The organism is Butyrivibrio hungatei, assembly GCF_900101605.1.
Classification (GTDB): Bacteria; Bacillota; Clostridia; order Lachnospirales; family Lachnospiraceae; genus Butyrivibrio; species Butyrivibrio hungatei_B.
On record NZ_FMUR01000003.1, the window covers coordinates 1 to 115343 of the forward strand.

107 protein-coding genes (1 of these 107 running past the window's edge) are annotated in these 115343 nt (G+C 40.7%); 12 read left to right on the plus strand and 95 right to left on the minus strand.

Annotation, left to right across the window (positions count from 1 at the left end; genetic code table 11):
* Positions 1–335 precede the first annotated feature (335 nt).
* The 11 genes from BLP87_RS00015 to BLP87_RS00065 all read right to left on the minus strand — a co-directional run bounded on the left by BLP87_RS00015 (position 336) and on the right by BLP87_RS00065 (position 9800).
* The gene (locus BLP87_RS00015) at positions 336–923 is read right to left on the minus strand and encodes an ion transporter (protein ID WP_242871784.1); all 588 of its coding nucleotides are present in this window, start codon (positions 921–923) and stop codon (positions 336–338) included.
* 32 nt (positions 924–955) lie between these two features.
* On the minus strand, positions 956–2818 hold the full coding sequence (locus BLP87_RS00020; protein ID WP_083334334.1) for a DEAD/DEAH box helicase: 1863 nt from the start codon (positions 2816–2818) through the stop codon (positions 956–958).
* Positions 2805–3347 carry a CDP-diacylglycerol--glycerol-3-phosphate 3-phosphatidyltransferase gene (gene pgsA, locus BLP87_RS00025; RefSeq protein WP_074460891.1) on the minus strand — a complete coding sequence of 181 codons (543 nt, stop codon included), beginning with the start codon at positions 3345–3347 and terminating at the stop codon, positions 2805–2807. The genes BLP87_RS00020 and pgsA overlap by 14 nt, the downstream gene beginning before the upstream one ends.
* Positions 3344–4699: a 30S ribosomal protein S12 methylthiotransferase RimO gene (gene rimO, locus BLP87_RS00030; RefSeq protein ID WP_074460892.1), complete on the minus strand. Its 1356-nt coding sequence runs from the start codon at positions 4697–4699 to the stop codon at positions 3344–3346. Before rimO ends, pgsA begins: the two co-directional genes overlap by 4 nt.
* Before the next feature lies 1 nt (position 4700).
* Positions 4701–4967 carry a DNA-directed RNA polymerase subunit omega gene (gene rpoZ, locus BLP87_RS00035; protein WP_330389914.1) on the minus strand — a complete coding sequence of 89 codons (267 nt, stop codon included), beginning with the start codon at positions 4965–4967 and terminating at the stop codon, positions 4701–4703.
* 104 nt (positions 4968–5071) lie between these two features.
* Positions 5072–5692 (minus strand): guanylate kinase, encoded by a 621-nt coding sequence (gene gmk / locus BLP87_RS00040; protein ID WP_074460894.1) that lies wholly within the window; start codon positions 5690–5692, stop codon positions 5072–5074.
* Positions 5682–5945 (minus strand): DUF370 domain-containing protein, encoded by a 264-nt coding sequence (locus BLP87_RS00045; protein WP_074460895.1) that lies wholly within the window; start codon positions 5943–5945, stop codon positions 5682–5684. Before BLP87_RS00045 ends, gmk begins: the two co-directional genes overlap by 11 nt.
* On the minus strand, positions 5938–6825 hold the full coding sequence (locus BLP87_RS00050) for a YicC/YloC family endoribonuclease (protein WP_074460896.1): 888 nt from the start codon (positions 6823–6825) through the stop codon (positions 5938–5940). The genes BLP87_RS00045 and BLP87_RS00050 overlap by 8 nt, the downstream gene beginning before the upstream one ends.
* A 222-nt stretch (positions 6826–7047) precedes the next feature.
* Entirely contained in the window at positions 7048–8547 is a 1500-nt protein-coding gene (locus BLP87_RS00055; protein WP_074460897.1) for a tagaturonate reductase, read from the minus strand.
* A 207-nt stretch (positions 8548–8754) separates the two neighbouring features.
* A complete protein-coding gene (locus tag BLP87_RS00060; protein ID WP_074460899.1) occupies positions 8755–8955 on the minus strand; it encodes a PspC domain-containing protein in 201 nt (66 codons plus the stop codon).
* A 20-nt stretch (positions 8956–8975) separates the two neighbouring features.
* Positions 8976–9800 (minus strand): CPBP family intramembrane glutamic endopeptidase, encoded by an 825-nt coding sequence (locus tag BLP87_RS00065; RefSeq protein ID WP_074460900.1) that lies wholly within the window; start codon positions 9798–9800, stop codon positions 8976–8978.
* Positions 9801–10003: 203 nt separating this feature from the next.
* Between BLP87_RS00065 and BLP87_RS00070 the strand changes: the two genes are divergently transcribed.
* A complete protein-coding gene (locus BLP87_RS00070) occupies positions 10004–11779 on the plus strand; it encodes an Rqc2 family fibronectin-binding protein (RefSeq protein ID WP_074460902.1) in 1776 nt (591 codons plus the stop codon).
* A gap of 89 nt (positions 11780–11868) precedes the next feature.
* Here BLP87_RS00070 and BLP87_RS00075 read toward each other — a convergent pair whose 3' ends face one another.
* The 14 genes from BLP87_RS00075 to BLP87_RS00140 all read right to left on the minus strand — a co-directional run bounded on the left by BLP87_RS00075 (position 11869) and on the right by BLP87_RS00140 (position 25730).
* Positions 11869–12960 (minus strand): radical SAM/SPASM domain-containing protein, encoded by a 1092-nt coding sequence (locus BLP87_RS00075; RefSeq protein WP_074460903.1) that lies wholly within the window; start codon positions 12958–12960, stop codon positions 11869–11871.
* Positions 12961–13206: 246 nt separating this feature from the next.
* Entirely contained in the window at positions 13207–13698 is a 492-nt protein-coding gene (gene msrA, locus BLP87_RS00080; protein WP_242871785.1) for a peptide-methionine (S)-S-oxide reductase MsrA, read from the minus strand.
* A 33-nt stretch (positions 13699–13731) separates the two neighbouring features.
* Positions 13732–14682, minus strand: a complete 951-nt coding sequence (locus tag BLP87_RS00085; protein WP_074460907.1) for an SGNH/GDSL hydrolase family protein — start codon at positions 14680–14682, stop codon at positions 13732–13734.
* Positions 14683–14723: 41 nt separating this feature from the next.
* Positions 14724–15446 carry an NUDIX hydrolase gene (locus BLP87_RS00090; RefSeq protein WP_074460908.1) on the minus strand — a complete coding sequence of 241 codons (723 nt, stop codon included), beginning with the start codon at positions 15444–15446 and terminating at the stop codon, positions 14724–14726.
* A gap of 93 nt (positions 15447–15539) precedes the next feature.
* Positions 15540–16088, minus strand: a complete 549-nt coding sequence (locus BLP87_RS00095; RefSeq protein ID WP_074460910.1) for a 3'-5' exonuclease family protein — start codon at positions 16086–16088, stop codon at positions 15540–15542.
* A 276-nt stretch (positions 16089–16364) separates the two neighbouring features.
* Positions 16365–16658: a type II toxin-antitoxin system YafQ family toxin gene (locus tag BLP87_RS00100; protein ID WP_074460911.1), complete on the minus strand. Its 294-nt coding sequence runs from the start codon at positions 16656–16658 to the stop codon at positions 16365–16367.
* Positions 16655–16948, minus strand: a complete 294-nt coding sequence (locus BLP87_RS00105; RefSeq protein WP_176756574.1) for a type II toxin-antitoxin system RelB/DinJ family antitoxin — start codon at positions 16946–16948, stop codon at positions 16655–16657. Before BLP87_RS00105 ends, BLP87_RS00100 begins: the two co-directional genes overlap by 4 nt.
* 119 nt (positions 16949–17067) lie before the next feature.
* Positions 17068–18732, minus strand: coding sequence for a putative polysaccharide biosynthesis protein (locus BLP87_RS00110; RefSeq protein WP_074460913.1), 1665 nt, complete (start codon positions 18730–18732; stop codon positions 17068–17070).
* A 9-nt stretch (positions 18733–18741) separates the two neighbouring features.
* Positions 18742–20187, minus strand: a complete 1446-nt coding sequence (gene glgA / locus BLP87_RS00115) for a glycogen synthase GlgA (RefSeq protein ID WP_074460914.1) — start codon at positions 20185–20187, stop codon at positions 18742–18744.
* Positions 20187–21281: a tryptophan--tRNA ligase gene (gene trpS, locus BLP87_RS00120; RefSeq protein ID WP_074460915.1), complete on the minus strand. Its 1095-nt coding sequence runs from the start codon at positions 21279–21281 to the stop codon at positions 20187–20189. The genes glgA and trpS overlap by 1 nt, the downstream gene beginning before the upstream one ends.
* Before the next feature lie 52 nt (positions 21282–21333).
* Positions 21334–22536 carry a cobalt-precorrin-5B (C(1))-methyltransferase gene (locus tag BLP87_RS00125; protein WP_074460916.1) on the minus strand — a complete coding sequence of 401 codons (1203 nt, stop codon included), beginning with the start codon at positions 22534–22536 and terminating at the stop codon, positions 21334–21336.
* A 317-nt stretch (positions 22537–22853) separates the two neighbouring features.
* Positions 22854–23138: a hypothetical protein gene (locus tag BLP87_RS00130; RefSeq protein ID WP_074460917.1), complete on the minus strand. Its 285-nt coding sequence runs from the start codon at positions 23136–23138 to the stop codon at positions 22854–22856.
* 87 nt (positions 23139–23225) lie between these two features.
* Positions 23226–25064: a C1 family peptidase gene (locus tag BLP87_RS00135; RefSeq protein WP_074460918.1), complete on the minus strand. Its 1839-nt coding sequence runs from the start codon at positions 25062–25064 to the stop codon at positions 23226–23228.
* 33 nt (positions 25065–25097) lie between these two features.
* Entirely contained in the window at positions 25098–25730 is a 633-nt protein-coding gene (locus tag BLP87_RS00140) for a C39 family peptidase (protein ID WP_074460919.1), read from the minus strand.
* A gap of 344 nt (positions 25731–26074) precedes the next feature.
* On the opposite strand from BLP87_RS00140, the gene BLP87_RS00145 reads away from it, so the two are divergent.
* A complete protein-coding gene (locus tag BLP87_RS00145) occupies positions 26075–27418 on the plus strand; it encodes a putative bifunctional diguanylate cyclase/phosphodiesterase (protein WP_074460920.1) in 1344 nt (447 codons plus the stop codon).
* 75 nt (positions 27419–27493) lie between these two features.
* Here BLP87_RS00145 and BLP87_RS00150 read toward each other — a convergent pair whose 3' ends face one another.
* The 9 genes from BLP87_RS00150 to BLP87_RS00190 form a co-directional block, all read right to left on the minus strand.
* Positions 27494–28492 (minus strand): DUF4003 family protein, encoded by a 999-nt coding sequence (locus tag BLP87_RS00150; RefSeq protein ID WP_074460921.1) that lies wholly within the window; start codon positions 28490–28492, stop codon positions 27494–27496.
* A gap of 155 nt (positions 28493–28647) precedes the next feature.
* Complete coding sequence (locus BLP87_RS00155) at positions 28648–29544, minus strand: DUF4097 family beta strand repeat-containing protein (protein WP_074460922.1); 897 nt, start codon at positions 29542–29544, stop codon at positions 28648–28650.
* 98 nt (positions 29545–29642) lie between these two features.
* Positions 29643–30194: a DUF1700 domain-containing protein gene (locus BLP87_RS00160; RefSeq protein WP_074460924.1), complete on the minus strand. Its 552-nt coding sequence runs from the start codon at positions 30192–30194 to the stop codon at positions 29643–29645.
* Entirely contained in the window at positions 30194–30541 is a 348-nt protein-coding gene (locus BLP87_RS00165; protein WP_074460925.1) for a PadR family transcriptional regulator, read from the minus strand. Before BLP87_RS00165 ends, BLP87_RS00160 begins: the two co-directional genes overlap by 1 nt.
* Positions 30542–30665: 124 nt before the next feature.
* Positions 30666–31424: an SDR family NAD(P)-dependent oxidoreductase gene (locus BLP87_RS00170; RefSeq protein ID WP_074460926.1), complete on the minus strand. Its 759-nt coding sequence runs from the start codon at positions 31422–31424 to the stop codon at positions 30666–30668.
* Positions 31425–31485: 61 nt separating this feature from the next.
* On the minus strand, positions 31486–32631 hold the full coding sequence (locus BLP87_RS00175; RefSeq protein ID WP_074461154.1) for a PP-loop family protein: 1146 nt from the start codon (positions 32629–32631) through the stop codon (positions 31486–31488).
* Positions 32632–32720: 89 nt separating this feature from the next.
* Positions 32721–33008, minus strand: a complete 288-nt coding sequence (locus BLP87_RS00180; protein ID WP_026655094.1) for a hypothetical protein — start codon at positions 33006–33008, stop codon at positions 32721–32723.
* An 87-nt stretch (positions 33009–33095) separates the two neighbouring features.
* The gene (locus tag BLP87_RS00185) at positions 33096–34598 is read right to left on the minus strand and encodes a hypothetical protein (RefSeq protein ID WP_143002051.1); all 1503 of its coding nucleotides are present in this window, start codon (positions 34596–34598) and stop codon (positions 33096–33098) included.
* Positions 34599–34684: 86 nt separating this feature from the next.
* Positions 34685–35680 carry an alpha/beta hydrolase gene (locus BLP87_RS00190; RefSeq protein ID WP_074461155.1) on the minus strand — a complete coding sequence of 332 codons (996 nt, stop codon included), beginning with the start codon at positions 35678–35680 and terminating at the stop codon, positions 34685–34687.
* Between the two features lie 301 nt (positions 35681–35981).
* On the opposite strand from BLP87_RS00190, the gene BLP87_RS00195 reads away from it, so the two are divergent.
* On the plus strand, positions 35982–36854 hold the full coding sequence (locus BLP87_RS00195) for a LysR family transcriptional regulator (protein ID WP_026666656.1): 873 nt from the start codon (positions 35982–35984) through the stop codon (positions 36852–36854).
* 75 nt (positions 36855–36929) lie between these two features.
* Here the strand turns inward: BLP87_RS00195 and BLP87_RS00200 are convergent, their stop codons facing one another.
* The 5 genes from BLP87_RS00200 to BLP87_RS00220 form a co-directional block, all read right to left on the minus strand.
* Entirely contained in the window at positions 36930–37253 is a 324-nt protein-coding gene (locus tag BLP87_RS00200; protein ID WP_330389916.1) for a peptide deformylase, read from the minus strand.
* Complete coding sequence (locus BLP87_RS00205; RefSeq protein ID WP_026655098.1) at positions 37228–37833, minus strand: L-2-amino-thiazoline-4-carboxylic acid hydrolase; 606 nt, start codon at positions 37831–37833, stop codon at positions 37228–37230. Before BLP87_RS00205 ends, BLP87_RS00200 begins: the two co-directional genes overlap by 26 nt.
* A 462-nt stretch (positions 37834–38295) precedes the next feature.
* Positions 38296–38475 (minus strand): hypothetical protein, encoded by a 180-nt coding sequence (locus BLP87_RS00210; RefSeq protein WP_074460928.1) that lies wholly within the window; start codon positions 38473–38475, stop codon positions 38296–38298.
* Positions 38468–39499 carry a hypothetical protein gene (locus BLP87_RS00215; RefSeq protein ID WP_074460929.1) on the minus strand — a complete coding sequence of 344 codons (1032 nt, stop codon included), beginning with the start codon at positions 39497–39499 and terminating at the stop codon, positions 38468–38470. Before BLP87_RS00215 ends, BLP87_RS00210 begins: the two co-directional genes overlap by 8 nt.
* Before the next feature lie 21 nt (positions 39500–39520).
* Positions 39521–39949, minus strand: coding sequence for a hypothetical protein (locus BLP87_RS00220; protein WP_074460930.1), 429 nt, complete (start codon positions 39947–39949; stop codon positions 39521–39523).
* 88 nt (positions 39950–40037) lie between these two features.
* Here BLP87_RS00220 and BLP87_RS00225 point away from each other — a divergent pair, with 88 nt between their 5' ends.
* Complete coding sequence (locus tag BLP87_RS00225; protein ID WP_074460931.1) at positions 40038–40913, plus strand: YitT family protein; 876 nt, start codon at positions 40038–40040, stop codon at positions 40911–40913.
* A 78-nt stretch (positions 40914–40991) separates the two neighbouring features.
* Here BLP87_RS00225 and BLP87_RS16445 read toward each other — a convergent pair whose 3' ends face one another.
* The 7 genes from BLP87_RS16445 to BLP87_RS00270 all read right to left on the minus strand — a co-directional run bounded on the left by BLP87_RS16445 (position 40992) and on the right by BLP87_RS00270 (position 50951).
* Positions 40992–43040, minus strand: a complete 2049-nt coding sequence (locus BLP87_RS16445) for a glycoside hydrolase family 11 protein (protein WP_143002052.1) — start codon at positions 43038–43040, stop codon at positions 40992–40994.
* A 180-nt stretch (positions 43041–43220) separates the two neighbouring features.
* On the minus strand, positions 43221–43961 hold the full coding sequence (locus BLP87_RS00245) for an LppM family (lipo)protein (protein WP_176756575.1): 741 nt from the start codon (positions 43959–43961) through the stop codon (positions 43221–43223).
* Positions 43962–44117: 156 nt separating this feature from the next.
* Entirely contained in the window at positions 44118–46163 is a 2046-nt protein-coding gene (locus BLP87_RS00250; protein WP_026655103.1) for an ABC transporter substrate-binding protein, read from the minus strand.
* Positions 46164–46201: 38 nt separating this feature from the next.
* Complete coding sequence (locus BLP87_RS00255; protein WP_074460933.1) at positions 46202–48277, minus strand: methyl-accepting chemotaxis protein; 2076 nt, start codon at positions 48275–48277, stop codon at positions 46202–46204.
* A gap of 50 nt (positions 48278–48327) precedes the next feature.
* On the minus strand, positions 48328–50115 hold the full coding sequence (locus BLP87_RS00260) for a methyl-accepting chemotaxis protein (protein WP_074460934.1): 1788 nt from the start codon (positions 50113–50115) through the stop codon (positions 48328–48330).
* A 119-nt stretch (positions 50116–50234) separates the two neighbouring features.
* The gene (locus BLP87_RS00265) at positions 50235–50504 is read right to left on the minus strand and encodes a hypothetical protein (protein WP_074460935.1); all 270 of its coding nucleotides are present in this window, start codon (positions 50502–50504) and stop codon (positions 50235–50237) included.
* A gap of 192 nt (positions 50505–50696) precedes the next feature.
* A complete protein-coding gene (locus tag BLP87_RS00270) occupies positions 50697–50951 on the minus strand; it encodes a hypothetical protein (protein ID WP_074460936.1) in 255 nt (84 codons plus the stop codon).
* A gap of 178 nt (positions 50952–51129) precedes the next feature.
* On the opposite strand from BLP87_RS00270, the gene BLP87_RS00275 reads away from it, so the two are divergent.
* Complete coding sequence (locus BLP87_RS00275) at positions 51130–52908, plus strand: hypothetical protein (RefSeq protein ID WP_074460937.1); 1779 nt, start codon at positions 51130–51132, stop codon at positions 52906–52908.
* Positions 52909–52992: 84 nt separating this feature from the next.
* Here BLP87_RS00275 and BLP87_RS15805 read toward each other — a convergent pair whose 3' ends face one another.
* Both BLP87_RS15805 and BLP87_RS00280 read right to left on the minus strand, forming a co-directional pair.
* Positions 52993–53130, minus strand: a complete 138-nt coding sequence (locus BLP87_RS15805; RefSeq protein WP_143002054.1) for an AgrD family cyclic lactone autoinducer peptide — start codon at positions 53128–53130, stop codon at positions 52993–52995.
* A gap of 108 nt (positions 53131–53238) precedes the next feature.
* On the minus strand, positions 53239–54549 hold the full coding sequence (locus BLP87_RS00280; protein ID WP_074460938.1) for a sensor histidine kinase: 1311 nt from the start codon (positions 54547–54549) through the stop codon (positions 53239–53241).
* 227 nt (positions 54550–54776) lie between these two features.
* Between BLP87_RS00280 and BLP87_RS00285 the strand changes: the two genes are divergently transcribed.
* Positions 54777–55517: a LytR/AlgR family response regulator transcription factor gene (locus tag BLP87_RS00285; protein ID WP_074460939.1), complete on the plus strand. Its 741-nt coding sequence runs from the start codon at positions 54777–54779 to the stop codon at positions 55515–55517.
* Between the two features lie 26 nt (positions 55518–55543).
* A complete protein-coding gene (locus tag BLP87_RS00290; RefSeq protein WP_074460940.1) occupies positions 55544–56107 on the plus strand; it encodes an accessory gene regulator ArgB-like protein in 564 nt (187 codons plus the stop codon).
* Between the two features lie 10 nt (positions 56108–56117).
* Here the strand turns inward: BLP87_RS00290 and BLP87_RS00295 are convergent, their stop codons facing one another.
* The 13 genes from BLP87_RS00295 to BLP87_RS00355 form a co-directional block, all read right to left on the minus strand.
* A complete protein-coding gene (locus BLP87_RS00295) occupies positions 56118–57128 on the minus strand; it encodes a TRAP transporter substrate-binding protein (protein ID WP_074460941.1) in 1011 nt (336 codons plus the stop codon).
* Entirely contained in the window at positions 57128–57913 is a 786-nt protein-coding gene (locus tag BLP87_RS00300) for a response regulator transcription factor (protein ID WP_074460942.1), read from the minus strand. The genes BLP87_RS00295 and BLP87_RS00300 overlap by 1 nt, the downstream gene beginning before the upstream one ends.
* A 3-nt stretch (positions 57914–57916) precedes the next feature.
* Positions 57917–59347 (minus strand): sensor histidine kinase, encoded by a 1431-nt coding sequence (locus tag BLP87_RS00305; RefSeq protein ID WP_176756576.1) that lies wholly within the window; start codon positions 59345–59347, stop codon positions 57917–57919.
* A gap of 150 nt (positions 59348–59497) precedes the next feature.
* Positions 59498–59968: a YcxB family protein gene (locus BLP87_RS00310; RefSeq protein WP_074460943.1), complete on the minus strand. Its 471-nt coding sequence runs from the start codon at positions 59966–59968 to the stop codon at positions 59498–59500.
* A gap of 11 nt (positions 59969–59979) precedes the next feature.
* Positions 59980–61278, minus strand: a complete 1299-nt coding sequence (locus tag BLP87_RS00315; RefSeq protein ID WP_074460944.1) for a TRAP transporter large permease — start codon at positions 61276–61278, stop codon at positions 59980–59982.
* Positions 61278–61802, minus strand: a complete 525-nt coding sequence (locus tag BLP87_RS00320; protein WP_074460945.1) for a TRAP transporter small permease — start codon at positions 61800–61802, stop codon at positions 61278–61280. The genes BLP87_RS00315 and BLP87_RS00320 overlap by 1 nt, the downstream gene beginning before the upstream one ends.
* A gap of 97 nt (positions 61803–61899) precedes the next feature.
* Positions 61900–62976 (minus strand): TRAP transporter substrate-binding protein, encoded by a 1077-nt coding sequence (locus BLP87_RS00325; protein ID WP_074460946.1) that lies wholly within the window; start codon positions 62974–62976, stop codon positions 61900–61902.
* A 128-nt stretch (positions 62977–63104) separates the two neighbouring features.
* Entirely contained in the window at positions 63105–64199 is a 1095-nt protein-coding gene (locus tag BLP87_RS00330; RefSeq protein ID WP_074460947.1) for a PrsW family intramembrane metalloprotease, read from the minus strand.
* A 238-nt stretch (positions 64200–64437) separates the two neighbouring features.
* A complete protein-coding gene (locus BLP87_RS00335) occupies positions 64438–66366 on the minus strand; it encodes an EAL domain-containing protein (protein WP_074460948.1) in 1929 nt (642 codons plus the stop codon).
* Positions 66367–66370: 4 nt separating this feature from the next.
* A complete protein-coding gene (locus BLP87_RS00340; RefSeq protein WP_074460949.1) occupies positions 66371–67129 on the minus strand; it encodes a response regulator in 759 nt (252 codons plus the stop codon).
* Between the two features lie 14 nt (positions 67130–67143).
* Positions 67144–70923 (minus strand): EAL domain-containing protein, encoded by a 3780-nt coding sequence (locus tag BLP87_RS00345; RefSeq protein WP_074460950.1) that lies wholly within the window; start codon positions 70921–70923, stop codon positions 67144–67146.
* Positions 70924–70948: 25 nt separating this feature from the next.
* Positions 70949–72184: an EAL and HDOD domain-containing protein gene (locus BLP87_RS00350; RefSeq protein ID WP_074460951.1), complete on the minus strand. Its 1236-nt coding sequence runs from the start codon at positions 72182–72184 to the stop codon at positions 70949–70951.
* Between the two features lie 95 nt (positions 72185–72279).
* A complete protein-coding gene (locus BLP87_RS00355; RefSeq protein WP_074460952.1) occupies positions 72280–73200 on the minus strand; it encodes a glycosyltransferase family 2 protein in 921 nt (306 codons plus the stop codon).
* A 172-nt stretch (positions 73201–73372) separates the two neighbouring features.
* Between BLP87_RS00355 and BLP87_RS00360 the strand changes: the two genes are divergently transcribed.
* Together BLP87_RS00360 and BLP87_RS15930 are read left to right on the plus strand one after the other, a co-directional pair.
* Entirely contained in the window at positions 73373–74839 is a 1467-nt protein-coding gene (locus tag BLP87_RS00360; RefSeq protein WP_074460953.1) for a methyl-accepting chemotaxis protein, read from the plus strand.
* A 681-nt stretch (positions 74840–75520) separates the two neighbouring features.
* On the plus strand, positions 75521–75694 hold the full coding sequence (locus BLP87_RS15930) for a hypothetical protein (RefSeq protein WP_176756577.1): 174 nt from the start codon (positions 75521–75523) through the stop codon (positions 75692–75694).
* A gap of 101 nt (positions 75695–75795) precedes the next feature.
* On the opposite strand, the gene BLP87_RS00365 is transcribed toward BLP87_RS15930, so the two are convergent.
* Positions 75796–76647, minus strand: coding sequence for a hypothetical protein (locus BLP87_RS00365; protein WP_074460954.1), 852 nt, complete (start codon positions 76645–76647; stop codon positions 75796–75798).
* Between the two features lie 160 nt (positions 76648–76807).
* Here BLP87_RS00365 and BLP87_RS00370 point away from each other — a divergent pair, with 160 nt between their 5' ends.
* Entirely contained in the window at positions 76808–77059 is a 252-nt protein-coding gene (locus BLP87_RS00370; RefSeq protein ID WP_074460955.1) for a hypothetical protein, read from the plus strand.
* Positions 77060–77223: 164 nt separating this feature from the next.
* Here BLP87_RS00370 and BLP87_RS00375 read toward each other — a convergent pair whose 3' ends face one another.
* From BLP87_RS00375 to BLP87_RS00470, 20 genes are all read right to left on the minus strand, one after another.
* Complete coding sequence (locus BLP87_RS00375; protein ID WP_074460956.1) at positions 77224–78183, minus strand: D-2-hydroxyacid dehydrogenase; 960 nt, start codon at positions 78181–78183, stop codon at positions 77224–77226.
* Between the two features lie 31 nt (positions 78184–78214).
* Positions 78215–79648, minus strand: a complete 1434-nt coding sequence (locus tag BLP87_RS00380; RefSeq protein ID WP_074460957.1) for a GGDEF domain-containing protein — start codon at positions 79646–79648, stop codon at positions 78215–78217.
* 84 nt (positions 79649–79732) lie between these two features.
* On the minus strand, positions 79733–81427 hold the full coding sequence (locus tag BLP87_RS00385) for a phospho-sugar mutase (protein WP_074460958.1): 1695 nt from the start codon (positions 81425–81427) through the stop codon (positions 79733–79735).
* Positions 81428–81451: 24 nt separating this feature from the next.
* Complete coding sequence (locus BLP87_RS00390; protein ID WP_074460959.1) at positions 81452–82276, minus strand: TrmH family RNA methyltransferase; 825 nt, start codon at positions 82274–82276, stop codon at positions 81452–81454.
* Positions 82269–82841: a GNAT family N-acetyltransferase gene (locus tag BLP87_RS00395; protein WP_074460960.1), complete on the minus strand. Its 573-nt coding sequence runs from the start codon at positions 82839–82841 to the stop codon at positions 82269–82271. The genes BLP87_RS00390 and BLP87_RS00395 overlap by 8 nt, the downstream gene beginning before the upstream one ends.
* Positions 82841–84517 carry a M3 family oligoendopeptidase gene (locus BLP87_RS00400; RefSeq protein ID WP_074460961.1) on the minus strand — a complete coding sequence of 559 codons (1677 nt, stop codon included), beginning with the start codon at positions 84515–84517 and terminating at the stop codon, positions 82841–82843. Before BLP87_RS00400 ends, BLP87_RS00395 begins: the two co-directional genes overlap by 1 nt.
* Before the next feature lie 110 nt (positions 84518–84627).
* Positions 84628–85251, minus strand: coding sequence for a hypothetical protein (locus tag BLP87_RS00405; RefSeq protein ID WP_074460962.1), 624 nt, complete (start codon positions 85249–85251; stop codon positions 84628–84630).
* A gap of 124 nt (positions 85252–85375) precedes the next feature.
* Positions 85376–86938, minus strand: coding sequence for a CapA family protein (locus BLP87_RS00410; RefSeq protein WP_074460963.1), 1563 nt, complete (start codon positions 86936–86938; stop codon positions 85376–85378).
* The gene (locus BLP87_RS00415) at positions 86932–89172 is read right to left on the minus strand and encodes a DUF3160 domain-containing protein (protein ID WP_074460964.1); all 2241 of its coding nucleotides are present in this window, start codon (positions 89170–89172) and stop codon (positions 86932–86934) included. Before BLP87_RS00415 ends, BLP87_RS00410 begins: the two co-directional genes overlap by 7 nt.
* Before the next feature lie 169 nt (positions 89173–89341).
* The gene (gene mmsB / locus BLP87_RS00420) at positions 89342–90532 is read right to left on the minus strand and encodes a multiple monosaccharide ABC transporter permease (RefSeq protein ID WP_074460965.1); all 1191 of its coding nucleotides are present in this window, start codon (positions 90530–90532) and stop codon (positions 89342–89344) included.
* Positions 90532–92079: a multiple monosaccharide ABC transporter ATP-binding protein gene (gene mmsA / locus BLP87_RS00425; RefSeq protein WP_074461158.1), complete on the minus strand. Its 1548-nt coding sequence runs from the start codon at positions 92077–92079 to the stop codon at positions 90532–90534. The genes mmsB and mmsA overlap by 1 nt, the downstream gene beginning before the upstream one ends.
* A 103-nt stretch (positions 92080–92182) precedes the next feature.
* Complete coding sequence (chvE, locus tag BLP87_RS00430; protein WP_074460966.1) at positions 92183–93343, minus strand: multiple monosaccharide ABC transporter substrate-binding protein; 1161 nt, start codon at positions 93341–93343, stop codon at positions 92183–92185.
* A gap of 215 nt (positions 93344–93558) precedes the next feature.
* Positions 93559–94614 carry a sugar ABC transporter substrate-binding protein gene (locus tag BLP87_RS00435; RefSeq protein WP_083334345.1) on the minus strand — a complete coding sequence of 352 codons (1056 nt, stop codon included), beginning with the start codon at positions 94612–94614 and terminating at the stop codon, positions 93559–93561.
* A gap of 17 nt (positions 94615–94631) precedes the next feature.
* Positions 94632–96227 (minus strand): helix-turn-helix domain-containing protein, encoded by a 1596-nt coding sequence (locus tag BLP87_RS00440; protein ID WP_074460968.1) that lies wholly within the window; start codon positions 96225–96227, stop codon positions 94632–94634.
* 21 nt (positions 96228–96248) lie between these two features.
* Positions 96249–97730: a sensor histidine kinase gene (locus BLP87_RS00445; protein WP_074460969.1), complete on the minus strand. Its 1482-nt coding sequence runs from the start codon at positions 97728–97730 to the stop codon at positions 96249–96251.
* Positions 97723–98766: a substrate-binding domain-containing protein gene (locus BLP87_RS00450; RefSeq protein WP_074460970.1), complete on the minus strand. Its 1044-nt coding sequence runs from the start codon at positions 98764–98766 to the stop codon at positions 97723–97725. Before BLP87_RS00450 ends, BLP87_RS00445 begins: the two co-directional genes overlap by 8 nt.
* 123 nt (positions 98767–98889) lie before the next feature.
* Entirely contained in the window at positions 98890–100185 is a 1296-nt protein-coding gene (locus tag BLP87_RS00455; protein WP_074460971.1) for a hypothetical protein, read from the minus strand.
* Between the two features lie 213 nt (positions 100186–100398).
* Positions 100399–100548: a FeoB-associated Cys-rich membrane protein gene (locus BLP87_RS16510; protein ID WP_074460972.1), complete on the minus strand. Its 150-nt coding sequence runs from the start codon at positions 100546–100548 to the stop codon at positions 100399–100401.
* Positions 100549–100575: 27 nt separating this feature from the next.
* Positions 100576–102567 (minus strand): ferrous iron transport protein B, encoded by a 1992-nt coding sequence (feoB, locus tag BLP87_RS00465; RefSeq protein ID WP_074460973.1) that lies wholly within the window; start codon positions 102565–102567, stop codon positions 100576–100578.
* Positions 102568–102654: 87 nt separating this feature from the next.
* On the minus strand, positions 102655–102867 hold the full coding sequence (locus BLP87_RS00470) for a FeoA family protein (RefSeq protein WP_074460974.1): 213 nt from the start codon (positions 102865–102867) through the stop codon (positions 102655–102657).
* 378 nt (positions 102868–103245) lie between these two features.
* Here BLP87_RS00470 and BLP87_RS00475 point away from each other — a divergent pair, with 378 nt between their 5' ends.
* Entirely contained in the window at positions 103246–103623 is a 378-nt protein-coding gene (locus tag BLP87_RS00475; protein ID WP_074460975.1) for a metal-dependent transcriptional regulator, read from the plus strand.
* Here BLP87_RS00475 and BLP87_RS00480 read toward each other — a convergent pair.
* The 5 genes from BLP87_RS00480 to BLP87_RS00500 all read right to left on the minus strand — a co-directional run bounded on the left by BLP87_RS00480 (position 103616) and on the right by BLP87_RS00500 (position 106788).
* Positions 103616–104968 carry an MATE family efflux transporter gene (locus BLP87_RS00480; protein WP_074460976.1) on the minus strand — a complete coding sequence of 451 codons (1353 nt, stop codon included), beginning with the start codon at positions 104966–104968 and terminating at the stop codon, positions 103616–103618. The two genes, BLP87_RS00475 and BLP87_RS00480, sit on opposite strands and share 8 nt — an antisense overlap.
* Positions 104969–105103: 135 nt before the next feature.
* Positions 105104–105625: a metallophosphoesterase gene (locus BLP87_RS00485; protein ID WP_074460977.1), complete on the minus strand. Its 522-nt coding sequence runs from the start codon at positions 105623–105625 to the stop codon at positions 105104–105106.
* A 10-nt stretch (positions 105626–105635) separates the two neighbouring features.
* A complete protein-coding gene (locus BLP87_RS00490) occupies positions 105636–105848 on the minus strand; it encodes a hypothetical protein (protein ID WP_074460978.1) in 213 nt (70 codons plus the stop codon).
* On the minus strand, positions 105832–106371 hold the full coding sequence (locus BLP87_RS00495; protein ID WP_027208260.1) for a type III toxin-antitoxin system ToxN/AbiQ family toxin: 540 nt from the start codon (positions 106369–106371) through the stop codon (positions 105832–105834). The genes BLP87_RS00490 and BLP87_RS00495 overlap by 17 nt, the downstream gene beginning before the upstream one ends.
* A gap of 225 nt (positions 106372–106596) precedes the next feature.
* Positions 106597–106788 (minus strand): hypothetical protein, encoded by a 192-nt coding sequence (locus BLP87_RS00500; RefSeq protein WP_026655152.1) that lies wholly within the window; start codon positions 106786–106788, stop codon positions 106597–106599.
* A gap of 124 nt (positions 106789–106912) precedes the next feature.
* Here BLP87_RS00500 and BLP87_RS00505 point away from each other — a divergent pair, with 124 nt between their 5' ends.
* Entirely contained in the window at positions 106913–107266 is a 354-nt protein-coding gene (locus BLP87_RS00505; protein ID WP_027208258.1) for a helix-turn-helix domain-containing protein, read from the plus strand.
* A gap of 85 nt (positions 107267–107351) precedes the next feature.
* Here BLP87_RS00505 and rlmD read toward each other — a convergent pair whose 3' ends face one another.
* The 8 genes from rlmD to BLP87_RS00545 all read right to left on the minus strand — a co-directional run.
* Complete coding sequence (rlmD, locus tag BLP87_RS00510) at positions 107352–108749, minus strand: 23S rRNA (uracil(1939)-C(5))-methyltransferase RlmD (RefSeq protein ID WP_074460979.1); 1398 nt, start codon at positions 108747–108749, stop codon at positions 107352–107354.
* Between the two features lie 9 nt (positions 108750–108758).
* Positions 108759–109025: a hypothetical protein gene (locus BLP87_RS00515; protein WP_051625188.1), complete on the minus strand. Its 267-nt coding sequence runs from the start codon at positions 109023–109025 to the stop codon at positions 108759–108761.
* A gap of 126 nt (positions 109026–109151) precedes the next feature.
* Entirely contained in the window at positions 109152–111587 is a 2436-nt protein-coding gene (locus BLP87_RS00520; protein ID WP_074460980.1) for an ATP-dependent helicase, read from the minus strand.
* A gap of 14 nt (positions 111588–111601) precedes the next feature.
* Complete coding sequence (locus BLP87_RS00525; protein WP_074460981.1) at positions 111602–112246, minus strand: DUF1836 domain-containing protein; 645 nt, start codon at positions 112244–112246, stop codon at positions 111602–111604.
* Positions 112246–113958 (minus strand): DNA repair protein RecN, encoded by a 1713-nt coding sequence (recN, locus tag BLP87_RS00530; RefSeq protein WP_074460982.1) that lies wholly within the window; start codon positions 113956–113958, stop codon positions 112246–112248. The genes BLP87_RS00525 and recN overlap by 1 nt, the downstream gene beginning before the upstream one ends.
* Before the next feature lie 16 nt (positions 113959–113974).
* Positions 113975–114427, minus strand: a complete 453-nt coding sequence (gene argR / locus BLP87_RS00535) for an arginine repressor (RefSeq protein WP_074460983.1) — start codon at positions 114425–114427, stop codon at positions 113975–113977.
* A 32-nt stretch (positions 114428–114459) separates the two neighbouring features.
* Complete coding sequence (locus tag BLP87_RS00540) at positions 114460–115311, minus strand: NAD(+)/NADH kinase (protein ID WP_074461160.1); 852 nt, start codon at positions 115309–115311, stop codon at positions 114460–114462.
* Between the two features lie 20 nt (positions 115312–115331).
* A protein-coding gene (locus tag BLP87_RS00545; RefSeq protein ID WP_074460984.1) for a TlyA family RNA methyltransferase crosses the window boundary here: on the minus strand, positions 115332–115343 show its 3' portion. Its footprint extends 891 nt past the window's final position; only the last 12 of its 903 coding nucleotides appear in the window; its start codon lies off the right edge, out of view; its stop codon occupies positions 115332–115334.

Below are 115343 nucleotides of genomic sequence, written 5' to 3' on the forward strand. Positions count from 1 at the left end.
GATATGTCTTGTTTGGAGTAAAGACTTTGCCATCATACTTACCGATGTATTCTCGCTTATGGTCAGCGCACTGTTTTTCAGCGTTCCAAAAAGGCTTGTCGATATAAGCGTAACCGTTCTGACATCTGACTTTGCTGGTGATCCAAGGCTCATTGATTTTCAGTTCCATGGTAATTACCTCCTTGGTATAATTATACCAAGGATAAAGAGGAATCGCAAGCAAACTGGGCACTTTTGATACAATATTTTGTAGTTGCAAAGCCAGTAAGCACAAGGCTTTGCGATGATTAGTCAGATGAGTTTATACCGAATCCTTGGTATAAATTCACGGGAGCTTAGGCTTCATGCTCAACACTGTACATACACAGACTTGCAGCCATCATAAGTATAAGTATTATAAACACGGAAGCCATGAGTTGCTGCTTCTTCCTGCTTATAACTTCTGTTATTACATTCAATTGATCGTAATAGGAATTTATTCTGAACAGCCTCAGTATTCTGGCAACTCTAAAGAGTCTGAATACAGCCGTTCCGGCCGGAAAGAACACCGGGAAAAATACAGAAAAATAATAGGGCAGAAATGACACAAGGTCAACAATACCCGTGAAAGATAAAATATACTTCCTTACAGCCACAGATTCTTTATCCTTGGGATAAAGCTCATTAGCGGAAAGAAGTCTCAAAACATAATCAACCGCAAAGAAAAATGTCGTTACAGCCTCAATTCCAAGAAGGAGCGCTTTGTAATGCTCCTCCATGTATTTATAGGTAATCGCAAAAGCTGAAAAGAGATTTAGAACAAGTGCCGCAATACTTAAAAAGTCATAGAATCTGTTGATCGGTTCGTCTATCACACCGACACTGACCATATTAAATATCTTTGCTCTTAAGGTCTTGCTGATCAGAGTTTTTCTGTCTTTCACTGTTCTGCCTCCCTTACGCTCAGCCATAATCTTTACTTTTTGCGCTTTCCAAAGCTCTCCATTACAAGATCGTCGACATCCTGAAGATAATCAATACTTCTCTTTTTATTCTCTGCTTTGATATTTTTTCGCTCGGATTTTGATACGTTCATCGTATCCTTATCTTCGCCCATATACCATGCTTTTGTGGATCTCTCATCCTTTATATTGAGTCTTCCTACATTCTCAAATACAGATGCTCCGTCCTGATAAGACTTGTTTGAAGAACGCTCTCTTCTGGGTTTGGGAGAAGTATTCTCTCTTTCGGGGAGATCCGCATTTTTGTAAGAAGATCTGCGATTATCACTTCCTCTTCTGTCTTCAAACTTTCTTCTTCCCGAAGATGAACCTCTCTTGCCGTCGGTAGCACGTCTTCCTTCAAACGCACCCTTTTTCATATCGGAAGCTCTTCTTCCACCGTTGGGTCCTCTTCTTCTGTCCCTCTTTCCGGTTCTCTCGTCATATCTGAAATCTCTGCCGCCTCTGCGCCTGCGGTCTCCGTAATCACGGTCTTTCTCAAAGAGAACAAGATCCTCGATATCGGCACCCATCTTGAGCTTCATAAATCCTGCAGCAAGCTGCTCTGCGGTATATTCACCCTCTTCAATCTTCTGATTTACAAACTCAAGAGTTGAAGCAATATCGCCGTTTTCGATTATATCAATAACTTCGCCAAATACCTTCTGAGATTTTACTCTTGTTATCTCTTTGGCGGAAGGAACTCTTCTTTCCTCAATCTTGGTATGACAGATTCTCTCGATCTCACGGAGCTTGTACATTTCTCTGCCGCCGACAAGCGTAAATGATTTACCGCTTCTTCCGGCACGGCCCGTTCTTCCGATTCTGTGAACGTAATACTCAATATCTTCCGGAATATCAAAGTTAAATACAGCCTCAACGCCGCTTACATCAATTCCTCTTGCTGCAACATCGGTAGCAATAAGAATATTGATCTTATTATTTCTAAAGAGCTTCATAACGGTATCTCTCTGATTCTGTGAAAGATCTCCGTGAAGACCGTCAGCAAGAAATCCCTTGCCCTTTAACTTCTCCGAAAGTTCATCAACCATTCTCTTTGTGTTACAGAAAATAAGCGTTCTTCCGGGATTATAATAATCAAGGAGTCTTACAAGAACTTCCTCTTTCATTCTCTGAGGAATTCTGTAGTAAGTCTGCTCAATCGCAGCAACCGTTATCTCCTTAGGTGTCATCTTAATATATTCAGCATCTTTCTGATACTTTCTTGTTATCTGCAAGATAGGCTCGGGCATTGTCGCTGAAAAAAGAGCTGTCTGTCTTTCCTCAGGCATTCCTTCAAGGATAGTCTCAATATCATCCCTAAAGCCCATATCAAGCATTTCATCCGCTTCATCAAGAACAAGGACTCTGACATCCTTCATCTTCATGGTATGTCTTCTCATGTGGTCCATAACTCGTCCGGGAGTTCCCACAACAATCTGAACGCCGGCAGAAAGTGCTCTTATCTGCCTTGATATATCCTGTCCTCCGTAAACAGCAAGGACTTTAATGCCATGCATATATTTTGCAAAATCTCTTATATCATCTGCAGCCTGCATTGCAAGCTCTCTGGTAGGACAAAGTACAACTGCCTGTAAATGCTTATTTGAAGGATCTACCTTCTCAAGAAGAGGAATACCAAACGCAGCAGTTTTACCGGTTCCCGTCTGCGCCTGTCCTATAATATCTTTACCTTCCATCATTACGGGAATTGCCGCCTTCTGGATAGGTGACATATATTCAAAACCCATCTCTGAAACAGCACGGATTATCTTCTCATCAAGACCTGACTCGTCATATCTAATCTTTATTTCTTCGTTGTTATTATTTACTTCCATTCATTACATCCTTATTTTTTACAAGGTAATCCACAAGAGAAATGATGGTGAGCGCAAGTGCTATCCACATGATTACCTGAGTAAGCATATAAAAAACATTATTCTGTATATCTGCGATCATCAGGATTACCATAATCATTTGAAACGTTGTCTTAAATTTGCCCCAATAGCTTGCGGCAATTACCCTTCCGTTATCGGAAGCTATAAGTCTGAATCCGCTTATAACGAATTCTCTTGCGATGATGACGATAACTATCCATGAAGGAATTCTTCCAAGTTCTATAAGTCCTATCATCGCACTGCAAACAAGAAGTTTGTCTGCCAAAGGATCCATAAACTTACCAAAATCAGTGATAAGGTTATATTTTCTCGCGATCTTACCGTCAAGCATATCGGTAAGACTTGCAATTACAAATATTCCAAGCGCGATCCATTTAAATGAAACGCTCGCAGGATCAAACAAAAGAAAAAATACAAAAAAAGGAATCAATATCACTCTGCATACTGTCAATTTGTTCGGTAAATTCATATTATTTCCTCCCCAATCAAGTCGTATTCATTAGAGCCCGTTATATGTACCTTTATATAATCACCGGTCATAAGTTCTCTCTGAACTCCGGTCACAAAAAGATAGCCGTCAATATCCGGAGCATCCTTATATGTACGCGCCACGTAAGACAATCCGTCATCATCATCGGAATCTGTAATTCTTCCCTCTATAACGGCATCAACATCTCTTCCGACCATATCGTTTGCAGCTTCAAAAGCAATTTCCTGCTGAAGCTTCATAAGCTTATTTCTTCTTGTAGTCTTAACTCTTTCAGAAACCTGGTCGGGCATAGTCGCAGCAGGTGTATCTTCTTCCTGCGAATATGTAAATACGCCCAATCTGTCAAATCTAAGATCTCTTACAAGAGCCATAGTCTCATTGTGATCTTTTGCGGTCTCCCCCGGGAATCCGCTTATAAGCGTAGTTCTAATACAAATATCCGGAATCTCTTTTCTAAGCTTACCGATAAGCTCTCTGATCTCGGAATTGTTCGTCCTACGTCCCATCTTTTTAAGGATCCTGTCAGATCCCGACTGAATGGGTATATCAAGATAATTACATATCTTAGGCTCATTCTTTATAGTTTGAATAAGTTCATCTGTGATCTCTTCAGGATAGCAATACAAAACCCTTATCCACTTAAAGCCCTCAATCTCGCACAGTTTATGCAAGAGTTCAGGGAGCTTCTTCTCTCCGTAGAGATCCGTTCCGTACAAAGTGGTTTCCTGAGCAACTATCAAAAGTTCAGAAATACCTTGTTTAGCAAGCTTTCTGGCTTCATCCAAAAGCTGCTCCATCGGAACACTTCTGTAATTTCCTCTAACTTTGGGTATTATGCAATAGGTGCAATGTTTATCACACCCCTCTGCAATCTTAAGATAATTAAAAAGACCGCCTGTAGTAATAATTCTATCGTTGCCTCCCACAGGCTTTTTATTGATATCATCAAAATAGTTCTTGTGAGAAAAAATTGTGTTTCGGGCTAAAGTCTCATCAATAGCTTCTATGATCTTATCAGAGGATGTTACACCAAGGATTTCATCAACTTCGGGAATCTCATCCTGAATCTCATCCTTGTATCTCTGTGCAAGACAGCCCGTAACGATAAGTGCCTTAAGCTGTCCACTCTTCCTAAGTTCGGCAAGTTCGAGTATCGCATCAATACTCTCCTGCTTAGCATCATTTATAAAGCAGCAGGTGTTTACAACTGCTGCTTCTGCTTCCGATTCATCATCTGTAAAGTCGTACCCACGGCTATGCAGCATACCAAGCATAACCTCGGTATCAACTCTATTTTTGTCGCATCCAAGCGATACAAACAATATCTTCATATCAGTTTTCTTCTGTACTCTCAACTTCCTCAGCTACGTCGGCATTTTCAAGCTTATCTTTTTCTTCGTCTGTAAGAATTCTAAGAGTATCCTGATTCATTTCCTCAACTGCGATTGAAAGAGGCTTCTGCTTGTCCTTAACCTTTACCATAGGCTCGTCACCTGCGATAATCTGTCTTGCTCTCTTTGCTGTAGCCATAACTACAGAATATCTTGAGCTGATTACAGGCTCTTCTCCCTCTTCAACTCCCTTATTTACTACTTTCATCAGATCTACATATGAAGGATGTATCATGTTGTTCCTTTCCTGCGGATTTCCGCAAATAACACTTATTTGATAAAATTAGCGAAAACGCCGGTCAAAGCATTTCCTTAATATTTTTCAAGCTGTTTCCTTATGTCGTCTATAAACTCAATATTCCTGTCGGGACTGCAATGAGCTGCACTTATTATCCTGTGCACATTCTCAACACACTCATCAAGTTTATCATTGACAACAATATAGTCGTATTTCTCTATTCCGACCGATTCCTCTTTTGCCCTTCCGAGACGCTTTCTAATAACTTCGTCCGTTTCGGTTCCTCTTCCGCGAAGCCTCTTCTCAAGCTCATCGGCAGACGGAGGAGTGATAAACAAAAGAACTGCGTCCTTATATTGTTCTTTAATCTGAAGTGCTCCCTGGATCTCTATCTCAAGGATAACATCAATCCCGTTTGCAAGCTTATCTTCCACATACTTTCTGGGAGTTCCGTAGTAGTGGTTTACATACTTTGCATGTTCGATAAGTCCATCCTCTTCGATCATCTTCTCGAATTCTTCGGTAGTTACAAAAAAATACTCTCTACCGTTGACTTCACCCGATCTCGGAGTTCTTGTCGTGGCGGATACCGACAGAGCATACTGATCGTATTTTGCCGTAAGCGCCTTCATAACTGTGCCCTTGCCCGCGCCTGAAAAGCCCGAGACAACTATTATAATACCTTTACGATTCATCTGTAATATTCTCACTCTCTGATTGTGCCCTTGCACTGATTGTTTCAGGCAAAAGAGCTGATAACACAAGCATACCGTTTTCCATGACTAAAACAGCCTTGGTCTTGCGGCCTTGTGTCGCATCAACACCTGTCCCCTGTTCTTTGGCCTTTTGGACCATTCTCTTTATCGGAGCCGCCTCAGGACTGACTATACTGATAATCTTGTCGGCGTTGACAATATTGCCAAATCCAATATGAATGAGTTTACTCAATGTTCTGAATCTGCTCCCTTACTTTTTCTATATTGGTCTTAAGTGAGATTCCCCTGTCGGAGATCTTAAGATCAGTTGATTTGGAAAGGATGGTATTGGCTTCTCTGTTCATTTCCTGTGCAAGGAAATCAAGCTTTCTGCCGATTCCGTCCTTATCATCACCGTTTCCGAGTGCATCCGAAGTCGCTTCTATATGGCTTCTGAGTCTTGTAAGTTCCTCATCCACACACACTTTATCAGCAAATATAGTAACTTCCATGGCGAGACGATTCTCATCAATCTGCTTGTCTTCCATAAGATCCTGAATCTTCTCTCTGAGCTTGGCCTTATACTCTTTAATTATCTCAGGTGAACGTTCGGTGATATACTCTACATTTTCAAGCATCTCATCAAGTTTCGCCTTGAGATCGGCACAAAGGAATTCTCCTTCCTTGGCTCTTGATTCCATGAACTGTTTGCCCGCTTCATTCAGAGCTTTCTTAAGCCCTGTCCAGACCTCTTCCTCATCAAGTTCCTCTTCTTCCATAGTAAAGACTTCCGGAAACTTGGATAATAAAGGAAGTCGGATCTCATCGTCAAGATTAAAATCTTTTATCATTTCCTGCAAAGCATCGTAATATTCCTGTGCGATGGCTTTGTTATACTTAACCTTAGACTCAGATTCCGAAAAATCCTCATAGCTGACAAACACATCTACTTTGCCGCGTTTCATATAGCCTTTTAGTTCTGAACGAATTGCAGACTCAAATGCATTGAATTTCTTAGGCATCTTGATATTTATATCAAGATAACGATTATTAACAGATTTAAGCTCAACAATGTACTTGCGTTGACCTTCTGTGACTTCACTTCTGCCAAAACCAGTCATACTGCAGACCATCTGTAAATCCCCCTTATTTTTGGGCATAATAATACACAAGTTATTATAATATAACCTAAAATTAAGGTCAATGCAAACATAGCCGCAAACCGTCCATTTTTACAGCACAAAAGACTTACCTCCACTCCATTTGTTTACAATGGAATTTTGTAAGTCTTTGCACCAATAGGAACTATGTCATAAACAAAAATAGATAATAAGCTAATTTAATCGTTAAGAAGATCAAAGACAGCCGGCATACGCCGCTTCCGCGCCTTCTGTACGGATCTTCTTAAGGTCTTTTACAACCGCATCTGTAAGACCTGCTATATCATTAAGGTCGCGGTCCCACATCTTCTTATTTCCAAGGACTGCTCTAACAAGCTCCTCCTCAGAATCATTTCTATGCTCGTAGTAGAACTCAAGCGCCCATCTGTCATCACTTACGGTATATGTGTTTCCCGCGGGTCTCTTACAGATCAGACCTGCGTCCGTAAGCTCGGAAATATCATTGGAATAAAAAGCAATATATGCAGCAAGTGACATTGTAAGGCAAACCGGAAGCTTACCGTTCTTTTCAATATATTGAAGGAATGACGGCATGTTTCTTGCCTTCCACTTGCTTGTTGAGTTAAGTGATATCGACATAAGCTCATGATTTACGAAAGGATTGTTGAAACGATCCTTTACCGCACTTGCAAACTCATCAAGATCGTTCTTATCAAGGTGGTCTACAAGCGTAGGAATAACTTCATCGTTAAGCATCTTATTCATGAAACCTGCGATATTTTCATTCTGCATACAATCTCTTACAATATTCTGACCTGCAAGATATGCACCGAGCACAAATCCTGTATGTGCGCCGTTGAGAATACGGACCTTACGATGCTTGTATGGCATTACATCCGGAACAACATGGACATTGACACCAGCTTTCTTAAACGGAAGTCTGTCTTCAAGTTCTTTGGGGCCTTCAATTATCCATACGCCAAAAATCTCACCGACATCAATGAGCTCATCGTGGTATCCGTTTTCAGCTTCAAGCTTCTGAATTTCTTTTTCATCGCGGATACGTCCCGGAACAATTCTGTCTACAAGGGTTGAGCAAAAAATATTGTCATTGTTAACCCAAGCTTTGAATTCATCGCCAAGCTCCCACTGCTCAATATAGCTGTCAACGCACTTAAGTAGCTCTTTTCCGTTATTGTCTATAAGTTCGCAGGAAAGAACGACAACACCTTTCTTGCCTGCCTTGTATCTTGCATAAAGAACCTGTGTGAGCTTTCCGGGGAAACTGCTTGCCGGAACATCATCAAATTTACATGACGGATCGTAGGCAATTCCCGCCTCTGTCGTATTCGAAACGATAATATCGAGTGAATCGCTTGTTGCGATCTCCATCATCTTGTCAAAATCAGTTTTCTCATAGGGATTAAGACAACAATCAACAGCGGAAATAACTCTTTTAAGGTCAACCTTCTCTCCGTTCTCGCTTCCTCTGAGATAAAGAGTGTAAAGACCTTCCTGATTGTTGATAAGCTTTGTAAGCCCCTGTGCTATCGGCTGCACCAGCGCAACCTTGCCGTCAAATCCGGCTTTTTCATTACTTATATCAAAAAAATAATCAACAAAAGCGCGAAGGAAATTGCCTTCACCAAACTGAAGAACCTTCACCTGCGCGTCCTTCTGTACAAATCCTGTGTAACCCGATTTTGCCAAAACATCATAATTTAATAATTCCATTTTTTGTAACCTCCATAAAATGTAACTTCTTACATTTCAAATCATACAAAATTAACCTCGAATATTGTTATAACACATTATGTAAGCGTTTACAATATCAAGTACAAAAAATGCAATATTCTCTTTCATTTTCTTTAGGGAAACGTTGATTATACAAAAGGCTGTTCACCGTTGTTACCCGGTGAACAGCCTCTGCTTTTTATATCATCATCTACTTATATAATCCGGTCTGTCATCCATTATGATCGCTGCAATAATGTAGATCAGAAGTCCGCTTCCGTATGTAAATGCAAGTATCGCATAAACAAGGCGAACTATTGTCGGATCAATGCCAAAGAACTCAGCGAGTCCTCCGCAAACGCCACAGACTTTTCTGTCATTACTTTTATAGATTCTCTTTTTTTCCATATCCCAATTTCCCCTTCCCTTTATGATACAACCAATTCTTTTTTAAATAAAAACTTCTTTATAACTACCGCAAATGCTATAAATACAACGCACAATAGAATGTAAATAATATAACTGAATTCTCCGTGATAGATCATGGGAAAGAACACAGAAAGCGAATTATTGATCATGTGTAGCAATATTGCAGGAATTATCGAGTTATACATATATGCAAGATAAGCAAGCAGCATTCCCAGCGGAATCGCGTAAATACTCTGTATGGGATTAAGATGCACAATACCGAATGCAATACCGCTCAGAACCATGCATCCTATAAGTCCGAATACCTTCTTCGCATTCCTCACAAGAAGTCCCCTGAACACAATTTCCTCAGATATAGGTGCAATCAGAGCAGCCGAGATAACCCCAATTATACTTCCGTTGCCAAGAACACTCTCCATCATAGATTCAAACTCTTTGCCTGCTTCCGGCATAACAGCCACTTCAATCTGAGATACTATATTCGCAAAAAAGAATCCTGCAACCGAAAGTGCAATGATAAAAGCAAGATCTTTGAAGTTTGAAATCTTCTTTAATCCGGATTCATACACACCTTCATTTTTATCTTTTTTTACATACTTAGCATAATACCATATTCCAAATATAATAAGACACGCCATCTGAGATAACAGTACAGATAACGGAATCAGACTCTCATATCCTAAATTATTCCCCGTCAATACCGTACCGAGTGAAACGGCAACACCTGCAAAAACGCCGGCAATAACCTGAATTGCAAGCATAAGCACAATTAAAAGAGCAGCAAATAATATTGTTTTCATTTTGGGTTTAAGTGATTGATTCATAGCATCCTCCGCTTTTTCATTTTTTTGTATCACTCTTTCTTATGAAGTAATTATATACGACACACTCTTTGTAATATACATCATATGTGGCGAAAAATGTCTTGCTATTTCTATTTTTTAACGGATTAAAACTATTTTGACAGACCCTCTCGCGGCTAGTAGACTATACAATATATTATTGACGTTTACATTTGGAGTAAAAAATGGCATTTGACGGTATAACCATAGCAAATATAACTAAAGATATGAGCGATCTTCTGACCGGAGGAAGAGTCTACAAGATTGCACAGACTGAGAGCGACGAGCTTCTTATAACAGTTAAGCTCTCCTACGAGAACACGGACAAATACGGAATAAAGCAGGCTAAGATGATAATGTCCGCCGATGCTTCTCTCCCGCTTATTTACATGACGGATGAGACAAAGCCTTCGCCGATGACTGCGCCGAATTTCTGCATGCTCCTTAGAAAGCACATCCAGAACGGCCGCATTATCTCGGTCACTCAGCCGGGCCTTGAGAGAATCATTCGCTTTGAGATTGAGCACCTTGATGAAATGGGCGACTTAAGGCACAAGGTTCTTCTCATTGAGATTATGGGCAAATACAGCAATATCATTTTTACCGACGAAGAAAATGTGATCATTGACAGCATCAAACACATTCCCGCATCGGTAAGTTCAGTCAGAGAAGTTCTTCCCGGACGCGAATACTTTGTTCCCTCTCAGGACAAGGTTAATCCTCTTGAGACAAGCGCAGATGAGTTCTCTGCGATTGTACTGAGTAAAGGTGTTCCCGTGTTTAAGGCTATTTATCAAGGCTACACAGGTCTTTCACCCATTATTTCTCAGGAGATATGCAAAAGAGCCGGCATCGACTCGGATAAGTCCGCCATCGCGCTTGACACTTCCGAATCCATAGCTCTTTACAGAGCCTTTTCAGAGATCGTCGACATGGTAAAAAACGGCGAATTCACGCCGGAGATCATTTATGAAGGAAACTCACCGAAAGAGTACTCTTCCATCCCTCTTACCATGTACAAGGATGCCCCCGGCTTTTCGGCAGCGCCGCAAAACAGCATCTCAGAGCTAATAAGCAAATATTATGCAGAGAAAAATGTTGTTACAAGAATAAGGCAAAAGTCCGTCGACCTCAGAAAAATCGTTCAGACCGCGCTTGAAAGAAACGTCCGTAAGTACGATCTTCAGACAAAGCAAATGCTCGACTGTGACAAAAAGGACAAATACAGAGTATACGGCGAGCTCCTTACAGTCTACGGCTACAGTGCAGAGCCCGGTGCCGATAAGATCACGGTCAACGATTATAACACGGGAAAAGACATAACAATCACTCTAGATCCTACTCTGACTCCGAACCAGAATGCCAAGAAGTATTTTGACAAATATACGAAACTTAAGAGAACAGCCGAAGCTTTGGAAGAACAGCTGAAAGAATCAAAAGAAGCTATCGAGCAGCTCGAATCAATAGAAAGCGCCCTTGAGATTGCCGAAAAAGAAGCCGACCTTGCGCAGATAAGGCAGGAGCTTCACGAAAGCGGCTACATCAAATCAGGCTTTGGAAAGAGCGGCCGTAAAGAAAAGATAACAAGCAAGCCCTTCCACTATCAGTCAAGCGACGGCTTTGATATTTATGTCGGAAAAAACAATATTCAGAATGATGAGCTTACCTTCAAAACCGCAAACGGCGGCGACTGGTGGTTCCACGCAAAGAAAATACCGGGATCTCACGTTGTCCTCATCACAAAGGGCAAAGAAGTTCCCGACAGGGCATTTGAAGAAGCTGCTGCCCTTGCAGCCTACTATTCAAAGGGAAAAATGCAGGAGAAGGTCGAGATTGACTACTTAAAGCGCAAAGATGTGAAAAAACCGAACGGCTCAAAACCCGGCTTCGTAGTTTATTACACCAACTATTCGCTTTCGATCTCACCGGATATATCCGCTCTTAAACTTATAAGTGATTAAAAAATCAAGGGAGGGAAGTCAAGGGGACGGTTCTTTTGACTTATGACTAATAAGTCAAAAGAACCGTCCCCTTGATTTAATTTTAAACTTTATGCTCTTCCAAGTATTGTTTCCACTTCATTCCTCTTCTCATACAAAACGCATCCGCCGGAATGATCGTCATTAAGCACGCCTTCATTCTGAAGCGCTATGAATAGTCTTGAATTCATGGCTTCCCTCAAAGAAGTTTCTTTTACATTTATATCGGAATATGGTGAAAACGGGCAAGGCTCAGCTCCGCCGTGAGAGTTGATGTGGAAGAATCCTCTTCCGGCCGCAATACATCCGCCTGAACTCTTCTCGTCTCCCGGGAAAGAAACAAATACCATCTCCGGATGTTCCTGCCTTAATCTCATAATCTCTTTTTTCAGATATTCTCTTTCCTCATCTCCGGGCGCCAGATGTGCCGAATCATCCGTAACGGGAACAAACTCAACAAAGATCACAGCTTTGCATCCCTTATCAGACAGCTTACCGATAAAGCTCTCAGAAGATACATCCTTAAGATTTTCTGTCGTCACAGTCACCGAAGCGCCGTAAATAAGCCCGCGATCATTGAGCTCATCCATATTTGAAATGAGCTTGTCATAGACTCCGTCGCCGCGCCTTTTGTCGGTAGCATCCTTCTCGCCCTCGATACTCATAATCGGAATGAGATTCCTGTTTTTATCAAACATGTCAAAATACTTATCAGCCATATATGTTCCGTTAGTAAAAATCGGAAACAGTATATTCTGCTTCTTTCCCGCTGCTTCTATCACTCCTTTTCTAAGAAGCGGTTCTCCGCCTGCAAGAAGAATAAAGCTGACTCCGAGATCGTCGGCTTCATCAAAAACCTTAAGCCAATCATCATCTGAAAGCTGCCTAACAGGCTCAGTATCTTCCGTAGCATTGTTACATCTTGAATAGCAGCCCGCACAGTGAAGGTTACAGCTGCTTGTTATACTTGCAATGAGAAACGGAGGTATATGCTCGCCTTCCGCTTCCAGTCGTGCTCTCTTCTTTGACGCAGATCTTGATGCCATGGCAAATTTCGCCATATAGGCACTTTCTTTCGGATTCTTAAGCGTGGCTTTTATCGCATCCGAAACCACCCTTTCGACTCCGTGCGTCATATATTCCTGAATATCAAATTCCTTCATAAATACTACCTCTTGCTACCACTTACAACTAGCATTGCTTTTTATAAATGATTTTGCACAATTGCATTTTATAAAACTTATTATAATAATATCACAATTTCATTTTTCTTCAACAATTATTTCCCCGTATCAAAAAAGCTGCAAAAAAGATCTCCCATCTTTTTCACAGCTCCCTATTATTACTCCAAAATAAGTATCCCGGCAACCTGCTTCAATACTTATTTTCTTATCATCGCTTTTATCCCTTTAAGAATTCTTTTTTCTTCCGGACTCAATCAGCTCTTTTTCAAATGCATCAGGATTCTTGAGATAATAATCCTGATGGTATTCTTCCGCCTCATAGAAATTCTTGAACGGCAAAACCGCTACCTGAACCTTCTTTCCCGAGTCTTTCGCTATTTTCTCGATTTTTTCAAGAGCTGTCTTTTTCTCATCGTCAGACATATAGAAAATAGCAAGCGTGTAGGAAAAGCCTTTGTCGATAAACTGCCCTTCCGCGTCAAACGGATCCACGTTGGCAAAATAGATATCAAGAAGCTTATCGTAAGATACCTTTTCCGGATCATACACAAGCTTTATAGTCTCTCTGTGCCCTGTCTCCTGGTGTTTTACCTGCTCATATGTCGGATTCTCCTCATCTCCTCCGGCATATCCGCAAACAACCTCATCAACTCCGTACATTTTATAAATAGGTGTGACACACCAAAAGCATCCACCTGCAAAATAAGCTTCTTTCACGATCAATTTACTCCTTCAATCTTATATTTATTTTTAAAAGCCGATTCTTTTTATCTCATCTACAAGATTCCTTCCGTATATCTCACATCCAAGACAATTGGGATGAAGATTATCAAGGAAATATTCAGGGAAATGAGGTATCATTTTCATTCCGTCAACAATCTTTACGTTTTTGTGCTGTCCTGCTATATTTCTGACTTTCTCGCAAAAATCCATAAGAACCGGAAGTCCGTCGACTGAATCGCCTCTCCAAAGAGGTGTTATGCAAAGGATAGGTATCTCTTTTCCATAAATCCCTATCAAAGTCTCGTAGTACTCTTCCACCACGCTCATATCGTCGTCGCCATATTGATTTGTTCCGAGCGCAACGATAATTTTGTCGGGATTGTATCCTTCCATCTTCATGAGTGAATTCTTATCATAAACATAGCCACCGATTCCTTGGTTTATAATATCATAATTTAAAATCCTGTTAGCGACACTGACATAAGTATTTGACGATCTGAGCGGACCGTAACCCTGAGTGATTGAATCTCCGAGCCATAAGACTTTCTCACCTTTAACAGCGGGCACTATCTTGGCGTCAATCGCAAAGTTCTTTATAAGAACGGTGGCGTCGGCAGGAAGGTAGATAACAACATTCTTTTCACCTTCGGGAAGTTCCCATTCAATCGTTCCGACATCCATAATGTCTTTTACATACTTAATTCCGCTCACAAGTCCGTCAACCATGATTTCAAAAGAATCCGGGGATCCCTTCCATATGATCTTGTAATCAAATGACAACTTGTTTGCAGACGTTCTAAACTCAAGAGTTTTGGCCGTTGATGCAGTACAGCGCTCATACCACATTTCTAACGCACCTTTAAAATATTCAATCTGCTTTTTGGAATACTGAAAAGCTTGAAGATACCCATCATCCGTCTCCTCAAATTCATATGTCCCAAAATAGATTACTTTTAATTCTTCATTTGTCAAAACCATTTCATACCTCCCAATACACATTAAAAAGCCAAGTTTACCTTTTAATTTTCTTTTCCGATAAGAGTCGTCAACAGATCGATAACTCCGATATCTTGCCTGTCCGAATACTCTTTAAGCTCATATATATTATCTTTTCCAAAAGAAATGATACGTGCTATCTCGGTATTGTCGGAACTGTTCTTAAACGCATCAAATGCTGACAGAATCTTTTCTGAATCCATGCTTGAGCAAAAAACTGTCTGAATGCCATATTTCTTTTCATCGGTAATAAGATACGTATCACCGGTAGAAACGATGCTGTCCCTGATGGCACTTCCAGCTTCCTCTTCAAACTCTCTTAAAGCAGCCTTCACCGGATCTAAGTTTCCGCTATCATCCCTGTCGTCGGGATCGATAACACCTCCGATAAACTGAATTTTCCCTTTGTTCTCCGATCCGGTTCCGTTTAGTGAAACAAAAAACTTGCCGTCTGTAGATTTCAGGATTCCCCCTGCATACGTATTTTTGCAAGCATAGTGTCCAAGGTCGTTCACCTGACCGCACTGATAATTTGCATAATCGGAAAGCTCACATTCAAGACTCACTTCTCCGTCATTATTTTCCATTTTCACCGTCGAATAAACAGGTCCGTTAAAAAGCCACGGATGCACTTCCAAAAGTTTTTTCCAGTGGTCGTTTATTGCTTGCTCCGCTTCTTTTGACAGCACCAGATTCCTGCCGGTATCGTTGATTGAAATTCTCTTGGTTTTTATTATCGTTGCCATTGTATTTATTCTCCGTCTTTCCCATATGTTTTCATTTTTCGATAAAATAATAAAAATTTGCAACCGGTGCGGATTTCTGTAATTTCATTTAAATTACAATACCGGGTAGTCCCCTATCCCATACTTCAAATAACGCATAATGCGAAGTTCATCAACCGCATCCGTCAGTGCATTGTGAAACTCCGTATATCCGTCCTCGCCAAACATGTGAAGGATATTCTCAACTCTGTAGCCGCTCTTTAATCGTCCTGTCGAACAGCATATTGCATCCGCAGGTATCTTGGGATTGTGCTGCTTATAGGCTGCGAGCTTTAATATATCATGCCAGTTATAGTCATGAAGTTCCGGAAGTACCCTTGCATCAAACGATGCGTTATATGCAAATATTGATTTAATCCCAAAAGAATCAAGGTAATCCTTAATCTCTTTTACAGCGCCCTTGCGATCTGTAAGCTGCGGAGTCTTCCCTTTGATATTAAGCGCATATGAGTACATCCCTCCGACTTTGGCAGCTTCCTCGATAATGATATATTTGTTATCCAGAGCTACAAATTGCCCTTCTTCCGCTATTACTATGCCTACCGACATAACAACATTTTTCCAGTTTGTTTCCGTGTCTATTACTGCAAACTTCTCAGCCATTTATTTCTGTCCTATTCTCGATTATTCTACTTAAAAAAAATCTTTATTATACCTGCCAAAATCAAAAGCCATGAAAACAGACGCAACAATATTAGTTCTAACCCTCTATCATTTCTTAGTATTCCAAACATACGCTCCCAGCAAAGAAGCTATTACAAGTTCCCATGCTATTATTGTTGCTATCGTTATTATAATCTTTTCTAATCCTTTCCCCTGTTTTGGGGCAGCAACTTTCTAACAAATAATCCTTATGCCATTCCGTGAACGTCATAAGGATTAATACTTCTTAAACAAATCTGTATGTGTCCCTGTTCTAACAGCTGTTAAAACAAGGTTATTATCATCTCTTCCGTAAATCAAAAGCCAATCAGGTTGTATATGGCATTCATTGAAGCCTTCATAATCTCCATGTAGCGGATGATCCAAGTATTTTGCATCAAGTGAATATCCCTGAAGCAGCTCATCAATAACGTTCTCAAGCAATCTTATATTCAAGCCACGCTTTTTTGCAAGCTTATAGTCTTTCTTAAACTTGGTAGTATATTTTAATTCGTACTTAATTTCTCTCATTCTGCATCAAGCTCATCAAACAGTTCTTTTGCAGAACTATAAGCCTTTGCTTCAACCTTTCCGGACATTATATCCTTTGCCTCTTTCATAGCAGAAATAGTATCCTCATTATATTTTGAAATTTTCACATCGAAAGGAATTCCACCTTCCATTAAAGACTTTTCAAAGAATATATTAACCGCCTCTGCCAGAGTCATACCAAGATTCCCATATAATTCCTCAAGGCTTGTCTTCTTTTGTTTATTCATTCGCATATTAAAATTTGTATCTTTTACCAAGGTCGCTGACATCATCATCACCTCCTACTAATATAATAATAGCATGATGTATTACTTTTGCAACACATTGTTTTACATTTAATAAAAATGTCAGAGTTATTCATTTATAGAACGACTCTGACATTTCTCTTTTATAATAATTTAATCTTCTCAAGCGCTCTGACAAGACTTCTTCCCTTAGGGAACTTGAGTATATCCTCTCTTGCTGCGCCTCCGATTTTGATGAGCACCGCAAAGTAAACAAATATCGCGATCACTACAGCAACACCTATTGATGCAAAGTAAGGAATACGGATATTAACAGATGCTGTCGCAGGTGCAATAAGCATATACATTCCCTTGTAAACGCCGTAAGCCACGACTCCCATCACTGCAGCCGCAATAAATGGCAAGACATAAGTCTTTTTCACATCTACCTTTGTATCCATATACTTCCTGATTGAGATATTATTAAGCACACACATAAGAAGCGAATATACTATCGTTACGATGCAAAGTGCCTCGCCGGTCATATCTGTAAATACAAGAAGTGCAACAAGCAAAACAGCCTGAACAACAAGGGCTACTGCAGCATTTACAACAGGCGCCTTAAGTCTTCCGGTTCCCTGAAGCACAGCATTGGACACTGTAGAAACACAATAGAAAATTACTGTTACCGCAAGAAGTGCAAGATAAAATGTAGCAATATCAACAGACATCTTCTGCGGGAACATTGCCCACATGATCGGATTTGCAAGTGCAAAAAGTCCCACTGCACATGGAATCGCAATCATCATCATTACTCTCATAACTCCAGCTATGGTTTCTTCAGCACCTTTTTTATCCCCTTTTGCAAAAGCGGTAGATATCTCAGGAATCATCGCTGATGCGGCGGCAGCTGAAAAGGCAATCGGAATATTTGTTATAACCATCGCTTTTCTGATAAAGATTCCGTAATAGAACTTTATTCCGAAATCTCCTTTATGTGCCATTCCACGTACATCTGAAAGCACACGACTAAATATTGTTGAATTAAGAAATCCCGAAAGATTATATATACAAGTACTTAGAATAAAAGGTGTGACAACGGTGATTATAAGCTTAAATGCATCTGCATTAGTCATCTCCGAGCCTTTATCACTCTCAATCTTCTCATAGATTGACTTCTTGTTCGATAAGTAAACAATGATCATGAATATAAGCGCAGTCAGCACTCCGGTTCCCGTACCAAGTGAGCTACCAACCGCTCCATAAACAGCTCTTTTACTCGGATCGGCATTTCCTGCAATTTTAGTAAGAACAATAGCGCCTCCAACACTTACGATAGCATTAAGTATCTGCTCAAGAAGCTGTGATACGGAAGTCGGAACCATCGTTCTGCGTGCCTGGAAATAACCTCTCAGAACACCAAGGAACCCAAAAAGGAAAACCGTAGGTGCAAAGAACCTAAGAACCATCGCAGAACCGGCATCATCGGCAAACACATTTGCTCCCAAAAACAAAAGCAAGCTTCCTACTCCACCAACTATTGCAACATAATAAAGTGCACACTTAAATATCCTGTGTGCACTTTTATATTCATTAAGCGCCAACTTGCCCGCAATGATCTTTGATATAGCCGACGGGATACTAAAAGCAGATATCATAAGAACAATGGTATATGCCTGATAGGCAGTACCATAATAACCGTTACCCTCATCACCGATTATATTCGCAAGAGGAATATTATAAATAAATCCGATTATTCTCGATATAACACCTGCAATCGCAAGTATACCGGCTTGTTTTAACAAACTCTTCTTTGAATCTTCACTCATAACTAAATATTATGGCCTTAGCCAATCGTACATCTCCTGATATTTTTCTGCCGAAACCTTCCATGAGAAATCAACGGCCATCGCGCGGTCTATCATCTTATTCCACTCGCGCTTTCCGTCATAGAAAACACTCTCAGCCTCACGTATCGTGGCAAGCATCTCATGAGCATTGTAATTAAGGAAACCAAATCCCGTTCCCGTGCCTTCAAACTTATTGTAAGGCTCAACCGTATCAATAAGTCCGCCTGTCTGTCTTACAATGGGAATAGTTCCGTATCTGAGAGCCATGAGCTGCGAAAGTCCGCAAGGCTCAAAAAGCGACGGCATAAGGAACGCGTCACAAGCCGCATATATCTTGTGAGACATCGGCTCCGAATAGTAAATATTTGCAGAAACCTTGTCATCATACTTCCAGTCAAAATGACGGAATGAATTCTCGTACTGCTCATCTCCCGTTCCGAGAACAACAAGCTCAACCGCATCCTGACAAAGTTCATCGAGAACACAGTTAATAAGATCAAAGCCCTTCTGGTCGGTAAGTCTTGAAACAATACCGATCATCATGCACTTCTCATCCACCTTAAGTCCGAGCTCTTTTTGAAGCTCTTTCTTATTCTTGTACTTCTCTTTACGGAAATTTATCGAATTATATCTGTATGGAATAAATTCATCGGTCTCGGGATTGAATTCATCATAATCTATTCCGTTTACAATACCGCGAAGATCGCCTGCGCGCGCCCTTAAAAGCCCGTCGAGACTTTCTCCGTAGAACTCGGTCTTGATTTCTTCAGCATAGGCATTACTAACCGTTGTGATCGCATCGGAATATACAATACCGCCCTTAAGAAGATCGGCATCTTTAAAGAGTCCCAGTTTGTCGGGAGTAAAATAGTAATCGGGAAGTCCCGTGATATCACGAACCGTCTTAATGTCCCATTTACCCTGGAACTTAAGATTATGGATAGTCATGATAGCCTTGATTCCTCTGTAAAATTCACTTCCCTGGAATCTCTCTTTAAGATATACGGGAACAAGCCCCGTCTGCCAGTCATGGCAATGAATAATATCCGGTCTGAAATCAATGACCGGAAGGATTGAGAGCGCAGCCTTCGAAAAGAAAGCATACTTCTCAATCTCAAAAACAGTGTCGTCACTGTAAGGTTTCATTCCGTTAAAATAAAACTCATTGTCGACAAAATAATATTTTATCCCATCAACTTCTGACCTGAATATGCCCACATACTCATTCTTCCAATGGAAATCCATATAGAAGTTGGAAACATATTCCATCCTATCCTTCATCTGCTGGCTTATACACTTATAGAGCGGTAAAATAACGCGAACATCAAAGTATCGCCTGTCGATATTTTTGGGCAAAGAGCCAACAACATCGGCAAGTCCACCGGTCTTGATAAAAGGTACTCCTTCAGATGCAATAAACAGGATATTTTTCATCAGTCACCAATCTCCTCATACTTTGCAGATTGCATTGCAATAAGTTCTTTATCATCAAAATAATTGATTCTCATTGCGCTCTTTACGTCCTCAAGAGTCTTGGCAGCAGTCTCTTTTGCAACCTCACTGCCCTTTCTGAGAACATCATAAACATAAGGGATATCCTTCTGGAATTCTTTTCTCCTGTTGCGAATGGGCTCGAGCTCAGTCTGAAGAACATTGTTGAGGAACTTCTTAACCTTAACGTCGCCAAGTCCGCCTCTTGAATAGTGATCCTTGAGTTCCCGGAGATTATTGTACTCAGGAAGGAACTCTGCAAAATGCTCATCCTTGGCAAATGCATCAAGATAGATAAATACAGGATTTCCTTCAACCTGTCCGGGATCTTCAACTCTTAAGTGATTGGGATCCGTAAACATGCTCATGACCTTTTTCTTGATAGAATCGGGCTCTTCCGACAGATAGATGCAGTTTCCGAGTGATTTACTCATCTTTGCCTTTCCGTCAATTCCGGGAAGACGCAGACATGCTGCATTATCGGGCAAAAGAATCTCAGGCTCAACCAAAGCTTCTCCGTATGTAGAATTAAATTTTCTGACGATTTCTTTGCACTGCTCGATCATAGGCTCCTGGTCTTCACCAACAGGAACGACAGTTGCCTTGAACGCAGTAATATCGGCAGCCTGGCTGATAGGATATGTAAAGAATCCAACCGGTATGCTTGTTCCGAAATTCCTCATCTGAAGTTCGGTCTTAACCGTAGGATTTCTCTGAAGTCTTGATACGGTAACAAGGTTCATATAATAAAATGAAAGCTCTGTAAGCTCCGGTATCTGCGACTGAATGAAAAGATTCGACTTCGCGGGATCAAGTCCCACCGCAAGATAATCCAGCGCAACTTCTATAATATTCTGACGTACTTTTTCCGGATTGTCAGCGTTATCCGTAAGTGCCTGAGCATCCGCAATCATAATAAAAATCTTGTCAAATTCGCCGGAGTTCTGAAGTTCAACTCTTCTTCTAAGTGACCCCACATAGTGTCCTACGTGAAGCTTTCCTGTCGGTCTGTCTCCGGTCAAAATAATCTTGCTCATCAGTGTATTTCTCCTAAACCTCTAATTATTTTTGGATAAAAAATATGATACTCTATTTTAACTTAAGTGACAATGCATATTGTTCCTGCGAAACCTTAATAAGAACATTCCTTGTGTCCACCGTTGCACCGAGAAGTCCGAATTCTTCAGAGAAAAGAGCCACTCCGAATTTAAGTCTTCCGTTGCAGCGTCTTGCGACAGCTTCGTTTATCTTGCCCATAATGCTTGCCATTACTCTGTCTCTGAGGCCCCAGTTATTAAGAAGCGCAAGTATCTCATCACATGTGATACATCCCATGACTGTCCTTACCTGACTCGATGTACCTCCGACAATCGCCGTATGTGCGGCAAAAATCTCTCTTCTTCCGTCAGATGCGTAAGAATTGGTATTCATGATACCTGCCGCCATTTTTACAAGCTTTCCGACATTTCCGACAAGAAGGAGATTCTCAACTCCCGCATCGCATGCCGCATCTATTGCACTTCCCGGAAAATTGAAACAATTTACCGCTGTCTTTAATGATAAGTGTATTCCTTCATATATCTTGTCCGCGCAATAATCTCCGGGAGAAACAAGAATACTCTTTACTCCCAACTCGATCTGCTCACGGATCTGATTCTCGATGGAACCTGCAATATCCCTTTGGTGAACGTCCGATATGGTACCATAGTTTCCCATGATCCCTATACCGCCCATAAATGCGCTAAGTGCATTACTTTGCTTTGCAGCGATCATAATTCCTTCGGGACAACTTACTTTTATCAAAAGAGGCTGTGCTCCATCCGAAATTTCGCACACACCCGCAACCGCGTCAAAAATAAGCTTTCTAGCGTCTTTTTCGATATTTGCCTGACCTTTTCTTGTAGGAGGCGCATCGACAGCCGCTATTCCGATTCCCTCTCCGGCATAAAGGAAAAGATTGCCGTATCTGACATCCATATATGCCCTGCTGTCAACCTTTCTGAAATCGGTCACTCTCGAAACACTTACGTGTATATCGGCTTTATCTCTTATATCAGGTGCCATTCCGCCTTCCATTACCGCATAGAAATGTGCCTCATCGCGTGAACATTTCTCGGCATCCTTATAAACCGAAATGGTTCTGGTATTTCCTTCATGCTGTATCGTTACATATTCATAGTCAAATTTAAACAAAAGACTCGCCGCCGCTGCTCTTGCTGCCGCCGCTGCGCAATCCCCCGTTGTCAACGGACTAATTATAAGTCCCGAATCTCTTGCATCAAATCTGTCCATACACACCTTCCTCATAAAAAACTCTTAATCATTATTAATTATACATTATTTCGCTATGTCATAAAGCAAATAATAATATACAATATTACGTATATTAATTATTTATTATTTCGACTTTATTTATTTTAAATTTATAATTTGTCCATAATTTGTCCAAATTTAGAATTTACTATATATACTATCAGAAGAATAACTTCTGACTCCCCCAACAAAACTTTTTTCATACCGGGTCAGTCGGCTCCCCACCGGTTGACCCCTCCTCCCAAAAATAAACCACCTTTTAAAGGTGGTTTTTCTTATTTCTGTAGAGTTGCATCTTATGCCGTCATTTCTTTCTTTTCTTCCGCTTCGGCATTTTCCTGTGTGAGCTGGTCGCTCTTTCTGGGGCCTCTGACACCGAAACTTCCGTTGTATCTAAGATCTTTAAGAAGTTTCTTGATACTCTTAAGTTCCTTCTCGATATCATTGGCACTGTTACAGATAACTGTGGGAACACCGCTGGCACTGAATTCCGTTCTGTATCCGGCATCTTTAAGTGCCTTAAATGCCTTGAGCTTATCTGTTGTACCTATCTGTTCAGGTTGCTTATCTCTAATAGCCATATATATTGTGCCTTTCTAATTCTTTTAACACAATATACCATATTCCTCCGCTATTTTCAAAAAATACGTTATTGCAAAACTACGCAATTACCTATTCTTTGTATATGCTTTAATAAAGAAGTCTTTATCCTTCTGGCAGTTAAGCGCCTTTCCGTCGTCGGAAATGTAGTAGCTCTTTCCGCTTGCAGCGTTGCTGTTGTGGATATTTCCCGTAAGATTGTTCCACTCGTCATAGTTCTTTTCATAAGTAACATCTCCCGCGGTCTCAAACGCAAGCTTTCCGGGAGTATGAGGCTTTATAAGAATAAAGAAATTGTCACCGGCTTTAAGATCTATCTTTTCATCAAGATCGTAAGTGTGAAAACCTCCGCTTACAGAAGAAATCTTCTGTGTAAGAACAGGCTTTCCGAGGTCCTTAAGGCTAAGCTCTCCGTCGCCTTCGACAGGATTAAGGAAAATGCTGACTTCATACTGTCTGTATGCATCAAGGCTCATAAGTCCGATGGCATCAAGCTCTTCATCGCCGATTGAAGTATACAATACTCCGTACGGATTTGAAGAATCTGTATAAGCTGTGACAGTATTTTTTGTATCTTCAAGCGCGCTTATCTCATTTGTGATAAATCCGCCGACCTGATAGTTGTTGTCGTAATATCGTTCATCGTTTTTGGCTTTAACACTGTAAGCAGCCGCATTACTTACCGCAGCGGTCTCATCATAATATGAAAGATAAAAGAATCCGTCGGATCCCGTCTTATCTCCCCAGCTGTTCTTACAGAGCCATGCCCCGTCGCCTTCGGGCTTTGCGGAAAAGTTGGATGCACTGTAATCATCATCCCATCCTATTATAAGTACTTCGTGATTTGCCGTGGGAGGAAGCTCTCCTCCAAAATGAGAATAAAGATTTCCGTGATTCTTGTTCCAGAAACCTTCATCGGAATTAACTCCAATGGTAGCTCCAGCGTGTTCCATCACCATCTGCTTGATAAGCGCGTTGTTATCATAGCTTCCGCGCACCTGATCGACGTCCTGAACATGAAACTCGGACGCATATGCTTCAGACGGCTTATCTGTATTGTCATTAAAGATATATTTGCTTCCGTAAATGCTCTTAAAAGAGTCCGTTCCTTTATCAAAAACAGGTCCCTTCCATGATGTAAGAAGGCTTATGCAGTAGTTCGTAACTCCGCCCATAGCGATATAACCCGTGTCATTATCTACAACCCAGGCGCCATCTTCATTCTCACTGTTTACAAGTTCTCTGTAATCTTCATCGATATTTCCGCCGTAAGAACCTACAGCTTTGTGAACGTTGTAATATGCGATATGTTTCTCTGAAAGATCAAGTTCAGACGATCTGTATTCGGGATAATGCTTTAAGATATCGGTCTCCATTGCACCTGCAGAAGCAAAAGCCCAGCAAAGATACGAATATCCCTGATCTCTTACTCCCGTTACAAAAGACTTTCCGTCTACATTTCTGGAATCATACTTTGCAGGAATCTCGCTAAGTTTGGTTTCATCTATATCTCCGGGAAAAGAAGCAGCATCTGTAGGCACAACATTTTTGTACTCCGCATCATTATAGAAAGCATCGCGGTCGCCCGCATCTATAACAACAGCCTCTGAGATTGTCATTGTTCGAACTTCATCGACACTGTCCGAAACAGGGCTGTTTGAAACATCACCTACAAGTGTTTCCGCAGGTTTTTGCTTGGCATCGGGTCCTTTCGTACTTCCAAGCTCAGCATCCGGATCTCCGCCAACAAGAAGAAGGTCTTCATCTCCCCCGCCCGAAACAGCCGCACCGTCTCTTCTTGAAGAATTTTCCGCCTTTGGTGCTTCCTTCTTACCACAAGCAACACCCGATAATGCAACAACAACTACCGATATGACTACCGCAAATGCGATTTTTTTATTTTTCACTTCTTTAAACCTCAACTTCTAAAAAAACTTCTATTAAAAAACTTCTATTGTATTAAACGATCCGAATATTGATTGCCTTATATCTCTTGCGAACGCTTTGTAATCAATATAGTGATATCCGCTCTTCCATCCGTCTATCACACGGATCATGGGATATATCTTTTCCCCTACCTGCCAGATACAGTATCCGGAGACAACTACCGTATGGTCTTTGTAAAAGCCTCTTGCGATATTCATTATCACGGGCCTTCCCGCACAGATTTCTTTTACAACCTGCTTTTCAAAGCTCCATATATAAATGCCTCTGCACTTTGTCTTCACGCCGTATTTCGCAAACGCCTCTCTCGCAATCCCCGAGATAAAAAACGGTAATGTTCCTATCTTATCAGTGTATCCGTAACTTTCAGCTATTTCTTCTACATCCTTATATATATGCCTTATATCTTCGGGAACAGATTCAATCTTATTTCTTCGCCTGTAATAATCTATGACTCTTGTAACGGCAACCACCGAACAGTTCCTTGTCTTTCGTCCGCTTATGGTTTCCATTGATTTCGTATCCATTGCAACAGGCGGGCCTTGGCGTATCATCCTGCCTCTGTCGCCGTATTGTTCCAGAAGATATTGGGGAATATCATTTATTCCTCCATATGGTTTCTTCTTCATGTGTATCGTATGTCACCTTTTAAAAAACTAATACATATTTGACTGTATCTTATAAATATACATAATTTTATAAACTAAAACAACGATAAAAAACAAGTTTATAACATATTTATATCTTATTAAAAAAAATATTTTTTTAATTGTGACAGATAGCATCAAATACGCCTCAATCCCAGATAAAACCTGAAATTGGAGTTTTTAGCTTAACGACGGGCAAAAAAGAATTTGTGATAAAATTGTGTTTTTTTTGCGAACTTTATGTTTTTTTGTCAATTTGTATGTATAATTAATTAAACTTACTTGTACTACATAATAACGCAAAAGGGAGCGAGGAAAATAACTTTATGGACATATCGCCAAGATCTTCTGTAGAGTCGGTTAGCATCGGTATGACATCATATGGCGATCTAATCAATATTCCAACTGTCGATCCGTTGACAGGTCTTTGTTCCAAAGAGCAGTTTTTTATTCAGGCATATGATTACGACAAAAAACACCCTTATGAAGGTGTTGATGCAATTGTACTGAACTATAACAAGTTCCACCTTATAAACGAGCTTTATGGCAGAAGTTTCGGAGACAAGGTTCTGTGTGCAATCGGTGATTGTGTATCTCAAACTGCAAAGGAACATGGCGGAATCGCATGCAGATATGATGCGGATAAATTCTATATATATATAAAGCATCAGGATAATTACGATTTTCTTGTACATCAGATTTCCGATAAGCTTGCGCTTATGTTAAAAACTCCGGATATTCGCGTCAGAATCGGAATATATCCGGACATAACAAGAGAAGCTACTCTTGAACAGCGTTTTGATCGTGCCATTCAGGCCTGCAACTCCATTTCCAAAGTAAGGCACTCCACTTCTTACGAAGTATATGATGCCAAAATGCATGAAAAGGAAATGTTTGAAGCAAGGCTTCTTGATGGTATAAGCAAAGCGTTTTCAGAGCACCAGTTCAAATTGGTTTTCCAGCCCAAGTACAACGTACACGGTAAAACTCCCAAACTTGCCAGTGCAGAAGTTCTTATCAGATGGAAACATCCTGAATTCGGCCTTGTAAAGCCTGATTTCTTCATTCCTTTGCTTGAAGAGAACGGTCTTATCAGACAGCTCGACAGATATGTTTGGAGAGAGGCTGCCGCTCAGGTTCGCAGATGGAAAAAAGAATTTGGCTACTCCATTCCTGTTTCCGTAAATGTATCAAGAGTTGATATTTTTGATCCGGATATAGTTGATTTCCTCCAAAAGACAATCGAGGAAAATGAGATCAGCCCTTCGGACATTCACTTAGAGATTACCGAGACGGCTTATACAGATAATGTCGAGCACATTGTATCTGTTGTTAAGAAACTCCAGAAAGCCGGATTTATGGTTGAAATGGATGACTTCGGAAAAGGTTATTCATCAATAAATATGCTTACCACTCTTCCACTCGACGCACTTAAGCTCGACATCGAGTTTATAAAAGATATTGCTGAGAACAACAGAGGAAAAAATCTTCTCGGATGTATTCTTGAGATGGCAAAGCTCCTCGATCTCACAGTTATCGCCGAGGGTGTTGAGAATGCAAAACAGTATTTCCTTTTAAAGAACGCAGGTTGTGACATGATTCAGGGCTACTACTTCTCCAAGCCTCTTGAAACAAAAGAATTTGAGAAATTGCTTGCTGTTGCAAACTGATTACTTTGTTAAAAAACAAAAAGAACGTGAAAGATACATATCAAATATCTTTCACGTTCTTTATTTATATCATCTTTAATTTGATGATGTTGATGTTGTAATTGATGCTGCCGAAGACGATACCAGTACAACAAACATAGCCGCCTGCTGTGCGATAACTCTGGCTACCGTGCTGCTTGCAACAGATGCCTCGGATGTAGCAGAATCGCCCGTATAACTTTCAGCTACCAGCATTGCCGCAAACATAAGCCTTGTCTGCTTTGTCATGTACCAGAAATTGAAGCCTTTTTTATTCCTAAGATATTCGGCAGTTCCTATTACTTCCGCAACTATGTCCTTCACATCCATTTGAACGTTGGTAAGAAGTCCGAGTGACGCAAGTTCGTATTCCTTGCCATACTTTGTGCCTGCTTCCTTGAAAGAATCAAACAAAGCGATTGTCTTTTCACATTTTCTCTTATATGCGCCGTCTAAAGTCGTAAGCACCTGACACAGCGAATATGCCGAGTTTTTGTAAAGCATAAACTCATTCTTTATTTCAAGATATGTCGATTCAAGTTCGCTCAAAATATCCTTGCTACTCTTCTCTGTCATAGCAAGCAATACCGCAAGGCATGTGTCCTCATCGTTTGTAAGGAAAGGATGTGCCTCCTTCATGCCGTTAAGGAGTTCTTCCGTCTTTTCTATTATCTTATCCGATTCATCGGCTTTTCCCGCATCACATATGATCAATGCCGATAAAACCCTGTATGTGGATCCAAAAAATTTACCAACTTGAAGCTTCTCATATGTCTCTGTGATATCATCAAGGTACTTCTCCGGATCATCGGAAAGAGCCATCTTTGATGAAATAAAAAGCTCATTGTTTCCTCGAAGGTATGAAAACGCACTATGTTTCTTGCGCAAAATCTTTCTACATCTCTTTATAGCCTTAACATCTGCAATCTCTCCGCGATCTACAAACGACATTGCCGCCAAAACCTGCATAAGGCTGTCTTCCAACATGAAACCCTTGTAAATAATATTTCTATTCTCTACAAGCATGTCACATTTTTCCATTACTTCGGTCTGCATCGTATCTCTCCTTCTATAATTATCCAAGATATCATATACAATATGATACATTGCTGTCAATGAAGATAACATAGTATTTCGCGAACAAATTATTACTTTTTTCTTTATTATGCATAAACAAAGCGGTACATATTGTACCGCTCAAATAACGATGATTACTTATTTGCAAAAGAAACCTTGATTTCTCCTGTACTTGACTTAGCAGTTATACTCTTACCGCTCCCGTTGTCTGACTTAAAAGAGCCTTCCGCCGTATTCCCTTCAACAATGATATCTTCTCCTGTAGATGATGTCAGGTCCAACGAATAGTCATTTTGTCCCACTATATCAATAACAATGTCATCAAGAGCTTTAAGATTTGCAGTATTTAACTTGACATTATTAAGTGTGATCTTATCGCTTGATGAATCTGCAGCGAGATCATTAATAGTACAATTCTCAACGATTATGTCATCAGTGGACGATTCAAGCTCAAGCTTGTCAAACTCAGAATAATCAAGCTTTATCTTTCCCGTGGAGCTCTTTACATAAAGATCACTTGAGGACACATTACTTAATGTAATGCTATCCGTATCCGAAACAACCTTTCCATTCACATCAACACCGTCAATTACAACGTCGTCCGTGGAAGCTTTAACATCAACATTTATAGGTGCAGTATCTTTAGGTACCGTAATGGTATAACTTGATTCTTCCTTACACGCTGTTAAATCCATACTAAAAAATGTTATTTCAGCTTTAAGAGAAGGTTGTTTTACAGTCAAATTCTTACCGTCCTGACTGACCTCCGGAACATATTTTTCTTTTACATTATACTCAAGTTTGTACGCGTCTCCTTCCAAAATACGCACATCTACCGTACTCGCATCAATCGTAAGAGTATCAAATTCACTTATGTCTATATTACCACGTACCATATTTTGGCTTTCTTCTACGCTTTCTCCTCCAATCTTCACAACCGGAATCGCTCCCATCCCGATTGAAATTTTCACAGCCACTGCCCCGACAACAATAAGCGCACATGTTGTAATAAGTAATACTTTCTTTTTCATCTATATATCCTTCCATTATCTTTAAGTTTTTTGAATAATATTATTTCAAGCAAAAATCCCGTTCCCATCATTACAGCGGCAATGATAAGAATTTTTTTCTATTCATATATGCTCCTCACTCTCTTTTTCTTAGCCATCGCTCTAAATATCTTTTTCAAAACAGCCAACAAGACATACGCCATTAAGATACCACCGCCAAGGGACACAAGGCCGTATCCCAATGTAAATAATTTTTGCGCCACCCCGTGAACAAATAGCGCATACGGGATTGCAATTGCTCCTGCAAATGCAACAACAATCATTACTAAAAAAAGAACTATAAATACAAAAATAAATGTAAGTGCCAAAATCGCAAGCGGTAGAGATAACGGAAGTGACAGTATTCCAAGAATAACAAGCCAGATTGTTGTGGCACCGCCTTTAACAGTCTTCTGTTCTGTCTCATTATCAATATGTCTCTGAGTACACTGGCTTATGATATCTGACGCAACTTCTTTTGGTGTTCCGAGCTTAGTCGTAACATCCTCCTCATCGGAGAGTTCCATCTCCGAAATATATTCGTCATAAAAACGAATCGCATCATTCCTGTCAGCTTCGGGAAGATATTTAAGTTTTCCATTAAGCTCCCTCAAAAATTGTTCCTTATTCATCAGTCTTTTTCCTCCATTACTCCCTCCGACGGCACCAATCCCGTCCCCTTGATCAGGCCATCGATTTTATCCTTATATTCATTCCATTCATTCTCATAAAATTCGAGCATATTTCTGCCCTCATCTGTTATCGCGTAATACCTCCGATTCCTCCCCTGATAAGGCGCATCATATGTCCTTAGATAGTTCACCTTCTGCAAACGCCTAAGCACCGGATACAGCGTCGATTCGGAAATATCAACAACCTGCCTCACCTTCTGGGTCAGCGTGTATCCGTATGAATCTTCACTTCGAACAATCCCCAAGACACATGCATCGAGTAACGGTGCCGTTAATTGATACGTCATGCAATCACCTCACTCATTTTGTTTTGATACAATATTATATAGCGTATAATATTATGACTGTCAAGTTTTCAGAGTAAAAAAATCTGCAAGGGTGTTGAAATCACCTTTGCAGACTCAGTTATACTTATTGTCTTTTTTTCTTCTGCTGCCCTGCAGTCATCATGATCACAAAGCTTTCAGGTAAAAGTCTTGCGCCGAAAGTTGCAGCTTTCATTCGTAGCGTCGGTATGATAACCGTTTTCTTTCTTCGCATCCCCTTAAGGCACTCGTCCACACATCTCTCCGCCGAAATACCTTTAAGCGAAAAAGTAACGTCAGCATTTGCATTAAACTCAGTATCTACAGGTCCGGGGCAAAGACATGCAACATAAACGCTGCTGCCGATTTCTTTAAGCTCATGCGCGACGCCCTTCGTAAGCGATGTGACATAAGCCTTTGATGCATAGTAAGTTGACATATACGGTCCTGCAGGAAAAAGACCTGCCGACGAAGCGACATTAAGAATTGTTCCGTGTCCCTGTTTATGCATCTTTGCAAGCACTCCCTTGAACAGGATATGCATAGCGATGTCATTAACTTTCACCATAGAAATTTCTTTTTCAAGACTCGTCTCAAGAAAACTTCCCGCAGTACCAAATCCTGCATTGTTGATAAATACATCTATTTCTTCATCAGCTATATCATTAAGAAGTTCCTTGCACTTAGCCTCATCCGAAACATCCGCCGTTATGATAAGACACTCTGTACCAAGCTCCTCTTTAAGAGCGCTTAAACGCTGCGTTCTTCTTCCCGTTAGAATAAGCCTATATCCTTCTTTTGCATATCTACGAGCAAACTCGGCGCCAAGTCCTGAGGTTGCTCCCGTTATAAAAGCTGTTTTCATATATCATTACCTTATCACTTTAGTTAAATCTTTTTTCCTATATTGTTTATATTGCAAAATATCAATACTCATCAAGGAAGTTATGCCTTACGCCATCTTTTTTATACTCGATGATCGTATTAAGCTGCACATTCTCAACACTTCTAAAAATATTTGACTCAACAAAAGGATTGTCTTTTTTGAGCCTTTCGATAAGCTTCTTAGTCTCCAATCTCTTTGACGATGTCGTTCCGTCCGTATGGCAGGTCGAGCATGTCTCCGTAAAGTGGCATGCACACTGAAGGAAATGAAGCTCGTTGTAATCTCTCCATGCGCAGATATCACTCTCACGGATAAAATACATAGGCCTTATAAGTTCCATGCCTTCAAAGTTAGTGCTGTGGAGCTTTGGCATCATTGTCTGAATTTGGCCGCCCTGAAGCATCCCCATAAGAATAGTCTCGATAACATCATCGTAGTGGTGACCGAGTGCGATCTTGTTGCATCCAAGCTCTTTTGCCTTGCTGTACAAAAAACCTCTGCGCATTCTCGCACAGATATAGCAGGGACTCTTTTCTATATTATCGACAGAGTCAAATATGTTACTCTCGAAAATCGTGATCGGTATGCCAAGCGCCTTGGCATTACTCTCAATAAGCTGCCTGTTCTCTTTGTTGTAACCGGGATCCATGACAAGAAAAGTCACGTCAAACTTCACCTGTCTGTGCGTCTGAATCTCCTGAAAGAGCTTCGCCATCAGCATAGAATCTTTGCCGCCAGAGATGCATACCGCAATATGATCTCCTTCATTTATGAGTTTATAAGTCTTGCACGCTTTCGCAAATCGTGAAAAAAGCTGCTTATGGTATTTCTTTCTGATACTCATCTCAGCTTTCTTCTGCTTCTCTCCGCCTGCTTCCATCTTCGAAAGCTCATCCTGAAGATATGCCATATATCCGCCTTCAAGGCTGTAATACTCGCGCCCGTTAAGTGAAGGAAGGTCTTCCGCCTCCTTTGTCTTTTTACCTATCTGGCAGTAAAGAATAAGTTTCTTATCCTTTGGAATATTGCCTATAACCGCATTGTCTTCTTTTTTAAGTTCTTCCATATCAATATGGTCCGCACCCGGAAGCATACCGTACGAAGCAAGCGCCTCATCTCGAACATCTATAAGCCTGTATGAATCCTTCGGAAGTTCACGAAGATCGTTAAGTGATATTTCTTTCATCTTTTTCTTTCCTATTTTCATCTCTATATGATATAGCATTATAACAAAAATGGGAGCAGCAACAATAGCTACTCCCAAGAAACTCAAAATTACAGATCAGAAAGTCTCATCATGAATATAGAATACTCATCATTCTGGAAATCAAGATCCGGCGAATTCTCTCCGCCACCGTTGGTGCTGCGCTTGATCTCCGCATAGAACTCTTCGCCCTGATTGACTATATCCATAACGGTAAGCTCCACACCTGCGCCTGCTGCCACCTTACAAAAAGCCGCAAGCGGATCTGCCTCATTTCTCGTATCAAGAAGATTCCGCTTAAGAGCCGAATCACTCTTTGCTTTTTCCAAAAGTATTTCAAGTTTATCTGCCGTATTCATAAGCTCTCCTCCTGTTCATTAAAACTTATAAGAATTATAACAAAAATAGGAGCAGCTACAATAACCGCCCCTAAAATATACGCCACTTTAAAATCCTACCTTAAATTTTTCATCCTTCTGTCTATCATAGATCACCGTACATTTGATAAATTTACTTATAACTCCGTGTCTAGACAGCGAATCGGATATCGCATCTCCGACATAAAATGTATACGGCCAGGTATTGTCTCTTTCTTCATTGGCCAAAACATGCAACTCCATATTCTCAGCTCCGCTCATATCCGCGGCAAAATACTGATTCAAGATATCTTGACCGATTGAATAAACCTGCTCTTTTGTCAAAGCGAAATCATTGTAATCCCTATAAGATTTACAACTGTTTATCGTCTGGGCAACCGTCACAAATGTAAGAAGCGGTAAAACAACGCCGAGCCCCGACTCTTTTCCGTCGACATTCTTAAGCGCAATGCCAAAAACGATCATAAAAAACAGGAACATATAAAAATAATATCCAAGCGCAACATCACTTCTTCCTACATAATTAATTCCGCTCACCGCAGAAAGAAGTATCAGATATAAAAGAGTAAAAAATCCCGCAACAATGATCTTTACGAGCAACACTGCTTCCGAAGTCTTTACAACTTTTTCTCCTTTCCTGAATACGCAGACAACAAACATCACGGCCATAACCGCAAAGATAAGCAAACACATCTTATTTATCGCAGTGAAATTAGCAATAACCGACTTTGTTATTTCTGCAATACCAATCTTATCCGATATCTGCTTTTTTGCATCGGCATTTCTCGGATCAAGAAGCTGTATTACGAGCGCAAACGCCCACATAATAAGCACTGCCGGATAATACCATCTGCTCACCATAAATCTTTTGATCGCATTCTTATCTTTTCTTTTCGTCAGAAGGACACTGAATATCTCAACCGCCGCAAAAGAGACAAGAATAATATTTGTAAACATGTTTGAAAAAACTGCAAAATAAATTGCAAGTAGTACAGCACCGTCTTTAATTCCGACAGGCTTTACTTCATAGTTATCGCCTTCTTTGTACGCTTTGTTCATAAACCACAAGACCATAGCGGCATTAAAGACACCGGTCAATACATAATGAATAAAGCAAGTCACATCTCCCGACCAGAACAAGTGCGTATTTGAAAACCAATCATTTTTATAAATAAGAAAATGAAATGCCAAAAAGCAAACGGCCAAAAGATCCGGAATTATGCTTTCTTTATCATCCATTATTGTTCTGGTCAGCAAAGCAAATACTCTGCAATAAATTGAAATAAACAACGCTCCGGTCACTGCAAAGACTAAAGCAAGTGACATGAGATAATCCTTCATTATAGGATAGACAAAATTTGCGGCAATCTCTGTAAGTATCGGGAATAATGTTTCCGGAAAAACTTTTATCCCGTTATACCCACCCGGCATCGGAAGAGGTCTCCTGAAATAACTACACATCTCCCAATCATCCGAGTCAAAAAGTATCAGCGGATGAGCAACATAAAAGAATACAAACAGCACCAAAAAAATCCCTGAGAAAAGTAATACATCCTTATGTCTAGATTTCATTTCTTCTATCCCACTCTTTCTTCACATATTCATTCTCCCAATGATTATACCCATCCCCAATGCCTTTGTATATATAATTAGCGACCTTATTTGAGATTCTTTACAAAGAAATCCTGCATTTTATCAAAAGGAATTACTTCCACGTTGTCATAAAGATCTGTATGTACCGCACCTGGTATGATCATCAACTCCTTATTATCCGTATATTTACTGTTTCTTGTCATATCTGCGTAGGCATCCTTACTAAAGTAGCAAGAATGGGCTTTTTCCCCGTGGATCATGAGAACTGCGCTTCTTATCTCATTTGTGTATCTCAGTATCGGCTGATTGATAAAAGACATGCAGCCTACAGTATTCCATCCTTCATTTGAATTTAAAGACCTCTCATGATAAGCTCTTCCCTTGTAATATTCGCTATAATCCTTTACATAAAAAGGGACATCTTCCGGCACAGGAAGCGGAAGGCATCCGCCCGCTCTTGTATATTCTCCGCTTCTGTAACTTTCTGTTCTTGCCTTGTTGAGCGCCACTTTATTATTGTATCTGGCTTCCTCGTTATTATCTGCGTCAAAATATCCGTTGGCATTAACTCTGGACATGTCGTACATTGTCGATGTTACCGTAGCTTTTACCCTGGTATCAAGAGCCGCGGTGTTAAGAGCCATTCCGCCCCATCCGCAGATTCCTATAATTCCTATTTTCTCAGGATCCACATTGTCCTGAACCGATAAAAAATCTACAGCAGCCATGAAATCTTCAGTATTTATATCAGGAGATGCCATATACCTAGGCTGACCTCCGCTCTCTCCTGTAAATGACGGATCAAAGGCAATTGTCAAAAAACCTCTCTCTGCCATTTCCTGTGCATACAATCCCGAACACTGTTCCTTAACCGCACCAAAAGGCCCCGCAACCGCAATTGCCGGAAGCTTTCCTTCCGCGTTCTTTGGAACATACATGTCAGCAGCAAGTGTTATCCCATATCTGTTTGCAAATGTTACTTTGCTGTGATCAACTTTATCGCTCTTTTCAAAAGTCTTATCCCACTCTGTTGTCAGATTTAATTTCTCAGTTTTCATCATCGCTTTATTCTCCTTAGCCTCTACATTTTCCGGATTCCGACTCCCACATACTCCAAGTGAAAGAGCAAGTGTTGATATTAATGATACTGCCAAAAGCTTTCCAATTCTTTTCATGATCATGTACTCCATTCTTACAGTCTTCTTTTCTACGACTCAACAGTTTCCAAGTTCATTTTTAGTACCATATTTATATTTTTCCCTGACAATCTCACTATAATCCGTATACATCGCTTTCGCTAATGGTTATAATGAATATCATGATATTCATTTTGGTTATATCACTGCCTGAAAGGAATCCATTATGGAAATAAGAAATTTAAGATATTTTCTAGCTGTTGCCAGAGAAGAGAACATGTCCAGAGCCGCTGAATTACTCCATGTAACGCAGCCCACCCTCTCCAAGTCATTAAAGAGTCTTGAAGAAGAGCTTGGAAAAAAACTATTCACGCGCCACAGCTTCTCCATTAAGCTCACTGATGAAGGAATGCTCCTTCGCGACCGTGCCGAGGATCTGGTCCTTATGGCAGATAAAATCGAGCAGGAGTTTATCTCCTTAAATGACATCACCGGCGGTGATATATACTTTGGTCTGGCTGAATCCTATCAAATCTGCCACCTTGCTAAAGAAATAAAAAAACTCAAAGACAGCTATCCTTCCTTTACCTACCACATCACCAGCGGTGACACAGAACAGATAACAGAAAAGCTTGATAAGGGATTGCTTGATTTCGGCGTAATCTGCGAGCTTCCAAACAAAGAAAAATACGATTCTATCACATTCCCTGATACCGACCGTTGGGGAGCTGTAATGTTAAAGAGCCACCCTCTTGCAAAGAAAAAGAGCATAAAGGCAACCGACCTTATCGGCCATCCACTCTTCTGCTCTGAACAAAGCTGGAATATTGAGATCCCACAGTGGGCAGGCAATCAATTCTCCAAACTCCACCTGGAAGGATCTTTTCGCCTTGCTTATAATGCTTCTATGTTTGCCAAAGAAGGTCTCGGAATACTTCTTACCTTTGAGCACCTCATTAACTGCTCCGAAGAAAGTGATCTTGTATTCCGCCCCCTCACACCCAAGCAGGAAACAAAGCTATATCTAATCTGGAACAAGTACCAGACTTTCACACCTATCGCAGAAAAATTTCTGGCACAGATAAGGGAGTCATTTTGAGTTATAATTCCTTCAAGAGCATCCACGAGCTGATCGCCTACTTCTCAGACACTACGTGAATTGCACTAATACATTTCAAATCAAAATCCCCTCAAAATGATCAATCTCATGCTGAATGATCTGCGCAATAAAATCCTTACACTTCCCATGCTGCGGCTTAAAGTCGCGGTCCAGATAATCAACCTCGATTTCCCTATACCGCGTGCACGGCCTGACACCTTCCAGCGACAGACAGCTTTCTTCCGTCCGGTACTCCCCGCTCTTCTTAGTAATAACAGGATTTATCATGGGGAAAAGAAAAGGTCCCATAGCCACCACTATAATTCTCTTCCTAGCTCCTCGTATATAATCTATATCTCCTGCCGCGTAACTTTCACTTAAGTCTGAGCCTGAAATCACACAGCTCATCCCCATTGCCGATTGTCTTGGTTCTTATAAACTCAAGCCCCGGAATATTACCGTAACTGTAGATATCATTATCACAAAACAGCTTATTTATCTCAGGACAGCCAAGTTCAGTGAGATATGTGTGATATGGACACTGTGTAATATCCATGCAGAACTCACCTTTCTTTTTTGGGTAAAAGACATTTTTAAATCCCGAAGCTTCTCCAAAGCTCTTACGAGCTACGGGTCCCCACATGGCGAGAAAGAATCTTGTAAATCCCGGAAACTTTGCAGTTCTTGCCAAAGACGCTCCCGACTGCTCGCTTCTGTTTTTCATTGCTACTCTCATTACTTCAAATGCTTTATCCGCATCTTTTTCCTTCATAGAAAGATAAATTGCAGCTGAAGGAAATATTGCTCTGTCAGTGTGCGCCGCCACTCCCTTAGGAAGATTCGCATGATCTGCCATTATCTTCTCAAGTTTATCTGTAGCATTTTTCCAGATCTCATCTGCATCGCTTTGTGCAAATTCTTTGTAAACCTCGCCTTTTATGAAGTCCATCCCCTTCATAGCCTTCTCTACTGTCTTCATACTTCTAGTCAATCTCCTTAATGTTATCATTCATTTCTAAATTAACAGTCACCTTTTTATTGGGTCATTTATCGGGTCAGCGTGACCCAATAAAAATTCAACTCCATAGTAGAATAAAAGAACAGCTTCTCCCGTAAATACAGAAAAAGCTGCTATTCAAGATTTGATATTATTTCTTTCACGTTGTAGCTATAGTCTTTTAAATCTCATCCTCTTTCTCAAGAAGTTTAACAGCTTCGTTATATTCATTTTTCTCTCTATCTCTCATCAGAAGTGTAATATACTCCACCTCCCATCCTCATTGCGTTTAACAACATTAACTTCGTTTTGTAGACTATCCATAAATTCAATAACCTTATATGAATCATCTCCCTTTCAAAACGTACTTTCTGTTCTCATAAAATTCTAGAAGATAACCCATTTAAGGAAATACTCAGCTGATTTAAAACAAATTATACTCACTTATATTATTGTCCGCAACTTTCTAAAGTAATCATAAACTCGCCCAAAACACAGCGAAACACTAAAAACTTCATTTCCCGCTGTCATAATTAAAACATAAGCTTCATTTTCAACAGCAAAAATCATAGATTCACCAGTTTTCGCTGTTTCATCTTCCAGTCCTATTAATTCTTTATTCATACTTCACCTCTTCAAACACCGCACTCAGCTTCCCCGGCTCATCACTTCCCCACGCTGAAAAATCAAACTGCGGATCTGAAACATGTTCCAGTTTCAGTACATATTTCAGCTTATTAGGTTCTGATGTCTCATCCTTTTTCACCGTGACTTTAACCTTGGTATCATCGCCATCGTCGTGCCAATAACTCTCACATACCATCGAATCTTCATTCTTTCCGTCCCACGGAACTTTTACAGAGAATGAAGCAGGAGTATCTTCTTCGGCAATAAACACCAGATAACTTCCCGAGCACCTCGGGCTAAAATTTGCATATGCATCGCCATTCTCATATTTAAAATCACGTGTCCATATGCAGCCGTCAATCATTCCGTTAAAAGCTTCTCCGTCATGGACATTATAAATTATGTAATATCCGTCAGGTACCACATCTGAAACCGAAGAACTAAGAGTTGTCCACGACATGCATTCTTCAGGTATTTCGGAAAGAGGCGCTCCCGGCGTATAGATAAGGAGCTCATCGGCATTTTCAAGTCCATAGGGCTCAGAATAAACATACTTAACTTCGTCTATGATTTCTTCTGTATTAAGCTTGTCCTTATCATCTATATTTAATTCCTGGAGCTTCATTGAATAGATATTCTGATATTCCGTAGGCTCGGGATCCGAGAATTTGCCCGAAAATCCGCATACGTAAATTGTTCCGTTTGGATAACCGTCGCCGCTGTCCCCCATATCCGAGTCGTGATAACCTCCGACAAATGAACCGTCCTCAGACAATTTAAGAGATGTAGCCCATGCACCCGCACCGCTTGCAAACGTGAAGTTCTTAGGCATTTGAGCAAAAATGTTTCCATCTTCAGGCGCTTCGCTCGTCGAACCGGCGCTTTCCGTCACCTCACTTGTACTCTCAATCGCCGCTTCCGAGCTTTCAACTGCTGCCTGTTCTACATTCTTTTCACCACATGCTACAAGCAAAGCAGATGAAACCAAAAGTCCCATGAATTTCAATTTATTTCGTGTCATGAACATACTCTCCCACTTCTATTATTTGTCCTCTTCTTCAACCGCAATTCCCAGCAGCTTTTTCTTAAATCCACTCATTAAGCTATCGTAATCCGTATAGTTTATGTCACACTTAAAGCGGCTGTTCCAGGTATCCCTAAGAGTGTCGCATATAGCCGAAGCTCTTTCTCCCTCATTCTTAAGAATAGCGGGAAAAATGTAGTAAATGAGGAAGCAGTTTAAGTCCATTAACGTTCCCGTGCGAACCTTGCCAAACTTCTTAAACTTCTCATGTACTCCGTCGCAAAAAGTATTTGAAGCTACAGCCATATCCGTGGTCTCTGTAAGTTCCCTAAGATAAGCATATCTTTCAGCCTGAAAGGTGCTCATCCGGTTCTCGTACTCTTTTTTAGTAGTTATCCTGCTAAAAGGCTCATAGCTTTCAAAAATCTTATCAATGTCAAACGCCATAGCGTATACGCCTCCTGTTTCTTTTTATTAAATTATACTCTAATGATATAATTATAGGGAAGAAACGAATATGTAAGGATGGTCTGAGATGAACGAAAAGATAAAAGAGAACAATTACAGATGGATGTCGCTTCGCTTCATTGTTGTTACTATTGCTTCTGTGGTATTTGCGCTTAATATCAAATCTTTTGTCAGAACCGGAGGAATCTTGCCCGGAGGCGCAACCGGATTGACACTTCTCATACAGGAGATAGCGGACAGATTTATAGGAATCAAGATTCCCTATACTCCTATTAACGTCGCCATAAACATTGTTCCCGTTTTTATTGGATTTAAGTATATAGGAAAAAAGTTCACTTCTCTTTCATGCCTTGTTATCCTGCTGACAGGTATTCTGGCCGATTTTATTCCCGGCTATGTGATAACCAACGACCTTATACTGATAAGTATATTCGGAGGTATCATAAACGGAGTTGCTATCAGCCTTTGTCTTTTGATGGACGCCACAAGCGGAGGAATTGATTTCATTGCTATTTATCTATATAAAAAAGGTCTTGATGGATTTAATGTGGCATTATATGTAAATGCCTGCATCCTTATCACCGCAGGTGCTTTGTTTGGCTGGGAGCGGGCTCTTTATTCCATAGTATTCCAATATGTCTCTACGACGATAATACATGTACTTTACCGCAAATATCAGCAGACTACGCTGTTCATTGTAACGCGGTTCCCTGACGAGATCAGTGCCCTGATATACAAAATGTCAAACCACGGCTCTACTATTATCTACGGTCGGGGATCACATGAAGAAGACGAAGATAAATCCGTTGTATACTCTGTCATCACAGCAACTCAGGTCACACAGATAATCAATGCGATAAAAGAAAAAGATCCATCATCTTTTGTAAATGTCTTCAAATCAGAAAGAGTCTCGGGGCGCTTCTATCGCATTCCCGAAGATTAAAGAAAAGACGGCCGTTTCCGACCGTCTTCTCTAATATATCTTGTAACCTACCTGTTTATTTTATACCCGCATGTCTTATCAATATGTTGCTGACCAGATTTTGTACTCAACGTTAGGATTAACGCCCTTCTTCTGGAAAAGCTCGCTTACTGTTACGAAAGTGTAGCCCTGCTTCTGAAGTCCCTCGATGATCTGAGGAAGAGCCTGGACTGTCTTCGAATTTCCCTGGAAATCATGAAGAAGAACAATCTGTCCGTCTCTTGCACCGTTAAGTACCGACTGTGCTCTCTGCTGAGCTGATGTGTTATCAAGCCAGTCATTGTGCATTGTTCCCTGAATGAAAGGAACGTCGATGTTCTGGTACATTGTGTTGCTGATTGCAATGTAAGGTGGTCTGAAGAACTTTACATCTGCGCCTACAGCATTCTTAATTGCAGTTGCTGTACGCTGCTGCTCATCCTTTATCTGTTGAGCACTCATTCTGGACATATCCTGATGAGTGAAAGAATGGCTTGCAAGCTCACATCCCATGTTTACCTGTCTCTTCATTGTGTTTACAGTATTCTGGTTAATATTCTGTCCGATAAGGAAGAATGTAGCCTTTACATTGTACTTCTGAAGTATATCAAGCACTTCGTTTGTTGTGCTTGTAGGACCATCGTCAAATGTAAGAGCGATAAGCTTCTGGTTCTTGTTGTTATTCTGGTTTGCGTTGTTATTAGCTGCGTTGTTATTGTTATTATTCGCTGCATTGTTATTGTTGTTATTCTTTGCAGCATTGTTATTATTGTTGTTATTACTCTGGTTGTTATTATTTGAGCTTGAGCCTGCGCCGCTGAACTTAAGGTAATCAACGTAAGCATCCCACTGACCGTTATCGGCTGTTACAACAAGCTCAACCTTCTGATTTCCTGTTCCGTGCTTAACGTTCTTGATGGTATATTCTGCCGGATAAGGTCCGCCATAATAGAATGTGCCCTTGTTCTGGCCGCCGATCCTAAGATCTACTCTTGCCATGTTGTTATTGTTTGAACATCCGCGGAGTGTGAAATCACTTGTATCGCTTGCAAAATTCTGATCAAAGCTGAGCTTATCATTATTTGCATAAAGAGCCATTCCGTTAAAAGGTGATCCGATGGTATCTGCGTACTGTCCGCTCTTGCTCATGGACTCGCACTGAACTGTTGCGGAATTCTGAGCACTGCCGCCGTTATTTCCGCCGCCGTTGTTGCCACCGTTATTTCCGCCGTTGTTTCCCCAGTTCCACCAGTTGCCCCAATTCCAGCCGTTGTTTCCGCCGTTATTGTTGCCACCGTTGTTATTATTATTGTTGTTATTGCTGTTGTTATTCTTATTGGCGTTGTTATTGTTATTACTATTGTTATTATTATTGCCGTTATTGTTATTATTGTTGTTATTGTTATTTCCTGAAGACGATCCTCCGATGATCAGGTTATTCTTATAAACATTTGCAGATCCGCTACTCTGGTATCCCTCGATATTCAAAGCTGCTTCGTAGATCTTTCCAAGCTTCATCCCCATTTTTTCCCAAGCTTTGAAATGCTCCGAAACGCTGATAGTTCCGCTGGTTCTCTTCTGAGTACGAACACTGAAATACTGCTTAAATGTCTTGTTACCTTCAATTGAAGGCTGATTAACTCGTGTTGCCTCGTAAACGTCATATGTTCCGCCGTCTACCTGAATCTGTCCCTTCGGTGATCCTCCGGGTGGACGCCATGAGCCCCAACTGTCTACGATGTAATACTCGATCATAGGGTCTTTGGTCCAACCATATACACAAAGATAAGAGTTTCCGTTCGGCTTATAATCACAGCCATAATCAAAAGAAATATTACCAATCTGCTGATATGTCTTTGTACTGTCGAACTTTTTACCCTTTCTGAAAAGTGCATTTCCTATGTTACTCCACTGACAGCTGAATGTTCCACCTGAATTCAGCGTCATGCTAGTGTTTCCGCCATCTTTCCAAAGTTCGTAATCATATCCGTCTTGATTACCAGTTTTATTCTCAGTTATTGTCGTAGCCGCCTGAACTTTAAGCGCAGGGACGAATAACTGGGCACATAACGCAATGGAAAGCAGCGCTACTTTTAAACCGTTTTTCATCTACGATGTCCTCCTCCTTTATAAACCTCTTTCAATCATTAACCATATTGTAACATGTTGTTCACATACATAAAAGCTATATATCCGCTCTGCTGTCGCATTAGATGCGATATGTGCGTTATAAAGTTAGAAAAAAAGCGCAGTTGCAAGAGTCTGTATATCTCAAGCAACCGCACTTTCTCACTTTTTCTTATCTTTGCCTTTAGGAGCCAATGATCTAAGCGAACTTAGAAGTTTACCTCCTGAATTATTACTGCTTTTTCCTGACTTTTTCCTGTTCTTCAGCCATTTGAATATTGCGATCTCAAATATTATAAGAGCGACCAGTAAGCCCACAGCTGCTGCCACAAGCTTAAAATCAATAAGCATGAAATCAAGATATATTCCGTCGGGATCGTCAAAATTAAGAAGATCCCATTCATAAGTCTTTCCATCCCTTGAAACATGCGTGGCATTGTGTGCCTTGGCCTTTGCCGGAAGATTCACGGTAAGCGTCATCTGCGCACCACTCATCTTAACATAGTCTCTGTAATCGCCGGAGAAATTATTATTCCTCGCATCGCGAAGGATATCCCACTCAAGCGAGTATTTAATACCTTTCCTCCTAAGCCTAAGCGACCTGAATTCATCGGAAACATCGCTAACTTCATCCGCAGAAACGTTTTCTTTCCTGATAATATATCCGGAATATCCTCCGTCCCTGTATCCTTCGACATCCCAGCCATCCTCTTTATAATCCTCGATCTGATCTTCAGAAAGGATTTCTTCAAGGTCCCTTTCGCCCATATCCACAGTTGCATAGCATATGGCCACGTCCATCTTGCCGTTAAGCTTAACGTCCATTGTCGTCTCAAATCTGACACAGCCGGATAGCGCTAAAACGCTAAGCAAAGATAATAATATAACTTTTAATTTTTTCATACACATCCTATATATATTTTAAAACTAAATGTTACATAAAAATTATTATATAGCATTTTTATTGTTTTCGCCAATTTATAGATCAATCATCATCTTAGTAAAATTTAAGTGCCATTAAGCTATTACACTTAATGGCACTGATAATGGTAAATTCTATCACTTTTTGAATAAAGTCTCAAAGTGGTAAATATTCATGTACTGATACAGATCATTGCTTACAAGCTTATTTGCGAAGTTGTGGAACTTCGGATTTATGAGGCAGTAGGAATTGGCGCCTTCTACATAAGCTATGGACCAGAGGTTATTCTTGTGAAGTTCATAGATGCTAGATGCTATCTCATCTCTCTTGGCGCTGTCCGCCGTGTTGATCCACTGTTCATAGTATTCGACGAGCTTTTCCATATCTCCCGTAGGCGCAACTCCCAGGCTGTGATCTGTATAATACGTTCCGTACTCTCCATACCACTCGGCAGCCTGTGCTATCGGTACAAAAGCAGCCGCTCTCTCACTGAGCGAAAGTCCGCCGGCGTCCATATGAGGACACATCGATGCAATCCAGTCATTATCGTCAATAAGCTGATCATAGGTTTCCGCATCATAATCCGTAAGAGTTGTCTTAAGGTGTGCGGAATCAAAATATCTCTTTAATGCGCTGTATATGGTATCTGCATTTCCTTCAAGAGATACAAAATCAATCGAAAGGTCCGAACCGTCCGCGAAGTGATAATATCCGTCGCCTCCAAGCTTAAGTCCGCAGCCCTCTAGGAGTTTCTGTGCCGAAGCAAAATCATAATCCGTCCACTTCTTGGACCACTCTTCGTCATATCCCATGCTTCCAGTTGACGGAGCACACTGTCCCGGTCTCATGAATCCTTCCGAGATACGAAGCGATATTTCCTGACGGTCAACGCACATGGAAACCGCCTGACGGAAATCGGGATTTGCAAAAAGATCTGCATAGTTCTTGTCTTTACATGTATAGTTAAATGTCAGCTGATCTGCTCCCCAGCTCGAGCCAAGCACCGTCTTAAGTACAGCTGCATCTCCAAGCTCCGAAAGCATTGAACCTATCTGCTCCATTCCTACATCCATATAATCAAGCTCGCCGTTCGCAAAAGCCGCCGTTTTATCTTCGAGTTCATTGAACATATAGATATTGTCAAAATACGGAAGCTGTTTGCCCTCCGCATCAACTTTCCAGTAATACGGATTTCTTTCAAGTATGCATATTTCCGAGCTTTTTGAGTTGTGCCCTTCCTCTGTACTCAAAACAAAGGAGTTTACTGTAGGAATTCCCGAAACGTTCCAAAAATAATAGCAGGCATTTTTTCCAAGATCGGCTACAGACTCAAAGGACATTCCCTTAGCTGCGGCGTTAGCCAATACCTGTCCGTCGGAAAGCCCCGTATTTTCCCAATATTCATTCTCTACGTATAGCGACGCAGGGATAAGATCTATCAGGTAATGTGAAGGCGCCCAGCACCACTTAAGATCACCGTTCTCGATAAAAGCACCGGGATACTTGGGCGTATCAAATTTCCAGGTCACGGTATAATCGTCAACTTTTTTAAGCACGGCGAATTCGCCCGTCTCATTGTCCTTGAGTGCTTCCCAGCTTGCCTTTGTATCATAATTGTTGATATGAACCATGTAGTACCAGAATGTAATGTCGTCCGCGTTGAAATCATCGCCGTCGGACCACTTCATTCCTTGTCTTAATTTGAACGTCCATTCTGTATAATCTTCATTTGCTTCATAGCTCTTAATTACGTTCGGAACGTAGCTACCGTCGCAGTTGTACCTGATAATACTCTCAAGCACAGGTCTTGCTATACCCCATGAACCGGAAAGTCCCTGCATATTACAATTTCCACAGTACTCGCCAATCTCAAGGGCATTTCCTGTTGCATCCGTCTGTGCGATGAAGACATCTTCTTTAATAGGGAGCCTGCTATCAACAGCAGGAAGGCTTCCGTCACCTACCTTTGCTGACAGTTCAGGTGCTTCCGAATAGTTTAGGCTACCTCTGTTTACTTCAGATACTGCCTGCGACGTTGCAGCTTCCTCAGAAGCCGGTTGCTCATACGATGTATCGGTAAAAGACTCTGTTCTTTGATTTAATTTTACACTTCTGCTGCCGCATCCTGATACCGTCAAGACTATAACCACCGTAAGAGACAGCGCAATATGTTTTCTATTCATGCGTGTAATCCTCCTTATTGATCATTGTCCGCCGGTCATCATAACTTGAATCCCGTGAGCTCTGTTGTCAGTGAATCAGCTGCGCCTCTAAGATCCTTGATGACATCATTCAGATTCTTTGCAGCATTCTGTGCATCAAGAGCCGTATTTCCAACTTCCGAAGACGAAGCAGCCGCTTCTTCCGAAACTGCCGAGATACCGTCAATAGCAGAAAGTGTATTGACTTTCGCCTTTTCCATATCGGCCACCTGAAGTCCGATCTCTTTAAGATGATCCGCAATCGTCTTGAAGTTTTCATTTATTACATTGAATTCCGAAAGCGTTGCTTCTACCGCTTCTTCCTGCTGTTTTACGATTTCTTCCGCATGCTTGGCTGCGGTCGCCGTCTGCTCGGTCTTTGCCGTAACCGTTGTGATGATATTTCCAATCTCACCCGCAGAAACAGCACTCTGCTCGGCAAGCATTCTGATTTCCTCCGCAACTACGGAGAAACCTTTTCCCGCAGCTCCCGCTCTTGCAGCCTCAATTGATGCGTTAAGAGAAAGGAGATTTGTTCTTCTTGCAATCTCATCGATCGTAGCAATGATATTTCCGATAGATGATGTTTCTTTTGCGAGAGCTTCAATATCCTCTATAACGCCATTGGTAACTTCGCTGGTCTCATTCGCCTTTGTCTTAAGGTTTTCTACCGCTTCAATACCATTCTTAACAGATTCGTCCGCATCTGATGCCATGTCTCCGATCGCTTGTACATTCTTTCTTACGACTTCGATCTTATCTGTCAGTACGTCGGCTTCATCAAGACATCCTTGCGCATCATGTGCCTGCTGATCAAGACCAAGCCTGATCTCATCGACAGATGACGTAATATTTTCGGACGCGGTAACAAGCGACTCTGATGCTCCTCCGATATCATCCGAGGACTTCTTAAGGGAATCGGCGGTCGCTGATATCTTAAGAAGAAGTCGCTTGGTATTTTCTATCATTTTGCTTGCTGAACCTGAAAGTGCACCAAACTCATCACGACGCTTTGAAGTAATTGAAATTGTAAGATCACCCTGTGCTGCCTGTTCGAATCCATCCGATATTCCCTTAACCGTGCTTCCGATGCTGTTCGATACGATAATTCCGACTATCGAAGAAACAACAGTTGCAAGGATAACTGCGATAACGGATGCAACTCTTATGTTATTTACGCTTCCGCTTATCACAGTCTCGGGAATACGGCCGCAAATAACCGCTCCGGACTCTCCTACTTTTGCATAGACATATAGATAAACTTTTTTGTCCGTGGCATCTTTCATCCACTCAACTCCCGATGACTCGGAAGATGCTTTAATATCTTCAAAGAATGTTGTATTGGCAAAGATTGTTTCGTTTGCGTTACTCTTGCCGTCCATGTTGGTCTCAACGCCGTCGGAAGTTATAAAAGCAAATGTGCTTCCTTCGCCGAGGTTGATCCTTTCAAGCGCAACAAGAGATGTATCAAGTCTTATATCTGTGGAAATATAACCGAGTTTTTCACCGAGTGAATCATAAAATGGCTCTACATAGACCGCACAATAAGGAATGCCCTCAATGGCATTGGCGCCCTGATAGGAATCGATGAATACTCTCGTTCCCATCCATGCACCTGCATTGGGACTTGCAGATAATAAAGAAGAATCACCTGTCTTATCAAATTCAGCTGCTGCCGATGATCCGCCATAATTAAACATCAGATAGTTTCCATTTGCCACAGAAAACGATGTCTGTTTATAGGCCAAGATAGACATATCTCCGACTATATTGTCCGACTGGGCAAGGTTCCTTGCACTTCGGTATATCTCGGAAAGAGCATTCCTCGACTCCTCGGTATCCGTATATGCCCCGCCATAATAGTTTTTGAGCTCAGAAAGACCGGATAGCTGCTCTGTCTTACCCTCAACAACCGAAAAGGTAAGCTCATAGTAATTTGCCATCTGCTGCAACGCAGTCACGGCGTTACTTTCATAAGTTTCCTGTGTTCCACTTGATGCTATAGAGTAAGCGGTATACCCGACAATAATTATAAAGGTGACAGGTATCAGAAAGAATGCAGTCAGCTTAACCCTAAGGCTGTTCAGCTTTTTCATTGAGCGGCTCTCCTTTCATGTACAAAAAGTAGTGATCCCCCGTCCCCAAATCAGAGATTTGCAAATCTCTTTGTACTGCTGCTAAGCTGCTCCGTAACTTTGTTGTTCTCTCCCATTGCTTCGCTGATACCCTGAATCTGTCCGACAATCTCGGAGGAATTTGCAGCCGACAGGTTGATCGCCTGTGTGCTTTCTTTTACAGATTCAGTGATGGACTCAACAGAGTCAGCCATCTTATCCATGATAGTGTTAAGGTTATCGGCTTTTCTGTTGAATTTATCAAGGATATCATCCATGACTACCGCTGTATTCTCATACTTGTCGCTGGTCTCAACAAATGTATCATAGTCATTCAATACGTCATTATTTATAAACTCTATAACATCCATGGCATTGGTTGAAAGCGTATTAACCGCCTCAGTAACTTCATTACTGATCGTCTGGATGTTTCCGGCCGTCTGCCTACTGTTGTCGGCAAGTGCACTGATCTCTTCGGCAACAACCGCGAAGCCTTTACCGGCTTCACCCGCTCTTGCAGCCTCAATCGATGCATTAAGAGCAAGAAGGTTTGTCTGTGACGCAATATCAAGGATAACCTTGGTAAGCTCATTGATCTGTGCAACCTTCTCACTGTCTTTAACTGATTTTTCAAGAACCGCGCTAAGTTCTTCAACCTTCACGCCGGTATTCTCTTTCTTCTTAAGAGCTTCGTTCTTGATCTCGTCAGCTTCTTTCTTGATATTCTCGGCGGTCTCCGCTCCGTTTGCAGCTTCCTGTCTGATCTCGGAAGTTGCTTCCTTAACTTCATCGAGTCTTCCGGAAATCTGGTCCGCAGTCGTCGATACGGTATCCATACTTGCGGACAGCTCTTCAAGAGCAGCCGATGTATTTGTGATATTATCGCTTGCTTTCTCAATCTTATCCGTCATTGAATCAGCGGATGTATTAAGGACATTCGAACCGTCCTTAACTTCTTTTATAATTCCCTGCAAAGTCTCAATAAAGTTATTGATTCCGTCCACAATAAAAGCAAGTTCTGTAGACGTCTTAGTCGCAATGCGCGCCGTAAGATCGCCTTCATTATTATTAATGCCCCTGATAATCCCATGTAACTCGGAAACAATACTTGCAATCTTTCGGCTGATCCTGATCTCGTTAAGGCAAAGGCTCAAAGCAATGATAATAACAAATACCACTACAAGAATTATTGTCTTTTGGAATGCCTGCGCATAGAGCATATCAAGATATGCCTTAAGCAGTTCTCCGAGCACTGCGATTGCTTCTTCTGCCGTATCATAAGCGGCATATGCGGCTGCCTGAGCATCTATATATTTATTTATATAAATATCCATTGCCGTTGCGGCATCGGCAGCACGAAGCGAGACAACCATCTCATCTGTGATAGCAATGAAATCATTGGTTGTCTTCGTTACAGCTTCCATCTGCGCAGGACCGTTTTCACCCTGTGTGACCAAAATACTTCCCTGCATAAATGAAAGAAGATCGGGAACCTCTTTTTCTACCGCATCAATATTGGTAAAATACACTTCATAATTGGCGGGATCGTTGGTTCCCATTGATACCGCACCAAGCAAAGCAGAAAGATTACCGTCTATGGTAATAAGCCCTTCACGAAGCTTCGCTTCCTTACTTAAGAGTTGAATCTCATCATTACTTGCCCCTACCGCACTATTGATAATGTTTTTGGTGTTGCTGTTCATTATTAAAAGTGCTGTTACGAACATGACAAGCATAACGATATTCACTGCCAGATTCTGAAAACCTATCTTTCTGAAAAGATTGATTCCTTCTGTTTTAGTTCCTGCGCTATTATTCACTTATAAGCACTCCTTTCCTCCAAAAAGAAAATACACATCGTCATACAAATAATTATAGCGCAATTTACTAAAACTATAATACGTTATAGCGATAATTAAGAAATTGTTTATACTATTCTTTAAAATTCTTCCCGTTCGCTAAAAAAATCCTGACCGTACTGTGATTCGGCAATCGTTTCTGATGCAGACAACGTAGAGCTTGTTGTTTTATTCTTTAATGCAGCTCTCTTTTCAGCTTTCTTTTTGGCTTCAATCTGTCTGGTTGTTCTCTCACCCAGCTGCTGGCGAATCTTCATAAGCTGCTCAAGGGCTGATAATTTCTTCTTTGTTTCAGAAATCTCATTTGCAAGTTCGTCCATACTCATCGTCAAAAAGTTCTGTGCATCCATTTTAAAGTCTCCTTCCAGTTTAAAAGTGTTATCTCTCGTATAAAAAAGCGGTATCTATCAACAAAATATATTTTGATAAATACCACCTCTTATAACTATTTCAAATTGCACGTTTGTCCACATTCAGTAAACATACATGTGAACATGTTAATTATATCATTACATTCCGTTATAGTCTATCCTTTTTTCAGCCTATTTATCCCATTCCATTTCGGAGCTGAAACGAGCCCATAAAAGCTCACAGATCTGAATAAGATAAGTAAGTGTCATCTGATACCTAACATCGGGGCCGGGACTCTCATTCCAAGAATCGTCATCTTTATTATTCTCACGTACTATCTTTTCCAGCTGTTCCAATTCCCCGACAAGTTGCTTACGTTCTGCTATAAGCTCGTCTATCGAATCGGATTCATGCATAGACTTATAACCTTCAGCCGAGATCATCATAATACGTACCTCCTACTTTCAAAAAAAGTTCCCATAAAAAACCTTATTAATATATTATCATATTTTTTTACGTTTTTTTCTAATCAAAATATTTATTTTTTGTTAATTTATATTTACAAAATGTTAATTATACAATAAAATAAATATAATGATTAATGGATGTGGAGGACATTCCGAAATGAGTGAAAGACAATTTGATCCGATAACAGGACAACCAATCACATACAACCAGCAACAATATGATGCTGCTCAGACTATACAGTTAGACAAAATTCAACCTGATAATATGGCAGGAGCTTCAGCCGGACAGGACTATAACAGTAACAGCTATTTCGAGCAGAATTACTGGGGCATGGACAACAAATCTGTTCAGCAGCCTTTCGGCCAGAATTACCAGCAGCCTGCTATGAATCAATACGGACAGCCTATGCAGCAGTACATGAATAATCAGTTCGGGCAGCCTGTAAATAACGGCTACGGTCAGCCCATGAATAATGAATACGGCCAATCTATGAATAACGGCTACGGTCAGTTTATGAACAATGGCTACAATCAGCCTATAAACAGCGGCTACGGTCAGCCCATGCAGAACATGAACAATCCGTACGGACAGCCTTTTCAGATGAATATGGGACAGCCCGCATATCAGGGCTACGGTAAGCCCAAAAAGAGTAAGTTGACTCCACAATCGGTTGCTCTCGGTTCATCCATAGCGGCAGTGATTGTTTTGACAGCATTGTTTTTCAGCACAACTACCTCTCGCGCCAACCCGTACGATCAGAATATCATTGCAAAGCAAAATCCGACTATATCAAGCAGCCAGAGCACTCCGGGACAGACAATCACAAAGTCCACTCCCGCATCTGTTAACGAGACTGCGATGTTCTCGAATTTCAGCATTGATGGCAAGCAGTATTCTCTTCCAATGAGTATCGATGAACTTCTTGCAAACGGATGGACATACGATGACAAGGAAGATGCAAACAAAACATTGTACGCAGGCGATTGCGAGACAATAAAGCTTAACTATACAGGAAAAGGTAATGATTCGCAGTATTTTGGTGTGATCAATCACTCCATAGATGCTCAGCCTCTTTCAAAATGTCTTATATATGACTGTGATTTTTCGGATTCATTTGTTAAACAGACAGGTGCGGAAGTAAAATTCTACAATGATAAGTTTGTTTTACAGAAGACTACCGTTGACGAAGTAAAGAACGAACTCGGAGAGCCCAGCAGCACAAACACAAGCGGCAATTCCGTCACACTCACATACAGAGGAAAAGGTAAAGAGGACGAATTCAATCTTTCCGCGACATACAGTTTTGAGAATAACATACTTACATTTATCAGTATTCGTAATAAATCGATGCCTTCAGACTTTGTACAGCCTGCAGTGAACTCCAAGACACCTGATTATCTCGGTCTTTACAAAGCTCCTTTGAGACTCGGAGACGATCTGTTATCTGGTAACTTTACTCTTGACGGAGTAACCTATAATTTACCTGTTCCATACAAGACACTTGCAGAGCAAGGCTGGACAAGTACAGGCGAATCGGAATCTGTTCCTTCAATGAACGGCGTGATTCTGACATTAAAAAAAGGAGATTTCAACATTACCGCTAAAGTTGTTAATCCCCTTCCGAATGCAGTGACACTTGATAATACAATTGTTGTATTCATCTCAGTATTCAACAGCACGGTCAATCCTCTCGATCTTACAATGGCAGGAGACATTAAGCTCGGAATGTCAAAAGCAGACCTGGAGAATGCACTTAACGCAAAGGGAATAAAGAACTTTACATATAATGAGAAATTCAACACTTACAAGATTCCGTTCGATCAGGCCGATAAATCTGAGTTTCCAAAGGAAACAATAGAGATTTACTTAAGCGATGACAAGAATATCATCAGTAGTATCGACATTGAGCGCTACGACTGGCTCGCAGAAAAATAATTAAACTTCCGACACCTCAGAGTACACAGAAACAGTCTTTTTGTCACATCTGTGCTCCCCGGTGTCGGAAGTTTTTTCTATTATTTATTGAATTTTCCCTGCATCGGAAGGCCTCTTAGGCTGATGCATAAGGTACATGCATCTGCTGCCATTGCTTGCCTTTACAGATTCTCTTGCAATTTCTCTGAGCATTTTGGCTATAAAAGTTTTCTCTTTTTTCATCTTGAACACCCTCCTTCATACGAAAAAATATTATATTTGGTAATAATTATATCTCAAATTACGCAAATATATTATTTCATGTAGAAAAAACGGATATTCATGTAATTTTTACACATTATCGCTCTCTTCTTTTCCGTACATTATTACATCAACATTGAACTGATTGCCCTTATCATCGATAATCACTTCGCCCTCATACCCCTTAACGGCTTGTTCCACCGATGCAAGTCCTATTCCATGATGTTCCGCATCATGTTTTGTTGAAAAGAACTTTCCATATCTGTCTCGTCTGTTTTCATAAATACAGCTGTTCTTTATGCCAATCTTCAGCATGTTCTTTTCAAAACTCATATCAAGTCTGATAAATCTCCCTTTTGGCTGAACCTTCATGCATGCATCAAATGCATTCTCCAAAAGATTGCCTAAAATAATTACAAGATGTTCACTCTTAAACGGAAGTACCGACGGCACAAAAACAGATACTTCAAAAGCGATTCCTTCTTTTTTCGCTATGGAATACTTGTAATTTACAAGCGAATCAACAACTATATTGCCACTCTTTGATATTTCTTCACCGGATTTCCCGAGTCCGTCTGCAAGAAGCTGCTGTATATATTTGACCGCCTCATCTTTTTCCCCTGACTCAACCATTCCGAGAAGGCTTGCAAGATGGCTTTTCATATCATGTCTTGTTCTCCTTATTTCCATATAAAGCTGTTCCTGCTCTGCCGCCTGTCTGCTGCAAAGTTCAAGTTGCTGTCCGTAAAGTTTGTTTAGCGATTTAAGCTCGGCATCTCTGCTCATCCATGTATATACCTCAAAGATCACATAGTTTATCATTAGGAGAAAAGCACTTGAAATAACAGCAAAATTATTGTATTCAATATGACGCGTCGCTATCAGAAAAATACGATTTGTAAGAAAAATGCTGATGATCGGAATTGAAAGAATCATTATAAAATATTTGATCGGAATATTACAGTATTTAGAGCCTTTCCAGGACTTGTTCAAGATTACAACCAGAAGGAGCATTATCAGAAGCGAAACAAAGCATACAGAGTCCCTGCTTTTTACAAAATCTATGCCGTATCTTTCAACCACTGCAACGGCTCCGACTTCTACAAGCATCCAGACCGCACATACAATAAGTGAGAAAAAGCTGGCAGCCTTGATCGATGCTTTTCTGTCGAGAATTGCCAAGATAAAGATAAAGATAATGTTCGAAGTTATCAGGGCAAGCGGCTTTACGATATTCGTCAGATTTGACGCCGCAGAAAACGTGAAATATATTGCCCATACAACATATCTTACTATGTTGTTACTCCGTTCCGGCAGGAAAACATCCATGAACTTCCGAACAATCATGACATAAAGAAAAGCTAAGAAAACTCCAGTAAAAATCGACATGTATTCACCCATTTTTAAGCCCCTTCTTTCCTTATATAAAACCAACTGTTATAAATCATAACATAAAAACGACAGTCTTTTTCCAATTTGTAATATTTACGGTTTTTCATGTAAGAATCACGGTTTTGCATATTTTAAAAAAAGAATGTATACTACCTTAGACAATATCTAATTATGATTACCGATCCTGCACTTTTTGTTACTTACTATGCTTATACCCGATTATTTGGAGGTAGGATATGATTAAGATTGCAATTTGTGATGACGATGTAAAGCTTTCCGGCAAACTTGAGACGCTTTTAAACAGTGAGTGTCTTGCAAGAGGAATACGTCCCGAGATTGATGTTTTTTACGACGGTTCACCGCTTGCGCGCAACATAATCAAAGGGGATCGCTACAGCTTGATCTTTCTCGATATCGAGATGAAAGAGCTGGACGGAATAACAACCGCCCGAATGATCCGCACAATAGACAAAGACTCTCTCATAATCTATGTTTCAAATTACGAAAGCTATCTCAAAGAACTTTTTGAAGTCGAGCCTTTCAGGTTTCTTTCCAAACCGATAGACGAGAAAATATTCAAAAAGTACTTCTCTCAGGCACTTACAAGAATCGATAAAGCCGAAGGCTATTTTCAATACACCTATAACAGAAAGGTGAAAAAGACTTCCATCGGCAACATCGTATACTTCGAAAGTAAAAATCGTGTAATAACGATCCATCTAAATGACGGCTCAAACGATATTTTTTACGGAAAGCTAAATGATATTCAAAAAGAACTCGAAAGTTCAGGTCATTATTTTTTCAGGATACACCAGTCTTATCTTGTTAATTACAAATATGTAAGCCACATGAATTACACCAGCATGACGCTAAATTACGACAACAACGAATTTTGTCTGAAGATCAGTGAAAACAGACAAAAGAACGTGCGACGTAAGATCATCGAAATGATGGGTGACGGCAACTACACAAAATAATACAAAACAATCATCGGGATTTCATTATGTATTACATATCAAAGAGACTTACAGATTATATATTAAATAAAGGGGTTATCGAAGAAAAAGATTATGATATATATAACTACGGCTTCGTATGCTTTCTTGAAGTAACGCTAAGCACGGTAACAAGTATAATCATAGCTCTTTTTCTCGGTATGCTTCGCCCGTGTCTGTTCTTTTTTCTCATATTTATTCCGATGCGCTCATATGGAGGTGGCCTTCATCTAAACAGTTATCTTGCTTGTTACATCGCCTCCTGCCTTATTCTTACAATATCGCTCCTTACGGTAAAATATGCCACTCTCCCGCTCTTAATCTCATTTTTGATCTATCTTGTCTCTGCGGCCTTCATCTTACTTACAGGTCCTGTAGATCATCCCAACAGAAGTGTCGATGCATATGAAAATGATATATTCAAAAAAAAGACGAATATAACGATATTATTTTCAACCGTTATATCCGTCATTCTGCTTTTTTATAAAAACAACTCTTATCTGATGCTCGAAGCAATTGTCTTCGCCTTCCTCGCAATTACTTTAATAGCGGGAAAAAAAGCAAACAGATAAGCTCTTATTATCAATAAGTCATTATTCTACGCACTATGTCCATATATTCACCACAATACTTTTCATAGACACCTGTCATCGCATCCCTGAATTTCTTTCTCTCTTCGGGAGTAAGTTCGATGACCTGCGTACCGTTGGAAACAGCAATATTCTTGGAACTTTCTTCTCTTTCTTTCCAAAGTTGTCTTTCATACGTTGACGATTCAAGTGCACATTCGTGGATTATATTCCTGTCCTCTTCACTGAGCGTGTTCCATATAACTTTTGAACACACCTGCAGCTCCGGAACTCTTATATGCTCATCGATCGTATAATACTCCGCAACCTTGTAGTGCTTCATACTCTCATACGACGGCCAGTTATTCTCTGCTCCGTCAACCAATCCCTGCTCAAATGAAGAATATACTTCAGAATATACAACTTCGACCGGCTTTGCTCCGAGAGCTTCCACCATATCCGCCATCATTGATGATTCCTGAACTCTTATCTTCATTCCGTTCAGATCTTCAACACTCGTGATAGGCTTTGATTTACTGTAGAAATTTCTGGCGCCCGCATCATACCACGATAGCCCTACCAGATCGTATTCATCAGCCTTTAGCAGGAACCTGTCTCCAATATCTCCTTCAAGCACTCTCCACATATGATCCGAATCATTATATAGGAAAGGCATAAGAAGAACGTTCATCGAAGGTATTCTCTCTGCCAGCTGTGAAAGTGATACTCTGGCAAAAGCAATTCCGCCGTATTTCATCTGGTTTATCGCTTCTGATTCGCTTCCCAGCTCCGCGTCATATTTTACAATTATCTTTATCCTTCCGTTTGTCCTCTCATATACAAGATCCGCAAACTTCTGTCCTCCGAGTGTAGTCGGATAATCTGCGGCCTGATTCTCTGCATATAAAAAAACATATTCCGGAGAATTAGATCCGGATTTTCTGTTATTAAAAAAGAATAAGACAGCAACCATAATAAATATTATGCTCACTATCATTGCCACAATGGGCCATCTTTTTTTCATCAGTCAATGACTCCGTTTCTGTATTCACTGGGTGTCTGCCCGGTCATACGCTTAAACACTCTCGCAAAATAATTGGCATCTCTGTATCCCGCTTCGGAGCTGATGTCCTTAATATTGATAGAAGGATTTGCCAAAAATTCTTTTGCCTTGCTTATCCTAAGTTCGTTCAAATATACTATAAAGCTTTTTCCGAAATTCTGCTTGAAAAGTTTGCAAAAATATACATCGGAATACCCCAAAACTCCGGCAACATCTTGTAGCGAAATATCTTCTTTATAGTGCTCGTCTATATATTTTTTTGCTTCACGCACTATTTCTCCCGACTTCGAAAAATCCTTTTCATCAAGATTAAAGTCTGAAGAAGGAGTGCTCTTTTTTATAGTATCTACGTTCTTTACCTCTGTTTCATATTTATCCGCGATTGAAAACGCTTCTTCCATTACATTTATAAGCTCATTATCCGCACCCGGCTTAAGTAAATAATCGAGCGCTCTTACCTCGATAGCTTTCTTGGCATAGCTGAATTCATCAAAAGCCGTGAGAAAAATAATGCTGCACCTTTCATCAAAGGTTCTTATCTCCTCTGCCGCATCAAGTCCGTTTTTTCCGGGCATGGAAATATCAAGAAAAGCAATCTGACAATTCTTCTCTTTTACCAACTCGACCGCCTCGACTCCGTTAGCCGCCAAAAAAATCTCTATCTGGTCTTTAAAAAATCCATTTAATTTTTTAGATATAACCTGTCTCTCAATAGGCTCATCATCTGCAATCAGTACTCTATACATTCTTTAGTCTCCTCGAGTATAAATTGAATCTCCTGCACGGTAGGGAAGAATAATTATTATCTGTGTACCTTTTCCCAAAACGCTGTTAACTCTCATATCAGCGTCCTCATACATAGCCTTTATTCTCCTAAAAATATTTCCCATGCCTATACCCATGGTACTGGTCTGTTTTCCGCCCAAGCTTTCACGTATCTCCCTAAGCTGGCTAATCTCCATTCCTTTACCCGTATCGGTGACGGAAATTATAAGCTTGTCAGCTTTTTTACCAACCAAAACAGATACACTACCGCCCTCCACTTTCGGTGAAATTCCATGAATAATACAATTCTCGATTATAGGCTGCAATGTAAACGTAGGAACCATTACATTGTCTGCATTTACCCTACAATCAACCGTATACTTAACTCTTTCCCCGAAACGCATCTTCTGCAAATACATATAATCGGCCGCAACCTTTAGTTCCTGAGAAAGAAGTACTTCCTTCTCCTGATGCTTCAGATTGTATCTGAACAGTGAACTGAGCGCGGTAATCATTTCCTCTGTAGTCGATGCGCCCTCAAGGTTCGCCATGCCACCTATTACATTAAGTGTATTAAAAAGAAAATGCGGATTGATCTGGTTCTTAAGAAGTTCCAGATTCATTGCATCAAGTTGCTTCTCTGCTTCAAGAGTTTCGACTTCTTTTGCGTGAAGCTTATCAAGAGCCTGTCTTCTTTCCTCCAAAGCACCTATATACTCACCTGTCGCATATTTCATCTTGTTAAAAGCAATGATAAGCTCACCAAGTTCGTCCCTGTTATTTGCGGCAACGTCATCCACGTCGAAATCATTTGCCGCAATCCTTCTGGACGCATGCGCAAGCTTAAGCACAGGTTCAGTAATAGATTTATTCATCATCCTTGAAATCTCAAGTACCGATGAGAACAGTAAAATACCTAATATTACTGCGATCACCGGAACCACAAAAACTTTCGGTAACAACTCGTTATACTTAGCATTACCCTCTTTAAGAGTAAGATCTATAAAACGCTGCGCGTAATTATGCAGATAATTCTGCATATTATAAACGGCATACAGTCTGCTCACGTAATCTCTTCGCGGTAATTTGCCGCTGAGAACTTCATCTCTGTAGCCGCAATACACTTCATAACATGACTGTAACGAATAAAGCTGCGCATATCTGTTTTCCCCCAGTCTTGAATAATCAAGCGGAATTGCATATACGGCAGTTTTTGTCTGTTTCATCGCAAGCTTAAATGCATCCTCATTTTCACTCGTAGTGCTGTTGACATATTGATCGAACAATTCTTTTTCCCTGTCGATAACGGTAATGATCTCACCGCATTTGGAATTGTCTTCCATTATGTCATTAACGTCGATCATAAACAGCCTTATCAGGATTGCATCAAAGAATACCGCAACCAGAATTGTCAAAAATACACTTCCCGTGAAAAGTGATATTTTGTTTTTAATTGTGATCGAGTACCAAAAGTTTTTTAAGTTTTTCATCTTTACAAAGACAGCAGCGTTATACTTACTCATAAAAGTATTATAGCGCTGCCGTCATCATTTTTCTAATATTCGTTAGTTTCTGATCTTTTTACAAAGAAAATCATAAAACTCATCTTTTTCATCGCCGAGAATACGATTGGTCAACATATATCCATGGTTTCTGTCCGACATAACAATTATCATGTTGGACTGTTTGATCGCATTTACGATCTTGTTCCACTTGATGTCTTCCTGCTTCCCGTCACTGCTTACATGAACTCCGTTATCGTCAAACAAAAGCTCTACTCTTCCCGGAAGTGTTTCCAATTGTTTGATGCTCCTCAAATAAACCAGAAACGGTTGTAAAATTGGGAATAATATACAACCAAACATAAGCAATGTTCTGATAAATGGTCCCGAAGTTCCCCAAAACCTAATCGACAACATGATCATCGCAACTGTAAATACAACATTTACGACCCCTGCAAGCGATCTGTATGTACGAATCATGGCTATAAACCACAGATCCTTAGGTTTTACATCAGATATGTAACGATATTCCATAATAAATCACCTTATTTTGCTCCAAGAAGATTAGGTAAGAACATACTAATCTCAGGAATAAATGTAAGAAGGAGAAGTGTAACGATCATGCAAATGTAGAAAGGAAGTGTTGCCTTTACTACTTTCTCCATCTTAACCTTACCTACAGCAGAACCGATGAAAAGAACGGCTCCTACAGGAGGTGTCAAAAGTCCGATACCACAGTTAAGAACGATCATGATACCAAACTGTATAGGATCGATTCCGATTGATGTAGCAATAGGAAGAAGGATAGGTGTTGCGATCAAGATGATCGGAGCCATATCCATGATACATCCAAGTACAAGAAGAATCAGGTCAATCAAAAGCGCGATAACAACAGGATTACTTGAAAATCCTACAATCATGTTTGCTGCAATGGCAGGAACATGAAGTGTTGTAAGACAATAACCAAAAATACTTGATGTAGAAATAAGGATAAGCACGATTGAAAGTGTATCGATACAAGATTCCAATGTCTTCCAAACACCCTTCCAGTTAAGTCCCTTATAGATGTAAACGCTTACAATCAAGCTGTAAATAACAGCGATGGCAGCAGACTCAGTTGCTGTAAATACACCGCCTACAACACCAAATACTACGATAACAACTGCTGCAAGTGCCCAGAATGAAATTCCAAGCTGCTTTAAGAGACGAACAATACTGAACTTTTCTCCCTTAGGATAATTTCTCTTCTTAGAAATAATATATGATCCAACCATGAGTGATAATGCAAGAATCGCACCCGGTATATATCCTGCAAGGAACAAACTTCCTATAGAGATACCGCCGGCACTCATGGCATAAATTACCATGTTATGACTTGGGGGAACAAGAAGTCCCTCGCATGATGATGTAATTGTTACTGCTGTTGAAAAATCATCATCATAGCCTTCTTCGACCATCATAGGAATGAGAATACTTCCGAGTGATGCAGTATCAGCAGCCGCCGATCCTGAAATACCACCAAAGAAATATGATGCAACGATATTAACCATTGCCATTCCACCGGTCATCCAACCTACACAAGCGTTGGCCAAAGCAATAAGCTTCTCTGAAATACCACCGGTACCCATAAGGCATCCCATTGTAATAAAGAACGGAATTGCCATCATACTAAATGAATTGATTCCCTTAACCATCTGCTGACAGATGCTTGTAAGAGGGAGTCCCTGATACATTAAACAAAAAAGTGAAGATAATGCCACTGCATAAGCGATCTGAAATCTGAGCATAATCATTACAAGAAAGCTCACAAGCAATACTGCTATAGCTGTTGAATTAACTGCCATTACTCATTTCCCTCCTTTAACACTATGCGTTTGAAATCATTGTAAATTGCCTCAAGTTCGAATACTAACATAGCAACACCTGCTACAGGAATCGGGAAATACAACCAGAACTTTGAAAGTGAAGGCATACTAACGTATGAACCCTTAGCTCCAATTGTTGAAGCATAATTCCATCCAACCACAATCATTACGATTGCAAGGCCAAGTACACAAATATCATTAAGGATATCGAGTGCCTGTATAAGTTTCTTAGGTAAGTAAACGTCCAATGCTGTCATTCTTATATGAGCACCGCGTCTGATGGCCAATGCTGCAGATAATACAGCCATATAAGCCATAAGTGTGAGTACAATCTCTTCGCTCCATGCAGGATCAGGAATGAAAGAAATATATCTTCCTGCAACACTCATTGTTGTGATCAGGATATCTGCAATAAGCAAGAGCTTGCAGATAAAAAGCATAATCTTATATGTTACGTCATATAAAATTTTGATCTTATCTACCTGTTTAAAAAAGCCTTCCATAATTCCTCTTTTCTTCTAAAAATGGCATGGGAAGGGATATCCTCCCCATGCCGGCGTTAAAATAAATTGATAAGTTACAACTAAAGGTGGTAAAAAATTACTGCATATCAAGGATCTGCTGGTAAACGTCTTCCTTGCCCTTTATGTTTTCTTCAACAACTTTCTTAACAGCGTCCTGCCAAGGCTTGATATCCTCAACTTCTGTGATCTTTGTTCCGTTAGCCTTAAGCTGCTCAAGTACTTCCTTCTCCTTCTCTTCTGAGATTGAACGGTTGTACTTAGAAGCCTCTTCACCGGCTGCCATAAGGATATCCTGCTGATCAGCTGAAAGCTTGTTCCAAGCGTCATCTGTGATGATAACCTGGATAGCACCAAGTGTGTGTCCATCAAGAATCATGTTGCCTGCAACTTCGTTGAATGAGTTTGATGCATAATTTGCGATAGGCTGCTCAGCACCATCAACTACACCTGTCTGAAGTGCACCATAGAGCTCTGTGAAAGCAACTACTGTAGGAGAAGCACCAAGACCTTCTACAAGACCGTTCATAACAGGGTCGTTAGAAACACGAAGCTTTAATCCCTTAAGAGAATCGATACCTGAGATTTCCTTTGTTGTGAAGAAATGACGGAAACCTTCCTCACCATAGAAAAGTCCTCTTACACCGCTTCCGTTCTCTGAGGGCTCAAGCAAGAACTGCTTAGCAAGATCAGATGTAGCGAAGTTCCAGAAATGCTCACGGCTTACAAATGTGTAAGGAAGTGAAAGAAGCATTGATGACTCTCCGCCGTAGCTTGTAAGTGAGAAAGCGGAAATTCTTGCAAGGTCGATTGTTCCGCCGCCACCAAGCATTGTATCAAGAACGTCCTGCTCAGCACCAAGAACCTGGTTAGCCTGAAGATCGATGATGATTGATCCGTTTGATCTCTTCTCAACTTCTTCCTTGAACTTAGCATCTGTCATACCTGAAATAGAATCAAGAGGGTTAACCTCAGCCATTACAAGTGTGATAGCATCCTTAGCAGGTTCTGCTGCTGCATCAGCGGGTGCTGCATCAGATGCCTGTGCGTCAGCTGCAGGCTGTGCTGCGGGTGTCTCAGGTGCTGATACACCACAAGCTGTCATTGATACAACTGTTGCTACTGTTAATAGTGTCGAAATAAGTTTCTTCTTCATTTTTTACCTCCCTAAAATAAAAAAAATAATGACATAGTCTATTCGACAATGTCATTATAGTTGATTACTCGTATATTAAAAAGCGGATAATTTTAATATTATATAGCACTTTTTTTACATTTTTGTTATCAATCGAAATCCGATATCGAAAAAACAGGTGTCGGATTGGTCAATCCACCACTCATTCCATCGCTCAATTTCTCTGTTGCAGGGCCGTTATCATGCCCCGTATAACTCATGATAACCTTGAAATCTTCAGAATTTACTACCTCTTCCTGCTTTCTTAAAGACATATTTACCGGTTTAACATCCCTTACAGGATGACTGCTCACGGCTTGACCTGGATAAAATTGTCCTTGCATATACTGCCCGTTTCCGTTCGCCTGTCCGCCCTGATATAACTGGGGTTGCATGTACTGTCCGCTATAAACAGGCTGTCTGTTCATGGCTTGACCGGGATAAAATTGTGCGGGCATGGGATTCATCCCAAAATATGCACCATTCATCATCTGTCCGGGCATCATGCCAGGTCTCAGCGGCAGATCTTTTGTTGAAATGCGCTTAACATACATGATCGCTTTTATGACCATAAACAGCTCAAGGCCGATAAATACGAGCATTGTAAGAGGATGTTCCGTCGAAAGGCAGAAATCATACAATCCGTGAAGTCCAACAGGTATCCAGAAAGCCTTCTGCGTATTGAGATTTCTCTTATCAAATCTCCCCCTGCACTCATACCCCTTTGCAAGTCCGTAATAAGCTCCCATAAATACGCCGAAAATGCAGTGTCCGGGAACCGAAAGAACCGCACGCATGAGCCCCGTCATAAATCCAAACTGGAACACGTACATAACGTTCTCGATCGTCGCAAACCCAAGAGATGCGCACACTGAATAAACGATTCCGTCAAAAGCAAAGTTAAACTCTTCATTGTTCCAGGTACACTTCTTCAAAACAAAGTATTTACCTGCTTCTTCCGCCACTCCTATAACCAGGAAATTTTCTATGAGACTATAAACAATATTCTGCTTGGGAAATACCATATCCAGAACCATTATGCCGAAATACTCAAGAAATACAGCACTGAGCGTGGAAAGAGCGCCGAAAAAGAACACTGCTGCCATAAGTCCCAGAGGCTCTTTCTCAACTTTGTCCGCCTTATAGATAATACACAACAAAACAGCTGCCGGCAAAACAGCGAGAATCGCCAAAATTATATCCATCAGAATCTATCCCCTTCCCTTAAAGCAAATGTTAAAAATAATTTTAAACCTCTTTTAAAAAAAGTATTATATTTGCACTTGAATGTCAATAATTAATCGCAGAATTATAGTATTATTATCAAAAAAATTATCATATGTAACAAATATCAGACAAAAAACCTCTTTGTCAGACTATTTCACGACAAAGAGGCTTTTTACGGCATCTTATAAAAATACAATTTACGTATTATAGTTCATATCATACTCTGCCCGCTTTTGCCATCTCCACAAACTCAACCTTGGATACGGCAGGTGACAGATAGTCGCCCAAAATGTAATCCGCATATATATCTTTCATCTTATCATAGTATTCAAAAGAATCAACTCCCGAAACAATAACGGTCTTGTTTATCTGCCTCAGCATATCCATTCTGTTCTTAAGAATTATGCCGCGCTTCGAGCCTCCCGTTGTCTCCATGAAATGTTTTATATTGACTATAACTCCGTTAAATCCGCCTAGCATATCGTATCTTACACCCAATGAGTCATTCTTGTAATTTCCCATGAATATACTGACTCCATCCTCACTTAATCTCTCTATCACATAGTCAACGGAATCCGTTTCGACATACAATACATTATCATTTATATCCAGTGCTATCTTGGAAAGATCGACATTGTACTGCTTTGCGTATTCTCTCACAACTCCCACAAGTTCTTTGCTGATAACTTTGTCAGACACCGTATGCATCATAATGAAATTGATACAATCAGCATTTTCCGCAAGCAATTCTCCCGCAAATCTTAATATCGATCCAATCATCCTGTTCTCAATTTCTTCCGCAAATCCCGACTTCTCGGCAACACTCATAAACTCCGAAAAAGACACTTCGCCAAGCACCGAATCGTCAAGATTAAGAAGTGCCTCCGCTCCACACACCTTGTTTCCCGTTTTATCAAAAAGCGGCCTGTACTTAACTTTGAAATAATTCTCGTTCATTCCGCGGACAATAGCTTTTTCAACCTCAATCTTCCTAAGAAGGAAATCAAGATCATGATCGATAAAAAGATTTTTACCAGTATCCTCGATATGAGCCTCGGACAGCATCAGAATATCTTCTTCGCTGTTAAACATATCCGGCGTTCCCGCGCACATTATGATCGCATTTATGTTCATTTGGTTATCTTCAAGGTGCCATCCCTTGTCAAACCTGTCTCTTATTGTATAAGCAAGCTTATTGCTCTCATTTTCGGTCACATCCACGCACAGAATATAAAAACATGCAACTCCGCTTATATAAACATCATACTTATCTGCAACATCAAAAAGATATTTCGATATCTGTTTTATGATCGCGTCAAAATCCGCATATCCCGTAATATTTATATATGCATCCGCATTCTCTATCCGCACGCATATAGTCCTGAAACTCCTGTTAAGAGAAATATAATTCTTGATATCCTGCAAAAGAGCCATTCTGTTATACAGTCCCGTTCCCGAATCAACCCTGTCATCATCTTTTTCAAGTATGATCATGATACCCATAAGTCCGATTGATTCACACAGGAGCTCACATGTGATCGTAGGGAAAAGAAGCTGTATAATAACTCCCATGATCGCAAGAGACAAAAAGTACACCATTGCACCCTTTTTAAGATGATTTATGCTCTTCCAGTATCTTACAAGCAAAAGAACACACAGGATAAAATAGAATGCACTCAGAATATAAGCGGCATATACTACAGGCCCCCTGTGAAACACAAGGTCTGACGAAGCAGTAAACGCAAGCTGAGTCATCGGATTTGAGAAAAGAGCCGCCTCAAGAACAAACATAGGTATCGCAAACGCAATACGAAATCTCTTTGAAAAAAGATGAAGAATACCGCATACTACGATTATGTAATACAAAAGAACCGGCATCATCAGAAAATGCGTAGCATAATAAATATATTTGCTCAGATAACACACGAAGAACTTAACGGCATACGGAAAGTCATAATTATAGGCAGTATAGGAAGCTATACCCGTGCAGGAATCAAAAAGGACAATCGAAAGAAGCGCAACCAGCAAAGTATTCTTAAGACTTTTCTTTTTCCTGATCACTATCGCGCAAAAAATACTTGTTAAACTGACTATCAGCGCAGCTATACAAAACGTAAGTCCGCCGTTTGGATTACCTTCAATCATAATATCATTCCTTTGATTCAAAAAAATTCTTAAGTGTTGCCAGCAGTTTTTCTCTGTCTATAGACTTCAAAAGATAATCGGCAGGTTTAAGAGCAAGTACCTCGGTAACGCTCTTTTTATCATTTTTCCCCGTAAGGAACATAACAGGAATTCCGCTCGAAAAAGACTCCTTCTTTAGCATCTCCATTACTTTCGGCCCGTCTATTACAGGCATATCGTAATCAAGAAGAATGAGGTCCGCCTTGTTATTTGCAAGCCACGCGACCGCCTGAGCTCCCGAGTTTGCAACGCCCACCCTGAAATCTTCTTTCAGCCATTCCCTAAGCATCTGAAGATAAGTGAAATCATCGTCAACAATAAGGACGCATTTTCGCTTCCTCTGAATGTACTCATCATCGGTAACGATAAATATTTTTCCGAGAAGTCCATCCATATCAAGCGGTCTTGTGAGCTCACATGCAATATCCTCTTTTGGTATAAATCTGTGAATGAACTTAAATGCATCATTATCGCCGATTATTATGACGATCATATTTTCTTCCATGCACAGATCCTTGAAGTATATGATCGCATCCTGATGCTCAACAAAATCCGAATCCGTATAAAGAATTGCAAGACTCGCCCCTTCTTTGTTGGCACTGATATCAGAGATCGAATACGACGATTCCGCCACAAGAAAGTGATTGTCGATCAGGCTCTTTTTTATTGCATTTACCATGAAAGTCGTGTCATTTCTTACCAGAAGAATTTTTTTATCAAACATTACTACACTCCCGTCTACAGCTCACTCTGTGCTATTTTCTCTATGCTTTCCCAGTCAAGCTTTGCAAGATAGTCTTTGATTTTTCCAATGTTGCCCATATCTTTCTCGGAAAGATTGTAATCGTTAAGCGAATCAAGTATCAGCTCCATCGTGTCATAGTTAAGTCCCTTGCAGGCTTCAACCATGCTTCCGTAAGCATCTTTCATTTCGGATTCTTTTATATCCGTCTTCTCAACCGCTTCTTCCTTTGTTTCATCGCCTGCAATTCCCGGAACTCCCGATATCTCATACTCCGCAAGAAGATATCTGTTAAGAAGCTCCGAATGATGTTCCTTGATATACATCGTATCGCCGATATTTCCGGCATTCTCAAGTTTCTCCGCAAGTTCCGATAAAACAACCGCTCCTATCGCCCTGCTCGTACTCTTTAGCGAATGCACATAGCTCGTGTAATCTTTCCAGTTCTTGTCTTCGTATGCCTTATCGATATTTGCTTTTGTAAATTCAATGGACTCGTAATACACTTTCAGGATGTTGAAATAACTCTCTTCACTTCCGCTGTTCTTAAGTCCCAGATCTGACTTAATCTGTATAAGTCCCGAAATATAATCCATAAACTCGTCATTCTCGGAATGTTCAACTTCAACCTCGCTTTTTCCTTCTTCCGTGTTGTATTCTATCTTTTCATCCGGAAGATATTTAATGAGTGCCTCCTCAAGCTTGTCGCTCTCAACGGGCTTACTCAGATAATCCGTAAATCCTTCGCTTATAAAAGATTCTTTTGCCCCGGATATCGCATTGGCCGTGAGCACGACTATCGGCGTAAAAACATTTTTGCTCTCCTCGTCTTCCCTGATAAAATGAAGTGTCTCAACGCCGTCCATTCCGGGCATTCTGTAATCAAGAAAAATAATGTCGTACTCTTTTTCTTTCTGCATCTTCAAGCACTCCACGCCACTCCTTGCGTTGTCTATATTGACAAGCGTGTTCTTGAGAAGCTCCTTTATAACCACGTGGTTTACCGGAGTATCGTCGACAACAAGGATATTGGCATCTTTTGCTGTGAACTTAACCCTGTATTTTTTGTGTATCTTGTTAAGTTCCGCTATCTTGTTCTTAAAGTTTCCGATCTTCACATCTCCCACTTTCTTCTGCGGAAGAACAATTTTAAATACGGAGCCTTTGCCATATTCACTCTCAACATCGATCGAACCGTTCATCAGCTTGAGGAGATTGTTCGTGATCGCAAGCCCCAGTCCGCTTCCTTCAATAGTTCTGTTTCTATCAACATCAAGCCTCTTAAACTTGTCGAAAAGATTCGCTATATCCTCCTGTTTGATTCCTATTCCCGTATCTATGACATCGATGAAAAGATTAACTTTATCGTCCGAAACCTCTTCCCCTCTTATCTTCAAAGTAACGCTTCCCTCAGTTGTATATTTGACAGCATTGTTAAGGACATTTACTATGATCTGCCTAAGTCTCATCTCATCGCCGCACAGACTGTCCGGAAGTTCCTCATCAACCTCAAATTTGAGATTAAGCGATTTCTGCATAGCCTTGAAATAAATCATGTTATAAGCATCATTAAGCACTGAACTAAGTTCGTAGTTCCTGTCGTTTATCTCCATATTCCCGGCTTCGATCTTAGAGAAGTCGAGAATATCATTTATAAGTGACAAAAGAGTTTTTCCCGCGCTCTCGATATTCCTTGAATATTCAAGGATTTTCTCATCCGTACACTCCCTTAATATAACCTCATTCATTCCAAGAACCGCATTGATGGGAGTTCGTATCTCATGAGACATATTTGCAAGGAAATTACTCTTTGCCTCATTTGCCGCCTTGGCCCTTCTCTCCTCCATTCTTGCAGTTTCCGTAGCTTTGAGGATGGCGATGAAATCATTCTTGCTGACAGCGCGCGAGTAATACTTACCCTGCACGTAATCTGCTTTTATGTTTTGAATACTCTCCGCATGATCTTTGGAATTTACGGCGCCCATGATGATTTTTTTGCCCGTCTGATTCATGGTCGAAAGACGGTTTTCAAGTATAAGTCTTCTCTGTGACGATGAATCCGCATAAAGCAAAAGCCCCGCATTTACCTTTATGCCTTCGAAAAGATACGACGTCGATGACTGCATTCCAAAAAAGCTTGTTCCATACTCATCCATGTAGAACCTGATTCCCATATCTCCCAGATCGGAGATTACCTGATATATCAGATTTTTGTCCGTGACCGCCGCATTCTCCGTTATGCCAAACACGATATTCTCAGGTCTTACCCCGTATCTGGAAAAGAGCTCTTTTACCTGAGAAATAAAATCTGTCTTGATGATCTGAGCCGACGTAAGTTTGATGCATATGAACTCAAGCCCCATCTCCTCTACGATTCCGCCGCCGATGAAATAAAGAACTTCTTCGATCATAAAAAGTCCGAGTTTTTCGATGGTTCCCGTCCTGTTCGCGATGGGAATAAATTCATCTTTTGATATTTCTCCGAGTTCCTTATCGTTAAACTTAAGAACAGCTTCAGCCGCACATATCGAAAGATCCGCTTTTGTATAAATAGGCTCATAGAAAACCCTGAAACTTGAACTCTCTATTCCTCTTCTTACTGCCTTTTCGACGTCCGCTTTTCTGATAACGAAATCAAGCTCTTCGCAATAGATCGGTCTTCCCTTATCGACCTCAATGTCAGTGTCCGACAAAAGAAGAAGGTTATCGAGAGTTTCGAACTTATCGGGCGAAGAAGCCTGAATGACAAGTGTCTTTAATTGCACACTGCTTCCGTCAAGCATAATGCTCGTTCCGAGTTTGTAAAAAACTTCATCTGCGATTCCTCTTGCGTAAGCACTCGTGATATCGGGGCACACAAGAAAGAAACACTCAATCCCGACGCGATATACTTCAAACTTCTTATTCACATCGCCAAGGTATCCGGCAACATTAGTAAGTATCTTTTCATAATTTTCATGGCTCGATATCTTTCTAAGGATATCGCCGTTCAAAATCTTAACGCATATGGCATTAAACGCTCTGTCATATCTGAAGTAATTTCCGACATCGGTTATAAAAGCGTTTCGATTAAGCGCCTTTGTAGAAAAATCTTTTCTGTCGTCATCGCCTTCAAGCATTATCATGATGCCCAGCGCGCCTATTGCTTCACACATAAGCTCGCATGTGATATCAGGGCGGATCATCTGAACCACCAATCCGACGAGCGTAGTTACATAAAAATATATGATCGCAATTTTCTTGAGTTTATTAAGGACAGCCCAATAGAGATACAGAACGACAAGCGAAAAGATAGTATAGAAAGCTATTATTCCATAAGCAATGTAAACGCCGCTTCTTCTTACATACGCGAGGTTATCGTCTATCCGGTAGACAATATTAAACAGCGGATTTATCAGAACCAGCAGTTCCATAAAAATAAAAGGTATGCCTAAATAAAAGCGTACCTTCCCCGTAAACTTATGCTGAACACCGCATTCCATCACTATGTAATATACAAAAATAGGCGCCATTGCAAAATGTGTAAGAAAATACACAAAAAGATTTGCATGACCAATTATAAGCTTAGTTCCAAACGTAAGCTTACTGTATTTTAGAAACTGCTCCACGATGCCGGTAAAAGCATCAATGGCGATTATCATTATGAAGGCAATGAAAAGCCAATTCTTGAGCTTTACCTTACCTCTGATGATCAGTTTATAAACAATGCACGTAACGCTGATCACTAGGGCGGATAAATTGAAGGCACTACTGCCTATCACTTCAGTACCGACCATAAAGTCACCCCGTTGCACGAAACAATCATCCGGTTACTGTCACAGGAAAAAGATCTCTATACCATCTGAGAGCTGACAGATAGGCATCGTAAATCTTTGTCATATCCATATTTCCAAGAACCATCAATCTTGAAATTTCAGTCCAGTCCGCATCTTCATATCTCTTTATGAAATTGAGCACAGGTGCGAAAGGGCCTTCATTATCAAGAAGCGCCAGCTTGACATCCTTTGGAACAAGCACCATATCAAGCGCTTCCTTCATTGTCTTGCCAAGCATTATATCTATCGCAGAAAAAAGCCCCATGATAAAGAGCTCCTGTCCCAAAAGCGACATCTCAAAGCTCTCTGCAAGATTTTCCGCGAACTTTGCTCTTATCATTACAAGCCTTGTTATCTCGGTAGGTCTGTCTGCACAAAGTTCCTTGGTCACAGCTGTATTTATCCATCTCTTTAATTCTTTCTGTCCGAGCATTGCCGTTGCATGCCTGATAGATGTGATCTCGGAATTAAGCGCCATTCGGTTTACTATCTCAAGAAGCGATATTGTAAGTGCGGGGTCTTTTCCGATAACATCCGCAGCATCCGTAAGATCAAAATCCGGTGCGTTAACGACATTAAGCAGTTCTATGTAATTCACCTTAAGGGGATTGACCTCAGTCTCAGACTCACGCACGGGCATTCTGAAGAAACCGCCCTCGTAAAGGTCGTATCCTCCGTGTGAGATGAGCATGTCGTACTGCTCCTTCGTGTCGACATTTACCGCACACAACTTTATCTTCGGGTATACTTTGCCAAAATAGATCTTGGCCTTTTCTATATCGATCTTTGCATGATTAAGCAAGATGTAATCGCACTGATTAAGAATCTCTTTATAGGGTTCAAAACTTGAAATAGGAAGTTTTCTGATAGCAAGTTTGTAACCTTGCATCTTGAGTTCCTTCACCCTCTTAACGTAATTGGGTTCGGGTGTGATACTGTTATCCATAAGGAGAACAACTTTATTTGCGGGGACCGTACACTGAAGCGAAATTTCTGCGAAAACAGAAAACTGATTGACCGGAACAAAAACTTCTTTTCCCCCGGATAACATAGACATCCCCATACTACTTACAACTTCCAGTTCATGGACTGTACCTGCACCGTCATATCGCGCGCCGCCCTCCATCTCAGGGTTCAAAAAGTGGTTTTCTTTACGCGCAAAAACAGAATATGCACAAACAGACATTTTATCATCGAACAGTGGAATTAAAGTAGCTAACATTGCCTGTCTCCTTTCTCCTCCTAAAAAGACATAATCCGCTCAATTACATTTTACCCTAAATAACGTATTTTTACCAAGTTTTTTTCTCAATTCCGTCATTTTTCATACGTGGTCTTATCGATGATATAACGTGGTCTTCCCTTGACCTCATCGTAAATCTTGGATATATAGATGCCTATGATTCCCTGACCGATCATGATCATTGCAGCCGTGAAGCATATAAGGATTATGACAGTCGTAAATCCGGGCTGATCATTGCCTATAAAGAAGTGTCTGTAAAGCGCTTCCACACTAAATCCGAGTCCGAGTATAGCGACGATCCATCCTGAGATCGTTATAAGATGAAGCGGCGCCGATGTAAATGAAGTAATATTGTTGATCGCATATTTTATGAGCGATCTCGTACTCCACTTGGATTCACCCGCTTCTCTTTCTCTTACATCATAAGTTACTTCCGTACTCTTAAATCCGATCCATGATGAAAGAGCCCTGAAAAAGGCATTCTTCTCATTCATATTAAGAAGTACGTTCATGGCCTTTCTGTCGAGGAGCTTATAATCCGAAGCTCTGGACATGTCAAAGCCTACCGCATCGCTCATGATATTGTAAAAGCTCTTTGCCGCAAATGAATGCATTGCAGACTCTTTTCCCCTGCTTGTCTTAACTCCTTCAACTATCTCATAGCCCTGCTCCCAAAGCCTGTACATCTCAACAATCTTCTCCGGCGGGTGCTGAAGATCGCAGTCAAGAACCACGCAGCAATCTCCGGTTGCCTCGGCAATACCTGCAAATACAGCAGATTCTTTTCCAAAGTTCCTTGAAAAGCAAACACCCTTAACTCTCTTATTGCGGGCAGCTTCTTCGGTTATCGCTTTCCACGTGTTATCGCTCGATCCGTCGTTAATAAAAAGAAGCTCAAAATCTATATTTTCCCCATCCAATATACCGGATATTGTTTCGGAAGTTTTTTTTATCATTTCCTCTTCATTGTATGCGGGAATTATTACAGATAGCATTAGCAAAATCCTCCAACTGACTATTACTAATTGCTAATTATAGCATATTTCACGGTTCAAAAAAACCGATTATCCAGATATACTGTAGCTTTTACTCTAGATATGCTAACGATTTTGTGATAGAATCTTTCCATTGTTCTAAAAATTTATATCCATTCTACGGAGGCATATCATGGACGCTCAGCAGTATAAGCGCGCAAACGCAAACAGTTTTTACGTAAGTATCATCACGGTTGTAACAGGAATCGTATTAACTCTGTTATCACTAATCAGCAAAGGTTTTGACATTGGAAAGGCGGTCATATTTGCCAGTGCCGTAGTCAGTTTGATCATCATCTTTATCGGTAATTTCAAGTTCTACGCAGAGAAAAAAGGTGCAGTCTTAATAATGTGCGGAGTAAGTATCTTCTACTTAACCCTTGTCCTTGCAGGAAACGATTTAGCATTTTTCGCATTCGGACTTCCAATACTCATCTGCAGCACACTCTACTCAAACGTAGCACTCTGCGGCACGGGGATCGGTATTATCTCTTTTTCTTTTATAATATCGGTCATAACAAACCTGATCACATCGGGACTTCAGAATAACATTCTGGTTCCTGCAATCGCCACACTGATACTTTCATTTGTATCATGCATGATGACGGTTTCTCTTCAGAAGAATTTCATCGATGAAAAGAGACTCGTAATGAAACAGACCGAGAAAAAGACACTTGATGTCGGAAACAACATGGCAGATATAGCAAATAAGATCACCGAATTGTTCAATGCTTCTCAGGACGATCTTGATTCACTTCAGAAGATCCTTGAATCACAGCAGTCGGGAATGCAGAACATCGCAACCAACATGGAGAACACATCTCAGTCGATCATCAAACAGGCCGAGAAAGTACAGCTTATCCAGGAAAGAACATCTACAACAGAGCAAGACAGACTCGAAATGACCGAAGCTTCAGAGAGCACTCAGACAGCAATCGAAGAAGGCATAAACGTCATTGAGGAACTTAAGATCAAGTCTCAGGACGTATCAAAAGCAAGCCAGATAACGGTTGATGCAACACAGGCAGTTATCGATAAAGTTGAGGAAGTTAAGAACATCGTAAGTTCGATCATGGCAATCTCAACACAGACCAATCTCCTTGCCCTCAACGCAAGCATCGAGGCAGCCCGTGCAGGTGAAGCAGGAAAAGGTTTCGCCGTAGTCGCAAACAATGTCCGCGAACTTGCAGCAGAGACAAACAAAGCTTCAAATGAGATTACAAATATCATCAACGAGCTTAATGAAGATGTCCAGAAAGCAATGTTCAGTATAGACGACACTGTAACTACTGTTGATAAGCAGAACAAAATGATCGAATCTGTCGGTGAGAACTTCAACAGCATAAACAACAACGTATCGGGAATGATCACACGTTTCTCTCATATCGCAGAAGGAATGAAATCAATCGCCGATTCAACAAACGAGATCAACGACAGCATCTCAACCCTCTCGGCAACAAGCCAGGAAGTTGCTTCTCTTTCACATGAAGGAGCAAAGGCATCAGATGAAGCCGCAGAGAAATTTAATGCATTTAAGAAAGTTCTTGAAGATATATCACAGCAGGCCGATAAGCTCCACAAAATGCATACTGCAAAATAAATTTTACGCCGCCACACCAAAAGTGTGACGGCGTTTTCTGATAAACTGCTAATTTGAGTATCCCTACCTTGTCAATATGAGAAAAACATCAAAATTATAAACATCTATATTTTTTGATGCTCTATAAGATTGTGTTACAGTGTTTGAAGCATCGAAACTGATACATTTCCAGATTTTTTGATGCTTTATAGCCTGTATACTTGGGGATAGAAGCATCAATTCCAGAAGTTTTCTAATTTTTTGTTGCTTACTTTACTAAAACTTCGCAGTTACAAAACTGCGAAGTTTCAGTTATTTAAAACAATCCCCATTGATCTGAGTAGCATGCCCATATTCCTTTCAATATTATTAACATTGCATCAAAAATCATCATACTATGTTTTGTTTTCCATTACAACATGCGCTTTCATTCGCTTGTTCTATCCTATATTTCACCCCTTTATTAATTATAAATTATATGTTAATATAGTATTACTTATTTTAATGCAATACTTATTAAGATAAGTGGAAAACGCAGTGCAGATGATATCCCATAACAGGATATGCAACTATTTTATTAAATTTTTATATTTTTAACACAAAATCGTTATTTTTCTGCACTTTTTTCCGATATAATAGATAGTAATAGATAATCACCCACGCGGAATTATCTGACTATTTAAGAAAGGAGTATTTAAGTATATGACAGCTACATTAGACTTTAAGAATGAAGTTCTGGACTGCATCAGAAAGGATTGTGAAAACGAGTATTATCCAGATCCCGAGAAAGTAGCTCATATCACCGGCTTACCGTTAGGGATTGTCTTTGACCTACTCATAGAACTGAAAAATCAGGGTTGTCTCGGAAAGAGATAATTCACCATGTAATGGAGAATTATGATGGAAGAAAATTCAAAAGAATAAAAGTCCTATGCTGAATACGGCATAGGACTTTTATTTATATATAATATTTATTCTTAATCAATTGAAAGATCTACTTCTTCTACTTCGGAATCAGCAGGAGCATTGCCCTCAGCTTCTGTATCAGTTTCTTCAGGCTGAGCCTCTTCCGCGTTTTCTTCCTCTGCGGGAGTTTCTTCATCTGCCGGCTGCTCTTCGTCCTCGGATGTGTCAGCCTCTGTGTTTGTCTCGGCTATTTCCTTACCGTTTGCGACGCTGTCGTAATCCTGAATTTCAGTAATTGACCAATCCTTTGAATCAGGATCTTTTGTCATTGTAAATACAAAGATATAAGTCTTCTCAGCGCTTTCCGATAATACATCCTCATATGTCTCCAAAACAAGATTTATGACGTCATTATAAGCCTGCTTTGCAATTTCAGGATCGGCATTATCAACCTTATCGGGATTTGCTTCCTTGTAAGCATCAACCTTAACTGCGATTCTTGAAGAAGCATCATCACCACCGATAACATCAAGCGGGAAGGCTGTATTTACCGAAGCAATTACAGTACCGACACCCTTCTTGACTGTAACGGATTTAATTTCATAACTTGTTATCATATTTGAAAAGCTGGTACAGAGATTATCCAATCTTTGTGCTGTTGCTTCATCGAGCTTATCTGCTTCAAAGCCCGCCTTAAGGTCATCTATAAGAAAAGTGGAATCGAAGGCTCGAACAAAATCGCCCTCCAAAACTCCCGCACTTGCATATGCTTCAATATTCTCCGTTGAACCGTTCTGTACTATTTCCAAAAACTGTTCAGCTGTTTCTGAAATCGCCTTCTTGGAAGAAGTGCATCCCGTAAGAGCAGATGTACTCATCGAAAGAACAACTATTGCAGATATTAATTTTTTTCCCAGACGCATAAATTTCTATCTCCGTACCCTATCACAATTATTGTAAAAAACAACTTTAAGTATAGCATAGATGGATAAATAATCAAAGAATATCGTAATTACGTCAGTATAGTGGTAAAATATAGATTATAGCAAATGACACGCACGCTGAAATAAGGAGGTCTTTTAGATGTTAGTTCTTTTTGGAGAAGGTGTGATCAAGGATGTATGTGCTGTTGAAGTAAAACCAATGGATATAGGCGGAGGCAAGATTGTCGGAACGCAGATAAACTTTACTCTTACAAGCGGTGACAGGCTTGAATATGTCTATGACCAGAATATCCCAATTGAAAAATCCGGTCAGAGAGCCATCGATTTCGTGCGCACGCTCTACGATAACGGAAAAGCCGATTTTTCCGGGGAGCCGGTTGAACTTATGTGAATAGGGGACGATAAAAAGGTCGATACTGTGGTAACGGCAGCAATATGTACAATTTTTGCGCAAATTGTGCCGGACACTGCGATGAAACCAGGACATAAAAAATGGGTGCAGAGGCACCCTTTTTTTATTGGTTTCATCTACGTGGCACAAAAAAGCGCAAAATATTAGTTCACAATATTGCGAGGTGCTCCGGCCATGAAAGCCTGGATGTTCCTTTTTACCTCTTCCAAACATCTGCGTCTGGATTCAGTGCTCCCCCAGGCCATGTGTGGAGTGATAAAAAGCTTTCCGCTATCTTGAATCTTGAGGAGCGGTGAGTCTTTGGCCATGGGTTCAGGGTTAAGCACGTCGAGGCCTGCTGCCTTTATTTCTCCATTTTCCAGTGCTTCGCAGAGATCAGCTTCGTTTACAACAGCGCCTCTTGCAACGTTGATGAGGATTGCGTTTTTCTTCATCTTTGCGAAAGCACCTTTGTTGAAGAGTTCTCTTGTCTTGTCGCTGAGCGGGCAATGAAGAGATATGACGTCTGAACGTGATAATAACTCATCAAACGATACTCTCTCATACTCTGTGCAGGTGCTGTTTCCGGATGCGGAATAAAAAATAACCTTTGCTCCGAAAGCTGTTGCAATCTGCGCAACCTTCCTTCCGATATTTCCCATTCCAACGATTCCATACACTTTGCCATCGAGCTCCTCAAACGGTATATCAAGGCAGCAAAAATGCGGCTGGTTTGCATATCTGCCGCTTTTAACAAATTCATCATAATGGCGTGAGTTCTCCATAAGATAAAAAAGCAATGCAAACGTATGCTGGGCAACTGAAGCCGTTGAATAATTGACAACATTTGCAACTTTTACGCCGTGTCTTTTGCACGCTTCAATATTTGCATTGTCAAAGCCTGTCGCAAACTCACATATAAGTTTAAGGTCCGGAGCATCATTTAAGACTTTTTCCGTTATGGCACTTTTGTTAATAAGAAGTACCTCTGCTCCCTTAAGCCTCTCCTTTGCATTTTCATCGGTTATCTTGTCCCCGTAATAGGAAACCTCTCCAAGTTCATCATAAATACTGTAGTCCATGTCAGATCCGACACTGTCTACATCCGCAACAACAATTTTCATACTCTGTGTAACTTATGCCTTTCTGTTATGTTTATGTTCTAACGGCTTTCATATCTTTTTTATTCTGATACATAAGCCTGTCAGCTCTCTTTAGAACGCTGTCCGCATCATCATCCATTGATTCGTCGTATATTGCAAGACCGATGGCGGCAGACAGTCTCTCCCACGGTTGCAGGCTCTTATTGTTCTGAAGCTCTTCCATGTGGCTCTTTAGCGAATCAATAAGTTCATCCATGTGATTAAAATCTTTATTTTCAAGAAGAACTACAAATTCATCTCCGCCCACTCTAAATACCGGTGAATTTTCGAAGGTATCGCATATGAGTGTGCACATATTTTTGATATAAAGATCGCCCGCCTCGTGTCCGAAAGTATCATTTATCTTTTTAAGATAATTTATATCTATCATCAGCATACCAAACTGCGCAGTCTGAGTGATGATATCGGAGTTAAGCCTGACTTCCACTTTATCATATGCCGCTTTATTTTTTACACCCGTAAGAGCGTCACGAAGTGCAAACTCATTAACCTTAGTCATCTCAAGCGACATATTCTGAATCTTATTGGAAGACCTCATGAGATCCTCTGCATATTCCCTCATATCCTGCGACATGGAAAAAATAGTGTCCGCAAGAGATTCAAGCTCATCTCCCGTATGTATCTCAGGATTTTCCATAAGAAGAAGCTCAGGACTCTTCTGCGAATGGCTGTTTTGGGCAAAATCGCGCGTTGTACGCTCTATCTTTTGAAGCGGAACAATAACTCTTTCATTAAGCCAGAATATCATTCCTGATATAAAGATGACGGCAAGAACAACACCGCACACAGCCATGGTTATAATATATTTTCGAAGGTTATTGGAGATATCCATTGTACTGAATCCGCAGGAAAAAAGAGCTATTCCTTCATCGGATGCATTTCTTATCGAAGCGTTTGCGCTAAAATCTTCGCCGTAATCGCTCTTGGCGGTAGTATAGTTGATTCCCGTGTTATTCTTCATAACATTATATGACATCTCACACAATTCTTCACCCAGAAAATCTCCTATCATATCGCCGAGATACGGAACAGGAATATCTTCCTTCAGATCCTCTCCGTTCTTTTCAGCCTCCGTAAGCCCCGATGCAATCTGCATACAGTCATATCCGTTTTCAGTCTTGCACGGAACCGTAAGCAGGATAAAATCAAGATCGTAGCTCTCTCTTACCCTGCCCATAAGATCTACAAGATTATTGAACGTATCAGAGTATTCCTTCGTCTTGATACGTTCCTCGAGGTCCTCTACATCTATATTTTTTAATGTATAATCAACAACATAAGTAAGTCTCGTCCTGTACTCATCAAACATTGTATTTCTGAATATCATGAAACTTATAGTGCCAAGAGCCATGCAAAGAATAACAATAAATACAAGACAAACCCAAATAACTCTGTATCTAAGTGAATTGTTATATTTTTTACCCATCCAATGCACCTCACAGCTTTCTAACCTTAATGATAGCACAGGAATAAACAATTATACATTAAAATAATATCAATTTTTCATAACTTATTCCACTGAATTTATGAGTGCAAACACCTCTTCTTTTATGGCTTTGTTGACATTAAGAGCGTTCTCTCCCGAGTCTCTGTTTGAATAAAAATAGAACTTTATCTTAGGCTCTGTTCCGCTTGGCCTTATGGCAAACCAAGAACCGTTTTCAAGGAACAGTCTTATCGCATTCTGCGGAGGAATATCCTCATATCCGTTTATATAATCGATTACTTTGCTTACCTTAGAGCCAGCAACTTCTGTCGGGATATTCTCCCTAAACCACTTCATCATGCGCTGAATACGCTGTGCTCCGGGGATTCCCTCAAGAATAATATTGGGTTCGTCTTCCGCAAAATAACCGTACTTTGCATAGATCTCCTGAAGTACATCAAACAGCGTCTTACCCTGCTTTCTGTAATACGCAGCGGCTTCCGCAACAAGCATACCCGCGGAGATTCCGTCTTTATCCCTTATATCCTCACATGCCGCATATCCTACAGATTCCTCATATCCAAAAAGATATGTGTATCCATTATCGTGAAGATAAGGAATCTTGCCGCAGATATTCTTAAATCCCGTAAGAGTCTCGAACATCTCTACACCGTAGGCTTTCGCCATCACGGTAGAAAGAGTCGAAGTAACGATACTCTTTACCATCGCGCCCTTTTGAGGAAGTGTTCCTGCTGTCTTATGTCCCTCAAGGATATAATTTACAAGAAGATATCCCGTCTGATTGCCGTTGAGCGGAACATAGTTGCCGTTGTCATCCCTTATCTCTATGGCAAATCTGTCCGCATCGGGATCTGTAGCCATAAGAAGCTCGGCGCCAAATTCTCTTCCGTACTGTTCGCTTAACTTAAACGCCTTTGGATCTTCGGGATTGGGATATCCTACCGTCGTAAAATTGGGATCGGGATGTTCCTGTTCGGGAACTATCTTCCAGTTCGTAAATCCCCTGTCTTTTAACATCTGTCTGAAAGGAATTGAACCACAGCCGTTTAAAGGTGTGTAAACAAGCGGTATCGAAAGATCAAGTTCATCGCCTTCATGTATAGCCATTCCCTCGATCTTATCAAGATACTCTCTGTCATACTCATCGCCCAGAACAACGATCTTGCCGCTCGCAACGCCTTCATTAAAGTCAGACTTCTTTATTCCCGTCCAGATATCAACTTTTGATATCATCTCAGTCATACCGTCCGCAACTTCCGCAGATACCTGGCAGCCGTCATCCCAGTACGCCTTGTATCCGTTGTATTCTCTGGGATTATGCGAAGCTGTAATATTTATTCCGGAGACCGTCTTAAGCCTTCTTATCATGAAAGCAAGTTCGGGTGTGGGCCTTAGGTCCGGAAAGGTATAAACTTTAATGCCGTTTGCAGCAAATATTCCTGCGGCAAGACGTGAGAACTCTTTGGAAAAGTGTCTTGGATCATGCGCGATAACAACGCCCTTTTCCATAGCCTCTTTTCCGCATTTTATAATATAATCGGCAATTCCCTGCGACGCCTTACCAACAGTTAAAAAGTTCATCATATTGGTTCCGGCTCCGACTTTGCCTCTAAGTCCGGCTGTTCCAAAAGCAAGGTCCTGATAGAATCTTTCTTCTTTTTCTTTCTCGTTGTCTTTTATCTTATAAAGCTCTGCCTTAAGCGGATCGTCCTCCGAAAGATGTGACATCCACTCATCATATCTCTTGTTGTAATCCATATCATTACCCCCTTATCTATTTATTTAAAAAATTTTTTGAAGTTCCCAAAAAGTAACGGCACTGCATGCCGCAACATTCAAAGAATCAACTCCGTGTGCCATCGGGATCTTAACGCAATAATCCGAAGCTTTAATAGTCTCCTGTTTAAGGCCGTAACCTTCAGATCCAAGAAGTATCGCAAGTTTATCCTCTTTTGCAAGTTTCTTGTCATCGATTGAAAGAGTATTGTCGGAAAGCGCCAGAGCAACGCTCTTAAAGCCCATGCTCCTAATTTCCTCAAGCTCTTTACCCGATGTAAGAAATGTCCACGGAATCTGAAACACGGTTCCCATACTGACTCTTATGGCTCTTCTGTAAAGAGGATCGCTGCTGCCTTTTGTAAAAAGAACCGCATCCATATTAAGCGCCGCCGCATTTCTCATAATGGCGCCGACATTTGTGGGATTTGAAACATTTTCAAGAACAGCCACTCTCTTTGCATCCTTGCAGATCTCAGAAGCACTCTTTAGTTTCTTTCTCTTCATCGCACAGAGAACTCCTCTTGTGATGTTATATCCCGTGATCTTTTTAAGCACTTCTTCCGCGGCAACATATATCTTTACAGAAGGAAATTTATCCAGTCTTTCAATTACTCCCTTTGCCTCTTTATCCAGCTCTTCCCTCGAAACAAGCAAAGAAAACGGCTCATATCCCGCATCAAGCGCCCTGCCTATGACTATTGCACTTTCTGCTATAAAAAGTCCTTCATCGGGCTCATTTATATGATAAAGCCGGTTTTCCGAAAGAACATTGTAGATTTCAAGCTCGGGGATTTCAAGTGTATCAACGGATATCATATTTTCACGCATTTTCAATGTCCCATTTTCCGAATTTCACTTCTCCGGGATTACTTGTATGATCTCCCAGCATTTTTTCCATCCATATCATGTCGTACCATTTTTCGAACTTATATCCCGAATCATGGAATATTCCGACAAGACTGTATCCGAGACTCTTATGGAAATGAAAACTGTCATTTGTAAGATTGTCGTCTTTCTTATCATCCGAAAGATATGCTATACACGCGTTCAGATTCAAGATCCCCATATCTTTCAAAGACTTTTCAAGTGCATCGTAAAGGAGTTTTCCCACTCCTTTTCTTTTCACATCTTCTCTGACATATACGGTCGTCTCAACCGACCAGTCATAGGCGCGTCTTCCTTTAAAGCTTGTCGCATAGGCATATCCCAGTATCTCACCGTTTTCCGTAGCTTTGATATACGGATATTTTGAAGAAATATCTCTTATCCTTCCCTCAAACTCTTCAAGTGAAGGAACTTCATACTCAAAAGAAATTGCTGTCTTTTCAACGTAAGGAGCATAAATTGCAAGAAGTTCTCCCGCATCTTCTACGCTTACCTTTTCAACTGTCATTACTTAAATGCCTCTCTTTCCATCTCGCTTACAAGCTTACTTATTGTTCCGTCTTTAAACGGACTGAGCAGTCCGACCTGTGCAAGTTCATTCTCATAAAAATCCTTTGCGGAAAGTTTGCACAGCTCAAGATAATGTCTCCATGCATCATCAAAATCTTTATCCATCCACACCTTAAACTGCATCGCAACAACGCTCGCAAGAACATAATCGATGTAATAAAAAGGAAGTCCGAATATATGAAGCTGTTTCTGCCAGAATCCGCCCTGTCCGAGAAATTCATCATCTTCATAATCCATCTCGGGCCTGTACGTCTTTTCAAGCTCCATCCACGCTTCTTTTCTCTGCTTCGGAGTCATATCCGGATTATCATATACGATATGCTGGAATTCATCAACCATGCAACCGTAAGGAACAAAGCTGATTGAATCCTCAAGATGCATCTTGAAATACTCTTTTTCTTTTTCACCAAAAAACTTCTTCATCCATCCGTATGTGAAATATTCCATTGACATCGAATGAATCTCGGCAGTTTCCATCGTTATATCGAGATTTTCAAGAATTTCCTCATTCCTTGTAACATAGCCCTGAAAAGCATGTCCGCACTCGTGCGTTATAACATCAATATCTCCGCTCGTTCCGTTAAAATTGGCAAATATGATCGGAGCCTTGTACTTCGGCAGATATTCCATATATCCGCCCTGTTTCTTGTTCTTTCTTCCAAGCACGTCAAAGAACTCGTTATCCATCATAAAATCAATAAATTCAGCCGTCTCAGGCGAAAGTTCCCTGTACATCTCCTGTCCGGCTTTCATTATCTGTTCCGGAGTTCCGATGGGGCAGGGATTTCCCTCTTTGAAAAAGACTTCATGATCGTAGTATTTGAGCTTATCTACACCGATCTGTTTTCTTCTCTCTTCATTTATCTTTGATACAAGAGGAACAAAAGACTCTTTTATCTGCTTTCTGAAACTCTCAACTTCTTTTCTTCTGTACGAGTTTCTGATCATCCTGTTATAACCAAGCTCGACAAAAGAATCATAACCAAGCGCCTTTGCCTGCGCCGTTCTGTTTTTTACGAGTTTATCGAAGATATCATCAAGTTCATCCGTAACCGTAAGAAAATAGTCAGAATAAGCTTTCCAGGCTCTCTTCCTGACTTCTCTGTCCTTACCCGTCTGAAACTTTCTCAAAAGAGAAAGATTATAGATTTCTCCGTCAAAAGGAATTTTTGCAGACGCGATGATATTGTCATATCTGCTGACAAGGGCATTCTCCTCCTGCATAAGAGGGAGAATCTCATCGCTTATAGACTTGCTTGCAAGTTCGATATTTTTAAAAGCAACTTTACCGATCTTCTCTTCCATATAATCTCTGTAGGGAGAGTTGAAAAGAACTTTCTTATACTCGTTCTCGAGCTGTTCAATGACCGGAAGTTGCTCGTCAATATACTCTTTCTCGGCTGCATAGAATTTATCCGATGTATCTATATCATGCCTGAAATTGCCGATTCGTATAGTCGAAACTATATCGCTGCTAAGTTCATAATACTTTTTATGAATCTCAAACTGCTCCTCACCGCTTGCAGCATTTTTGCTACTCTCGATTAGGCTCTCATATTTCTGCTTCACTTCGTCAATATCAAAGCGCTTATACGGGATTTCCGAAAATTTCATAGATATTAATCCTTCTTTCAAATATTAAAGCTCGATAATACTGAGCTAATTGATTACTTAATCGTATTAATTCTACCATAAATCTCGGAGATAACATCCATAGTTTTCTATCACCAATCCGAACCGAAATCAGTATAACCGGAATCCCAGCTATCTGAGCTCCATCCGCTGTCATAGCTGTTATTGTAATCGTAATTGTCATAGTAATAGTTATCACTTCCGTCATAACCGCTTCTGCGATTGGATTCACTGCATCTCATAGCAACAACTGACAGCGCCAAAATTAAAATATAAATTAAGACACCTGAAATACTTATTCCGGTTCTATTCAACGTACGAGATAATCTTTCTCCCTTAGTACCATTTCGAATCGAAGAAATATCCATGTCTAAATATGGATTCTTATAAGATTTTATACTGCGGCTCGGAGTATCACCAGCATAATAATGTTGTTTCTGGTTGATTATCTCTTTCTGAAGCCTGTCATAGAGTTCACCGACAGCAAAAGCCTCGTCAGTTCCTCTGTAGCGGACCGCCCTGCTTCCGTCGTCTTTATTCTTATATACTACAAAGTCACCTGACACTTCATCCTTATATATACCAAAAGCTCTGGGCTCCTTATAATCTTCTCCGATAAAAAATCTGGTCTTTTCCGAAGTATAACCATTTAATTCACAATACTCTTTTAATGAATCAATTGTTTTTGGCTTATTTCCGCCACTTAAAAGGCTCATTACCACTCTCCTTTAGTTCCGATTCAATTGCAATATCGCGTATAATTAACAATGCATTAACATTTTATCATTCAAAAACTATATTATCAATGAATAATTTTATAATGACTCTGAACGCCCCACCTTACTTCCAATATGCGTTTATTTCCTTGGTTTCATAGTCAAGAAGCTCTACTCCGTCATATGTATGCGCGATTGTAAAGGATGCCTCTGCGCCTGCCATAGTCTCCTTACTCTGAGCCTGGTCGGCGCGGAAGTTTCCAAGTGAGTAATAGACAAGCATCTTACCGCCGTCAGGCCTGTCAAGCATCTCAGTTTTCTGGACGACGTGGGGATGCGTACCGATTACTACATCTGCGCCGCCTTCCGCAAAGAGCTCTGCAAAATGCTCCTGTGAAGGTGTGACTTCTTTGTTGTACTCATCTCCCCAATGGGCAAAAACAATTACAAAATCCGCTTCTTTCCTTGCGCTCTCAATATCACTTATCAATTTATTTCCTTGTTCGTTTACTGCTGACTCCTTCGTTTCATTAAAAGCAGCCTTTTTTCCCCCTATCTCTTGTGTGTCTTTTCTCGGAAGATAGTGCACCACATTGGGATAATCCTCAGATATATCCCCCGCATTAGTTCCGTAGGTATAGGAAAAAAGCGCTATCCGCATGCCATTACGGCTTATAAGCTCATACGGCCGATATTCTGTGTCTGTACTATCCTGTATGCCGACACAGGTTATCCCGGCGTCTTTATAGAAATTTACCGTAGTATCTATTCCCTGAATTCCTCTGTCGAGAGCGTGATTGTTTGCACAGGATACAACGTCAAAGCCGGCGTGACTTATTGCCTCTCCTACTTGGATTGGAGAGCCGAAACTCGGATAGCCTCCTACCATTGATTCCTTGTCAACAAGCACAGTTTCTGCATTTAGCGCCGCTATATCGGCAGTCTGTATCTCATCAAGAAACGGCTCGTACATAAAATCAAAGTTTCCGTTTTCCTCATTCCTTGCATACTCATAAATCGGCTCATGTATGAGATTATCGCCGAATGCGACCACACTTACTTTACTGTCGATAGTCTTAACTCCCCAACTGTCCCACATCCAAAGTGTACAGTTTTTATCTTTATCCTCCATCAAAAAGATCGAATCATTTTTATCCATCAATCTGATGCGACGCGCAACGGTTCCCATATCCGACGCGCACCACTTTTCCGAAACATTTCCGGCCTCATCTACATCATATATAAAAACATGCTGAGAGTAGTTTTTTTCATCCTTCTCTATCCAAAAAGGCCTATGCTTACCATATAGTCCGTGTTTCCACAAAAGAACTATCATCTCCTTGTCACCGTCTCTGTCTATATCTGTTACGAGAACGTCCTGAACCTTGAAATCCTTTTTGCTGACAAAAGTTGTCTCCCCGCTTGAATTAGTGACTTCGAGTTTCTTTTTCCAAAGCTTTACCATCACCCTTGAAGCACTGTCTGATGATTCACCATTGCTCTCATCCTGCAAAGCGCTTTCATCGCCATATACAGTTACCTCTTTCTCATTCCATCTTATCCACGCAGGAATATAATTATTCCTCGCAAAAATCAAAACAACGCAAACAGCTACCGCTATTCCGAAGAATAACAGTAGCCTCTTGCAATTTTTATCAAATTTTGGTCCGGCCTTCATCACTACCATGTTTTTTCCATTCTGTAACTCTGTGTCCACTCCGGCTGAACGGGCTTATCCGTATTTTCAACCCAGTTCCAGTCATCGTCCATATGACCGCCGTTTATCATGTCTCTCCACTGTCCGTCCGTAAGCCTGTTACTCATGGGCTGCTCAAACTGATAGAATGAATATACGCTTCCACTACCGACGTGAAGTTCACCGTCTATAGGGAATACCACAAAAATCTTATTTGCCTTTCCGGTTCCGACTTCCAAAACAGTTCCGTTTGGATCCGTTGCAATATCTGCTATCACAGGACAAGGTGCCTGATAAGAGTCTGTAAGATTTTCAACTTCGGCATTAACTTCTCTCCAGAAATGCTCAATATTACCGCCGTAGCAACGGATAAACTCATAATCCTCATCGGATAATTTTTCGTTTTTAAGCTCTTTTTCAGATATGGTCAAAAGAGTTCCCGCAATCTCGGAAAGCTTATCGAGATTTTCTTTTTCTTTTGCATCAATAACACCGTATCTCTCAAGCCCTTCTTTAGTCCTTTCGGAAAGGAATTTGAACCTGCTGAATACAACAGGCTGCGTATCAACAAAGCCTCTGTCATCGGGCGTCACTTCTTCGTCTCCGCCGCCCATCTCAGCGCCTATCTGTTTCGAATAAAGGATGGTATCATGTTTGAGTTCAGCAAAAGAGCCTGTAAATGTCTCAAGATTCTTTTTTACCCACTCATCATTCTGCATATATTTTGGATACCCCGCGCCCTTCTTCTCAAGAAGAGGTCTCAAAGTATTAAGCCAGCCCGAGTACAGACTGACATTCCATAAAGAAGGCTCGTTGTTATTAAAGTGCTCTTTCGAAGCTGCCATGTTCTCAGAATAATTTTTGAAATCAGCAGCCCCCTGCGCGTTCAGTATTTCCAGAGCCTTCTCGGAGCCAAGTGCCGCAGGGACATCAAGCGCATCCGGAAGCATACGTTTTTCTCCCGCACTGTTTTCCTGAACAGCTCTGTATACAAGTTTCTGCATGATTGCTGCATCAACAGTAAATCTCTGCCCCATAAATCTGTAAGAAGGGACCACATTTTCCTCATCCTCTTTAACGGGAATTGAATTAATCGCAGGAGGAGTCAGTTCTTTTACCGCACTCATAAATTTACCGAAAGCATCGGAATTACCTGCAAGTGCACTCACATCAAGCTTATCTTCATAGCACTTTTTTGCTATATCCGAAAACTCGTAATATCCGGGATCGTCCGATGTTCCCGCAAAAAAGCTTGTTATATTATATATTCGCTCCCAGGACTCTGCGTTTTCCGCTATTGCAAGACTCTGAAGAAGTCCCGCTCTGACAAGCTCCTCATTGTCAAAAGCAAAAGCCGTTCTTCCGTACCACATCATTGCCCTGAAGTACTTTTCAAGTTCGGTATCGCCCTCATAGTATCCTCTCGGCTTATACTGCGAATAGTCTTCCTCTTTGCCAGTAATCCCGTTTGTAGCAACACCTTCCGCTTTAGCTATCTTGGAAAGTTCATCGTTTACAACTTGGTCAAAAGAGCCGTCACTTATGGGAGCTACAACTCCATCATCAACCAGCTTACTTCCGATATAGAAAAACTCAGCATTCTTAAGCGCTGCAGCTTCGAATTCGGTCCCTTTAAGCGCATCATACTGCTTCTTGGTACTTTCAAGCATCTGTGCACCAAGTTTTTTTAGCTCACTTGTAAGATGATTTTTCTCCGTCTGCTTCATCAGATATGAAAAATAAAGATGATATGTATGCATAAGAGAATCTACAGTCACGAAATTAGGTCTAAGTTCATACCTGTTTTCCTCATATTCTTCAAAAAACTCATCACTCTCCGCTACTTCGACCACAAATCCGTTTTTTATAATTGCATCTCTTCTTGCCTGCACATCATTATACTCACTTTGATTTTCAAGATTAAAGTAACCGTCCTGATGCGAATTAAATACAACATTTGAAAAATCTTCTTTTATGGTGTAATCGGGAATGGCAGGAACCAGATTCTCGTCATAATACTTAACCTCAGAATCCCCGAGAAGGTAGACCTTACCACTAACGGCACCGCTCGCAGCATCTTTTCCTTCTTCGGTACTCTCCGCCGAAACACTGCTTGCAGCAACGCTTCCCGCATCTGAAGGTGTGTTACTTCCGCCTTTTCCAAACGAACACCCCGGCAACACTACCAAAAAGGCCAAAATACATACAGCTATTCTTTTTTTCATATTCGTCTCCTAAATATTTACCCTATCACAATATTTTCTCCCCCATTATTATATACTAACATTCCGGACACCGAAACAAAGATTCGCCGGCGGCTTTTTGGCGCAGAAAAAAGCCGCCGGTCATATGACCAACGGCTTTTCATATCAATATCAAAGAAACTTATTTCTATCAGTTCTTTACGATAAGCTTTCCACCACGCTTTGATACTACGTCGAAGATAACGGCTGCAAGAAGAACGGCACCTTTAACCACCTTCTGCATGTTAGCATCTACACCCATAAGTGACATACCAAGGTTGATAACACCCATAAGTACGGCACCTACGATAACTCCGGGAACTGTTCCGATTCCACCGTAAGCTGATGCTCCACCGATGAAACATGATCCGATAGCATCCATCTCATAGTTCTGACCATATGTAGGCTGAGCTGATGTAAGACGAGCGATTGTGATCATTCCTGCAAGTGCTGCAAGGAATCCCATGTTTGTGTAAGCGATGAAATAAACTTTGTTTGTGTTGATACCTGAAAGCTTTGTAGCCTTCTCGTTACCACCTACAGCGTAGAAGTAACGTCCAACAGTTGTGTTATTTGTGATGTAGCCATAGATAAGTACAACTACGAGAACCCAAATAAGAACTGTAGGAATACCCTTGTACTGAGCAAGCTTGTAGCAGAATGCCAAAAGAGCTGCAACAATACCAACTGTCTTTACAAGGAATTTCCAAATGGGCTCAAGCTCATATCCCTTGTTCTTTTTCTTAAAACGTGATCCGGCCTGTACAACAACGAAAATAATAGCAGCTAATATTCCGCCAAAGAGACATGTAAGGTTAAGAGATCCGTTTCCGATGAAATCATGGATATAGCAATCAGCACCGCCACCGAAAAGGTTAACGAATGAAGACTTATCCTTGATTGAAATTGTAAGTCCGTTAAGAACTACGTTTGAAAGTCCTCTGAACGCAAGCATACCTGCAAGTGTTACGATGAAAGGAGGAATTCTTACAAACGCAATCCAGAATCCCTGGAAAGCACCGATCAATGTTCCTACAACGAACATGATAAGTACTGAAGCCCAAATGGGAAGGTTCTTATTTACCATAAGTGTGGCACCTACAGCACCAACAAAACATACAACCGAACCAACCGAAAGATCGATGTTACCACCTGTTAAGATACAGAGAAGCATACCGGTTGCAAGAACAAACACATAAGCGTTCTGTGAAATTAAGTTACTTACGTTCATAGGAAGAAGTAATGCTCCCTTTGTCTGGAAAGAGAAGAAAGCTACTACTGCTATGAGAACAAGTATCATTGTATTTTTCTTTATGAATCCGAGTACCGAATCGTTATTCATTATTTGACCTCCTTATTTCCGGATGACTGTAAAATATAAGTCATAATTTTTTCCTGAGTGGCTTCTTTGCCATCAAGTTCGCCAACCATCCTACCTTCATTCATTACGTAGACTCTGTCACACATTCCCAATACTTCCGGAAGTTCGGAAGAGATCATGATAACTGATTTTCCTGCATCTACAAGCTGATTGATAATGCAATAAATCTCGTATTTAGCTCCTACGTCAATACCTCTTGTAGGTTCATCCAAAATGAGAATGTCCGGATCTGCGAACATCCATTTTGCAAGAAGAACCTTCTGCTGGTTACCACCACTAAGGTTACCAACATTCTGCTCAACAGAAGGACATTTTGTCTTAAGCTTCTGTTTGTAATCAACTGCTACTTCATACTCTTTATCTTTGTCGATTACTGAATTCTTACTAACTGCATCAAGGTTTGCAAGTGTAGTGTTAATTTTAATAGGATTGGTTAAGATAAGTCCGTTACCCTTACGATCCTCAGTAACATATGCAAGCTTATGCTTGATAGCTTCCTGAACGTTTCTAAGTTTAACTTCTTTACCATTTATCTTAAGTGTTCCTGTAATGTTTTCGCCGTAACTTCTTCCAAAGATACTCATTGCAAGCTCTGTTCTTCCGGCACCCATAAGTCCGGAAATACCTACAACTTCTCCTTTTCTGACGTTCATGCTGACATTATTGACAACTTTTCTATCACTATATAAAGGATGATAAACATTCCAATCTTTGACTTCCATCATTATATCCCCAATCTTTGGTTCTCTCTTGGGGAAACGGTCTGATAATTCACGACCTACCATGCCGTTGATGATACGTGCTTCTGAGAAATCATCCACACCCTTTGTAAGTGTCTCAATTGTCGATCCGTCACGGATAACCGTAATCTTATCGGCAACATATGATACCTCATTAAGTTTATGTGAGATGATAATTGAAGTAAGATTCTGCTCTTTCTTCAGCTTAAGTAACAAATCAAGAAGCGCCTTAGAATCACTCTCGTTAAGTGATGAAGTCGGCTCATCAAGAATAAGAAGTCTTGCGTTCTTTGAGAGCGCCTTCGCAATCTCAACAAGCTGCTGCTTACCAACACCAATATCCTTAATCAATGTCTGGGTACTATCTTTAAGTCCCACTATATCCAAATACTTACGAGCAAGTACACCCGTCTCTGTCCAATTAATCTTGCATTTTGATCCTCTTTCATTTCCAAGGAACATATTCTCTGCAATTGTCATGTACGGAATAAGCGCAAGTTCCTGATGTATAATTACAATACCTTTTTGTTCACTATCCTTTATAGCGTTAAAATTGCAAACCTCGGAGTCATAAATGATATCACCTTCATAGGTTCCGTACGAATAAACGCCACTGAGTACATTCATCAGTGTGGATTTACCGGCGCCGTTTTCACCTACCAGCGCGTGAATTTCGCCTTCTTCAACCTGAAGATTTACATTGTCCAAGGCTTTCACACCGGGGAATGTTTTGGTGATATTTTTCATTTCCAATAATATCTTCGCCAAGTTTACCCCTCCTTCTATCTCTAATTTCTTTTCTTCTATTCTGATATTTTTTCTGTTAAAGAGGCGGGACAAAAGCCCGCCTCAGCTTTATTACAAATTTTTATTATTTAAGGTCGTCTTCTGTGTAGTATCCTGAATCGATAAGAAGAGTCTTATAATTCTTGGAATCAGCGAACTGGGGCTCGCAGAGGTATGTAGGAATCACACCTGTTCCGTTATCATAATCCTTCTCGTTGTTGATAGGAGCCTCGCCGCCCTTCATGATAGCGTCAACCATCTTAACTGTCTGTGCAGCAAGTTCACGTGTATCCTTGAAGATAGACATTGACTGCTTACCAGCGATCATGTTCTTAACGTTGGGCTTATCGCAATCCTGACCTGTGATGATCGGCCAATCATCGGGATGATTAGGCTCGTAGTTAGCTTCAAGTGAGTTAGTTGCACCAAGTGCTGTTGAGTCATTCGAGCAAAGAACTGCATCAAGCTTTGTTCCATCAGCATAGTTAGCTGCGATGATAGCATCCATTCTTGCCTGAGCGTTATCTGTCTTCCACTCAGGAGTAGCAACCTTATCGAACTCTTTCTGTCCGGACTTAACAACAAGCTTACCTTCTTCGATGTAAGGCTTGATTACATCATAAGCACCCTGATAGAAGAACTTAGCGTTGTTATCACCGGGATCACCTGTGAAGATCTCAATGTTGAAAGGTCCCTTAGCATTGTCGAGGTCAAGCTGATCTCTGATATACTCACCCTGCTTTGTTCCTACCATGTAGTTATCGAATGTAGCATAGTAGTTAACTGCATCTGAGTTCATGATCAAACGGTCATAAGCGATAACAGATACGCCTGCCTGCTTAGCCTGATCAAGAACTGTTCCGAGTGAATCACCTTCGATAGGTGCGATAACAAGAACCTTAGCTCCTGAACTGATCATGTTCTCGATCTGAGAAACCTGTGTAGGAACGTCGTTTGAAGCGTACTGAAGATCAACTTCATATCCTGCTTCCTGGAGCTGTTTCTCCATGTTTGCGCCGTCCTGGTTCCATCTCTGAAGATCCTTAGTAGGCATTGATACACCAACTCTTCCGCCTTCGCCGGCAGGAGTCTCTGCTGTTGCTGTTGCATCGCCGCCCTCTGCTGCTGTTGCATCAGCAGGTGCCTCTGCGCCACCTTCAGGTGCGGGTGTAGATGATCCGCAACCTACAAGCATGGCTGCAACCATAGCTGCTGAAAGAACTGCACTAATGATTTTCTTCTTCATAAAAGTATCCTCCCTTTTATTTGGATTCCTGCAGAAATTTATCTGCGTTGTTTATATTGTAAAATTTACCACAAAAATAATAGGATTAAATTACGATGTTCTGTAAATTTTTACTATCGTTACAAAAAATTAACCGATTATGCTAGCATTATTTTGCACTGCATAATCGGTTATATCAATTTTGTGCTACTATCCCAAACCCGCATGTTTACTGACTAATTTGGCATCTGGTCCGGTACATTCAAGTAAACATCCTCTTTTAAGTGAAATCCACTTTTAATTATCACTTCATCTATATTATTCCTTGTCACACTAGTAGGTTCTATCTTAAGATATGGCACCATCTTGGAGCCATCGCTTATATCTGAAATATCATATTCGGTGATTTCTTCCCCCTTAACAAGTTTGACCGCACATATAGCTGCTGCCTGCGCCAGTTTCTCAATCGGCTTGTAAACGGTCATAAGCTGAGTCCCCTCAACAATTCTCTGACATGCTTCAAGATCTGCATCCTGTCCTGCAACCATAAGCTCACCCGCAAGTCTTCTCTCCGAAAGAGCTCTGACCACGTTACTTGCAATATCATCATTTCCGCACATTATCGCATCGGTTTCCCTGACAAGCCCTGTATTCTTATAAATATACTCGCTTGCCTTTTCAGCGCGCCAGCCGTCTGCATAGACCGTATCGACGATCTCATTTCTATATCTTGTCATAACAGACCTGAATCCTTTTTCGACAAAAGAAACATTGCTGTCGGAAGGAGATCCGCAGATCATTATCACCTTGCCGTCCGCAAGTCCGTTGTCTACCATGGTCTGCGCCATCATCGCACCTACTTTTTCGTTGTCAAAAGAAATGTAGAGATCGACTCCGGCATCAGAGATTAGTCTGTCATAAGCAATGACAACTATGCCTTCCTCTCTGGCCTTTTTCACCGAATCACGAAGTGAATTTGAATCGATACAGACAATGACTATCGCATCCATTCCGTTCTTGATAAAGTAGTCAATCTGCTTTTTCTGTTCTTCAATATCACCGTTTGCATTCTGTACGTTTACTTCCGCCCCAAGATCTTTTGCCATGGAAACAAAGACATCTCTGTCTCTCTGCCATCTTTCGATCACGAAAGAATCAAAGCACATTCCGATCTGGATCTTGTCAGAATCGGAGCTTTTCTTTTTCTCGCCTTCGCCGCTCTCTTTGACACACCCCGTAACACATAACATAAGCAAAAGAGATGCAAGCCAAACGGCGACCATTTTCCCCATATACCTTCTCATATGTGTCACCGTCCTTCTTTATATTCGGTTGGCGTAACGCCTACATTCTTCTTAAAACTTCTGCTGAAATAATTCGGGTCCGTATATCCGCACGCTCCGCAGATTTCCTTCATTGACATATCCGACTCCGTAAGGAGCTCTTTTGCCTTCTCTATTCGCACACTTGTCAGATATTCGATAAAGTTAAGCCCCAACTCGTCCTTGAATATCTTGCTGAAATAATACGGCGAGATATTGACCCTTCTTGATACATCATCAAGCGATATATCTTTTGCAAAATTGTCATCTATATACTTTCTTGCCGTCTTTATTACATCATTGGACTTCTCTTCTTTCTTGGCTATAACATTCCTGCAGGCGGAAGTAATCTTCCCCATAAACCATTCTCTTATCCCGTCTGCAGTGCCAAGTCCCATAAGTTCCGGCAGATAATCATCACGCCCCGAGTACATATACTTCTTTCCGATGCTGCTATAGGCAAGTCTCTCGGCATAAAGAGTTATCTCAAGGACCTTGATCCTCATTGACATGAGATCGCCGTTCTTCGACCTGTTGTACATCCAGTCGGCATACTTCCCCGCCGTTACCATAGTCGCATTGAGATCTCCGTTGGAAACCGCATCAAACATCGGCTTCTCAAGCTCTACGGGATAATCTTCTTCGCGTTCATCGTAAGGAGTAAGGTCATCTACATGTGCAACCGAGCCCGTCGTCGCAATAAGGGCATTCAATGCTTCTCTGTATGACTCTCCAAGCTCCCTCAGCGGTTTGACGCCTCCAATACCTATTCTGAAACTTATATCGGTTTTTTTCTTAAGTATCCTTGTCAGCTGCCTTGCTTTATCAATAAGTTCTGTTCTGTCATTGTACTCTATCTTGGAAGAATCAAGAGGTACCAGCACAGCAATCTTATTTGCCATTACGTTACCTATCTTGCAGTTAAAAAAGTCTTTTACACCTTCACGTATCTCCTGATATCGGCCCGAAACCTTGACGGAACTTCCGATTGCATTTGTCATGTGGTTTCCTTCCTGTGAATCACCGCAGACAATTGCCATCATACAGCCGTAATCCTGCTCTATTCCAAGTATTGTCTTGTAACTGTCGATGTCTTCTTCAAAATGCTCCTGAAGAAGGATATCGTATATAAGTCCGTTCTCGATTATAGGCTCAATGGTTTCGAGCTTTTCCTTTATCATAAGCTCATTGCTTCGTTTTTCACGCTCACCGTCAATAAGCCCCATCGCCCTTCTTAAGACATTTACGACCTTAAGCTTGTCCATTGGCTTGTTAATATATTCAAGAACCCCAAGCTTGATTGCTTCTTTTGCATAGTCAAATTTGTCATATGCAGACATTACTATGAAGATCGTGTTCGCTGAAAACTGCTTTATTTCCTTGATTGCTTCTATACCATTTATTCCGGGCATATGAATATCCATAACCGCAATATCCGGTCTGAAACGCTCAGCAAGCTCTATTACGCTTCTTCCTGTCTTGGCAAACTGTACTTCGCATTCACTTCCAAATTCTTTTTCAATTATAAACTTCATGGAATCGATGACTATACCTTCATCGTCCGCGATCATTATCCTGTACATATTAATCCCCTCGATTTAATACTACTCTTCCTTTTCATTAAACGGCAAACGTATTATCACTTCGCACCCCTTGTTTTCACCTTCGCTCCTTATTTCAACGGCATTATCATTCTCGCTAAAGAGCCTCAATCTTGAGATCACATTATCCATACCTATTCCGTTATTGTCATTCTGATTTTCTTTTCTTTCCCAGTTTCCGCTCAGTATTTTATCAATATTCTCAGGGCTGATTCCCTTTCCGTTGTCACCGATACTGATGCAGATATTGTCATCCTCACGGTAAACCCTGAGAGTGATCTTGCCCTTGTCGCCCATTTCCCTGATGCCGTGGTTTACGGCATTTTCAACTATCGGCTGCAATATCATATTGGGCATAGGCGCACCGAGGAGCCTCTTATCAACCTGCTTCTCATAACCAATATCACCGGAAAATCTTACGTTCAGGATTCTTATGTAATTATCGACAAGCGTAACTTCTTCACCTATCGTAACCTCAGTCTTTTTTCCCTTTACATTATACCTGAAAAAATCGGCTACCGTCTGAACATACTCATAAGTCCTATCTGCGCCCTCCATCATAGCAAGCTGTGCGCCCGCATTAAGAGTATTAAAAAGAAAATGCGGATTGATCTGCGCCTGCAGATATTTAAGTCTTGCATCCTTAAGATGCGACTCCATCATAAGCTCTCTCTCCTGCATATATCGCTCTTTTTCTATACTCATTCGAAGTCTCTCGATATATTGCTTAATGCTTATGACCATCTTGTTAAAAGCATTGCTCACTATTCCGATCTCATCGTTATATGCGATTTCCAGAAGCTCTGCGTCAAAGTTTCCTTCCGCAACTTCATTTGCAGAATCCGCAAGTTTTTTAAGAGGCTGGACGATCGTGCTTACAAGATTCATTATTATGATGATATTTCCACCCATAACGATAGTAATAACAATGAAACTTACAAATTCATAATTTCCAAACAATTCGGTAAGTTCCGAATAATGCTGCGAATTACTTACAAAAAGTTCCAGGTTAAGACTTGTAATATACTCGTTTATATAATTATAAAGCTCCGTCGCACTCTCATAATACGTACGATACTTCTCGACATTTCTTCCGCGCTTTGCTTCTATCGTAAGAGAAACCTCATTTAAATAATTCTGCGACATATTCCTGATATTTCTTTCCATGCGCCCAAAAGAAAGGTCTGTCACTCTGTCATCAAGTTCACTCGTCAGATTGGAAAAAGTCTCTGCCGAGCTGAAATATGTCTTAAGTGAATCCGATGTCTTCGATCTGAGATATTCCGTCATTGAATCCTGAACATTACCCAGAGCATCCGAAAGCCTGTTAAGGTGTCTGTTGTCCTGATACACCATCTCCATCTCTGTCGACATACTGTTGATACCAAGAAGCAAAAAGATATTTACGACAAAAATAATTATATTTGAAAAAACACAGATACTTACAATTTTATTTTGAAGGGGACGATCAAGAAATCTATTCATTCTGCTCTTCCTCCTTCTTCATATATTCCGCAACATTGCTCTTATTTATGAGGCTTACGTCTGCGGCATAATACTCACTTGTATTACCCGATTCATAATAATCGGAGAGAGCTTTTACACACTGCTCACCGAGCTGATTGGTATCAATGGCGATTGTTGCATAAACACCGCCTATGTCAATGGCATTGATTATCGGTTCGGAAGCATAGCATCCAAGAATATTTACCTTGCCCACTTCATTAAAATCTACAACTGCCTGATAAGCACATGTGGTATTTAGCTCATTAAGGCACACAATGACATCCGGTATCTGCTCATTATGGAAAATATCTCTGATCGACTCTTCCGCAGAAAAATCATTGGTATTGTCAACGGTCTTGATAGAGACGGAAACTTCCATGCCTGCTGCATCTTCCTGAGCTATACCTTCCTGCATTGCCGCGATTATTATATTCTGAATATTTTCACCGGAACTTCCCGCATCCGAATTAACGAGCACAGTAACCTGCATGATCTTATCCTGCTCGTTCTTATCAGATTCTTCGGTATTTTCGTTTTTCTTTTCCTGAATAATATTATTGATCTGCTTAGCATACTCACGCCCCATCGCATATCCACCGATACCTACGTAGCTAAGCCTTTTTGAACGGGTATTGTCTCCGTAAAGAGTAACAACCGGAATCCCTTCTTCGACTGCTTCATCAATGAGTTGCGTCATTTCATTTGACTCATTGGCATAAAGAATAATACCGTCCACCCTGGATGCCGTAGCGATCTTCATAAGTTCTTCCGTTCTATACTTGGTCGAAAAATTCTCTCCCAGAAGATCGATATATATATTGTCTTCTTTTGCCGCCGCAAAAGCACCACGGTAAACAGATTTCCAGAAATCAGACTTATTGTCGTCCGTTATCATAACATAATACTTTTCGTACTCGTTCGCTTCATCTTTTCTCTTAAAACCTTTCAGGCTGATACTGAAACTTACGGCGATAAGAAAAAGCGTAACAATAACGAAAACCACTGTTGCTAACATGATAACTCTTTCTCTATTATTTAGTTTACGCTTATTATTACTACGGGGAGTGTTCACAGTATTCATCACCTAATGATTATACCGTTTACACTCCCCATGTTTCAATAGAATTTCTATTTATGGTTACACCGTATTGTCTTTTATCAGATTAAAAATGTCCGTTTCTTCGCCCGTATTGACATCTACGGAATATACCCTGACTTCTCTTCTCTTATAAGCCATACGCCATCCCATATCGTCTTCTCTGGCTCTTTCAAGGATATTTCGCATTATGTATATCTTTCCGTCAATATACTCCATTATCTCAGGATCTTCCACGATCGCTCCGGTATCGGTATCCTTGACCTGTCCGTATTTTTCCTTTGAATCGACTATATGCTTCTCGCAATTCTTATCGTACCATATAAGATGCCCAAGCTTATCATACGTAACATAAAAAGGTCGTCCCTTAACTTCGGAATTCATCTTTCCGTCGCTTGCAACGGTAAAAGCTGTCGGGTCAGCTCCTTCCTGGTTATTCAGGTTCATATCACGCGTTCTTTCACATGAAAGAGATTCCTCTTTACCCAGAGTTGCGGAAATAAAGTAAACTTCCGTAAGCTCATTCTTTGCTCCCGAATAATAATTCAATGTAAAAAATACCTTTTGATGTTCCTCATCCACGGTCAGCTGATGAAAATCATAATAATCTCCGCCTTTTTCACTCTCGGGAAGGTATCCGAGGAACACTGACTTATTGTCAGAAAGATCATACTCCCAAAATCTGTACTCATCCGTTCCGCCGTAATCCGGCTCAGTTACATAAAAAACTTTATCGCCCTCGCAGGCAACACACTCTTTTACATTCTCAATGACAAATTCGCTTCCTTCGCCCGAATGTATTGAAAGATTTGTCCCTCCGTCACTGTAAATACTTGTGACAAGCGTTTTTCCTTCTTTGTCAACAGCACTTATGCTGTCCGATTTGATAAAACCTTCTTCGTAATTATTTGCAAGATCGTAGCAGATTGCCTTGCCCTTCATATCTCCGTCTTCTTTTTTGAAATAGTTTGTATAAAGCTTTCCGTCCATTACAAATATATTTCCGAATGTTGCTTTTTCCCCGACTTTCAATGCCTTCTTGTTTTTGGGGTCATAGGACATAAGCACATTATCGCCGTAATCATATGGTGCAAATTCTCCAAACCATGATGCACTCTCAAGGTTCGTTTCAGATGGAGCATGGAAATAAATCTTATCATCCACTTTCACAAAAAAGTGGCCGTTATTCTCGAGCGCCTCTTCTCCCGGCTGCTCAACTGTCTCGATTGTAAGTTCTACATCATCTTCTTCGTCTGTAACAGGCAATGGTGCAGCACAACTCATAAATAGTAAACTACTCCCCGTCATAAGTGCTGTCGCAAATATTTTTCCTTTCATCGCTATATTGTTACTCCTCGTACTTAAAATTAATAGAAAGCGCTTACATCTAGATGCTAAGTGACATTCTACTCATTTTGTTAATCAGTTGCAATACAATGTTAAAAATGTCCTTAACAAAAATAAACGCCCGATTGCTCGGACGTTTGTCAATTTGCACAATATTATAAATATTATTCCAAGAAACCATCTGGCATTTGGCCGACTCACGCATCACAGATGCTTGTGATTACAGGCTTTGCGGCAGTTTCCCGCAGAAGGACAGCCGATACAATGAGTGCCTTTCTTTTTTTCTTTATAAATGTAACCGATTGCTAAACCTAATATCAAAACAAGTGCAAAAAATGCTATTATATTTACCATAATTTATATCTCCAAAAAATATATTCCTTATCCGATTCTAAATTCAACCGGCATTTCTTTTTTATTTCTCTTTATCAGATAAATTATAATTCCCGCAAATGCCGCGATCGCGATCAGTCCGTAAATGAATCCTTCACCGACTTTCCCTGTTGTAAAAAGAGTTCCGAGCTGATATACCGAAAATCCTACCGTAAATCCAGTCGCAAGCTGAAAACATATCGCTCCCCAGAACCACTTTTTTGACTTCATCTCGGAATTCATCGCTCCGAGAGCCGCAAAACAAGGCGGTGTATAAAGATTAAACATCAAAAATGCAAGCGCCGCAACTCTTGTTATTCCCATCACTGCAGCAACCGCATTGCCTTCACCTATAAGCTCAAGCTCTTCCGTGTCTATGAGATTAGAAACCGCAAATACAGTGGCAATGGTACCTACGACATTTTCTTTTGCAATAAAACCTGAAATAGCCGCTGCCGCAAGCTGCCAGCTTATGATGCCGACAACAGGAAACAGAATATATGCAAACGGTCCTGCAATCCCCGCAAGAATCGAAGTGTTTTCCATACCCTCTTCTACAGGCTGCAACCTGAAGTTAAAGGTCTGCATGATCTGAACCGCAGTATTACAAACAAGTATAACGGTACCCGCCTTTATAATGTATGACTTACCTCTTTCAAGCATTGACTTAAGCGCAAATACAAGACTTGGAACTTTGTAGTCCGGAAGTTCGATGATAAAAAAGCTCTTCCTATGCTTCGTTGTCGTGATTGCCCTGATGATCAGCGCACCAAGAAGGATAAGCAAAATACCTCCGATATAGCATATAAAGCTGACCCACTTTGATTTAGGGAAAAAAGCTCCCGCAAAAAGTGCTATAACAGGAAGCTTTGCTCCGCACGGCATAAATGTTGCAAGCATTGCTGTGGCACGTCTTTCTCTCTCATTTCTGATAGTACGACACGCCATAACAGCAGGAATACCGCATCCAGTGCCGATTATCATAGGAATTGCCGACTTTCCGGAAAGACCTACCTTTTTGAATATAGGATCGAGAACTACCGTTGCTCTTGCCATATATCCGCAATCTTCAAGAAGTGCGATAAGAAAATACATTACCATTACAAGCGGAAGGAATCCAACCACCGCTCCGACACCACCAATGATGCCATCCACGATAAGTGCATAAAGAAGCGGATCTGCATCTGCCATCGCTTCTCCGACCACACCCTTAAAATCATCTATAAGTCCTGCAAGAATGTCTGCAAGCCACGTTCCGAGCGTTGTCTGTGATATATAAAATACAAACCACATGATCACGGCAAAAATAAGTATGCCTATTGCCGGATGCAAGATGACATTGTCTATCGCATCGGTGAAACTACACTCTTTCGAATTGTCACTGCGACTCTCGACTTCATTTACTATATTATTTACGAATTCAAAACGCTCTCTGTCCGCGGCTTCAACTGCTGCCTTATCATCAAGATTGACATCTCCCTGGCTGTAAGGCTCCTTCTGCTCTGCACCCGCTAGTGACATCGCGGTTTTGATAACTTCTTTAAGCCCCGTTTCCGAAGTCGCTATCGTCTTTATTACAGGACATCCGAGTTTTTCCGATAAAAGTTTTTCGTCTATTCCGTTACCTTTTTTATCACTGGCATCATTCTTATTAAGTGCTACAACAACAGGGATTCCCAGTTCCAAAAGCTGTGTTGTAAAGAAAAGGCTTCTGCTTAAGTTTGTTGAATCAACTATATTGATGATCACATCGGGATGTTCATTTTTTACATAAACACTCGTGACACTCTCTTCAGAAGTAAACGGCGACATGGAATATGCGCCGGGTAGATCGACGGCTATAAGTTCCTTGTCACCGTCATAGTAGTTTCTCTTAATAACACTTTCTTTCTTATCAACAGTAACCCCTGCCCAGTTGCCTATTTTCTCGCTTCTTCCCGTCAAAGCGTTAAACATTGTCGTCTTTCCGCTGTTGGGGTTTCCCGCCAGTGCGATTCTCATTTCAGTTCCTCCAAAAAGCTAATAACGATACAGATGTCAAAATCTTTTTTCATCTATATCAAAAATCCGAATAGTCCGTCAAATGTATCAAATATTGATAGCATCCGCCAACTCAGGATCGATATTATATCTGGCATCCTTAATAGCGACTACCAGATTGCGCTTTTTGTTCACAACAGTAATCTTCTCTCCGCTATAGCATCCAAGTGAGAATAAAAAGCTCTTCATCTCATCATCCCCATCTGTATTAACATCATTGATCAAATACTCTTTGCCGAGTTCTGCATTATTAAGTGTCATATATGCCTCCTATAAAAACAGGTTAGTAGCAGTCAACTGTAATTAGTCACTGCTAACTTCCCTACCATAGAATATTCTTATTAAGAATTATTGTCAATAGCCGAACCGAAATTTTATGGTATTTTACGCTTTTTTTACACGTATAAACACCCTTTTGAAAGAGCACAAGCGAAGAAAAAAGCCGCATTGGCAAGATGCGGCTTTTCAGGTAGGAGATTTCTTATGACTATGTATGTCACGTGTTAGGTTATCTAACGATGTTTATGTTAGCACCTGCTAACTATTCTGTCAACCCCATATAAATTTTTTTATCAAATCAGTTGTGTTCAATTCATTCTTGTAGTATCCTTAAAAGCATAGAAAGTAGGTGAATAAACGATGGCGTTACAAGAATCAGGCGAGATGTATCTCGAAACAATTTATGTTCTTTCAAAAACACATACAAATGTCAGATCTGTAGATATAGGTGAGGAATTAGGCTATTCAAGACCATCTGTCAGCCGTGCCATGCACCTGTTAAAAGACGAAGGCCTTGTCAAAATTGACGAGTATGGCTTTGTTAAACTGACAGAAGCAGGAACTATTCTTGCAAAACGTATCTATGAAAGACACACTGTCCTCACAAAGCTTTTTGTCGACCTTGGCGTGGATGAAAAGATTGCCACGGAAGATGCGTGTCGTATTGAGCATTACATCAGCGACGAATCCTTCGAAGCAATCAAGATCCATATGGCAAAACACTGCGACACTAATTAGAACGTCGGATTTCATGGATGTATGTTGCGATAAGAATTATATCAGCCATCATCCATGCTCCGATCTCTCCATAATAAATCCCGCTGCATCCTATCACTTTTGTCAAAACAATCGCGCAGGAAACTCTCATCACAAGCTGTCCCATACTCGATATCATCGGAATCAGGGTATTACCAATTCCCTGCAGTGATGCCCTCACAATGTAGAGTATATACAGAAGCGGATAAAAAAGTCCCAGGATTAGCAAATATTCTTTTCCATATTCAAATACTCTTTGTGAAATATTTTCTGCATCAACAAAAAGATGCATACTCTTTTCCCCAAAAAATATCATAATGAATGAACATACCAAAGCCGTGGCAACACCGAGAAGCAGGCTGACTCTTACGCCCTGCCTGATCCTGGTAAACTTTTTGGCACCATAGTTCTGCGAAACATACGCAACAACAGCCATTCCATAAGACGATGCCGCTATCTCCAACAGGGCATATATTTTCCCTGCGATCGTATATCCGGTCAAAAAATCAATATCATATCTGTTGACATTGCTTATTACGATCAGGCCACCGACTGCGGTAATAACACTCTGCAAAGCCATCGGAAGTCCCACTGTGAGCAGCTTTTTATATGTGCCACCTTCCTCAAACACTTCTTCTTTTTCCGCTTCTTTCTGTTCCCCGAAAGTTACGGTATGATTTTTATGTAAGTGATATCCGCAAATGATCATTACGACGCATTCCGACATAACGGTTCCAAGCGCAGCTCCCGCTATCCCAAGCTTGATCACGCAAATAAAAACATAATCAAAAACAATATTGCAAAGTGATGATACCGTCATTGCCGCAAGCGGAATCCGGCTGTTTCCGCAGCTTCTGAGAGTTGCTGCAAAAAACTGATAGAAAACCAAAAACGGAATTCCCATAAAGATAATATCTACATATGTTTTGGCATTATCAAATACTTCATCCTTTGTTCCGATAACCGAAAGCAGAACTCCCGAACCCGCGGTCAAAACAATGACAAAAGCTATGGCTATGACAATACAGATAAGGCGTGCCTTTTTATAGTAATGCTTAAAAGCCTTCTCATTTTTTTCACCATACTTATTTCCCAAAAGTACCGAGAATCCCTGAATAAGCCCGATCAAAAATCCATTCACCAAAAATATCAGCCAATCGGTTCCTCCGATTGCCGCCAAGCCCATCGGACCTATCTTTTTCCCGATAATGATGCTGTCAACAACTGTATATAGTTGCTGAAAAACATTTCCGAGCATCATGGACGCCGCGAACGAAAAAATAAGATTAAACGGTCTGCCTTTTGTCAAGTCTTTGTCTTTTGTCATAACTCTCCTGCCTTCATTTATATTTGTTCTTCTTATAAGCTTTCGCCCACTTTGATATTTCTTTTTTCTTGGCGTAATTTTTGGTATTCTCACTGCCAAGATTCTTATAAAGTTCATATTATCACGATTACTATATTATTTTCGTGACATTTCAAAGAACTCAATAATCTGTTTCACCGACACAGGATAAAAGTTATTTGCATCCACTCCGACATCATACCTGAGCACACCTTCGTTCCTGTTCTGCTCGTTATAATCCATTCTCGCATGTATGTGCCCATGTAGCTGAATACTTCCGCTGTTTTTCTTGGGCCATGACAGCATAGGATAATGCATAAGTGCGAAATATCTTCCATTAAGTGAAACCGTCATGAAATCTTTTATGTCTTCAAATAATGCTGGATCATATTTTTTATCATGATTCCCATTTATAAGATATTTCTTGCCCTTCATTCTAGCTATAACACTGTTGGCTTGATCGACACTCATATGGTGGCAAATATCTCCTAGAATATAGACAGTATCATCCTTACCGACAACTGCATTGTAGTTTGTAAGTAGTATCCAGTTCATATCTTCTACAGATTCAAAAGGTCTGTTCTGCATGGTTATGATGCCTTTATGCCCCATATGTAAATCACTTGTAAAATATATCATTGGCGCCCCTTTACACTTCTATCTTCTCAAACTCCCTCGATACCGAATCAATCACTACCATCGCAGATTCGCCAATTTGCCTTCCGTCCCGATAAGTAGAAAACACATCTGTCGAGATGAATCCATTTTCCTCATATATCTTATCAACAGGAGTATGCCCTACAACCTGCGTATACATTTCTTTTCTGAAAGCATCAATATTCCTCTCATAAATTCTTTTCATAATCTTTACATATCTCTTCCAGCTTTTTAAAATCCAAAGCAGTTTTAACGTAGCCAACTTCTTCATTAGCAGCTTTTTGTTTATACAAAAGTCTTGCATTATTAGTAATTTTTGAAGCATTCTTACGTATAAATATTGCTTCAGCCTGAACTAGTGCCTTATAATCCTTATCTTCTTCATTTTCAAGGTCATACAAAATTAGTTCACTCTCAGGAACAGGAATCATATGACTAATCCTTAAAGTCCCCTTTAATTCCCTGACACCATTATTCTTTTCAATCATACGGATTATCGGAACAATGCTCTTCCTTATTACCCTATTTCCACCAGCCATCTGATAATCAGTATCCTTTGGCGATGACATTGGCACAAAATACTTATAACCATTCATCTCTAGAACTGTTCCTATATATTTTCTTGTATGAATCCTATTCTCCACTTTATTTGAATATACGTTTGGTTCTATTATTCTCAAATAATCTATATACTCATCCGTCACACTATAAATCTTAAAATTGTCCATATTACCTCACAAAAATAAGAGGACTGCAACAACAGTCCTCTTAGAGTTTAAGCTTTCCCACTTATATGGTAGGGACTCACCCGAGTTTAAACTTCTCCACTTATATGGCAGGAGCTCTCCCGATTAATTGTATTATAGCATCAGCATCTCAAAAGTCAATTAAATGCACATATACTCTATTAAGACCATGTTTTAAAATTATAATAAAAATATTAAGCAGCTTCTTTAGTTATCAAATTCACTATCAGTAACATATTTTATGCTATCAAAAGGTATGTCACCCTCAATCAAAATCACATCTCTATACATATTTAGATTAAGAAGCTTTATTACTTCTGTTTGTGATATATAAAAATCAATTCCTGGTACATGACAGCACAATACTACTCTAGTCTTAAAAAGCTCTATTTTTCGCATCAGTTCCTCCCAGCTCTATGGGACACAGAAAATTTGCCTAACATAACAAGATACGTTATACTATCCAATGGATACTATTGTATATTATCCATCGGTTACCGTCAATAACTAAGAGGATACAAATATGACAAATCAACTTATACCTGAACGATTAAAATCAGCAAGAGAAAGCCTTGGAATATCTATGGCAGAAGCTGCCAGAAGACTGAATCTTTCTAAGATTGGATATTGCAGATACGAATATGGTGACAGAACACCTTCGCCTCAGACTGTCGAAGTAATAGCCAGAGTTTTAGGTACTTCCGTAGCTTATTTAACAGGTGAATCTGAAGACATGAAACCTGATTTTATCATGATTAGTAAAAAAGAAGCTCCTGAATTATTTGAACTAATAAAAACCCTTTCAACTTACAATTCTGCAACCCAGAAACATTTATTGGCTTATGCTCAAAAGCTTAATTCCAAACAAAAAAAATAAAGTGTTCATATCCGAACACTTTAAAAAGAAAAAGAACGAGCAACCCGCTCCATGTTACATAACCTGCGGTATATATTCTAGTCAACTATATTTTTGTAAGCAAGCAGACAGTCTCAACATGGCTTGTCCAGGGGAATTGATCGTGAGCGACAGCCCTGGTCATGACGTATCCATTCTCCTGAAGTATCTCAAGGTCTCGTGCAAGGCTTGTAGGCTTGCACGAAACGTAAATAATATATGGCACGCCGTAGCCGATAATCTTGGTGAGTGCCTTAGGATTGATTCCGTCGCGGGGCGGATCGAGAATAATAAGATCGGGCTTTTCTTCAATCTCATCAAGGACTTTGAGCACATCACCTGCGATGAAATGGCAATTATCCAGATGATTGAGCTTTGCGTTCTCTTTGGCGGCTTCAACAGCTTCCTCAACTATCTCAACACCGATAACCTTGTTGGCAACAGGCGCAAGAAGCTGAGCAATAGTACCAGTTCCCGAATAAAGATCGAATATTACCCCGTCATTTCCGATCTTGCCCTGATCGTACAGACTCTTGATATATCCGCGGACAGTCTTATACAGCACTTCTGCGCTCAGGCTGTTCGTCTGGAAGAATGAAAAAGGACTGATCTTGAATTTAAGTCCCAAAAGATATTCATAGAAATAGTCCTGTCCAAACAGGATCTCGGTTCCTTCATCAATGACCGCATCCGCAAGACTGTCATTCTTTGTATGGAGAATTCCGACAATCCTGCCGCTCAGACTCAGATTAAGAAGTGCATCCTTAAAGCCCTCAAGATCATGCTCTTCTTTTGTCGTTGTTATAAGGTCAACCAGAATATCGCCCGTCTTTACAGCACGCCTTACAAGCAGGTGTCTGAGATACCCTTCCTGCTTCATTCTGTGGTAAAAAGATATTTCTTTCCTCTCATACATGGGAGTGAAATAATCAAGTGTCGCGCTTAGAATAGCCTTGTAATCGTCATCTACGATACGGCAACCGGAGACGGTCACGATATCATAAAAGCTTCCTTTTTTGTGCATACCAAGACAAAGAGGTCCTCCGACAATCTCATCGCCGAAACTGAACTCCATCTTATTTCTGTATGCAAATTTTACAGGGCTTGTTTTTATGCCTTCCCATGTAACCTTGGAACTCTGCCTCTCAATGGCAGGTTTAAGTATACTTCTTACCTGCTGTTCCTTAAGTCCAAGCTGCTTTACATAAGGCATTGTAAGATAACTACAGCCTCCGCATTTACCAAAATGAATGCAGGGGCTTTCGGTATAGTCCGGAGATTCTTCCAGAACTTCAAGAAGCCTTCCTTCAGCCCTGTCCTTTCTCACTTTTTGAATTTGTACAGACACCTTCTGATCGGGAAGGACGCCCTTAACAACGACCTTTCCCTCAGAAGTTTCAATTATTCCCTTATTAGGGAATTCCACTCTTTTAACTGTTCCTGATATAACTTCTTTTTTCTTCACGGCTTGTTCTTAGCTTTCTCTCATAAATTCTTCATCATCGAAATCATCGTCGAAATCATCAAAATCATCATCATAGAAATCATCTTCGTAAGCCGGTGTCATGTAGCGATAAACCATATAAGCAATTATCGCAACAGCAGATACGGATCCTATAACCGCAAGCACCCACAGAATCACGTTGGAAGGCTTCTTTGCATTTGCAGCCGCTCTCTTATCGAGAAGTTCGTTAATTCGTGTCATTTCAATAATATCGTCAATCTTAGATTTTACTTCCATATGTGACCCCTTTCTCATAGAAAAAATAGTATATGATATACGTATCAAAGCCAAAATACTTAACATGCAAGCATGTACGTATTATTGACTTTTATACCCTATATCATTCAGTATACCACACCTTATTTAGATTTTCTTCAGCTTGGCAAATGCCGCATACATAATCTTCTGACCGCATTCATCAAAGTTTACGGTAACCTTGTAATCTCTCGGTCCCTGCTCAAGCGAAGTAACAACTCCGATCCCGTACTTTATATGGCTTACCTTATCGCCCACGATATAATCAGGCTTTCCGCCCGCTGTAGGCATTCCCTTTGAAAGTCCCGCAAGCGAACCTCTTGCGTAGGTCTTGGCCGCAGAAGCAATATAAGGCTTTTCTGACGGAACAGCCCTCTTTTCTTTCTTGGGCGGCTTGGGTACTGCCTTTATCCTGTATGTATTTGCAAGTTCCGATCTTCCCGCAACGCTCTTGGCATTAACATTGGAACCAGCACCGAATCCCTTTGCATAAGACGACTTAATTCCCGAATTTGAACTTCCGAAAGTATCTTCAACACTCTCATAATCATCGATCGTATCGCCGTCATCAAAAAGAAACGCAGGCTTACTCTCGGTATCCGATCTCTCGATCATAGTATACGGAATCTCCGAAACGAATCTGCTAAGGCGGTTAAACTGCGTCTCTCCGCGTACCATCCTTCGCTTTGCGGCAGTGAGTGTCAAATGCCTCTTGGCTCTTGTAATTCCAACATAGCAAAGTCTTCTCTCTTCCTCGATACCCTCAGGATCCGCATCCTCGGTAGCAAGTGCCATATATGAAGGGAAAACTCCCTCTTCCATTCCGGCAAGATATACGTGCTCAAACTCAAGTCCCTTGGCACTGTGAAGAGTCATAAGAAGAACTTTCTCATTGTCCTCGCCAATTCTGTCTATGTCCGCAACAAGAGCAACCTCTTCCAAGAATCCCGAAAGAGTCGGCTCCTCTTCCTCCATATTTTCCTCATAGGCGGCAATCTTGGAAATAAGCTCGTCAACGTTCTGCGCTCTATCGTTATCTTCGTTGTCATCATCATCCAAAGTCTTCAAAAACTCCAAATATCCCGTAACATCAATGACATCCTTCAAAAGCTCCTCAAGAGAGTAACTCTTCATCTTGGTCCTGAACGCCCTTATCATTGTAACGAAATCGCTCAACTTACTTACGCTTCTTGAAACAGCCACGATCTGATCTGCTTCGCAAAGAGCATCATAGAAGCTTATCTGCCTCTCATCGGCATATGCCTGAACATAGTCAACGGTAGTCTGTCCGATTCCTCTCTTTGGCACGTTTATGATTCTTTTAACCGCAACATCATCAAGACCGTTGTCGATTGTCTTAAGATATGCCAAAAGATCCTTTATCTCGCGTCTTGAATAGAAATTTGTACCGCCTACGATATCGTAAGGGATTCCTTCTACCACAAACCGCTCTTCTATAAGTCGTGACTGGGCATTCGTCCTGTAAAGGATCGCAGTATCACTGTATCTTAATTTGCCGTTTCTTTTAAGCTTTCCGATATCGCTTGCGATGAACTGAGCTTCATCATAAGCCGTATCAAAATGCTTTAATTTGACGATCTCGCCGTCTTTTTCCTCGGTCCAAAGAGCTTTATCCTTACGTCCTCCGTTATTTTTTATAACGGCATTTGCGGCATCAAGGATCTGCTGAGTCGATCTGTAATTCTGCTCAAGTTTAATAACAACAGCATCCTTGTAAACCTTCTCAAAATCAAGGATATTTCTGATATTGGCACCTCTGAAACGATAGATACTCTGATCGTCATCACCTACGACGCAAAGATTTCTGTATTTGTCCGCAAGAACACGTATAAGCTCAAACTGGGCATTATTAGTATCCTGGTACTCATCGACCATTATATACTTAAAGCGCTCCTGATAGCTGTCAAGAACATCCGGATTTGTCTTAAAGAGCTCGACAGTCTTCATGATAAGATCGTCAAAATCCATCGCATTGTTCTTTTTAAGAGCATTTTGATACTCCGTATATGCTTTGGATATCCTTACCTTGATAAAGTCATTCTGCGTATTTAGAGCATATTCTTCGGGTGTTACAAGATTGTCCTTACATGTAGATATGCTGCCCATGATTCTCTTAAGCTTAAGCTGGGTAGTCTCAAGTTGATACTTCTTACAGATATCCTTCATAAGACTCTTGGAATCATCCGTATCATAGATGGTAAAGTTATTACCAAATCCTATTCTGTCCGCATATCTTCTGAGTATCTTCACACAGCTTGAGTGGAAAGTCGAAACCCAGATGCTCTCCGCGCCAAAGCCGACTATCTTGTCGACTCTTTCTCTCATCTCGCCTGCTGCCTTATTCGTAAACGTAATAGCCATGATATTCCACGGATTTACGCCGCATTCATCAATAAGATAAGCAACTCTGTGAGTCAGAACCCTTGTCTTACCCGATCCCGCTCCCGCAAGAATGAGCACGGGGCCGTCAGTCTGTAGAACAGCCTTCTTTTGCTGTGAATTAAGTGTATCGTATATTCCCATCTATAAATAAATCCTTACTTCTTTTTCTTTTCCTTTGCAGGCTTTTCCTTATCACCAGCTTCTTTTTCCATAGTATTGTCTATTATTTTCTCGATAAGAAGCTTCTTTACATAAACATCATAGGAAAGGAGAATGATAAAAGAAAACATCTGCATTCTTTTCTTTTCATCCTCCGAAAGACCCGTGTCTTCAAATGTTTTAAGTGATTTTTCGTACTTCCTCTTAAGATCCTCAACAACAGGCTCAAGTTCGCCTTCCTGAAGCTCAAAAGCCCGCTCGTAAATACCGCCCAGATTAAGTTCATCGTCACTTACATGAAATCTCTCTTTTAATGGTTCAAGCAAAGTCTGTATATCGCTTATTGATAAGATATTCTTAAGGTAATATATAAAAATAAGCAGAATAATATGGTCTTTTGAATACTTCTTCCTTATCGGAGGAGGTAAAAGATCATTCTTCGCATAATTATTTATCATTGTCTTTGTGAGTATCTTATCAGTGTCGGGATGACGTGTTGACCTCTTAAGCCGCTCATCCATAAAAGTGGTGAGCTGATCCATATACAGGTCTATATTGGGGATATCATCCAGCGAAATGGCATTTATCCTGCCAAGCGATGCTATCACACTGTTTAAGAGATCGTCATTATCGATAGTCATTATGTATTCCTCATGTCCTTAATCTGTTTTTTTCTATCAAGAGCCATCTGTTTCATTTCACGGGCATTTAAAAGAGTTGCCTCCGTAAGCTCATCACCGCCGAGAAGCCTTCCAAGTTCCTTCTCTGAGAGCTTTTCGGAAAGAGCATAAATAGACGTTACCGTCCTTCCTCCGTCAAGCCCCTTCTCTATCATATAATGTGTGTCGGCCATTGCTGCGATCTGCGGAAGATGGGTGATACAGATTATCTGATGATTTGCGGAAAGTTCGCCGAGCTTTTGCGATACTTTCCATGCCGTTCTTCCGCTTATACCGGCATCTATCTCATCGAATATAAGCGTACTTATATCATCCCTGTCTGCAACGACAGTCTTAAGCGCAAGCATGATCCTTGAAAGCTCACCGCCGCTTGCTATCTGATCAAGGGGTCTGAGCGCCTCTCCGGGATTGGTAGATATCATAAACTGCGCTTCGTCATATCCCTTTGAAGTGATCTTATCATCACTGCTGTCTATTTTAATTTCAAACTGCACATCGAGGAAATTAAGGTCAATAAGCGCATCCTTCAGCTTTTCCTGAAGGCTCTGTGCTCCTTTCCTTCTAACATCCGATATCTTCTTGCAAAGATCTTTTACCCCCGCAAGGCAGTCTTCATAATCTTTTCTAAGCCTGTCTCTGTGCGCATCAAGATCGGATATCGCTTTAAGCCTCTCTTCCTTTTCCTCAAGGCTCTTAAGTACCTGCTCAATACTTCCGCCGTACTTATCCTTCAGATGATTAAGCGTATTTAACCTATCTTCCGTGGTCCTAAACTCCTCATCATCAAATTCAAGGCTGTCGATATATCCCGAAAGCGCATGATTAAAGTCGGCAAGAAGATTCTCAACATCAGATATCTGGGACAAAAGACCTTCAATCTCGCTGTCATATGATGCAACCGATGTAAGTTCTCTTACCGCTCTTCCAACCGCATCGGAAGCACTCTCTTCCATTTCTCCCGATCCCGTAAGATTAAGAGCCGTATTGGCAGCTTCGGAGATTTTTCGTCCGTTCACCATTTTTCTGTATGAGACTTCAAGCTGTTCATCCTCTCCGATAACAGGCTCAGCATCCGATATTTCTTTTACCTCGTACTCAAGAAGTTCGGTCTCGCGAAGTCTTGTATTCTCATCGATATCGGTCTCGGAAAGCTTCTTCTCAAGATCCTTCATTTTGGCATACTCGCCTGAAAGACGCTCAAAAAGTCCTCCAAGATCGTCCATGCAGTAATTATCGAGTATCTCTATATGTTTTTTTTTGTAAAGAAGTTCCTGATGATCGTTCTGTCCGTGAATGTTTATAAGAATATTTGAAATGTCCTTGAGCTGTTTTGCTGTGACCGTTTCGCCCGATACTTTGGAAACGCTCCTTCCCTGCATGACTTTCCTCTGGATAACAAGAGTTCCGTCTTCCTCCACAGGGATTTCAAGATCTTCCAGCATCTTCCTCTGAAGATCGTTCTCAACGCCAAATACCAGCTCAACAAGAGCATATTCTTCACCCGTCCTTATAAGTGAAGGATCTGCTTTTGCACCAAGAGCAAGATTTACCGATCCGATGACAACAGACTTACCTGCACCCGTCTCTCCGGTCAGAATATTAAGCCCCTTGGAAAATTCGATTTCCTGTTCTTTGATAAGGGCAAGATTTTTTACATGTAAACTATATAACATATTTCCCCACTCTGTGTTATTGCTGCATCATTTCACGAAGCTGAGCCATAACATTCTTGGCTTCTTCTTTGCTCTTTATGGCGATCATGATAGTATCATCTCCCGCGATACATCCGACCACCTCTTTAAATTCCAGAGAATCAATTGCCGTAGCAAGCGCCATCGCCATTCCCGAAACGGTCTTTACGACCAGCAGATTTTCGGCAACATCCATGCTGACAAATCCGGCTCTCAAAACACTGACATACTTGCTCTGCATCGCTTCGTGACCGGCAGTGGTATAAACATACTTTGAGATTCCGTCGGAATTAACCTGCTTGGTAAGCTTAAGCTTCCTGATATCCCTTGAAACAGTAGCCTGCGTTACCTTATATCCCTCTTTGTTCAAAAGAGCTACAAGCTGTTCCTGTGTCTCTACCACATTTTTTGCAATGACTTCGATAATCTTATCTTGTCTGTTTTTCTTCATCGTCAGATAATTTCCCCCAATCTCTTCTTCTCTTACATGCTGAATTTTTTACCCAGAACTTCCAAAAAACTGACTCTGTTAAATTTAATGATCTTGGTTATTTTTTTTGATTTATTTATTACCATTCTATCGCCGGAATTCATCTCGATTGCCCCGCTTCCGTCATAGGCAGCGACAACTTTCGGATTGCGTTTGCTGCGTCCCGGAAGAAGTTCAACTTCAATCCGCGCATCTGCCGAAAGCACCATACTTCTTGAATTAAGCGTATGCGGGCATATAGGTGTTAAAAGAGTCATATTTGCCGAAGGCTCCACGATAGGGCCGCCTGCTGACATATTATATCCTGTAGATCCGGTCGGAGTCGAGATAATAATTCCATCCGCATGATAGCTGTACAGCAAAAGATCATTTACATATATATTGTAATCGATAGCCTGTATATCAGAAGCCCTGCTTATTACGATATCATTAAGAGCATAGTCCTTCCTGTCTCCTAAGACACCGCGAAGCATCATCCTGTCCTCAACATAATAATCTCCGGACAAAAGACGCGACATCGCTTCGTCAATACCGCTTTTTTCAACCTCGGCAAGATAGCCCAAAGTTCCCAGATTAACGCCAAGAAGCGGTATATCCTGAAAAGCAACGCTTCTTGCTGCCTGCAGCATAGTTCCGTCACCTCCCAGGACAATACAGCAATCCGTATCTTCCGGAATCTGACTCATAAACTCTCTGCCTATGGCATTCGATTCTTTTGATAAGCCTGTGGCTGAATCTGCCACAACACATTCTTTTCCGTGGCTTATAAGATAGTCCTTGATATGACCGGTAACTTCAAGGTTTACGTCTTTACTCTTATTTGTGACAATACAAAACCGTTCCATATCTTCTCCCGCGGCATGGCTCAATTATCAAG

Excerpts from the sequence above, each read along its gene's own strand:
- BLP87_RS00020 (WP_083334334.1), bottom strand. The coding sequence starts at position 2,818 with ATGGAAGTAAATAATAACAACGAAGAAATAAAGATTAGATATGACGAG.
- pgsA (WP_074460891.1), bottom strand. The coding sequence starts at position 3,347 with ATGAATTTACCGAACAAATTGACAGTATGCAGAGTGATATTGATTCCT.
- rimO (WP_074460892.1), bottom strand. The coding sequence starts at position 4,699 with ATGAAGATATTGTTTGTATCGCTTGGATGCGACAAAAATAGAGTTGAT.
- rpoZ (WP_330389914.1), bottom strand. The coding sequence starts at position 4,967 with ATGAAAGTAGTAAATAAGGGAGTTGAAGAGGGAGAAGAGCCTGTAATC.
- gmk (WP_074460894.1), bottom strand. The coding sequence starts at position 5,692 with ATGAATCGTAAAGGTATTATAATAGTTGTCTCGGGCTTTTCAGGCGCG.
- BLP87_RS00050 (WP_074460896.1), bottom strand. The coding sequence starts at position 6,825 with ATGGTCTGCAGTATGACTGGTTTTGGCAGAAGTGAAGTCACAGAAGGT.
- BLP87_RS00055 (WP_074460897.1), bottom strand. The coding sequence starts at position 8,547 with ATGGAATTATTAAATTATGATGTTTTGGCAAAATCGGGTTACACAGGA.
- BLP87_RS00060 (WP_074460899.1), bottom strand. The coding sequence starts at position 8,955 with ATGGAAAAAAAGAGAATCTATAAAAGTAATGACAGAAAAGTCTGTGGC.
- BLP87_RS00065 (WP_074460900.1), bottom strand. The coding sequence starts at position 9,800 with ATGAATCAATCACTTAAACCCAAAATGAAAACAATATTATTTGCTGCT.
- BLP87_RS00070 (WP_074460902.1), top strand. The coding sequence starts at position 10,004 with ATGGCATTTGACGGTATAACCATAGCAAATATAACTAAAGATATGAGC.
- BLP87_RS00075 (WP_074460903.1), bottom strand. The coding sequence starts at position 12,960 with ATGAAGGAATTTGATATTCAGGAATATATGACGCACGGAGTCGAAAGG.
- BLP87_RS00085 (WP_074460907.1), bottom strand. The coding sequence starts at position 14,682 with ATGGTTTTGACAAATGAAGAATTAAAAGTAATCTATTTTGGGACATAT.
- BLP87_RS00090 (WP_074460908.1), bottom strand. The coding sequence starts at position 15,446 with ATGGCAACGATAATAAAAACCAAGAGAATTTCAATCAACGATACCGGC.
- BLP87_RS00095 (WP_074460910.1), bottom strand. The coding sequence starts at position 16,088 with ATGGCTGAGAAGTTTGCAGTAATAGACACGGAAACAAACTGGAAAAAT.
- BLP87_RS00100 (WP_074460911.1), bottom strand. The coding sequence starts at position 16,658 with ATGAGAGAAATTAAGTACGAATTAAAATATACTACCAAGTTTAAGAAA.
- BLP87_RS00105 (WP_176756574.1), bottom strand. The coding sequence starts at position 16,948 with ATGTCAGCGACCTTGGTAAAAGATACAAATTTTAATATGCGAATGAAT.
- BLP87_RS00110 (WP_074460913.1), bottom strand. The coding sequence starts at position 18,732 with ATGAGTGAAGATTCAAAGAAGAGTTTGTTAAAACAAGCCGGTATACTT.
- glgA (WP_074460914.1), bottom strand. The coding sequence starts at position 20,187 with ATGAAAAATATCCTGTTTATTGCATCTGAAGGAGTACCTTTTATCAAG.
- trpS (WP_074460915.1), bottom strand. The coding sequence starts at position 21,281 with ATGAGCAAGATTATTTTGACCGGAGACAGACCGACAGGAAAGCTTCAC.
- BLP87_RS00125 (WP_074460916.1), bottom strand. The coding sequence starts at position 22,536 with ATGGACAGATTTGATGCAAGAGATTCGGGACTTATAATTAGTCCGTTG.
- BLP87_RS00130 (WP_074460917.1), bottom strand. The coding sequence starts at position 23,138 with ATGGCTATTAGAGATAAGCAACCTGAACAGATAGGTACAACAGATAAG.
- BLP87_RS00140 (WP_074460919.1), bottom strand. The coding sequence starts at position 25,730 with ATGAAGAAGAAACCATATGGAGGAATAAATGATATTCCCCAATATCTT.
- BLP87_RS00145 (WP_074460920.1), top strand. The coding sequence starts at position 26,075 with ATGGACATATCGCCAAGATCTTCTGTAGAGTCGGTTAGCATCGGTATG.
- BLP87_RS00150 (WP_074460921.1), bottom strand. The coding sequence starts at position 28,492 with ATGCAGACCGAAGTAATGGAAAAATGTGACATGCTTGTAGAGAATAGA.
- BLP87_RS00155 (WP_074460922.1), bottom strand. The coding sequence starts at position 29,544 with ATGAAAAAGAAAGTATTACTTATTACAACATGTGCGCTTATTGTTGTC.
- BLP87_RS00160 (WP_074460924.1), bottom strand. The coding sequence starts at position 30,194 with ATGAATAAGGAACAATTTTTGAGGGAGCTTAATGGAAAACTTAAATAT.
- BLP87_RS00165 (WP_074460925.1), bottom strand. The coding sequence starts at position 30,541 with ATGACGTATCAATTAACGGCACCGTTACTCGATGCATGTGTCTTGGGG.
- BLP87_RS00170 (WP_074460926.1), bottom strand. The coding sequence starts at position 31,424 with ATGAAAACAGCTTTTATAACGGGAGCAACCTCAGGACTTGGCGCCGAG.
- BLP87_RS00175 (WP_074461154.1), bottom strand. The coding sequence starts at position 32,631 with ATGAAAGAAATATCACTTAACGATCTTCGTGAACTTCCGAAGGATTCA.
- BLP87_RS00180 (WP_026655094.1), bottom strand. The coding sequence starts at position 33,008 with ATGAATACGGCAGATAAACTTGAAATACTTTTGGAAAAAGCAAAGAGT.
- BLP87_RS00185 (WP_143002051.1), bottom strand. The coding sequence starts at position 34,598 with ATGAAATCTAGACATAAGGATGTATTACTTTTCTCAGGGATTTTTTTG.
- BLP87_RS00190 (WP_074461155.1), bottom strand. The coding sequence starts at position 35,680 with ATGATGAAAACTGAGAAATTAAATCTGACAACAGAGTGGGATAAGACT.
- BLP87_RS00195 (WP_026666656.1), top strand. The coding sequence starts at position 35,982 with ATGGAAATAAGAAATTTAAGATATTTTCTAGCTGTTGCCAGAGAAGAG.
- BLP87_RS00205 (WP_026655098.1), bottom strand. The coding sequence starts at position 37,833 with ATGAAGACAGTAGAGAAGGCTATGAAGGGGATGGACTTCATAAAAGGC.
- BLP87_RS00210 (WP_074460928.1), bottom strand. The coding sequence starts at position 38,475 with ATGAATAAAGAATTAATAGGACTGGAAGATGAAACAGCGAAAACTGGT.
- BLP87_RS00215 (WP_074460929.1), bottom strand. The coding sequence starts at position 39,499 with ATGACACGAAATAAATTGAAATTCATGGGACTTTTGGTTTCATCTGCT.
- BLP87_RS00220 (WP_074460930.1), bottom strand. The coding sequence starts at position 39,949 with ATGGCGTTTGACATTGATAAGATTTTTGAAAGCTATGAGCCTTTTAGC.
- BLP87_RS00225 (WP_074460931.1), top strand. The coding sequence starts at position 40,038 with ATGAACGAAAAGATAAAAGAGAACAATTACAGATGGATGTCGCTTCGC.
- BLP87_RS16445 (WP_143002052.1), bottom strand. The coding sequence starts at position 43,040 with ATGAAAAACGGTTTAAAAGTAGCGCTGCTTTCCATTGCGTTATGTGCC.
- BLP87_RS00245 (WP_176756575.1), bottom strand. The coding sequence starts at position 43,961 with ATGAAAAAATTAAAAGTTATATTATTATCTTTGCTTAGCGTTTTAGCG.
- BLP87_RS00250 (WP_026655103.1), bottom strand. The coding sequence starts at position 46,163 with ATGAATAGAAAACATATTGCGCTGTCTCTTACGGTGGTTATAGTCTTG.
- BLP87_RS00255 (WP_074460933.1), bottom strand. The coding sequence starts at position 48,277 with ATGAAAAAGCTGAACAGCCTTAGGGTTAAGCTGACTGCATTCTTTCTG.
- BLP87_RS00265 (WP_074460935.1), bottom strand. The coding sequence starts at position 50,504 with ATGGATGCACAGAACTTTTTGACGATGAGTATGGACGAACTTGCAAAT.
- BLP87_RS00270 (WP_074460936.1), bottom strand. The coding sequence starts at position 50,951 with ATGATGATCTCGGCTGAAGGTTATAAGTCTATGCATGAATCCGATTCG.
- BLP87_RS00275 (WP_074460937.1), top strand. The coding sequence starts at position 51,130 with ATGAGTGAAAGACAATTTGATCCGATAACAGGACAACCAATCACATAC.
- BLP87_RS15805 (WP_143002054.1), bottom strand. The coding sequence starts at position 53,130 with ATGAAAAAAGAGAAAACTTTTATAGCCAAAATGCTCAGAGAAATTGCA.
- BLP87_RS00280 (WP_074460938.1), bottom strand. The coding sequence starts at position 54,549 with ATGGGTGAATACATGTCGATTTTTACTGGAGTTTTCTTAGCTTTTCTT.
- BLP87_RS00285 (WP_074460939.1), top strand. The coding sequence starts at position 54,777 with ATGATTAAGATTGCAATTTGTGATGACGATGTAAAGCTTTCCGGCAAA.
- BLP87_RS00290 (WP_074460940.1), top strand. The coding sequence starts at position 55,544 with ATGTATTACATATCAAAGAGACTTACAGATTATATATTAAATAAAGGG.
- BLP87_RS00295 (WP_074460941.1), bottom strand. The coding sequence starts at position 57,128 with ATGAAAAAAAGATGGCCCATTGTGGCAATGATAGTGAGCATAATATTT.
- BLP87_RS00300 (WP_074460942.1), bottom strand. The coding sequence starts at position 57,913 with ATGTATAGAGTACTGATTGCAGATGATGAGCCTATTGAGAGACAGGTT.
- BLP87_RS00310 (WP_074460943.1), bottom strand. The coding sequence starts at position 59,968 with ATGGAATATCGTTACATATCTGATGTAAAACCTAAGGATCTGTGGTTT.
- BLP87_RS00315 (WP_074460944.1), bottom strand. The coding sequence starts at position 61,278 with ATGGCAGTTAATTCAACAGCTATAGCAGTATTGCTTGTGAGCTTTCTT.
- BLP87_RS00320 (WP_074460945.1), bottom strand. The coding sequence starts at position 61,802 with ATGGAAGGCTTTTTTAAACAGGTAGATAAGATCAAAATTTTATATGAC.
- BLP87_RS00325 (WP_074460946.1), bottom strand. The coding sequence starts at position 62,976 with ATGAAGAAGAAACTTATTTCGACACTATTAACAGTAGCAACAGTTGTA.
- BLP87_RS00330 (WP_074460947.1), bottom strand. The coding sequence starts at position 64,199 with ATGGATATAATTTTGGCGATTCTCGCTGTTTTGCCGGCAGCTGTTTTG.
- BLP87_RS00335 (WP_074460948.1), bottom strand. The coding sequence starts at position 66,366 with ATGATTGAAGGTAATCCAAACGGCGGACTTACGTTTTGTATAGCTGCG.
- BLP87_RS00340 (WP_074460949.1), bottom strand. The coding sequence starts at position 67,129 with ATGTTTGATAAAAAAATTCTTCTGGTAAGAAATGACACGACTTTCATG.
- BLP87_RS00345 (WP_074460950.1), bottom strand. The coding sequence starts at position 70,923 with ATGGTCGGTACTGAAGTGATAGGCAGTAGTGCCTTCAATTTATCCGCC.
- BLP87_RS00350 (WP_074460951.1), bottom strand. The coding sequence starts at position 72,184 with ATGTTAGCTACTTTAATTCCACTGTTCGATGATAAAATGTCTGTTTGT.
- BLP87_RS00355 (WP_074460952.1), bottom strand. The coding sequence starts at position 73,200 with ATGCTATCTGTAATAATTCCCGCATACAATGAAGAGGAAATGATAAAA.
- BLP87_RS00360 (WP_074460953.1), top strand. The coding sequence starts at position 73,373 with ATGGACGCTCAGCAGTATAAGCGCGCAAACGCAAACAGTTTTTACGTA.
- BLP87_RS15930 (WP_176756577.1), top strand. The coding sequence starts at position 75,521 with ATGACAGCTACATTAGACTTTAAGAATGAAGTTCTGGACTGCATCAGA.
- BLP87_RS00365 (WP_074460954.1), bottom strand. The coding sequence starts at position 76,647 with ATGCGTCTGGGAAAAAAATTAATATCTGCAATAGTTGTTCTTTCGATG.
- BLP87_RS00370 (WP_074460955.1), top strand. The coding sequence starts at position 76,808 with ATGTTAGTTCTTTTTGGAGAAGGTGTGATCAAGGATGTATGTGCTGTT.
- BLP87_RS00375 (WP_074460956.1), bottom strand. The coding sequence starts at position 78,183 with ATGAAAATTGTTGTTGCGGATGTAGACAGTGTCGGATCTGACATGGAC.
- BLP87_RS00380 (WP_074460957.1), bottom strand. The coding sequence starts at position 79,648 with ATGGGTAAAAAATATAACAATTCACTTAGATACAGAGTTATTTGGGTT.
- BLP87_RS00385 (WP_074460958.1), bottom strand. The coding sequence starts at position 81,427 with ATGGATTACAACAAGAGATATGATGAGTGGATGTCACATCTTTCGGAG.
- BLP87_RS00390 (WP_074460959.1), bottom strand. The coding sequence starts at position 82,276 with ATGCGTGAAAATATGATATCCGTTGATACACTTGAAATCCCCGAGCTT.
- BLP87_RS00395 (WP_074460960.1), bottom strand. The coding sequence starts at position 82,841 with ATGACAGTTGAAAAGGTAAGCGTAGAAGATGCGGGAGAACTTCTTGCA.
- BLP87_RS00400 (WP_074460961.1), bottom strand. The coding sequence starts at position 84,517 with ATGAAATTTTCGGAAATCCCGTATAAGCGCTTTGATATTGACGAAGTG.
- BLP87_RS00405 (WP_074460962.1), bottom strand. The coding sequence starts at position 85,251 with ATGAGCCTTTTAAGTGGCGGAAATAAGCCAAAAACAATTGATTCATTA.
- BLP87_RS00410 (WP_074460963.1), bottom strand. The coding sequence starts at position 86,938 with ATGGTAGTGATGAAGGCCGGACCAAAATTTGATAAAAATTGCAAGAGG.
- BLP87_RS00415 (WP_074460964.1), bottom strand. The coding sequence starts at position 89,172 with ATGAAAAAAAGAATAGCTGTATGTATTTTGGCCTTTTTGGTAGTGTTG.
- mmsB (WP_074460965.1), bottom strand. The coding sequence starts at position 90,532 with ATGAATAACGATTCGGTACTCGGATTCATAAAGAAAAATACAATGATA.
- chvE (WP_074460966.1), bottom strand. The coding sequence starts at position 93,343 with ATGAAGAAGAAAATCATTAGTGCAGTTCTTTCAGCAGCTATGGTTGCA.
- BLP87_RS00435 (WP_083334345.1), bottom strand. The coding sequence starts at position 94,614 with ATGGGGAAAATGGTCGCCGTTTGGCTTGCATCTCTTTTGCTTATGTTA.
- BLP87_RS00440 (WP_074460968.1), bottom strand. The coding sequence starts at position 96,227 with ATGTACAGGATAATGATCGCGGACGATGAAGGTATAGTCATCGATTCC.
- BLP87_RS00445 (WP_074460969.1), bottom strand. The coding sequence starts at position 97,730 with ATGAATAGATTTCTTGATCGTCCCCTTCAAAATAAAATTGTAAGTATC.
- BLP87_RS00450 (WP_074460970.1), bottom strand. The coding sequence starts at position 98,766 with ATGTTAGCAACAGTGGTTTTCGTTATTGTTACGCTTTTTCTTATCGCC.
- BLP87_RS00455 (WP_074460971.1), bottom strand. The coding sequence starts at position 100,185 with ATGAAAGGAAAAATATTTGCGACAGCACTTATGACGGGGAGTAGTTTA.
- BLP87_RS16510 (WP_074460972.1), bottom strand. The coding sequence starts at position 100,548 with ATGGTAAATATAATAGCATTTTTTGCACTTGTTTTGATATTAGGTTTA.
- feoB (WP_074460973.1), bottom strand. The coding sequence starts at position 102,567 with ATGAGAATCGCACTGGCGGGAAACCCCAACAGCGGAAAGACGACAATG.
- BLP87_RS00470 (WP_074460974.1), bottom strand. The coding sequence starts at position 102,867 with ATGACACTTAATAATGCAGAACTCGGCAAAGAGTATTTGATCAATGAT.
- BLP87_RS00475 (WP_074460975.1), top strand. The coding sequence starts at position 103,246 with ATGGCGTTACAAGAATCAGGCGAGATGTATCTCGAAACAATTTATGTT.
- BLP87_RS00480 (WP_074460976.1), bottom strand. The coding sequence starts at position 104,968 with ATGACAAAAGACAAAGACTTGACAAAAGGCAGACCGTTTAATCTTATT.
- BLP87_RS00485 (WP_074460977.1), bottom strand. The coding sequence starts at position 105,625 with ATGATATATTTTACAAGTGATTTACATATGGGGCATAAAGGCATCATA.
- BLP87_RS00490 (WP_074460978.1), bottom strand. The coding sequence starts at position 105,848 with ATGAAAAGAATTTATGAGAGGAATATTGATGCTTTCAGAAAAGAAATG.
- BLP87_RS00495 (WP_027208260.1), bottom strand. The coding sequence starts at position 106,371 with ATGGACAATTTTAAGATTTATAGTGTGACGGATGAGTATATAGATTAT.
- BLP87_RS00500 (WP_026655152.1), bottom strand. The coding sequence starts at position 106,788 with ATGCGAAAAATAGAGCTTTTTAAGACTAGAGTAGTATTGTGCTGTCAT.
- BLP87_RS00505 (WP_027208258.1), top strand. The coding sequence starts at position 106,913 with ATGACAAATCAACTTATACCTGAACGATTAAAATCAGCAAGAGAAAGC.
- BLP87_RS00515 (WP_051625188.1), bottom strand. The coding sequence starts at position 109,025 with ATGGAAGTAAAATCTAAGATTGACGATATTATTGAAATGACACGAATT.
- BLP87_RS00520 (WP_074460980.1), bottom strand. The coding sequence starts at position 111,587 with ATGGGAATATACGATACACTTAATTCACAGCAAAAGAAGGCTGTTCTA.
- BLP87_RS00525 (WP_074460981.1), bottom strand. The coding sequence starts at position 112,246 with ATGACTATCGATAATGACGATCTCTTAAACAGTGTGATAGCATCGCTT.
- recN (WP_074460982.1), bottom strand. The coding sequence starts at position 113,958 with ATGTTATATAGTTTACATGTAAAAAATCTTGCCCTTATCAAAGAACAG.
- argR (WP_074460983.1), bottom strand. The coding sequence starts at position 114,427 with ATGAAGAAAAACAGACAAGATAAGATTATCGAAGTCATTGCAAAAAAT.
- BLP87_RS00540 (WP_074461160.1), bottom strand. The coding sequence starts at position 115,311 with ATGGAACGGTTTTGTATTGTCACAAATAAGAGTAAAGACGTAAACCTT.